We start from the raw sequence: 109,248 nt of genomic DNA, 5'->3' as shown, positions 1-109,248 counted from the left end.
GAGTCAATCAGGGTAGTGTGGTTGACGACATAGGGCACTGGCGCAATTGGTAGCGCACCGGTCTCCAAAACCGGCGGTTGGGGGTTCGAGTCCCTCGTGCCCTGCGAGTGCGGTCCGCGCAACGAAGGCGTGTCAGCGCGCCGCAAAACTGCGTTGGATACGACTGATTCAGGTGAGGACTGTGGCGATCGACACGCGCGGCGAGACCGCAGGCAAGCCTAGCGGTGAGAAGAAGAAGCGCACTTCTCCTGCCCTCTTCTACCGTCAGATCATCAGCGAGCTGCGTAAGGTCATCTGGCCGACACGCAAGGAGCTCGTCACCTACACGACGATCGTTCTGATATTCGTTGCGATCATGGTGGCGATCGTTTACGGGCTGGACGCCGGCCTCGGCTGGGCCGTCCTGGAAATCTTCGGCTGATCTGACTCCGCCGGTGCCCGCCTGACGCAGTCGCCGTTCGATTCAACGAAAGAGGAAGAGCCACCGTGTCCGAGTCTTCAGTGCCGGCGGACGACTCCCGCGACGAGCGGGACCGCGAGCCGGAAGAGGCCTTCGAGGCCGCTGAGGAGACCGTCGACGACGTCGCGGAGAGCGACGACGAGGCCGCCGAGGAGACCGAAGAGTCCCCCGTGGCCGCCGACGAGTCTCCCGCCGTCGACGACGAGGGTGACGCTCAGCCCGACGTCGACCCGGTCGAGGAGTTCAAGCGCGGCCTGCGCGGGCTCCCCGGCGAGTGGTACGTGATCCACTCCTACGCCGGTTACGAGAACCGGGTGAAGTCCAACATCGAGAGCCGCAACGTGTCGCTCAACATGGAGGACTACATCTACCAGGTCGAGGTGCCGACGCACACCGTCCAGGAGTTCAAGAGCGGCAAGAAGGTCCCGGTCAAGGAGCGCGTGCTGCCGGGCTACGTGCTGGTGCGCATGGAGCTGACCGACGAGTCGTGGGCCGCGGTGCGCAACACCCCCGGCGTCACCGGCTTCGTCGGCCTGTCCAACAAGCCCAGCCCGCTCAGCCTCGACGAGGTCGCCAAGCTGCTCGCCCCGGAGCCCACCGAGGAGAGCAAGAAGGCCACGACCAAGACCGCCACCGGCCCCACGGTCGAGTTCGAGATCGGCGAGTCGGTCACGGTCATGGACGGCCCGTTCGCCACGCTGCCCGCCTCGGTGAGCGAGATCAGCCCCGAGTCGCAGAAGCTCAAGGTGCTCGTGTCGATCTTCGGCCGGGAGACCCCGGTGGAGCTCTCGTTCAACCAGGTCTCGAAGATCTAGGACGATCACCTACACTTAGACGTTCGGTCGGCCGCCTGTCGCGAGGGCGGCCTCCGACATGTCCGGGCGCATCCGCGTCCGGACGGCATCGCAATCAGGACCCGGAGAAGGACACATGCCTCCGAAGAAGAAGATCGCGGCGCTGGTCAAGGTTCAGCTTCCCGCTGGCCAGGCCACGCCCGCCCCGCCGGTCGGTACCGCCCTCGGTCCGCACGGCGTCAACATCATGGACTTCGTCAAGCAGTACAACGCTGCCACGGAGGCCCAGCGGGGCAACATCATCCCCGTCGAGATCACCATCTTCGAAGACCGCAGCTTCACCTTCGTCACCAAGACGCCGCCGGCGCCCGAGCTGATCAAGAAGGCTCTGGGCCTCGACAAGGGCAGCGCGGTCCCGCACAAGGACAAGGTCGGCAAGCTCAGCCGCGACCAGCTGCGCAGCATCGCCGAGACGAAGATGCCCGACCTCAACGCCAACGACATCGAGGCGGCCGAGAAGATCATCGCCGGCACCGCCCGGTCGATGGGCATCACCGTCGCCGACTGACCCTTTCCCTGACCGTGGGAGGGCCGCACGCCGGCCCGCAGACCACAAGGAGACCGAGATGAAGCGCAGCAAGGCGCACAAGGACGCGGCGGCCAAGGTCGACCGCGACAAGCTCTACAGCCCCGCCGAGGCCGCCAAGCTGGCCAAGGAGACGTCCACCACCAAGTTCGACGCGACCGTCGAGGTCGCGCTGCGGCTGGGCGTCGACCCTCGCAAGGCCGACCAGATCGTGCGCGGCACGGTCAACCTTCCGCACGGCACCGGTAAGACCGCCCGGGTCCTGGTCTTCGCGACCGGTGACCGTGCCGAGGCGGCCCGCGAGGCGGGCGCCGACATCATCGGCGCCGACGAGCTGATCGACGAGATCGCCAAGGGCAACCGGCTCAACGAGTTCGACGCCGTGGTCGCCACGCCGGACCTCATGGGCAAGGTCGGCCGCCTGGGCCGCGTCCTGGGCCCGCGTGGTCTCATGCCCAACCCGAAGACCGGCACGGTGACCCCCGACGTCGCCAAGGCCGTGACGGAGATCAAGGGCGGCAAGATCGAGTTCCGCACCGACCGGCAGGCCAACCTGCACTTCGTCATCGGCAAGACGTCGTTCGGCGAGCTTCAGCTCATCGAGAACTACGCCGCCGCCCTCGACGAGGTGCTGCGTCTCAAGCCGTCGGCCGCCAAGGGCCGTTACGTCAAGAAGGTCACCTTCTCGACGACGATGGGCCCGGGCGTCCCGGTCGACCCCAACGCCACCCGCGGCCTCGCCGCGGAGCTGGAGGCCTGAGCCTCCTCCGCGTAGAAGAGCGCGCTCTCCCTTCGGGGCGGGCGCGCTTTTCGCATGTACGGGCCCAGCGCGTACGGTCAGCGCGTACGGGTCAGGGACGCCCCTGGGTTTTCCCGGAGATGTCGCGGGAAGACGCCACGGGCAGACTCCCGACACGTAGGGTCGAATCATGCTGAAGCGCAGGTTTTCTCTCGCCACCGCCGCGGCCGGTGCCGCTCTCGTCGCGGCCGCTGTGGCCGGTTGCGGAACGAACGCGCAGCCCCTCCACGTCAATCTGGCCGCCTCCGAGGTGCTGGCGCAGGCCGCCCAGCGGACGGCGGACGTCAGTTCCTACACGGTCGACGCCGTCGTCAACGTCTCGCATCCCGACCAGGGCGCCGGCAAGGTGCAGGGCCGCATGCTCTACCAGAGCAAGCCGGAGCTGGCCGTGGACCTCACGCTCGACAGCGCGGACGTCGGCGGCAAGGGCCTGCCGGGCGGCGCGCGGGCGGTGCTGCAGGGCGACACGGTGTACGTGAAGGTCGAGGCGCTCAACAAGATGCTCGGCGCGACCAAGCCGTGGATCAAGGTGCCGCTGGCCGAGATGGGCGAGCAGGGCCAGGTCGACCAGCTGCTGGGCCAGATCCAGCAGTTCGACCTCGCCAACGTGACGAAGATGGTCACCGCCTCCCAGAACGTCAAGGCCGTCGGCACCGAGAGCGTCGGCGGCGAGGACACCACCCACTACAGCGGCACGTTCCCGGTGGACGCCGCCGTGCGGCAGCTGCCCGCCGAGGAGCAGGAGCAGGCCAGGAAGGGCCTCGCCGAGTTCAAGGACGTCAAGTTCGACATCTGGGTGGCGGCCGACGAGCTGCCCCGCAAGCTCACGATGAGCGGCTCCAAGGACGGCGGCACGATGGACGCCGCGCTGATGTTCAAGGGCTTCAACGAGCCCGTCGACATCCAGGCGCCCCCGGCCGACCAGGTGGGTGAGCTGCCCAAGGGCACGACCAACTAGAGAGCGATTTGGAAACTCGGCGACCAGGCCGTACTCTGGTCGTTGCCGAAGACCGCCGGTCGTCGTCAGGTGCCTCAAATGCCTGGCGACCGAAGGATCCACGACTTCGTGGACGGCCCGCGCAGGTGTGAATGCGAGTTTCCCCGCATGGAGTGATCCATGTGCGTGAGCCCCGTGTGCGCCCTGCGCCCGGGGCTGTTCTCATTTCTGACTCCCTTCGCCGGCGGCACATCTGGAAGGAGGCCCATGGCGAGGGCGGATAAGGCGACAGCGGTTGCCGAGCTCAAGAGCGAGTTCGAAGGCAGCGCTGCCGCCGTTCTGACCGAGTACCGCGGTCTCACCGTTGCCCAGCTCAAGGAGCTGCGCACCTCTCTCGGTGAGAATGCGAAGTTCGCCGTGGCGAAGAACACCCTGACCAAGATCGCGGCCAACGAGGCCGGTCTCGCGGGCCTCGACAGCCTGCTCGCCGGTCCGACCGCGATCGCCTTCGTCAACGGCGACGTTGTCGAGGCGGCCAAGGGTCTGCGTGACTTCGCCAAGGCCAATCCCCTTCTGGTGATCAAGGGCGGCGTCCTCGACGGCAAGACGCTGGACGCCACCGAGATCACCAAGCTCGCCGACCTGGAGTCCCGCGAGGTTCTCCTCGCGAAGCTGGCCGGTGCCCTGAAGGCGAAGCAGAGCGCTGCTGCCGCGATGTTCGCCGCGCTGCCGACCAACATGGCCCAGCTGGCCGACGCCCTTCGCGCCAAGCGCGAAGAGGCGGGCGAGTAACACGGGGATTGCCGCAACACCCGCGGTCCCGTTCCTAAATTTCGCAAGTCGTAAACGGAGGAAACATCATGGCGAAGCTCAGCACCGACGAGCTGCTCGACGCGTTCAAGGAGATGACCCTTCTTGAGCTCTCCGAGTTCGTGAAGCAGTTCGAGGAGGTCTTCGACGTCAAGGCCGCCGCCCCCGTCGCGGTTGCCGCCGCCCCCGCCGCCGGTGGCGGTGGCGAGGCCGCCGCCGTCGAGGAGCAGGACGAGTTCGACGTCATCCTCGAGGCCGCCGGCGACAAGAAGATCCAGGTCATCAAGGAGATCCGCGCCCTCACGTCCCTCGGCCTGAAGGAGGCCAAGGACCTGGTGGACGGCGCTCCCAAGCCGGTCTTCGACGGCAAGGTCAACAAGGAGCAGGCGGAGAAGGCCAAGGCTGCCCTCGAGGGCGCCGGCGCCACGGTCACCGTCAAGTAGTTCGTTTCGCCTGAGGGGCGGCCACACCCTGGTGCCGGGTGTGCCGCCCCTTTCGCATGCCTCCAGAAGGGCCTGTATAGCCGTCTGAGAGACCCGGGGGAAGGCGCCGGGTTATGATCCGGCGACCGGTCCGGAAGGGGGCAGAACGTGGCTGCGATGTCCGCCCGCCTCCTCAACTGGCTGCTCGCCGCCGCGGTGGCGCTGCTGGGCGCCGCCGCCACCTGGCTCGTCGTCCAGGACCGCGACGCGCAGGCCGCCTGGGATGACCGGCAGGCGGTGCTGCTGGCCGCCCGCGCCCACGCGGTCAACCTGCTCTCGCTCGACTACCGCACCATCGACGCGGACGTGGCCCGCATCCTGGCCACCTCGACGGGCGCCGCGCGGGCCGAGTACGAGGCCGGGGCGGGCAAGCTCAAGGACACCACGAAGTCGGGCAAGGTCGTCCAGGAGGGCGTCGTGCGCGCCACCGGGCTGGTGTCGATCGGCCCGCGCACGGCCAAGGCGCTCGTGGTCGCCGACGGGCAGATCCGCTGGGACGGCTCCCGCAACGCGCCGCAGGAGCGCTTCTACCGGTGGGAGATGGACTTGGCCAGGACCGGCGGCGTGTGGCTGGTGTCGAAGGCGGTGCAGGTGTGAGGCGGATCGCGACCGTGCTGCTGGCGGTGCTGACGCTCGCGCTCGGCGTCGCGTGCGCGATGCTGCTGCTCGACTACAAGGCGCTGCACGACAGCGAGAGGTCGGGGACCGAGGCGATGGCCGCCGCCCGGGCCGTCGCGCCTGATCTGCTCTCCTACGACTATCGCACGGTGGAGCAGGACCTGGCGCGGGCCGGCCGGCACACGACCGGCGCGCTGACCCGATACTACCGGGAGCTGTCGGGCACGCTGGTGGCCAAGGCGAAGGCCCAGAAGACGGTGCAGACCGCCTCGGTCGTGGCCGCGGCGGTCGAACGGGCCGAACCCGGGCGCGTCGAGGTTCTTCTGTTCGTGAACACGGGTACGGTCAAGGCGATCACCGGGAAGGCCGAGCCGCAGCAACAGGTCAGCCAGAACCGCGCCAGGTTCGTCATGGTGTGGCAAGATTCCCGCTGGCTGGTGGCCGACCTGTCGACGCTGATCGGCAGCGCCTGAGGGCTCGGGCGTGGCGCGACCTTCAATTGTTATCAAAATTCAGGTTTGGCGAAGCCTTGGGGATGGGTATCCCCGTCACTGCTACACCGGTTGTCGGCATGGGTTCGACCCCCGGTGTGACGGAGCGTTAACCGCCCCCGTTCGCGGGTATCGTCTTGGGCCTGGCGGTAGGCGACCGATCACACAGGGGAGAAAACCCAGCGTCCGGGCCCTAAGTCGGCTAAAAGTCGGCCTAACGGGCTTGACGTTTACGCTCGGACGGGCGATGCTGCGACCAACGTGGAGCATGCAGCGAGAGCGAAGTGGACAGGCGTGTGCCGTTCGGCTACACTGCCCCTTTGCGCTGCCCTTTGACGACCCGCTCCGCTGCTCACGTTGCGAGGTTGTCTGGCGTGCGTGTAGTCAGTCCGCCGCGAGCCCTCGGAAGGACATCTGTTGGCAGCCTCGCGCAACGCCTCCGCCGTACCCGCCGGTCCCCGTCGCGTCTCTTTTTCGCGCATCCAGGAGCCCCTCGAAGTTCCTGACCTTCTCGCCCTGCAGACCGAGTCGTTCGACTGGCTGCTGGGCAACGAGAAGTGGAAGGGCCGGGTCGAGGCGGCTCGCCAGGCCGGTCGCAAGGACGTCCCGACCCAGTCGGGCCTCGAAGAGATCTTCGAAGAGATCAGTCCCATCGAGGACTTCTCGGGGACCATGTCCTTGTCGTTCCGCGACCATCGGTTCGAGCCGCCCAAGTACTCAGTCGATGAGTGCAAAGACAAGGACATGACCTTCTCCGCCCCGATGTTCGTCACGGCGGAGTTCATCAATAACACCACCGGTGAGATCAAGAGCCAGACGGTGTTCATGGGCGACTTCCCGCTCATGACGCCGAAGGGCACCTTCATCATCAACGGCACCGAGCGTGTGGTGGTCTCGCAGCTGGTGCGTTCGCCGGGCGTCTACTTCGACCGCAGTGTCGACAAGACGTCCGACAAGGACCTGTACGGCTGCAAGGTCATCCCGTCGCGGGGTGCCTGGCTCGAGTTCGAGATCGACAAGCGTGACAGCGTCGGTGTGCGCATCGACCGTAAGCGCAAGCAGGCCGTCACCGTGCTTCTCAAGGCGCTGGGATGGACCAGCGACCAGATTCTCGAGCGGTTCGGGCAGTACGAGTCGATGCGGGCCACGCTGGAGAAGGACCACACGGCCGGTCAGGACGACGCGCTGCTCGACATCTACCGCAAGCTGCGGCCGGGTGAGCCGCCGACCAAGGAGTCGGCGCAGACCCTGCTGGAGAACCTGTACTTCAACCCCAAGCGTTACGATCTGGCCAAGGTCGGCCGCTACAAGATCAACAAGAAGCTCGGGGTCGGTGCGGAGATCACGCAGGGCACGCTGACCGAAGAGGACATCGTCGCCACGATCGAGTACATCGTCCGCCTCCACGCGGGCGAGGAGACGATGCCGGCCGCCGAGGGCGCGCCGATCGACACGGTGATCGTCGAGACCGACGACATCGACCACTTCGGCAACCGCCGCCTGCGCAGCGTCGGCGAGCTGATCCAGAACCAGGTCCGCCTGGGCCTGGCCCGGATGGAGCGCGTCGTGCGCGAGCGCATGACGACGCAGGACGTCGAGGCGATCACGCCGCAGACCCTGATCAACATCCGCCCGGTCGTCGCGTCGATCCGGGAGTTCTTCGGCACCTCGCAGCTGTCGCAGTTCATGGACCAGACCAACCCGCTGGCCGGCCTGACGCACAAGCGGCGTCTGTCCGCGCTGGGCCCCGGTGGTCTGTCGCGTGAGCGGGCCGGCTTCGAGGTCCGAGACGTGCACCCGTCCCACTACGGCCGGATGTGCCCGATCGAGACCCCTGAAGGCCCCAACATCGGCCTCATCGGCTCGCTGGCCTCCTACGGCCGGATCAACGCCTTCGGCTTCGTGGAGACTCCTTATCGCAAGGTCGTCGACGGCAAGGTCACCGACCAGATCGACTACCTGACGGCCGACGAGGAGGACCGCTTCGTCAAGGCGCAGGCCAACACGGTGCTCAACCCCGACGGGTCGTTCGCCGAGTCCCGCGTCCTGGTCCGCACCAAGGGCGGCGAGACCGAGCTCGCCCGCGCCGAGGAAGTCGACTACATCGACGTGTCGCCGCGCCAGATGGTGTCGGTCGCCACCGCGATGATCCCCTTCCTCGAGCACGACGACGCCAACCGCGCGCTCATGGGCTCCAACATGCAGCGCCAGTCGGTGCCGCTCCTCAAGAGCGAGGCGCCGCTGGTCGGCACCGGCATGGAATACCGTGCCGCGACCGACGCCGGTGACGTCATCAGCGCCGAGAAGGCCGGCGTGGTCGAGGAGGTCTCCGCCGACTACGTCACGGTCATGAACGACGACGGCACCCGGACGACGTACCGGGTGGCCAAGTTCAAGCGCTCCAACCAGGGCACCTCGTTCAACCAGAAGCCCATCGTGGCCGAGGGCGACCGCATCGAGGTCAACCAGGTCATCGCCGACGGTCCCTGCACCGACAAGGGCGAGATGGCGCTGGGCAAGAACCTCCTCGTGGCGTTCATGCCGTGGGAGGGCCACAACTACGAAGACGCGATCATCCTGTCCCAGCGGCTGGTCCAGGACGACGTCCTCTCCTCGATCCACATCGAGGAGCACGAGGTCGACGCCCGTGACACCAAGCTGGGCCCGGAGGAGATCACCCGCGACATCCCGAACGTCTCCGAAGAGGTCCTGGCCGACCTCGACGAGCGCGGGATCATCCGCATCGGCGCCGAGGTCGTCCCCGGCGACATCCTCGTCGGCAAGGTCACGCCCAAGGGTGAGACCGAGCTGACCCCCGAGGAGCGGCTGCTGCGCGCGATCTTCGGTGAGAAGGCCCGTGAGGTCCGCGACACCTCGCTGAAGGTTCCGCACGGCGAGCAGGGCAAGGTCATCGGCGTCCGCGTGTTCAGCCGCGAGGAGGGCGACGAGCTTCCCCCCGGCGTCAACGAGCTGGTCCGCGTCTACGTGGCCCAGAAGCGCAAGATCACCGACGGCGACAAGCTGGCCGGCCGCCACGGCAACAAGGGCGTCATCTCCAAGATCCTGCCGGTCGAGGACATGCCGTTCCTGGAGGACGGCACCCCGGTCGACATCATCCTCAACCCGCTGGGCGTGCCCGGCCGAATGAACGTCGGCCAGGTGCTCGAAACCCACCTGGGGTGGATCGCCGCCCGGGGCTGGGACATCACCGGCGTCCAGGAGGCGTGGGCCGAGCGGCTGCGCGACAAGGGCTTCGGCCAGGTCGAGCCGCGCACCAACATGGCCACGCCGGTCTTCGACGGCGCCCACGAGGAAGAGATCGTCGGCCTGCTCGGCAACACCATCCCCAACCGTGACGGCGACCGGATGGTCGAGCAGAGCGGCAAGGCGCGGCTGTACGACGGCCGTTCCGGCGAGCCGTTCCCGTACCCGATCTCGGTCGGCTACATCTACATCCTCAAGCTCCTCCACCTGGTCGACGACAAGATCCACGCGCGTTCGACCGGCCCGTACTCCATGATCACCCAGCAGCCGCTCGGCGGTAAGGCCCAGTTCGGCGGCCAGCGCTTCGGTGAGATGGAGGTGTGGGCGCTGGAGGCGTACGGCGCCGCCTACGCCCTGCAGGAGCTCCTGACGATCAAGTCCGACGACGTCCTCGGCCGTGTGAAGGTCTACGAGGCCATCGTCAAGGGCGAGAACATCCCGGAGCCGGGAATCCCCGAGTCCTTCAAGGTCCTCATCAAGGAAATGCAGTCGCTGTGCCTGAACGTCGAGGTGCTCTCCAGCGACGGCATGTCCATCGAGATGCGCGACACCGACGAGGACGTCTTCCGCGCAGCGGAGGAGCTCGGTATCGATCTGTCCCGGCGTGAGCCGAGCAGCGTGGAAGAAGTCTGAGGGGGATCGCACGAATGCTGGACGTCAACTTCTTCGACGAGCTTCGGATCGGGCTGGCGACGGCCGACGACATCCGTCAGTGGTCGCACGGCGAGGTCAAGAAGCCCGAGACCATCAACTACCGCACCCTCAAGCCGGAAAAGGACGGGCTCTTCTGCGAGAAGATCTTCGGCCCGACCCGCGACTGGGAGTGCTACTGCGGCAAGTACAAGCGCGTCCGCTTCAAGGGCATCATCTGTGAGCGCTGTGGCGTCGAGGTCACGCGCGCCAAGGTGCGCCGTGAGCGGATGGGCCACATCGAGCTGGCCGCGCCGGTCACCCACATCTGGTACTTCAAGGGTGTCCCGTCGCGCCTCGGCTACCTGCTCGACCTCGCCCCGAAGGACCTGGAGAAGGTCATCTACTTCGCGGCGTACATGATCACGCAGGTCGACACCGAGATGCGTGAGCGTGACCTGCCCTCGCTGGAGGCGAAGATCTCCGTCGAGCGGCAGCACATCGAGCAGCGTCGCGACGCCGACGTCGAGGCCAGGCAGAAGAAGCTCGAAGGCGACCTGGCCGAGCTCGAGGCCGCCGGCGCCAAGGGCGACCAGCGCCGCAAGGTGCGTGAGGGCGCCGAGCGCGAGATGCGCCAGCTCCGCGACCGGGCCCAGCGTGAGCTGGACCGGCTCGAGGAGGTCTGGAGCCGCTTCAAGAACCTCAAGGTCCAGGACCTCGAGGGCGACGAGCTGCTCTACCGCGAGATGCGTGACCGCTTCGGCCGCTACTTCAAGGGCGGCATGGGCGCGCAGGCGATCCAGGACCGCCTGATCAGCTTCGACCTCGACGCCGAGGCCGAGAACCTGCGCGAGACCATCCGCAGCGGCAAGGGCCAGAAGAAGGCCCGCGCGCTCAAGCGGCTCAAGGTCGTCTCCGCGTTCCTCAACACCACCAACTCGCCGCGCGGCATGGTCCTCGACTGCATCCCGGTGATCCCGCCGGACCTGCGGCCGATGGTTCAGCTCGACGGTGGCCGCTTCGCCACCTCCGACCTGAACGACCTCTACCGCCGGGTCATCAACCGCAACAACCGCCTCAAGCGTCTGCTCGACCTCGGCGCGCCCGAGATCATCGTGAACAACGAGAAGCGGATGCTGCAGGAGGCCGTCGACGCGCTGTTCGACAACGGCCGTCGCGGCCGCCCGGTCACCGGCCCCGGCAACCGCCCGCTCAAGTCCCTGAGCGACATGCTCAAGGGCAAGCAGGGCCGCTTCCGCCAGAACCTGCTGGGCAAGCGAGTCGACTACTCCGGCCGTTCGGTCATCGTCGTCGGCCCGCAGCTCAAGCTGCACCAGTGCGGTCTGCCCAAGCAGATGGCGCTGGAGCTGTTCAAGCCGTTCGTGATGAAGAGGCTCGTGGACCTCAACCACGCGCAGAACATCAAGTCGGCCAAGCGGATGGTCGAGCGCGCCCGCCCCGTGGTGTGGGACGTGCTCGAAGAGGTCATCACCGAGCACCCGGTGCTGCTCAACCGCGCGCCCACGCTCCACCGTCTGGGCATCCAGGCGTTCGAGCCGCAGCTCGTCGAGGGCAAGGCCATCCAGATCCACCCGCTCGTCTGCACCGCCTTCAACGCGGACTTCGACGGCGACCAGATGGCCGTGCACCTGCCGCTGTCGGCTGAGGCCCAGGCCGAGGCGCGCATCCTGATGCTCTCGACCAACAACATCCTCAAGCCGGCCGACGGCAAGCCCGTCACCATGCCCACCCAGGACATGGTCATCGGCCTCTACTGGCTGACGACCATGAAGGAGGGCGCGCTGGGCGAGGGCCGGGTCTTCGGCTCCATCGCCGAGGCGCAGATGGCCTTCGACCGTCGCGAGCTGGAGATCCAGGCGAAGATCCAGATCCGGATCAAGGACGTCCTGCCGCCGCGTGACTGGGTGGCCCCCGAGGGCTGGGAGCAGGGCGACCCGATCCGCCTGGAGACGACGTTCGGCCGCTGCCTGTTCAACCAGACGCTGCCGCTGTCCTACCCGTTCGTCAACTTCCAGGTGGGCAAGAAGCAGCTGTCCACGATCGTCAACGAGCTGGCCGAGACCTACCCCAAGGTCGAGGTGGCCAACTCGCTCGACGCGCTCAAGGACGCGGGCTTCCGCTGGGCGACCCGCTCCGGCGTCACGATCTCGATCGACGACGTCGTCGCGCCGCCCAACAAGCAGGAAATCATGGAGAACTACGAGCGCCGCGCCGACAAGGTGCAGCGTGAGTACGAGCGCGGTCTGATCACCGACGAGGAGCGCCGTCAGGAGCTCATCGAGATCTGGACCCACGCCACGGCCGACGTCGAGACCGACATGGTCAACGCCTTCCCGGCGACCAACCCGGTCTGGATGATGGTCAACTCCGGCGCCCGCGGTAACAAGATGCAGGTGCGTCAGATCGCCGGCATCCGTGGTCTGGTGTCCAACACCAAGGGTGAGACGATCCCGCGGCCGATCAAGGCCTCGTTCCGCGAGGGCCTGTCGGTGCTGGAGTACTTCATCTCCACCCACGGACAGCGGAAGGGTCTGGCCGACACCGCCCTGCGCACCGCCGACTCGGGTTACCTGACCCGTCGTCTGGTGGACGTCGCGCAGGACGTCATCGTCCGCGAGATCGACTGCGGCACCGACCGCGCGGTCCCGCTGCACGTCGGCGAGCGCGACGCGTCGGGCAACCTGGTCAAGGCCGAGAACGCCGAGTCCAACGTGCACGGCCGCATCCTGGCCGAGGACGTCGAGGTCGACGGCAAGATCATCGCGGCGGCGGGTGTCGACATCAACGACACGCACGTCACCGCCCTGGTCGAGGCCGGCGTCGAGACCGTCCGCACCCGCAGCGCGCTCGTCTGCGAGGCCAAGATCGGTGTCTGCGCGACCTGCTACGGCCGTTCGCTGGCCACCGGCAAGCTCGTGGACGTCGGCGAGGCGGTCGGCATCATCGCCGCCCAGTCGATCGGCGAGCCCGGCACCCAGCTGACGATGCGGACCTTCCACACCGGTGGTGTGGCGGGCGCCGACATCACCCACGGTCTGCCCCGAGTCCAGGAGCTGTTCGAGGCGCGCATCCCCAAGGGTGTCGCCCCGATCTCCGAGGCGGAGGGCCGGGTCCGGATCGACGAGACCGACAAGTCCCGCAAGATCGTCATCACGCCCGACGACGGCTCCGAGGAGATCGCCTACCCGGTGTCCATGCGGTCGCGGCTGCTGGTCTCCGAGGGTTCGCGCGTGTCGGTCGGCCAGCAGCTGGTCGCCGGCGCCGTCAACCCCAACGAGGTGCTGCGCATCCTCGGCCCGCGGGCCGTGCAGCTGCACCTGGTGGCCGAGGTCCAGCAGGTCTACCGGTCGCAGGGTGTGTCGATCCACGACAAGCACATCGAGATCATCGTGCGGCAGATGCTCAAGCGCGTGAACGTGCTCGAGTCCGGTGACACCGACCTGCTGCCCGGCGAGCTCGTCGAGCGTCCGCGCTTCGAGCAGATGAACCGTGAGACGGTGGCGGAGAACGGCTCCCCGGCCGCCGGTCGCCCGGTGCTCATGGGCATCACGAAGGCGTCGCTCGCCACCGAGTCGTGGCTGTCGGCGGCCTCCTTCCAGGAGACGACCAGGGTCCTGACGGACGCGGCGATCCACGCCAAGTCCGACTCGCTCCTGGGCCTGAAGGAGAACGTCATCATCGGTAAGCTCATCCCGGCCGGCACGGGCATGCCCCAGTACCGCAACATCCGGGTCGAGCCGACCGAGGAGGCCAAGGCCGCCATGTACACGGTCGGCGGCTACGACGGCTCCGCGGCCGACTACACCTTCGGCACCGGCAGCGGCGAGGCCGTCCCGCTGGAGGAGTACGACTTCGGTCAGTACAACCGGTAACGGTCGTCAGCACGGCGAAGCGCCCGGGTCTCTCGTTCGAGAGGCCCGGGCGTTTCCCGTTTCCGGGCCCCGCGCCTCGGGCGTGGAGGTCCCGTGCGGGGTCCGTACGCGTCCGTCAGCCCTTCACGGGTGCGAGTGCTCCGCCGGGTGTCGTCCCGGAACGGCGTCGGCGTACGGGCGGACGTGGGCCCGTGGCCGTGAACGCGAATGGGCCTGTTCGTGGCCTTGGGCGGGCCGGTCCGAAAAGAAGAAGGTTTTGGGGTTGAGCATGGGGAAGGGGCTATATCATGGTCGGCGGAGCAGCGGCCACGAGACGGGCCGCACAGAGCGGATGCGAGACGCCCCCCATAGCGACTCGCGCCGTTTTGACGTGTCGGGCGGGCCTGGTAACCTAGACCATCGTGCCCGTAGCTTTGCGGGCTCTCGGCTGTGCGCTCATATCAGAGGAGTGCCAGTCGGCTTCCTGGCTTGAAGCGTCGTGGATGTGTCTGTGCGGATAGCGCGACACGCCCGAGCGCGGGGGCGCGGGAGCAAGGACAATCCGCAGGTCATGACACCGGCAGAACCTGTGGATTCGCACTACTGACGTAACACCGGCCAAGGCACGAAACGGAGTGGCAGTGCCCACTATTCAGCAGTTGGTCCGCAAGGGCCGGCAGGACAAGGTCTCCAAGACCAAGACTCCTGCCCTCAAGGGGAGTCCGCAGCGGCGCGGCGTGTGCCAGCGCGTTTACACCACGACCCCGAAGAAGCCCAACTCGGCACTGCGCAAGGTGGCCCGTGTTCGGCTCACCAACGGCATCGAGGTCACGGCCTACATCCCGGGTGTGGGTCACAACCTGCAGGAGCACTCCATCGTGCTCGTGCGTGGCGGTCGTGTGAAGGACCTGCCGGGTGTTCGCTACAAGATCATCCGCGGCTCGCTCGACACCCAGGGTGTCCGCAACCGCAAGCAGGCCCGTAGCCGCTACGGCGCGAAGAGGGAGAAGAGCTAACTATGCCTCGCAAGGGTTCTCCTGGCCGTCGTCAGCTCATGTCTGACCCGGTTTACAGTTCGCCGCTGGTCACCGCCCTGATCAACAAGGTGCTCCTGGACGGCAAGCGCTCCATCGCGCAGTCGATCGTCTACGGCGCCCTCGAGGGCTGCAGGGAGAAGACGGGCAACGACCCGGTCGTCACCCTCAAGCGCGCGCTTGACAACGTCAAGCCGACCCTCGAGGTCCGCAGCCGCCGTGTCGGTGGCGCCACCTACCAGGTGCCGGTCGAGGTGCGCGCCGCGCGCAGCACCACCCTGGCCCTGCGCTGGCTCGTGCAGTACTCCCGGGCCCGCCGCGAGAAGACCATGACCGAGCGCCTGATGAACGAGCTCCTCGACGCCAGCAACGGCCTCGGGGCGAGCGTGAAGAAGCGCGAGGACACCCACAAGATGGCCGAGTCCAACAAGGCCTTCGCCCACTACCGCTGGTAACCCCGGCGGGTTCGACGAGACGACGAGGACGCGAAGAAAGTGGCCACCACGACCGCTCTTGACCTGGCCAAGGTCCGCAACATCGGGATCATGGCCCATATCGACGCGGGCAAGACCACCACGACCGAGCGCATCCTGTTCTACACCGGCATCAACTACAAGCTGGGTGAAGTCCACGAGGGCGCAGCCACCATGGACTGGATGGAGCAGGAGCAGGAGCGCGGCATCACGATCACGTCCGCCGCGACGACCTGTGAGTGGGCCGGTCACACCATCAACATCATCGACACTCCGGGGCACGTCGACTTCACCATCGAGGTGGAGCGCTCGCTGCGCGTGCTCGACGGCGCCGTCGCCGTGTTCGACGGTGTGGCGGGTGTCGAGCCGCAGTCGGAGACGGTGTGGCGCCAGGCTGACGGCTACAACGTCCCCCGCATCTGCTTCGTGAACAAGATGGACCGGGTCGGCGCGGAGTTCCACCGCTGCGTCGAGATGATGATCAGCCGTCTGGCCGCGACCCCGGCCGTCGTCCAGCTCCCGTGGGGCGTTGAGGCCGACTTCAAGGGCGTCATCGACCTGATCAAGATGAAGGGCCTCCTCTGGAGCGCCGAGGCTGCCAAGGGCGAGATGTACGACGTCGTCGACATCCCGGCCGATCACGCCGAGGCCGCTCGCGAGTGGCGCGACAAGCTGGTCGAGACCGTCGCCGAGAACGACGACGAGCTGATGGAGCTCTTCCTCGAGGGCACCGAGCCCACCGAGGAGCAGCTGGTCGCGGCCCTGCGTCGCGCGACGCTGGCGAGCGCCGTCAACCCGGTCCTGTGTGGCACCGCGTTCAAGAACAAGGGCGTGCAGCCCCTGCTCGACGCGATCGTCGCCTACCTGCCCGCGCCGACCGACATCCCGGCCATCGCCGGTCACGCTGTCGGTGACGAGAGCAAGGCCGTCGAGCGTCACGCGGACCCGACCGAGCCGTTCTCCGCGCTGGCCTTCAAGATCGCCAGCGACCCGCACCTGGGCAAGATCACCTACATCCGCATCTACTCGGGCACGCTCGAGGCCGGTTCACAGGTCATCAACTCTGTGAAGGGCAAGAAGGAGCGGATCGGCAAGATCTACCAGATGCACGCCAACAAGCGCGAAGAGCGCCCGTCGGCGATCGCCGGTCAGATCGTCGCCGTGATGGGTCTGAAGGACACCACCACCGGTGACACCCTGTCCGACCCGGCCAACCAGGTCGTGCTCGAGTCGATGACGTTCCCGGCTCCGGTCATCAACGTCGCCATCGAGCCCAAGACCAAGGGCGACCAGGAGAAGCTGTCGACCGCGATCCAGCGGCTGGCCGAGGAGGACCCGTCCTTCCAGGTCCGTCGTGACGAGGAGACCGGCCAGACGGTCATCTGGGGCATGGGCGAGCTTCACCTTGAGATCCTCGTCGACCGCATGCGTCGCGAGTTCAAGGTCGAGGCCAACGTCGGCCGTCCCCAGGTCGCCTACCGTGAGACCATTCGCCGCAAGGTGGAGAAGGTCGACTACACCCACAAGAAGCAGACCGGTGGTTCCGGTCAGTTCGCGCGGGTGATCATCGACCTGGAGCCGCTGGGCGAGGGCAACGACGGTTACGAGTTCGAGAACAAGGTCACCGGTGGCCGCGTGCCGAGGGAGTACATCCCGTCGGTCGACGCGGGCGCGCAGGAGGCCGCTGAGTTCGGCGTGCTGGCCGGCTACCCGATGGTGGGCGTGAAGGTGACGCTGACCGACGGTGCCGCGCACGACGTCGACTCCTCGGAAATGGCCTTCAAGATCGCCGGTTCGATGGCGTTCAAGGAGGCCGCGCGCAAGGCTGACGCCGTGCTCCTCGAGCCGATGATGGCCGTCGAGGTCACCACGCCCGAGGACTACATGGGTGATGTCATCGGCGACCTCAACGGTCGTCGCGGGCAGATCCAGGCCATGGACGAGCGGGCCGGCGCCCGTGTCGTCAAGGCGCTCGTGCCGCTGTCGGAGATGTTCGGCTACGTGGGTGACCTGCGCAGCAAGACTCAGGGGCGCGCGAGCTACAGCATGCAGTTCGACTCCTACGCTGAGGTGCCTCCGGGCATCGCCAAGGAGATCGTCGCGAAGGCCCGGGGCGAATAGTTCCGGTCCCTGGCGGGACGGTGTGAGCCGTCCCGCCGCCTAGGGGTTCGGGATCACCCGGGCCCGAGTGTGTATGACGAAAGTCAGTCAGATTCTCAAGGAGAGAACCAGTGGGCAAGGCCAAGTTCGAGCGGAACAAGCCGCACATGAACATCGGCACCATTGGGCATATCGACCACGGTAAGACCACACTGACCGCGGCGATCACCAAGGTGCTCCACGACCGTTACCCGGACCTGAACGCGGCGACCCCGTTCGACAAGATCGACAAGGCGCCGGAGGAGAAGGCCCGCGGCATCACGATCTCCATCGCGCACGTCGAGTACCAGACCGAGAAGCGCCACTACGCCCACGTGGACTGCCCCGGTCACGCCGACTACGTGAAGAACATGATCACCGGTGCCGCTCAGATGGACGGCGCGATCCTCGTGGTCGCCGCCACCGACGGCCCCATGCCGCAGACGAAGGAGCACGTCCTCCTGGCCCGCCAGGTCGGCGTCCCCTACATCGTCGTGGCCCTCAACAAGGCCGACATGGTCGACGACGAGGAGATCCTGGAGCTCGTCGAGCTCGAGGTCCGTGAGCTCCTGTCCGCTCAGGAGTTCCCCGGCGACGACCTGCCGGTCGTCCGCGTCTCCGCGCTCAAGGCTCTCGAGGGCGACGAGAAGTGGGCCGACAGCATCATCGAGCTGATGAACGCCGTCGACGAGAACGTCCCCGAGCCCCCGCGTGAGACGGAGAAGCCGTTCCTCATGCCGGTCGAGGACGTCTTCTCGATCACCGGTCGCGGCACCGTCGTCACCGGTCGTATCGAGCGCGGCATCGTCAAGGTGAACGAGCAGGTCGACATCATCGGCATCAAGCCGGAGAAGACGACCACCACCGTCACCAGCATCGAGATGTTCAACAAGATGCTCGACGAGGGCCACGCCGGCGACAACGCCGCGCTGCTCCTCCGTGGCATCAAGCGCGACGACGTCGAGCGCGGCCAGTGCATCATCAAGCCGGGCACGACGACCCCGCACACCGAGTTCACCGGCCAGGTCTACATCCTGTCCAAGGACGAGGGCGGCCGCCACACGCCGTTCTTCAACAACTACCGCCCGCAGTTCTACTTCCGTACGACGGACGTGACCGGCGTGGTGAACCTCCCCGAGGGCACCGAGATGGTCATGCCGGGCGACAACACCGAGATGCGCGTTGAGCTGATCCAGCCCATCGCCATGGAGGAAGGCCTCAAGTTCGCGATCCGTGAGGGTGGCCGCACCGTCGGCGCCGGTCGGGTCACGAAGATCATCAAGTAGCTCGACCGCGGGGTGGCGGTCGGCCTCCACACAGGGGCCGGCCGCCGCACCACGACAGGGGTTCGGAGTCCGTACGGGCTCCGCTCCCCGGCTCCACGGCAAAGCCGTGATCCAGCAGTCACTTCGGCCCAGTGACCGAAGCAGGCCAGTGACCGAAGTTACTGCCGGATCACGGAAGAAAAGGCAGATCGACTGCGTCTGTCTCGTGGAGCATCGCACCACCCAGCGGCATCCTGCCGCACGATACTTTTTCAGACGACAGCGAAGGACACCGAGGCCACTATGGCGGGACAGAAGATCCGCATCCGGCTTAAGGCCTATGACCACGAGGTCATCGACGTTTCGGCCAAGAAGATCGTCGAGACGGTGACGCGGACTGGCGCGAAGGTCGCGGGCCCGGTGCCGCTGCCGACCGAGAAGAACGTGTACTGCGTCATCCGTTCGCCGCACAAGTACAAGGACAGCCGCGAGCACTTCGAGATGCGCACGCACAAGCGGCTGATTGACATCATCGATCCGACCCCCAAGACGGTTGACTCGCTCATGCGGCTCGACCTCCCCGCGGGCGTCGACATTTCGATCAAGCTCTGAGGGAACGCACTGACATGGCTAAGACGATCAAGGGCGTCCTGGGCAAGAAGCTCGGCATGACCCAGGTCTTCGACGCGGACAACCGGATGGTCCCGGTGACCGTGGTCGAGGCCGGTCCGTGCGTGGTGACCCGCGTCCGCACCGCTGAAAAGGACGGCTACTCGGCCATCCAGCTCGGCTTCGGGCAGGTCGACCCCCGGAAGGTCAACAAGCCGCTCGGCGACTACCTGCGTAAGCACGACATCACCCCGCGCCGTTACTTCGCGGAGATCCGCACCGACGACGCGAGCGACTACACCCTCGGCCAGGAGCTGCTGGCCGACACCTTCGAGGCCGGCCAGTTCGTCGACGTGACGGGCAAGAGCAAGGGCAAGGGCTTCGCCGGTGTCATGAAGCGGCACGGCTTCGGTGGTCTGGGCGCGTCGCACGGCACGCAGCGCAAGCACCGGTCGCCGGGTTCCATCGGTGGCTGCGCCACCCCGGGACGCGTATTCAAGGGTCTGCGCATGGCCGGTCGGATGGGTAACGTCCGCACCACCGTGCAGAGCCTGAAGGTTCATTCCGTGGACGCCGAGAAGGGCCTCATCCTGATCAAGGGTGCGATCCCCGGCGCCAACGGCAGTCTGGTCCTCGTTCGCACCGCTGCCAAGAAGGGGGCTGCCAAGTGAGCACCATTGACGTCCTTGACGCCAGCGGGGCGAAGACCGGGACCGTCGACCTGCCCGAGGACATCTTCGGCGCCAAGGTCAACGTGCCGCTGATCCACCAGGTGGTCGTGGCCCAGCTCGCCGCTCGCCGGCAGGGCACCCACAAGGCCAAGACCCGTGGTGAGGTCTCCGGCGGCGGCAAGAAGCCGTACCGGCAGAAGGGCACCGGCCGCGCCCGTCAGGGCTCGACCCGTGCGCCGCAGTTCGCGGGCGGCGGCGTCGTCCACGGCCCGGTGCCGCGCGACTACTCGCAGCGCACGCCCAAGAAGATGAAGGCCGCCGCGCTCCGCGGCGCCCTGTCCGACCGGGCCGGCGGCGGTCGTGTGCACGTGGTGAGCAGCCTGGTCTCCGGCGAGACGCCGAAGACGAAGGCCGCCCTGCAGGCGCTGCGTACCATCACCCAGGCCAAGTCGGTCCTCGTCGTGGTCGACGAGACCGACGAGCTGACCTGGCTGAGCCTGCGCAACGCGCCGGAGGTCCACCTGCTGGACTCCGGTCAGCTCAACACCTACGACGTGCTCGTCCACGACGACGTGGTCTTCACCCAGGAGGCGTACGACCAGGTCGTCGCCAGGCTGGGCCGGGGCGGGAAGGAAGAGGCCTGATGGAGAAGATCGCCGACCCGCGCGACATCATCCTCAAGCCGGTCGTCTCTGAGAAGAGCTACGGCCTGATCGATGAGAACAACAAGTACACGTTCCTGGTGCGCAAGAGCGCGAACAAGACCCAGGTGAAGATCGCCGTTGAGCAGATCTTCGGGGTCAAGGTCACCAGCGTGAACACGATCAACCGGCAGGGCAAGCGCAAGCGCACCCGCACCGGTTTCGGTAAGCGGCCCGACACCAAGCGCGCGATCGTGAGCTTGGCCGAGGGCGATCGGATCGACATCTTCGGTCAGATCGGCTAACCACGCGGGAGGCCCGGCCTCCCGCGAGCCCCTTTTCTGGGGCTTCGCACGAAATTGATACCCCAGGTCCCCGGACCTGGGGTCCGACAGAGGATGAACGAAAAAGATGGGCATCCGTAAGTACAAGCCGACGACTCCGGGTCGCCGCGGTTCCAGTGTCTCGGACTTCTCCGAGATCACCCGCAGCACGCCGGAGAAGTCGCTGCTTGCACCCCTTCATAACAAGGGCGGCCGTAACGTACACGGCCGGGTCACCGCTCGCCACCAGGGCGGCGGTCACAAGCGCGCCTACCGGATCATCGACTTCCGCAGGCATGACAAGGACGGCATTCCGGCCAAGGTCGCTCACATCGAGTACGACCCCAACCGCACCGCCAACATCGCTCTGCTGCACTACGCCGACGGCGAGAAGCGCTACATCATCGCGCCGACCGGCCTCAAGCAGGGCGACCGCATCGAGAACGGCCCCGCGGCCGACATCAAGCCGGGCAACTGCCTGCCGCTGCGCAACATCCCGACCGGTACCTTCATCCACGCGGTGGAGCTCCGTCCGGGCGGCGGCGCCAAGCTCGGCCGTTCCGCGGGCGCTCAGATCCAGCTGCTCGCCAAGGAAGGTCAGTACGCCACGCTGCGTATGCCCTCCGGTGAGATGCGCATGGTCGACGTGCGCTGCCGCGCGTCGGTCGGCCAGGTCGGCAACGCCGAGCAGGCCAACATCAACTGGGGCAAGGCCGGCCGTATGCGGTGGAAGGGCAAGCGCCCCACCGTCCGCGGTGTCGCGATGAACCCTGTCGACCACCCGCACGGTGGTGGTGAGGGCAAGACCTCCGGTGGTCGCCACCCGGTGAACCCGAAGGGCAAGCCCGAGGGCCGCACCCGCCAGGCCAACAAGGCCAGCGACCGGCTGATCATCCGTCGGCGCAGCAAGAGGAAGAAGCGGTAGGAGCAGCCGAAATGCCACGTAGCCTTAAGAAGGGTCCCTTCGTGGACGAGCACCTTCAGAAGAAGGTCGACGTCCAGAACGAGAAGGGCACCAAGAACGTCATCAAGACGTGGTCGCGGCGCTCCATGATCGTTCCCGACATGCTCGGGCACACGATCGCCGTGCACGACGGCCGTAAGCACGTCCCGGTGTTCGTCACCGAGTCGATGATCGGTCACAAGCTCGGAGAGTTCGCCCCCACGCGGACGTTCCGGAGCCACGTCAAGGAAGACCGGCGCAGCCGGCGATAGACGCCTTCAGAAGCACTTAGAGGAGTAAGCGATGGAAGCCAGGGCTCAGGCGCGGTTCGTCCGTGTCACGCCCCTCAAGGCCCGCCGCGTGGTGGACCTTATTCGCGGGCTGCCCGCTTCGGAGGCGCAGGCCGTTCTGCAGTTCGCTCCCCAGTCGGCGAGCGAGCCGATCTACAAGGTGCTCAGCAGCGCCATGGCGAACGCTGAGCACAACTTCGATCTCGACCCCAGCACGCTCTTCGTGAGCCGCGCCTGGGTTGACGAGGGCCCGACGCTGAAGCGGTTCCGTCCGCGTGCACAGGGTCGCGCCTATCGGATCAACAAGCGGACGAGCCACATCACCGTGATCGTGGAGTCCCGCGAGCCGAAGGGAAGGACCCGATAGTGGGCCAGAAGGTTAACCCGCACGGGTTCCGCCTCGGCATCACGACCGACTTCAAGAGCCGGTGGTACGCCGACAAGCTGTACAAGTCGTACGTCGCCGAGGACGTGGCGATCCGTCGCATGCTGCAGAAGGGCATGGAGCGGGCCGGCATCTCCAAGGTCGAGATCGAGCGCACGACCGACCGCGTCCAGGTCGACATCCACACCGCCCGGCCGGGCATCGTCATCGGCCGTCGCGGGGCGGAGGCCGACCGCATCCGCGGTGACCTGGAGAAGCTGACCAAGAAGCAGGTCCAGCTCAACATCCTCGAGGTGAAGAACCCCGAGATCGACGCGCAGCTCGTCGCGCAGGGCGTGGCCGAGCAGCTCTCCAGCCGTGTCTCGTTCCGCCGTGCCATGCGCAAGGCGATGCAGTCGGCCATGAAGTCCGGCGCCAAGGGCATCCGTGTCCAGTGCTCCGGTCGTCTGGGCGGCGCCGAGATGTCGCGGTCGGAGTTCTACCGTGAGGGCCGGGTGCCGCTGCACACGCTCCGCGCGGACATCGACTACGGCTTCTACGAGGCCCGTACCACCTTCGGCCGCATCGGCGTGAAGGTGTGGATCTACAAGGGCGAGGCCGCGACGAGCCGCGCCGAGCGCGAGGCGGCGGCTGCCGGCGCCCGTGCCGGCCAGCGTCGCGAGCGTGACGACCGTCGTGGCGGCGGCGGCGACCGTCCGCGTCGTGGTGGTGGCGCCGGTGGCGCCCGCCGCGGTGGCGGTCGTGGCGGCGAGCGCGGCGACCGCGCCCCCAGGACTGAGGCGGCCTCCCAGGCTGCCCCCGAGACCGGCCCGGCTGCTCAGCCGGGTGCTGAAGGGAGCTGACCATGCTGATCCCTCGCAGGGTCAAGCACCGCAAGCAGCACCGGCCCGACCGCAGCGGAGCCGCCAAGGGCGGCACCAGGGTCGTCTTCGGCGAGTACGGCATTCAGGCGCTTGAGCACTCCTACGTGACCAACCGCCAGATCGAGTCCGCTCGTATCGCGATGACCCGTCACATCCGTCGTGGCGGCAAGGTGTGGATCAACATCTACCCCGACCGTCCCCTCACCAAGAAGCCTGCCGAGACCCGCATGGGTTCCGGTAAGGGTTCGCCGGAGTGGTGGATCGCCAACGTCAAGCCCGGACGCGTGATGTTCGAGCTGTCCGGCGTGGCCGAGCCGATCGCCCGCGAGGCGCTTCAGCGCGCGATCCACAAGCTCCCGATGAAGTGCAAGATCGTTAAGCGTGAAGTGGGTGAGGCGTGATGGCTAAGGGCCTGACCGCCGGCGAGCTGCGGGTGGAGGACCAGGACACCCTGGTCCAGAAGCTCAAGGAAGCCAAGGAGGAGCTGTTCAACCTCCGCTTCCAGTCAGCGACCGGTCAGTTGGAGAGCCACGGGCGGCTGCGTGCCGTCCGCCGCGAGATCGCCCGTATCTACACCGTGATGCGCGAGCGCGAGCTGGGCATCGTCACGGTCGAGAAGGAGTCGAGCGATGGCTGAGACCGAGACCACCGAGACCACCGAGTCGACGGGGCGTAACTTCCGCAAGGTCCGTGAGGGCCTGGTCGTCAGCGACAAGATGGACAAGACCGTCGTCGTCGCCGTCGAGGACCGCGTGAAGCACCGCCTCTACGGCAAGGTCATCCGCCGGACGACCAAGTACAAGGCACACGACGAGTCCAACGCCTGTGGCGTGGGCGACCGCGTGCTTCTGATGGAGACCCGCCCCCTCTCCGCCACCAAGCGGTGGAGGGTCGTGGAGATCCTCGAGAAGGCCAAGTAGGCCCTCTCGGATATACCGCGCCTCGTGGGGGCCTCAGGGCCCCCATGACGGTGTCCAAGGACGCGGGAGCCTCGCTCCCGCGTCGCCTGCGGTGCGGCCCCCTACGGGGGCTGTGGCCGGAGGAACAAGACAACGATGGGTTCCGCCAGGCTCAGCGATGAGAACCGGCGCGACTAACAGGAGTACAACGTGATCCAGCAGGAGTCGCGGCTCAAGGTCGCCGACAACACGGGTGCCAAGGAGATTCTCTGCATCCGTGTTCTCGGTGGCTCGGGCCGACGCTACGCCGGTATCGGCGACGTCATCGTCGCCACTGTCAAGGACGCGCTGCCGGGCAGCACGGGCGTCAAGAAGGGCGACGTGGTCAAGGCCGTCGTCGTCCGCACGGTCAAGGAGCGCCGCCGGCCCGACGGCTCCTACATCCGCTTCGACGAGAACGCCGCCGTCATCATCAAGGACAGCGGTGACCCTCGTGGCACTCGTATCTTCGGCCCGGTCGGCCGCGAGCTGCGCGACAAGAAGTTCATGCGCATCATCTCGCTCGCACCGGAGGTGCTGTAATGCCGAAGCTGCATGTGAAGAAGGGTGACCTGGTCCAGGTCATCGCCGGCAAGAACAAGGGTGCCAAGGGTCATGTGATCGCGACCTTCCCGCGCGAGGACCGCGTGGTGGTCGAGGGCGTCAACATGATCAAGAAGCACGGCAAGGAGACCAACCAGGGTCCGCGTGGCGCCAAGACCGGCGGCGTGCAGACCATGGAGGGGCCCATCCACGTGAGCAACGTGAAGAAGCTCAAGGAAGACAAGGCCGCCGAAAAGCCCGCCGACAAGAAGGCTGACAAGGCCGACGAGACGGGTGAGGACAGCTGATGACTGCCACGACCACCGAGACCGAGCGCCCGACGCCGCGCCTCAAGACGAAGTACCGCGAGGAGATCGCGGCTCAGCTTCGCGAGCAGTTCGGCATCGAGAACGTCATGCAGATCCCCGGCCTGGTGAAGATCAAGGTCAACATGGGTGTCGGCGAGGCGGCCCGCGACTCGAAGCTGATCGAGGGCGCCGTTCGCGACCTCACCGTGATCACCGGCCAGAAGCCGGCCGTCGTCCGGGCGCGCAAGTCCATCGCGCAGTTCAAGCTGCGTGAGGGCATGCCGATCGGCGCGCACGTCACGCTTCGCGGTGACCGCATGTGGGAGTTCCTCGACAGGCTGCTGTCGCTGGCGCTGCCCCGCATCCGTGACTTCCGGGGCCTGTCGCCGAAGCAGTTCGACGGCAACGGCAACTACACCTTCGGTCTGACCGAGCAGGTCATGTTCCACGAGGTCGACCAGGACAAGGTCGACCGGCCGCGGGGCATGGACATCACGATCGTGACCACCGCGAAGAACGACGACCAGGGCCGGGCGCTGCTCAAGCTCCTCGGCTTCCCCTTCAAGGAGGCCTGATCCAATGGCGAAGAAGTCGCTGATCGCCAAGGCGGGGCGCAAGCAGAAGTTCGAGGTCCGGGCCTACACCCGTTGCTCGCGCTGCGGTCGTCCGCGCGCCGTCTACAGGAAGTTCGGCCTGTGCCGCGTGTGCTTCCGTGAGATGGCGCACCGGGGCGAGCTGCCTGGCATCACCAAGTCCAGCTGGTAGTTACCCTTGGGGGCGGCACTGGTCGCCCCCGGGGCGGCTTCCGGCCGTACATATCCGTAAATGTCAAAATCAGGGGGCTCTCGTAGAGAGCACCCACGACCGCGCCGAAGGTCCACCGGCAGAGCAGTGCGCAGCACTGAAGCTTCGCCGACTGGAAACCGCGGCGAGGAAGGCCATTGGCCATGACGATGACCGACCCGATCGCAGACATGCTCACGCGTCTGCGTAATGCGAACTCGGCGTACCACGACAGCGTGTCGATGCCGTACTCGAAGATCAAGGCGCACATCGCCGAGATCCTCCAGCAGGAGGGTTACATCCAGGCTTGGACCGTCGAAGACGCCAAGGTTGGCAAGAACCTCGTGGTGGAGCTCAAGTTCGGGCCTACTCGTGAGCGTTCGCTCTCTGGACTGCGCCGGGTGTCCAAGCCCGGTCTGCGGGTCTATGCGAAGAAGGACAATCTGCCTCGAGTCCTGGGCGGGCTGGGCGTCGCGATCATCTCGACGTCCGCCGGTCTCATGACCGACAAGCAGGCCGGCAAGCGTGGCGTGGGCGGGGAAGTCCTCGCCTACGTCTGGTAGAGGGGAGGAACACAGCATGTCGAGAATCGGACGGCTGCCCATCCCTGTGCCCAGTGGCGTAGACATCACGATCACCGGCCAGGATGTCCAGGTCAAGGGCCCGAAGGGCACGCTTTCTCACACGGTCGCCGAGCCCATCGCGGTGGGCCGCGACGAGGACGGCGCCATCGCCGTCACCCGTCCCAACGACGAGAACAAGGTCCGTGCGCTGCACGGCCTCTCGCGGACGCTGATCGCCAACATGGTGCAGGGCGTCACGCAGGGCTACTCCAAGACCCTGGAGATCGTCGGCGTCGGTTACCGCGTCCAGGCCAAGGGCCCGGCGCAGCTGGAGTTCTCGCTGGGCTTCAGCCACCCGGTCATCGTCGACGCCCCCGAGGGCGTCACCTTCCGCGTCGAGAAGCCGACCCTGTTCCACGTGGACGGCATCGACAAGCAGAAGGTCGGCGAGGTCGCCGCCAACATCCGCAAGCTGCGCAAGCCCGACCCGTACAAGGGCAAGGGCGTGCGCTACCAGGGCGAACAGATCCGCCGCAAGGTCGGAAAGGCTGGTAAGTAGGCATGGCTCCGAAGACTGCGTTCGGCAAGCACACGGCTGCCCGCACCGTCTCGCGGGCCCGCCGTCACCGCCGCGTCCGCAAGAACGTCGTCGGTACGGCCGCGCGTCCGCGCCTGGTCGTCAACCGTTCGACGCGTCACCTGTTCGTGCAGATCGTGGACGACACCGTCGGCCACACCCTGGTGAGCGCGTCCACCATGGACGCCTCGCTGCGCACGCTGGAAGCGGACAAGACGGAGAAGGCCAAGAAGGTCGGCGAGCTCCTCGCTCAGCGGGCCAAGGAAGCCGGGATCACGGCGGTCGTCTTCGACCGCGGTGGCAACCGCTACGCCGGGCGCATCGCCGCTCTGGCGGACAGCGCCCGCGAAGGTGGGCTCGAGTTCTGATATGGCAACTGAGATGAGGAACCACTGATGGCTGCAGCTCCGCGTCGCGGTGGCGGCACCGGTGGCGAGCGGCGGGACCGTCGTGACGATCGCCGCGGTGGCGCCGCTGACAAGGGCGTCTCGTACATCGAGCGCGTAGTGAAGATCAACCGAGTGGCCAAGGTCGTGAAGGGTGGTCGTCGCTTCAGCTTCACCGCCCTCGTCGTCGTCGGCGACGGCAACGGCCTGGTCGGCGTCGGCTATGGCAAGGCCAAGGAAGTCCCCGCGGCCATCGCCAAGGGCGTCGAAGAGGCGAAGAAGCACTTCTTCAAGGTGCCTCGCATCCAGGGCACGATCCCGCACACGGTGCAGGGCGAGGAGGCGGCCGGCGTCGTCTTCCTGCGTCCGGCCTCGGCCGGTACCGGCGTCATCGCCGGTGGCCCGGTCCGCGCGGTCCTGGAGTGCGCGGGCATCCACGACGTGCTGTCCAAGTCGCTCGGCTCGGACAACCCGATCAACATCGTGCACGCCACCGTGGCGGCTCTGAAGGGCCTTTCGCGCCCCGAGGAGATCGCCGCCCGCCGTGGCCTGCCGATCGAGGACGTGGCCCCGGCCCGGATGCTGAAGGCTCAGCGCGAGGGTCTCGCCGAGGCGGCGGCCGCGAAGGCGGTGAGCTAGTCATGGCACGCCTGAAGATCACTCAGGTTCGCTCGAAGATCGGTGGCAAGCAGAACCAGCGTGACTCGCTGCGCTCGCTTGGCCTGAAGCGAATCGGCGACGTCGTCGTCAAGGAGGACCGGCCCGAGATTCGCGGCATGGTCTCCGTGGTGACGCACCTCGTCGTGGTGGAAGAGGTCGACTAGTCATGACTGACAAGGCTCCGCTCAAGATTCACGACCTGCGTCCTGCTCCTGGCGCCAACAAGTCGAAGGTCCGCAAGGGCCGCGGCGAGGCGTCCAAGGGCAAGACCGCCGGTCGCGGCACCAAGGGCAGCCACGCCCGTACGACGGTTCCCCTCGGTTTCGAGGGTGGCCAGGTGCCGCTGCAGAGGCGTCTGCCGAAGCTCAAGGGCTTCTCCAACGCCATGTTCAAGACGACCTACCAGGTCGTCAACCTGGACCGGCTCGGCGAGCTGTTCCCCGAGGGTGGCGACGTCACCGTCGAGGCGCTGGTGGCCCGGGGCGCTGTCCGCAAGAACCAGCCGGTCAAGGTGCTGGGCACCGGTGAGATCTCGGTCGCGGTGAACGTGACGGCGCATGCCTTCTCGTCCACGGCGAAGGAGAAGATCGCCGCTGCCGGCGGCTCCGTTACCGAGCTGTAAGTGCATTTACGACGCGTGGGGGTTCTGACAATGGGCCCCCACGCGCGTAGTGCGTTAGAGTTCGCGAGACGGCAGGATACTGTCCTGCTGGATGTTGACCTGAGACTTCAGATGGCAGATCCCCGCACCATCGCATACTCACATCGCCTCATAGGCGCGCAGGAGGGACCGTGCTGACCGCGTTTACCCGGGCGTTCCGGACGCCGGACCTGCGCAAGAAGTTGCTCTTCACGCTGGGCATCATCGCGCTTTTCCGACTCGGCTCGGTTCTTCCGACTCCGGGCGTTCACGTCCAGAATCTGGCGGCCTGTTTTGAATCGGCCCGTGAGGGCGCCGCCGGCCAAATCTATGGAATGGTCCAGCTGTTCAGCGGTGGCGCGCTGCTCAAGCTGTCGATCTTCGCACTGGGCATCATGCCCTACATCACCGCGAGCATCATCCTGCAGCTGCTCGTCGTGGTCATCCCGCGTCTCGAGGCGCTGAAGAAGGAAGGCCAGTCGGGCCAGACCAAGATCACGCAGTATACGCGTTATCTGACCGTCGGTCTCGGTGTTCTGCAGTCGACGGCGTTCATCGCCCTCGCCCGCTCGGGCCAGCTGTTCCCCAACTGCCAGCAGGACGTGCTGCTCGACCCGGACAACGTCTTCCAGATCGTCACGATGGTCGTCATCATGACCGCGGGCACCTCCGTGATCATGTGGCTGGGCGAGCTCATCACCGACCGTGGTGTGGGCAACGGCATGTCCATCCTGATCTTCACTTCGGTCGTGTCCATCTTCCCGTCCGAGATGGCCAACATCTTCCAGGCGAACAAGTTCACCTTCGCGGTCGTCATGGTGGTCGGCATCTTCCTGATCGCCGCCGTGGTCTTCGTCGAGCAGGCGCAGCGCCGCATCCCGGTCCAGTACGCCAAGCGCATGGTGGGCCGGCGGATGTACGGCGGCACCTCGACCTACATCCCGCTGAAGGTCAACCAGGCCGGCATCATCCCGGTCATCTTCGCCTCCTCGCTCCTCTACCTGCCGCAGCTGATCACTTCGCTCTTCGCCAACGCGGAGAACCCGAACCCGGTCGTGCAGTGGATCTCCCAGAACCTCGCCACCGGCGACACGCCGATCTACATGGCGACGTTCTTCCTCTTGATCGTCTTCTTCACGTACTTCTACGTGTCCATCACTTTCAACCCCACTGAAGTGGCTGACAACATGAAGAAGTACGGTGGGTTCATTCCGGGCATCCGCCCGGGCCGGCCGACGGCTGAATACCTGAACTTCGTGCTCACCCGTCTGACCGCGCCCGGCGCGCTCTATCTGGGTCTGATCTCCATGGTCCCGATCGTCGCGCTGGCGGTGGCCGGTGCGAGCCAGAACTTCCCGTTCGGAGGGACGAGCATTCTGATCATGGTTGGTGTCGGCCTGGACACGGTCAAGCAGATCGAGAGCCAGCTGCAGCAGCGTAACTACGAAGGTTTCCTGCGGTAGTGCGTCTCGTTCTGGTCGGGCCCCCTGGAGCGGGTAAAGGGACGCAGGCCCAGTACATCGCATCGAACCTGTCAATCCCGAAGATCTCGACAGGTGACATTTTCCGTGCCAACGTCTCAGGCGGCACGGACCTCGGCAAGCTGGCCAAGACATACATGGACCGCGGCGACCTGGTGCCCGACGAGGTCACCATCGCCATGGTCCGCGACCGCCTCTCGGAGGACGACGCGCAGGACGGTTTCCTGCTCGACGGCTTCCCGCGCAACGTGCCGCAGGCGGAGATCCTCAAGAAGATGCTCGCCGACTGGGGTCAGGCGCTCGACCTGGTGCTGGAGCTCGTCGTCGACGACGACGAGGTGGTCCGGCGGCTGGCCGGCCGGCGCACCTGCAGCCAGTGCGGCCGCATCTGGCACGTGGAGTTCGACGACAAGCAGGACGACCGCTGTGACGCCTGCGACGGCGCGCTGTTCCAGCGCGACGACGACAAAGAAGAGACCGTCAGGCACCGCCTGGAGGTCTACGGAGAGCAGACGGCTCCGCTGATCTCCTACTACGCGGACGAGGGCATCCTCGTCGGGGTCGACGCTACCGGCCCGGTCGAAGAGGTCACTCAGAGGGCCATGGAGGCCATCAGGCCCTTCATGGGGTGAGGGTGACGACCTACTGCGGAGGTGGCACGGGTTTCCGTGCCACCTCGCGGCTATTGTGGGGGGAATTGGGCTCCCACGTTTGCCCGTTGAAGTCCCTGGGGGTGCCGTAAACGTGTTCAAGAGAAACAAGCATGGGATTCAGATCAAGTCGCCCGAGCAGCTGGAGAAGATGCGGGCGGCCGGTCTGGTCGTCGGGCGCACGCTGGAGCTGCTGAAGCAGTCGGTGCAGCCGGGGATGACGCCGCTCGACCTCGACGTCATCGCCGAAAAGGCGATCCGGGACGAGGGCGCGATCCCGTCGTTCAAGGGCTACCAGGGCTTTCCGGCGACGATCTGCGCGTCGGTCAACCACGAGGTGGTGCACGGCATTCCGACGGACGCCCGCAAGCTGCGCGAGGGCGACGTCATCTCGATCGACTGCGGGGCCATCCTCGACGGCTGGCACGGCGACTCGGCCGTGACCGTGCCGGTGGGCGAGGTCGACCCGAAGCTCACCGAGCTCATGCGCATCACCGAAGAGGCGATGTGGGCCGGCATCAGGGCCCTGACCCCCGGACGCCACCTGTCCGACATCGGGTACGAGGTCGAGCGCTACGTCAAGTCGCAGGGCCGGTTCGGCATCCCGCCGGAGTACGGCGGCCACGGCATCGGCACCGAGATGCACATGGACCCGTGGATCGCCAACCACGGCAAGCCGGGCCGGGGTCCGGTGCTGGAGGTGGGCATGTGCCTGGCCGTCGAGCCCATGGTCAACCTCGGCACCGAGCGCACCCGCGTGCTGGCCGACGACTGGACCGTGGTGACCGTCGACGGAAAGGCGTCCGCTCACTTCGAACACAGCGTCGCCGTGACACATAATGGACCTTGGGTGCTGACCGCCCTTGATGGGGGCAAAGAGCGCTTGGCACAGCCGTAGACGAGCCGGGAGTGGTGGGAATGGCGCAGAGTCCCGAGATGCGTGCCTCCGACGTCGACCGCGACCGGGTGGCGGCAGTACTGCGCGAGCACACCGCCCAGGGCCGCATCACGATGGAAGAGTTCAACGAGCGGCTCGAACAGCTCTACCAGAGCAAGACGTACGGCGACCTGGCCAAGCTGACCGCCGACCTGCCGGACGTCGACCTGCGCAACCGGCCCGCCAAGGTGACGCCGGAGCCGCTGGCCAAGCGACGGATGCACCCCGGCATGGTGGCCGCCTGGAGCGCCTGGGCCGGCGCCAGCGCGGTCAACTGGGTCATCTGGCTGATCATCAGCATCACGGCGGGCGACTTCATCTATCCGTGGCCGCTGTGGGTCATGGGCCCGTGGGGCGCGATCCTGCTGGTCAGCACGGTCTTCGGGAACCCGCCGCCGAAGCGGTGACGACGGGCTTGTGTGCACAAGTGCCGTCTGCGCATTCGTCCACAGAACGTCGGGGCGCGCATTCCTAACGTGAGCGGTGTCCAGAACACCACCCACGGAGGAAATCATGCGCAAGATTTTCGCGGCCACCGCCATCGCCGGCTCCCTCGCCGCCACCGGCCTCGTCCTCGCCCCGGCCGCCACCGCCCAGGCGTCGTCCGCCGCCAGCGTCCAGGCCGCCTCATCGGCCGGAGCCTGGGGCAAGTACTACTCCAGCAACAAGAAGGCCTACACCTTCGGCAAGACGTGGAAGGCCGGCGGCAAGGTCTTCACGAAGTGGTACGGCAAGGAGTTCACCGCCAAGCGGGGCTACGTCTGGTTCCGGTACGAGTACAAGAACGGGCGCACCGGCAAGCACTTCTACGGCTGGAACGGGTCCCAGGTCCACACCTGGGGCAAGGGGAACATCAAGAAGCTCTGGACGTACACCTGCTGGGGCGGCGCGGCCAAGTACTGCGGTGCGGCCCACCGCATCTACTGAGCCGCCAGAAGGGCCGCTGAGGCCCGGGGAGAGGCGTTCAGGCCCGCCGGCGTCCTGTCGGCGGGCCTCCGGCATGCGTCAGGGCGAGATATCGGGTACAGTGACACGTGGTTGTGTCAGGGCACCTGGCACGCGTTTCGCGTTTGAGCAACAGGTGTCGTACACTCCTTAGTCGGCTCACTATGACTATCACGCGTCGGCGGCCTTTGCCGGTCGCCGCTCTCTTCGAAGCGTGAGGTCGCGGCTGCTTAGTGAACCGGAGCCTCAGACGACCGATCAGTGAAACGCGAGGGACTTTTGGCCAAGAAAGACGGCGCCATCGAGATCGAGGGCACTGTGGTTGAGTCGCTCCCGAACGCCATGTTCCGGGTGCAGCTCGACAACGGCCATAAGGTCCTGGCCCACATCAGCGGACGGATGCGGATGCACTACATCCGGATCCTGCCCGACGACCGGGTAGTCGTCGAACTGAGCCCCTACGACCTGAGTCGTGGGCGGATCGTCTACCGATACAAATAAGACGTCTGAGGAACACGAAGGACAATGAAGGTAAAGCCGAGCGTCAAGAAGATCTGTGACAAGTGCAAGGTGATCCGCCGGCACGGTCGCGTCATGGTGATCTGCGACAACCTGCGCCACAAGCAGCGCCAGGGTTAGTCGCCGCAAGGCTTCTCCGAGTCCGCCCCGTCAGGGAGCGGGCTCGACGCATGAGGAGCCTGAGACAGTAATCGCGCGTCACACCTGAGCAGGCGACGCCGCCGATCCGTCGGCGCCCGTCGAACCGTTCAGGAGACCCCCGGTCGGAGGCCGGGGCCCTCACCCCGGGCATGGGGAGGGGAAGTGGGGCGCAAGACCTCCGCCACAGAGAAGGAGAATGCCCGACCATGGCTCGCCTGGTTGGCGTCGACCTCCCCCGCGAAAAGCGGCTGGAGATCGCTCTCACCTACATTTACGGCATCGGCCGCACCCGGGCCCAGGAGATCCTCCAGGCCACCGGTGTCAGCGGCGATCTGCGCGTGCACCAGCTCTCCGACGCCGAGCTCGTCCCGATGCGTGACTACATCGAGGCGAACTTCAAGATCGAGGGTGACCTGCGCCGTGAGGTCCAGGCCGACATCCGTCGCAAGATCGAAATCGGTTGCTACCAGGGCATCCGCCACCGCAAGGGTCTTCCCGTCCACGGCCAGCGCACGCAGACCAACGCGCGCACCCGTAAGGGCAAGAAGAAGACCGTCGCCGGTAAGAAGAAGCCCGGTAAGAAGTAGTCCTCGCAGCCGCGGGACCGAAGACCTCAGGAGTTAAGGCAAACAATGCCTCCTAAGAGCCGCCAGGGTGCGCCGAAGAAGGTGCGCCGCAAGGAAAAGAAGAACGTCGCTCACGGGCACGCCCACATCAAGAGCACGTTCAACAACACGATCGTCTCGATCACCGACCCCAACGGGAACGTGATCTCCTGGGCCAGCGCCGGCCACGTGGGTTTCAAGGGCTCCCGTAAGTCCACCCCGTTCGCCGCGCAGATGGCCGCGGAGAACGCCGCGCGCCGCGCCATGGAGCACGGCATGCGCAAGGTCGACGTCTTCGTCAAGGGTCCGGGCTCCGGCCGTGAGACCGCGATCCGCTCCCTCCAGGCCACCGGCCTCGAAGTGGGCTCGATCCAGGACGTCACCCCGGTTCCGCACAACGGCTGCCGTCCGCCGAAGCGCCGCCGCGTCTGATTCCCAGGAGATATTGAGAAATGGCTCGTTACACGGGCGCGGACTGCAAGCTCTGCCGTCGCGAGAAGACCAAGCTCTTCCTCAAGGGCAGCAAGTGCGAGTCCGCCAAGTGCCCCATCGAGATCCGTCCTTACCCGCCGGGTGAGCACGGCCGCGGACGCCCCAAGGAGTCCGAGTACCAGCTTCAGCTTCGCGAGAAGCAGAAGACCCGTCGCATCTACGGCGTCCTCGAGAAGCAGTTCCACAACTACTACGAGGAAGCCACGCGCAAGGCGGGCAAGACCGGTGAGGCGCTGCTCCAGATCCTGGAGAGCCGTCTCGACAACGTCGTCTACCGCGCCGGGTTCGCCCAGTCGCGTGACGCCGCCCGCCAGCAGGTCCGTCACGGTCACATCACCGTGAACGGCAAGAAGGTGGACATCCCGTCGTACCGCGTGCGCGAGCACGACATCGTCGAGGTCCGCGAGACCAAGCGCAACCTCATGCCCTACGAGGTCGCCCGGGCGACCGCGGGCGAGCGCACGGTTCCCGCGTGGCTCGGCGTCGTGCCCGAGAAGCTCCGCGTCCTGGTGCACCAGCTGCCGGTTCGCCAGCAGATCGACACCCAGGTCCAGGAGCAGCTCATCGTCGAGTACTACTCCAAGTAGTCACTCGTCCGTTTGGTTCGAGTACGGATTCCGTACTCGAACTAAACTGTTTGTCGGGGTGGCGTCATATAGCGGGCGCCACACGAAACAGGGGAGAACCCACACATGCTGATCGCTCAGCGTCCGACTCTTCTCGAAGAGTCGATCGACGAGACCCGGTCCCGGTTCGTCATCGAGCCGCTGGAGCCCGGCTTCGGCTACACCATCGGCAACTCGCTGCGTCGCACGCTGCTGTCGTCCATCCCGGGCGCCGCCGTGACGAGCATCCGCATCGAGGGCGTGCTGCACGAGTTCTCGACCGTTCCCGGGGTCAAGGAAGACGTCACCGACATCATCCTCAACCTCAAGGAGCTGGTCGTCTCCTCCGAGCACGACGAGCCCGTCGTGATGTACCTGCGCAAGCAGGGCCCGGGTGAGGTCACCGCCGCCGACATCGCGCCTCCGGCCGGTGTCGAGGTGCACAACCCCGAGCTGCGCATCGCCACGCTCAACGGCAAGGCCAAGCTGGAGATGGAGCTGACCGTCGAGCGCGGTCGCGGCTACGTCTCCGCCGCCCAGAACAAGCAGCCGGGCCAGGAGATCGGTCGCATCCCGATCGACTCCATCTACTCCCCGGTGCTCAAGGTCACCTACAAGGTCGAGGCGACCCGAGTCGAGCAGCGCACCGACTTCGACCGTCTGATCCTGGACGTCGAGACCAAGCCGGCCATGAAGCCCCGCGACGCGGTGGCCTCCGCCGGTAAGACCCTGGTCGAGCTGTTCGGCCTGGCCCGCGAGCTCAACGTCGAGGCCGAGGGCATCGACATCGGCCCGTCGCCGACCGACGCCGCCCTGGCGGCCGACCTGGCGCTGCCGATCGAGGAGCTCAACCTCACGGTCCGCTCCTACAACTGCCTCAAGCGCGAGGGCATCCACACCGTGGGCGAACTCGTCGCGCGCAGCGAGCAGGACCTGCTCGACATCCGCAACTTCGGCGCCAAGTCGATCGAAGAGGTCAAGCAGAAGCTGCACGAGATGTCGCTGGCGCTCAAGGACTCCCCGCCCGGGTTCGACCCGACCGCGGTGGCCGGCGGCGGCTACGACGACGACGACAGCGCGTACGTCGAGACCGAGCAGTACTGATATTTCCCGATAGCGCGGACCCGTCCCGGGTCTGGCGGCCCGACCCCGGTACCTGGTACGGCCGGGGCGGGTGAACACACAAGGAGAGAGCAATGCCCAAGCCCACCAAGGGCGCGCGTCTTGGCGGCAGCCCGGCGCACGAGCGGCTGATCCTGGCCAACCTTGCCACGGACCTGTTCCGCCACGGCAAGATCCGCACCACCGTCGCCAAGGCCAAGCGCCTTCGCCCGGTCGCGGAGCGCCTGATCACCAAGGCGAAGAAGGGCGACATCCACAACCGTCGCCAGGTGCTCACCGTCGTCAAGGACAAGGGCGTCGTTCACCACCTCTTCACCGAGATCGCGCCGACGTTCGCCGAGCGTCCCGGCGGCTACACCCGCATCACCAAGGTCGGTGCGCGTAAGGGCGACAACGCCCCAATGGCTGTCATCGAGCTGGTGACCGAGCCGCTGAACGGTGTCACCGTCTCCCGTCCGGCCGCGCCGGCCGCCGCCGAGGCGCCCGCCGCCCCGGCTGAGGAGAAGACCGAGGACAAGACCGAGGAGACCGCCCCGGCCGCGCAGGCCGAGGAGACCGAGGCTCCTGCCGAGGAGGCCCCGGCCGCCGAGGCGAAGAAGGACGAGGCCTGATCCATCAGGCTGCCGGGCCCGGACCCCTTCGTGGGGGCCGGGCCCTTTTCGCTTACCGGGAGGAAGATCGTGGTACGGCTCCGGCTCGACCTCGGCTATGACGGGGGCGGCTTTTCCGGGTGGGCCCGCCAGCCCGGGCTCCGTACGGTCCAGGGGGAGATCGAGCGGGCGCTGGGGCGGATCCTGCGGCTGCCCGAGCCGCCCGACCTGACCGTGGCCGGCCGCACGGACGCGGGCGTGCACGCCCGGGGGCAGGTGGCGCACGTCGACGTGTCGGACGAGGCGCTGGCGGAGCTTGACGGCAACAGCTCGGCGCCGCTCGGCGTGGACGAGAGGCTCGCTGCGCTGGTGCGGAGGTTCGGGGGAGTACTGGACCCCGATGTACGGATATTTCGTGTCTGCGTGGCTCCTGAGGGCTTTGACGCCCGGTTCTCCGCCGTCTCCCGGCGCTACGCGTACCGGATCAGCGACGCCGTCGGCGGCGTGGACCCGCTGCTGCGGCACGCGGTCGTCTGGCACAACCGGCCCCTCGACCTCGACGCGCTCAACGCCGCCGCCGCCCGGCTCCTTGGCGAGCACGACTTCGCCGCCTTCTGCAAGAAGCGCGAAGGCGCCACCACGATCCGAGAACTCCAGCGGCTCGACTGGATCCGCGAGGACAACGGCGTGCTCGTCGCCACCGTCGTCGCCGACGCGTTCTGCCACTCGATGGTGCGGGCGCTCGTCGGCTCGCTGCTGGCCGTCGGCGACGGACGGCGGCCGGTGCCGTGGCCAGGCGAGGTGCTCGCCCAGGCCGTACGCGACTCCGGCGTCCACGTGGCGCCCGCGCGCGGCCTCTGCCTCGAAGAGGTGACCTACCCGCCCGCGGCCGAACTCGCCGCGCGAGCCGCCGCCACCCGGCGCGTCCGCATGCTGCCGGGAGTCAGTTCTGGTTGATCCGCCGCTCCAGAACCTCCGCCGTCTCGTCCCGGAACGCGCTGCTGACCTTGATGAGCGTCTTCTCCTTGGCCTCCGGCGTGTGCCCGTCGGCGTGGGTGGCGTAACTGAAGACGATGTAGCGGCCCCACACCAGGCCCGCCGCGTAGCCGCCCGCGATGTGCACCCGGTCGCCGCCCGAGCCCGCCGCGCCGGGCAGCGCGCGGAACCAGACATTACGGCTCAGGTTCTTCGCCCGGTCGGCCTTGAGCGCCGCGTCCTTGCTGGGCAGCACCGCGATGCCGGTCGTCACCGCGTAGCGGCGCTTGGAGTCGACGTACGTGGCGCGTAGCACGCGGCTGCACTTGTGTTCGCGCAACGCCTCCGCGAACGGGCCCGCCGCCGCCTCGTCACACTTGGCCGCCAGGTCGGACTTCACCCGGGTGAACGAGGCGCCCGCGGCCGAGACCTTCTTCTCCGGGAACGCCTCCGCCAGCGACAGCTTCTTCGGGTCGGTGATCTCCGAGTTGAGGATCGACGCGCCGGCCGGCTCCTGAGGCGTGCTCGCGGGCGGGGCCGACGTCGGCGTCGGCGGCTGGACCGACGGCTGCGAGGCCGCCTCCGGCGTGGGCGAGCGCACCGACCTGACGGCGAAGAACCCGCCCGTCGCCACCCCGGCCAGCACCAGCACCCCCAGCGTCGCGAACAGCGCCCGCTTGCTCTTGCCCGGCTGCTTGACCGGCGGCATCGGCGCGAACGGCGGCTGCCTGAAAGCCTCCGGAGCCAGCGCCGGCAGGCTGTTGCCCGGGCCCTGGTGACGGTTGCCCCACACCTCGGGGCTGAACGGCAGCTCGGGGCCCTTGGCCGCCGGGTCCTCGTTCGGTGGCCAGACGGGCACGTCGCCGGGCTCGGGCTGGCGCTGGGTGCTCGGGTCGAACAGCGGGGCCGGCGGCTGCTTGACCCCCGGCATCGGCACCGGCACCCCACCGGCCTTCCGGCCAGCGGGGGGAGGAGCGGTGTCCCCGGTGGTGAACGGCGGGGGAGCGACCTGCCCGCGTCCGTTCTGGTCGTGCCCGGTCTGGTCGTGCGTGCCCTGGTCGGGTGCAGGCTGGGGGGAGGCGGCGGCGGGGAGAGCCGGTTCGGTGGGCTGACCGGCGGCAGGCTGAACGGGCCCGGTGGGCTGGCCGTGGGTCGGCGGCTGACCGTGGGCGTCGGGGTGACCGGACGTGACGGCCTCCCCGCGACCGTCCGGCTGACCGTGCGGGGCCGGAGCGTGCGTGGGCTTACCGTGCGGGGCCGGGGCGTGCGGGGCCGGGGCGTGCGGGGCCTGACCGTGGGGGGCCTGACCGTGCGGGGCCGGAGCGTGGGCGGTGGGTTGCCCTGGGGCACCCGGGTGGGCAGGCCCGTTGGGGTGGTCCGGGGCGGTGGCCGGGTGCTCGGCGGTGGGCTGGGGGGCGGGCGCTGCAGGTGGCTGGTGGGCTCCGGTGGCAGGCTCGGGCGCGGGGTGGGCGCGGTCGTCCGGGTGGTGCTGGGCCGAGCCGGTCGGCTCGGCGGCGTACCCGGAGGGCTGCTGTGCCTGGCCGGGGGCGGTCGGGTGGGGGACGTCGTCGGCCTCGGCCTCCAGCTCGCCGGTGGCGGCGGGCCAGGGCGGCATGGCGACCGGATCGGCGACCGGAGCGGGCCACACCTGCATGCCCGCTGCGGCGGCGGTGAACGCGGGCGGCGGCTCCCACTGCGGTCCGCCCGGCGCCGCCGGATCGGCGGTCCACCCCTGAGCGGCGGCCGCCTCGGCGGTCCATCCCTGGGCGGCGGCCGCCTCGGCGTTCTCCGGGTCGGCGAACCAGTCGTACGGCGCGGCGTCGCCGTCGTTCACCTCCCACGGCTGGGCGCCGGGGAACGCGGGCAGCGCCGACATCCCGCCGCCCTGCCCGTCCGCAGGGGGATGCCACTGCCCGGCAGTGCCGGGGGCCTCGTCGGCCGCCCGCCTGTGGGGGTCATCCTCGTACGTGTGCCCGGCCTGCGGGTAGCCGTACGTGGGTCCCGGGTGCGGTTCGTTCTCGTACGCGGGTCCCGGTGGGGGTGGGCTCGGCTGGTTGCCGTACGTGGGGCCTGATGGGGGCTGGTTCTCGTACGTGGGGCCCGGTTGCTGGGATTGTGCCTGGTCGGGGTTGTGCCACTGGTTGACGGGCTGGGCGGGGGGCCAGGCGGTGCCGGGGCGGGTGGCGCCGTCGTCCTGGGGGGTGGCCCAGGGAGCGGCGGGGGTGGCCTCGGTCGTCGGGGGCCAGGGCATGGGGGAGGGCGCGTCGCCCTGGGCGGGCCAGGGGCGCGTGGGCGGGGCTTCGGCGTGTGGGGGTTCGCCGTGTGGGGGTTCGGCGTGGGACGGCCATGGCGGGGTGGGCGGGGCGTCGCCGGCCGGGGTCGGCCACGGGGGCGGGACCTGGGGCTGGGGCGGCGTCCAGGGAACGGCGGCGTGCGGGGGGAGGCCGGCGGGCGGCCAGGCCATGGCGGGGCGGGTGTCGCCCTCCACCGGCGGGGTGTCGGCGACGGAGAGCCACGCCTCGGCCGGGGGCGTGTCGCCGGGCGCCGGCCAGCCTTCCCGGGCGGGCGGCTCGCCTTCGACCGACAGCCAGCCCTCCGCCTCCTCGGCGGTCGGCTCAGGGTAGACGGCCGGTGGCTGCTGCTCACCGCCGTGCTCGCCCGACCCCGCGTACGGGCTCGCCGCCTGCTCGCCGGACCCCGGGGCCGTCCCCGCATATGGGGACGCCGGGGGCTCGCCCGAGCCCGGGCCGTGGTCCGGGGGTGGGGGTGCGTAGGGGGCGGCGCGGTGGCCGCTTGGCGGTTCGCCCGGCGGCGGTTGATGGCCGAAGCTAGGCGGTGGCGTCGATGGTGCGGTCGCGGAGTCGGCTTCGCCACGCTCGTGCTCAGACCCGGGTCCCTGGCCACGCATAAGGGCGAGCCTAGCGAGAGTCGCTAGATCGTTCCCTAGGTATGAGCGTTCCCGGTCGGATCGATCGTCCTGTTTGCGGGGTTAACCGACCGGATGGCCGATATCAGGTTGCGCGCATCCCGGTCAGCGCCCGCCTGTCGAGGGCCTGGAAGACCGTTTGCTTGGTGATGTCCTCGGCCGCCTGGAAGAGCTGCTTCGACAGCTTCTTGTCGGGCTTGACGCCGTCCTTGCTCTGGAACCACACCAGCACCGCGTAGTGGCCATGCGCCCAGACCTTGGCGCCGCCGCTGCCCGAGCCGAGGAACTTGGTGATCTCGTCCTTGCCGGCGAGCGGCTTGACGTAGTCGGCGGTGCCGCCGGCCTTGGCCACCTTGGCGGCGCTCTTGTAGGTGTTGAGGTTGGCGACGCCGACGGTGCCGATCACCTTGCCGGACTTGTCGCGGAAGCTGGCCCGCATCATCTGGGTGCACTTGCCGCTCTTGAGTGCCTTGGCCATCTTGTCGCCGAGCACGCCGTCGGCGCACTTCTTGTCCTTGCTGGTGACCGTCATCTGGTAGGCGCGGCCGGAGACCGTGAACTTCTTGGCCCGGAAGAGTTCCTTGACCGTGAGCGGATCGGGGTCCGTACTGCGGCTGGCGGCGTAGCCGAACTCGCCGGGCGGGGGCGACGGGAGCGGGGCGGAGGTGCGCTGCTCGGAGTTGGCGGCGGTGGTGGCCGGGTCGTCGGCGTTGAACATGATCGCCAGGCCGCCGCCGAACAGGCCGAGCACGGCGACGCCGGCGACGACCGCCCAGAGCGGGCCGCGCGAGCGGTTCTCCTCGTCGTAGGGGCTCCAGGTCTGCCGGGGGCGCTTGCCTTCGGAGCGGTTGGAGCCGGACCTGCGGCCGCGCTTGGGCTCGTCCAGAGGCGCGTCGGCGTCGGGGTCCCCGTCCGGGGAGGGGGCGCCGTCCAGATTGAAAGCACCGCCGGGGTTGGGGCCGCCGCCACCCGGATTGAAAGCGCCACCCGAGTTGGGGCCGCCGCCGGGGTTGGGGCCGCCGCCCGGGTTGGGGGCGCCGCTGGAGTAAGGGGGGCCGCCCAGACCGCCGAGGCCGCCCTGGTTGGGGGCGCCGCCGGGGGGCGGAGGGCCGGCCGGGGTGAAGGCGCCGGCGAAGGAACCGGGGTCGGCGTCGGCCTTGCGGTCCCTGCGGGAGCGGCGGGGGGTGCTGTCCGTGCCGGATTCACGTTCGTCGGGAAAACCCATGCGGAGACATTACCGTGCGAAGGTCACGAGCGTCCGAAGTCCTGGGTCCACCAGATGCCCTCGGGGCTGGAGACCACGCCGACGCCGATGGCCTTGAAGTCGCAACTGAGGATGTTGCGCCGGTGGTCGGGGCTGTCGAGCCAGCCGCTCACGGCCTCCTCGGCGGAGGAGTAGCCGCGGCCGATGTTCTCGGCGGCGCCCGCGGGGTAGCCGGCGCGCTCCATGCGGTCCCAGGGCGAGGACCCGTCGGGCGATTCATGGGTGAACTGGCCGGAGCGGGCCATCTCGTACGAGTGCTCCCGGGCGGCCCTGGTCAGCCGGGCGTCGGCGCGCAGCGGGCCGCAGCCCTGCCTGGCGCGGGCGGTGTTGGTGAGGCGGACGACCTCGGAGGCCATGCCCGGCACGCTCTGTACGGGCTCGCTGTCGCGCAGGACCTGGACCGGCTCGTCGGCGGTGTAGCCGGGCACCTGGTCGGTGGGGCTGGGCGTGGGCCTGACCTGCCGGTGGCGGGCGCGGGGCGCGGCGGCGGTGGTGGTCTGGCGGGGCACGGCCTCGGCCATCGGCTGGGCGGCCCGCTTCTGCGCCGGGGCGGCGGCCTTGGGGGTGGCGGCCGGGGTGGCCTCGTTGAGGTAGATGTGGCCGGTCGGCACGGGATCGCCCGACATGCGGCCGAGCAGCACTCCGGTGAACAGCGCGGCCATGAGGCAGGCCAGCAGACCCAGATGGTTCCGGCGCCGTGCGCTCCGCTGGGTGTGCCGGGTGTGAGAACTCTGCCACATACCGCCACCAACGATAGGGATGTCTCGTCCTGGTGAAGAAGGGATCTCAGGGAACTGAAATAGAACCGTTCTGTGATCAGGTAGACTCGACCAGGGTTACCGGTCTTTTGACCTGCCGCCGTTCGGGCGGGTAACCTAATCGTTCGTTGTGTGCATAGGTCCAGCGTGACCAATGCGCGGCGCGTCCGGCGTCATCTCCCATCTGTGCGGAGACGGAAGGTCCGGGCCGTCGTGTGCCCGCACCGACCGACCCCAAGCGCTGCCGCATCCGGCAGCGCGCCGAAGACGCGAGCATAAAGAAGGCTACGACCGTGCGCACGTACTCACCGAAGCCCGCCGACGTCCAGCGTCAGTGGTACGTCATCGACGCGACCGATGTCGTGCTGGGCCGGCTGGCCAGCCACGTCGCGACCCTGCTCCGCGGCAAGCACAAGCCGATCTTCGCCAACCACGTCGACACCGGTGACTTCGTCATCGTCATCAACGCGGACAAGATCGCGCTCAGCGGCAACAAGCGTGAGCAGAAGAAGGCCTACCGCCACTCGGGTTACCCGGGCGGTCTGCGTTCCGTCAGCTATGGCGAGCTCATGGACAAGCGCCCGGACAAGGCCGTGGAGAAGGCCGTGAAGGGCATGCTGCCGAAGAACTCCCTCGGCCGGAAGATGGCCAAGAAGCTGAAGGTCTACGCGGGTTCCGAGCACCCGCACCAGGCCCAGCAGCCGGTGCCGTTCGAGATCACCCAGATCGCCCAGTAGTAGTTCGCGAAAGAGTTAGAGGAGAACCGTGGCTGAGCCCACCGGTGTCGAGACGGCCGTCGAGACGGCCGAGGTCGAGGACTACTCCGGCGAGGAGTTCCCGTCCGAGTACACCACCGAATCCACCGCCAGCGCTGACGCTCCCGTGCGCAAGCCCGTCACCACGGGCAACTCGTACGGCACCGGCCGCCGTAAGGAGGCGATCGCCCGCGTGCGCATCGTCCCCGGCACCGGCAAGTGGACGATCAACGGTCGTTCGCTGGACGTCTACTTCCCGAACAAGGTCCACCAGCAGATCGTCAACGAGCCCTTCGTGGTGCTCGGCGCCGAAGAGGCGTTCGACGTCATCGCGCGCATCGACGGCGGCGGCGTGACCGGTCAGGCCGGCGCGCTGCGCATGGGTCTGTCCCGCGCCCTGGCGATCCTGGACGTCGAGGTCAACCGCCCGCCGCTGAAGAAGGCCGGCTTCCTCACCCGTGACGCCCGCGCCACGGAGCGGAAGAAGTACGGCCTCAAGAAGGCCCGCAAGGCTCCGCAGTACAGCAAGCGCTAAGTTGGCGCGGCTTTTCGGCACCGACGGGGTACGTGGGGTCGCGGGACGCGACCTCACGGCCGAGCTCGCCATGGACCTTTCGGTCGCGGCGGCTCACGTCCTCGGCGATGCAGGCGTGTTCGCCGCCACCGGCTCCAGCGGCTCAGGCCGCAAGCAGCGGCCGGTGGCGGTCGTAGGCCGGGACCCGCGTGCCTCGGGAGAATTTCTCGAGGCCGCCGTGGTCGCCGGCCTCGCGTCGTCTGGAGTGGATGTGCTGCGCCTCGGCGTGCTGCCCACCCCGGCCGTCGCCCACCTCACCGCCGCGCTCGGCGCCGACCTCGGCGTCATGCTGTCGGCGTCGCACAACGCGGCGCCCGACAACGGCATCAAGTTCCTGGCGCGGGGCGGCTTCAAGCTGTCCGACGCGGTCGAGGACGAGATCGAGCGGCGGCTCGGCGAGGACTGGAGCCGTCCCGTCGGCGCGGCCGTCGGCCGGGTCCGCGACGCCTACGGTGAGGCCGACCGCTACATCACGCACGTCCTCGACACGGTGTCGGGGCGGCTGGACGGGCTGGACATCGTGGTCGACTGCGCCCACGGCGCGGCCCACATGGTGGCCCCGGAGGCGCTGCTGCGCGCGGGCGCCCGCGTCGAGGCGATCGGCGCCAGGCCCGACGGCCTCAACATCAACAACGGCTACGGCTCCACCCATCTGGACAAGCTCCAGCAGGTGGTGGTCTCGCGCGGCGCCGACCTGGGCATCGCCTACGACGGCGACGCCGACCGCTGCCTGGCGGTCGACCACACCGGCGCGATCGTCGACGGCGACCAGATCATGGCCATCCTCGCCGCCGACATGCACGCCGCCGGCACGCTGGCCAAGGACACGGTGGTCGCGACCGTCATGTCCAACCTGGGCTTCAAGCTGGCGATGCGCGAGGCGGGCATCACGGTGGTGGAGACCGCCGTCGGCGACCGTTACGTGCTGGAACGCATGAAGAGCGAAGGCTACAACCTGGGCGGCGAGCAGTCGGGCCACGTCATCATGCTCGACCACGCCACCACGGGCGACGGCCTGCTCACCTCGCTCCACCTGCTGTCGGTGGTCGCCCGTTCGGGGAGCACGCTGCGCGACCTGGCGTCCGTCATGACGGCGCTGCCGCAGATCCTGATCAACGTCAAGGACGTCGACCGGGGCAAGGCGTCGGCCGGCGAGCTCACCTCCGCGGTCGCCGAGGCCGAGGCGGAGCTGGGCGAGACGGGCCGGGTGCTGATCCGGCCCAGCGGCACCGAGCCGATGATCCGCGTGATGGTCGAGGCGGCCTCGGAGGAGCAGGCGACCAAGGTCGCCGAACGCCTCGCCGACGTCGTCCGCGTGGCCTGCGTCTGACGTCTTCTCCGGGTACGGGATCCCGTACCCGGAGATCGGTCACTCGTCGCCCGTGAGGGCGAAGCCGCGCAGGCGGTGGCCCGCCCAGAGGACGGCGCCGACGGTGACGACGACCAGGGCCGGGACGGCGAAGCCGAACGTGACCCGGGTGGTGAGGAACGGCGAGTCGGAGAGCTGGTCGGCGACGGTCAGGGCCCACCGCTGGATCGAGAACTGCTGCGCGCCGGGGACGAAGCCGCCGACGAGGCTCTCCCAGACGAGGGCGTAGGTGATGCCGATCGTGACCGCGTGGCGGGTGACGATGCCCAGGAGCAGGAAGACGGCGGCGTAGGCGATGCCGGCGACCAGGGCGCCGAGGGCGAAGCCGGGGGCGAGGCCGTCCTCGTTGCCGACCAGGAGCCAGACGGCGACGTAGGTGGGCACGGCGGCGAACAGCGCCAGGAGCGAGGCCGCCACCAGGAACTTCGTCCGTGTGATGGCCGGGCGGGAGATCGGCTTGGACAGCAGGTGGATGATGGTGCCGTCGTCGATCTCGGGGGCGATGACGCCGGTGCCGGCGATGAGGCCGAGCAGCGGCAGCATGGTGCCGATGGCGAACTTCTCCATCAGCAGCACGGCCGAGCGCTGGTCGTCGCTGCCGATGACGCGGAGCAGCACGGCCAGGCCGATGAGGGCGAGCGGCAGGAGGAGCAGCAGGATGATGCGCCGCCTGCCGAGCAGGGCCCGGTAGGTGATGCCTGCGACCACGGTGTTCATCAGGTGCTCCTGGTGATCAGGTAGGAGAAGACGCTCTCCAGGTCCTCGTCGGCGGGTGACACCTGCTGGAGGTGGACGCCCTCGGCGCGGGCCACGCGGGGGAGCAGGCGGGCGAAGCGCCGCAGCTCGGTGGCCTGCACCTCCAGCCCGTCGGGGCCGAGCGTGACGCCGCCGGTGGAGTCGTCGAGGAGGAGGGCCGCGGCCAGCCTGCGGTCGTCGCTGGAGCGGATCTTGAACAGGTGGGGCCGGTCGGTCATCAGGCGCCGGATCTCGCGGAAGTTGCCGGAGGCGGCGTGCCTGCCGGCGACCACGACCTCGATCTGCTGGGCGACCCGCTCGACCTCTTCGAGGATGTGGGAGCTGAACAGGATCGTCTTGCCGGCGGCGCCCATCGCGCGGATCAGGTCCATCAGGTGCATGCGCTGGCGCGGGTCCATGCCGTTGAAGGGCTCGTCCAGCAGGAGCACGTCCGGGTCGTGGACGAGTGCGGCGGCGACCTTGACGCGCTGGCGCATGCCCTTGGAGTAGGTCTCGACGCGGCGGTCCTTGGGGGCCTCCATCTCGACGGTGGCCAGGGCCTTGCGGGCGGCTTGGGCGGGGTCGGGCAGGCCGTGGAGCTTGGCGGCGGACAGGACGAACTGCCAGCCGGTGAGGAAGCCGTAGACGCCCTCCCGTTCGGGCACTAACCCGATATTTCGATAAATATGGTGGTTCTTCCAGACGTTCTGGCCGTCCAGCGTGACCGTGCCGCCGGAGGGCGCCAGGAAGCCGGCCATCATGTGCAGCAGCGTCGACTTGCCGGCGCCGTTGGGCCCGAGCAGCCCGGTCACCCCCGGCCCGATCGTCATCGTGACGTCGTTGACCGCGACGACGTTGCCGTACCAGCGCGACACCTGCGCGAGCTCGATCTTCATCGCGAGGCGGCCTTCCGGTAGCGGGCGGCCAGGACCGCCAGGGCGAGGCCGATGAGCGCCACCACGATGACGGCCGGCATCGGGCCGCCGGGGTAGGCGCCGTCGGCGTTGGGCGGGGTGTCGAACAGCCACACCTGCACCGCGTCGACCAGCCAGAACGGGTTCATCAGCCAGGCCCACGAGGCGGCCGAATGGTAGCCCGACATGTCCAGCGCGGTGTAGACGAGCGGGACCGAGGCGAAGGACAGCAGGTAGACGGCGATGACCGAGGCGACGCCGAGCCCGCGCCGGGGCGTCAGCGAGGCCAGTGCCAGGCCGAACGTGGCCAGCAGCAGCGCCAGCACCAGGGCCATCGACAGGGCGCCGAGGAACTCCTTGGTCTGCGGCGGCCCGTCGAGGTCGATGACCAGCTCGCCCACGTACATGAGGATCAGCGGCGCCGCGAGCATGAGGAACAGCGCCCCGGTCATGGCCGCGACCTTGGCCCCCACGTACGCGGTGACCGTGATCGGGCGCGACAGGTAGAGCGGCAGCACCCGGTGGCGCAGGTCGGGGGCGACGGCGGTGGGCGCCTGCGAGGCGAGGAAGATCGCCGCGATCGGCTGCATGATGACGGCGTAGCCGCTGTAGGTCATGGCGCGCTCGCCGAGCATCGCCATGACGGCGACGGACACGACGGCGGGCAGCAGCATGATGGTGGCCAGCGAGAACGGCATGATCTTGCTGCGCGCGGTGCGGCCGAGGCCGTAGATGCCGCGCAGGCTGTGGACGGCCAGCGCCCGCGTGGCGTGGCCGCCGCCGAGGCGGGGGCCGTCGTAGTGGCGATAGCCGATGTCGTAGATCTCAGACATGGGCCGCCTCCTCCCGGAAGACGTCCTCGATGCGGTGGCGGCCCTGCTCCAGCCGGATGAGGCACAGGTCGAGGTCGACGGCGGCGTCGCGGATCGCGTCGTAGGTGCCGGGGCCGGACACCTCGACGAGCAGCAGGCGGCCGTGCGGGCTGACCTTCTGGCCGAGCTCGGTCAAGCGGGCGGCCAGCGGCTCGGTGCCCTCGTCGACCTCGACCGTGACGGTCCGGGTCGCCTGGGTGAACTCGGTGATCGCCGAGGAGCGCAGCAGCCGCCCGGCGTCGATGACGATCACGTGGTCGCAGATCCGCTCAAGCTCGCCGAGCAGGTGTGAGGTGACCAGCACGCTGATGCCGAACTCGGTGCCGATGCGCCTGATCAGCGCCAGCATCTCGTCGCGGCCGCGCGGGTCGAGGCCGTTGGTCGGCTCGTCCAGGAAGATCAGCTTGGGGTCGTGGACGAGCGCCTGGGCCAGCTTGACCCGCTGCTTCATGCCGGTCGAGTAGCCGCCGATCGGGCGGTAGCGCTCCTCGGCCAGGCCCACGTGGCGCAGCACGTCGGCGGCCCGCTCGCGGGCGGCCGTGCGCGGCAGGCCGGACATGCGCGCCATGTGCACCACGAACTCGGTGGCCGACACGTCGGGCGGCAGGCACTCGTGCTCGGGCATGTAACCCACGAGCCTGCGGATGTCGGCGCCCCGGGTGGACACGTCGAGGTCGAGCACCCGGGCGGTCCCCGAGGAGGCGGGCAGCAGGCCGAGCAGGATCTTGATGAGCGTCGACTTGCCCGCGCCGTTCGCCCCGACGAGGCCGGTGACGCCGGTTCCGACGGTGACCGTGAGCTGGTCGAGCGCCGTGACGGTGGGGAAGCGTTTGGTCAGCCCCTCGGTGGCGAGGATGTGCATGCCCGGGACACTACCCGCCCAGGTGCTCGCGGGGCCTCGTCCCCGGGGATGAACGGCGTCCTACCTGAGGCCAGAATTTCCGCTGGACCCACAGGGTGGCGGTGCCGGCGATGACCATGCCGAGCACGTTCAGCGCGAGCTGCGAGACCGACCCGGCGACCGCCCGCCACTCGCCCAGGGCGAGCGCCACCGCCATGTAGCCGGCGGCGGGCACGGTGGTGACCGAGATGAACACGCCGATCAGCGCCGACGACTTGCCCGCCGTGACCGACAGCACCCCGGCGGCCCCGGCCAGCACGGCCACGATGAACGACCAGCGGTCGGGCGTGACGATGAAGCCGACCTCGACGTTCGTCCGCAGGCTCTCCGGGCCGATCCAGCCGAGCCGGTACGAGACGAACGCGCAGGCGAACGTGAGCCCGATCGCGAACGCGAACCCGGCGACCAGCGTCCGGAACGCCCCGATGATCAGGTGCAGCCGGCCGCCCAGCAGCCCGAAGCAGATCGCGGCCACCGCGCCGAACTCCGGCCCGAGCACCATCGCGCCGACGATGAGGATGACCGAGTCCTGCAGCACGGCGATGCCCGCGAGCTGCGTGGCGATGCCGAGGAAGGCCAGGTACGCCCAGGTGATGCGGGAGTCCGCGTGCACCTTCTGGGCCAGGTCCTCCCACACCACCGCGTCGTCGGGGTCGCCCGGCGCCTCCTCGACGGCTTCCTCGGCGGCCCTGGACAGGGCCATGTCGAGCTGCTCGGCCGCGATCGAGCCCTCGTCCTTGAGCCATTCGAGCCGGCCGATGACCTCGTTGGCCGACTCGCGCGCGAGGTCGCACAGCACCAGGTCGCCGGGCGGCCGGTGGGCGGCGCCCGGCAGGACCGCGACGTTGGTGACGCCGGCGCAGTCGTCGAGCACCTCCAGCACCTCGCCGGTGCGGTCGGCCGGGCTGATCAGACGCAGATGGAGCACCCGGCCATTGTCGTCCATCCGACGTTGACGTTCCGTTGAACGTGATCAGGCAGGCTGACTTCATGCGGATGTTGACATGTCATGACCACGGCGAGGAGTGCTGGTTCGCGGACATCGACGACCTGGGCTGTTCGGGGCGGTTCGCGAGTTACCTGTTCGACGAGGTGTTCAGGTCCGGCGAAGCCGTACCCGCCTGACGGAGTGGTCGGCACCCTTGTGCAGGACGAGGTCGGCGCGGCCGCGGGTGGGGGCGATGTTCTCGACGAGGTTGCGTTCGTTGATGTCGCGCCAGACGTTGACCGCGAATTCGGTGGCCTCTTCGTAGGACAGCTCGGCGATGTGCCGGAAGTAGGACTTGGGGTCCTCGAACGCGGTGCGGCGCAGCTTGTGGAACCGGTCGACGTACCAGGTGCGGATGTCCTCGACCTTGGCGTCCACGTAGATGGAGAAGTCGAAGTAGTCGTTGACGGCGAGTGAGGTGGGCGGGGCGGGCTGGAGGACGTTGAGCCCCTCGATGATCAGGATGTCGGGGTTCTGCACGGTCTGGCGGGCGCCGGGGACGATGTCGTACTCCAGGTGGCTGTAGACCGGTGCGTTCACCTCGGCCGCGCCCGCCTTGACCTCGGCCACGAACCGCACCAGCGCCCTGCGGTCGTAGCTCTCGGGGAAGCCCTTGCGGTGCATGATGCCCTTGGACTCCAGCACCGCGTTGGGGTAGAGGAAGCTGTCGGTGGTGATCAGCTCCACGTGGGGGTGTTCGGGCCAGCGGGCGAGCAGCGTGTGCAGCAGTCGCGCCGTCGTCGACTTGCCGACCGCGACGCTGCCCGCGATGCCGAGGATGTACGGCATCCGCCCGCCCGGTCGCCCGAGGAACGCGCTCAGCACGCTGCTGCGCTGCTGCGAACCGGTGAAGTGCAGGTTCAGCAGCCGCGTCAGCGGCAGGTAGATGTCGGTGACCTCGGCGAGGTCGATGGGGTCGTCGACGCCTCGCAGCTCTTCGAGCTCGTCCGCCGTGAGAGTCAAGGGCGTGTTCTTGCGGAGCTCGCTCCACTGCTCCCTGCTCAGTTCAACGTAACCGTTGTTCACCCTGGCAGCGTAGCGATGGTGTCAGAATGCGGTTCCGGCCGGGGTATCCACAGCCTGTGGACAAAATCGGGGGATTACCGATACTCAGTTCGGGGAATGAAGAGGGTTTTCGCATGGACCGAGTTCGCATGGACCGACGCGGCTTCCTGACCCGGGCCGTCCTGGCCGCCGGGCCGTTCGCCGGCGTGGCCTGCGCGGGGCAGCGCGGCGGCGCCGCCCCCGCGCCCGGTTACGGGCGGCTCGTCCCCGTCGCCGACCAGCGCGACGGCGAGGTGCGGCTGCACCTGCCCGAGGGGTTCCGCTACCGCTCGTTCAACGCGGCCGGGGAGAAGTTCTCCGACGGCAGCACGGTGCCCGGCAGGCACGACGGGATGGCCGCGTTCCCCGGGCCGCGCGGCAGCGCGATCCTGGTGCGCAACCACGAGGTCAACGGCCCCGTCGGCGCGTTCGGCGACGAGCGGCTCGCGTACGACCCGATGGCGGGCGGCGGCACGGCGACGCTGCGGGTCAGCCGCTACGGCGAGGTGGCCGAGAGCAGGCCGTCGCTGACCGGCACGATGATGAACTGCTCGGGCGGCCCGATGCCCTGGGGCGCCTGGGTGAGCTGCGAGGAGACCGTCAACGGGCCCGACGTGGGCGACGACTTCACCGGCGGCGACAACTCCCGGCTGACCGAGAAGCACGGCTATCTCTTCGAGGTGCCGCTCAAGGGCGTCTCGCGGGCCAGGCCGATCAGGGCCGCCGGGCGGTTCGCGCACGAGTCGGCGGCCTTCGACCCGGCCACCGGCACGCTCTACCTGACCGAGGACAACTTCGGCTTCCCGTCCGGCTTCTACCGCTACGTGCCGCCCCGGCATCCGATGCGCGAGGGGCGGCTGCTCGACGGCGGCAAGCTCCAGATGCTCGCCGTCGCCGACCGGCCGCGCGCCGACCTGTCCACCGGGCAGGAGCCCGGCGCGGCCTTCGCCACCACCTGGGTGGACATCGACGACCCCGACCCCGCGTTCACCGGCAGGCCGTCCAACGACGTCGCCGTGCAGGCGGTCGGCAGGCAGGGCCGGGCGGCGGGCGCGGCGATCTTCTCCAGGCTCGAAGGCGCCGTCTTCCACCAGGGCATCGTCTACTTCGTCTCCACCCAGGGCGGCGACCCCGCGCCCGGCGAGACGCCGCCCGACGGCTTCGGCCGGGGCCGCGGCCAGGTGTGGGCTTACGAGACGTGGAGCGGCCGGCTCCGGCTCGTCTACCAGTCGCCCCGCGCGGCCACCCTGGACCTGCCGGACAACGTGACCGTCAGCAGGCGCGGCACGCTGGTCCTGTGCGAGGACGGCGACGGCGACAACTACCTGCGCGGCCTCACCAGAGCCGGGAAGATCTTCGACTTCTGCCGCCTGGCCCCCATCCCGGGCGACGCGGGCGCGGAGTTCGCCGGCTCCGCCTTCGGCCCCGGCGGCCACACCCTGTACGTGAACGTCCAGTCCAAGCGGGGCCGCTCGTTCGCCATCTGGGGTCCCTGGCAGCGCGGCGACTTCTAGATAGCCTGGGCCCCATGATCCTGGGCATCGGGGTCGACGTCGTCGACATCGCGCGTTTCGAGGCCACGCTCAAGCGCACCCCCGCGCTGCGCGAGCGGCTGTTCACCGAGGTCGAGCAGCCGCTCGCCGTCCACTCGCTGGCGGCCAGGTTCGCCGCCAAGGAGGCCGTGGCCAAGGCGCTGGGCGCGCCCCCCGGGCTCGGCCACCGGGAGGCAGAGGTGCGCTGCGACCCCCACGGCAAGCCCGAGCTGTACGTCAGCGGCAAGGTGGCCGAGGTCGCCTACGGCCTCGGCGTCAAGCGCTGGCACGTCTCGCTCAGCCACGACGGCGGCATCGCCATCGCCTACGTGATCGCCGAAGGATGACGTGATGATCACCGCCTACACCGCCGACCAGATCAGGGCCGCCGAACAGGAGCTCATGGCCCGCCTGCCCGGCGGCACGCTCATGCTCCGCGCCGCCGCCGGCCTCGCCGCCGCGTGCGCGGGCCTGCTCGGCGGCGTGTACGGCAGCCGCGTCGTGCTGCTCGTGGGCAGCGGCGACAACGGCGGCGACGCCCTGTACGCGGGGGCGGCGCTCGCCAGGCGCGGGGCCGCGGTAGAGGCGGTGCTCGCCGGGTCGCGCACCCACGAGGCCGGGCTGGCGGCCTTCCGCGACGCGGGCGGGCGGATCGGCGACGCCGCCGCGCTGGACCGGGCCGACCTGGTCGTCGACGGCCTGGTCGGCATCGGGGCCACCGGCGCGCTCCGGGAGCCGTACGCCGCGCTCGCGGACCGGGCGGGGGCGGGCCCCGGGCTGGTCGTGGCCGTCGACGTGCCCAGCGGCGTGGACGCGAGCAGCGGGCGGGTGGCGGGCGCCGCCGTGCGCGCGCACCTGACCGTGACGATGGGCGCGTACAAGACGGGGTTGCTCGTCGATCCCGGGGCCGGGCACGCCGGGCGGGTCGAGCTGGTCGACATCGGGCTCGGCCCCTGGCTGCCGGAGCCGGACGTGACGGCGCTGACCCGCGACGACGTGCGCGAGCTGCTGCCGAGGCCGGGCGCGGAGTCCGACAAGTACCGCAGGGGCGTCGTCGGCGTCGCGGCCGGCAGCGACCTCTACACGGGCGCGGCGGTGCTCGCCGTCGGCGGGGCGCTGCGGGCGGGCGCGGGCATGGTCCGCTACGCCGGTCCCGCCGGGCCCGCGGACCAGGTGCGGGCGCGCTGGCCGGAGGCGGTCATCACCGAGCTGGCCGAGCCGTCGATCGACCGCGTCGGGCGGGTGCAGGCGTGGGTGCTCGGGCCGGGGCTCGGCACCGGCGGCTGGGCCCGCGAGCTGGCCACCCGGGTGCTCGCCTCGGACGTGCCGGTCCTGGTCGACGCCGACGGCCTGACCCTCGTGGCCAAGGAGCCGGGGCTGCTGCGCCGAGCCGCGCCCGTGCTCGTCACCCCGCACGCCGGCGAGCTGGCGCGCCTGACCGGGGCCGCGCGGGAGGAGATCGAGGCCGACCGGCTGGCGCACGCCCGCCGGGCCGCCGCCGAGCTGGGCGTGACCGTGCTGCTCAAGGGCTCCACCACGGTGGTGGCCGAGCCGGGCGGCGCGGCCCGCGTCAACACGACGGGCACCCCCTGGCTGGCCACCGGAGGCACCGGCGACGTCCTGTCCGGCATCGCCGGGGCGCTGCTCGCCCAGGGATTGAGCAGCGCCGACGCCGGAGCGTGCGGCGCCTGCCTGCACGGGCTCGCCGGACGCCGGGCCGCGGGCGGCGCGCCGCTGACCGCCGCCGACGTGGCGGACGCGGTGCCGTCGGCCATCAGGGAAATCGCGCTCGACCATCGGGACGAGCTGCCAAACTAGAGGTATGGACTCCCGGACGGCGACCCCCGCGCAGGCGCGCGTCGACCTCGCCGCGATCAGGCATAACGTGGCCCTGCTCAAGGACCGCGCCTCAGGCGCGGAGCTCATGGGGGCCGTCAAGGCCGACGCCTACGGGCACGGCCTGGTGCCCGCCTCGCGGGCCGCGCTGGAGGGCGGCGCGAGCCGGCTCGGCACCGCGTTCGTCAGGGAGGCGCTCGCGCTGCGCGAGGGCGGCGTCACCGCCCCCGTGCTGGCCTGGCTCCTCACCCCCGGCGAGCCCCTGGACGAGGCGCTGCGGGCCGACGTCGAGCTGTCGGCCGCGAGTGAGGAGCTGCTCGACGAGATCGCCGCCGCCGCCCGCCGCACCGGCGTCACCGCCCGCGTCCACCTGGAGGCCGACACCGGCATGAGCCGCGGCGGCGCCCCGCTCGCCGCCTGGCCCGCCCTGGTGGCCAGGGCGGTCGCGCTGCAGGCCGAGGGCGCCGTCGAGGTCACCGGGCTGTGGTCGCACTTCGCCTGCTCCGACATCCCGGGCCACTCCTCGATCGAGGCGCAGATCGACACGTTCGAGACGGCGCTGAAGCTGGCCGAGCAGGCCGGGGCCGGCGGCTCCCACGTGATCAGGCACCTGGCCAACTCCGCCGCCATCCTGACCCTGCCCCGGACCCACTACGACCTGGTCAGGCCCGGCATCGCCATGTACGGGCTGAGCCCGATCCCGGAGGCGGGCGACTTCGGGCTCACCCCGGCGATGACGCTGACGGCCCGCATCGCCCTCGCCAAACGCGTCCCTGAGGACTCCGGAGTGTCCTACGGACACCTTTACATCACGGATCGCGAGACGACGCTTGGCCTGGTGCCGCTCGGGTACGCCGACGGAATCCTGCGGCACGCGACGGGGCGGGCCGAGGTGCTGGCGGGAGGCCGTCGCAGGCTGGTGGCCGGTCGGGTGTGCATGGACCAGTTCATGATCGACGTGGGTGACGACCCGCTGGCCGCGGGCGACGAGGTCATCCTGTTCGGGCCGGGCGGTCAGGGCGAGCCGACCGCCCAGGAGTGGGCCGATACCCTCGGCACGATCACTCATGAGATCGTGACGAGGATCGGCGCTCGGGTGCCGAGGGTGTACGAAGGCTGAGGGACATGACGACGACAACACGGCGGAAGGTCGGCATCGCGGGCGCGCTCGTCGGCGCCGCCTCCGCGGGGATCGCCGCGGCCGCCATGGCCAAGCGCTACGCGGTCGGCCGCATCCGGCTGCGCCCCGACACCGAGGCGAGCGAGCCGTTCGGCGAGCTGCGCGGGCGCGAGCACACGCTGATCACCTCCGACGGCAGGGCGCTGCACGTCGAGGTCGACGGCCCCGACGACGCGCCGCTCACCCTCGTCTTCTGCCACGGCTACTGCCTCAGCCTGGAGTCGTGGCACTACCAGCGCCGCGAGCTGCGCGAGCAGCACCGCATGGTGCTGTGGGACCAGCGCTCCCACGGCCGCTCCCAGCGCGGCGCGGCCGACGACAGCACGATCGACCGGCTCGGCCAGGACCTGGCCGAGGTCATCGAGCAGTACGTGCCCGGCCCCTGCGTGCTCGTCGGCCACTCCATGGGCGGCATGACGATCATGGCGCTGGCCGACAGCCGCCCCGAGCTGTTCGGCGACAAGGTGCGCGGCGTGGCCCTGCTGTCCACCTCGGCCGGCAAGCTCGCCGAGCTGACCCTGGGCCTGCCCGCGCTGGCCTCCAAGGTCGTGCACAAGCTGGCCCCCACGACCGTGTCGATGCTGGGCCGCCGCGGCTCGTTCATCGACCGCACCCGCCACGCGGGCAGCGACATCGCCTTCCTCATGACCCGCTACATGGGCTTCGGCGACTCCAAGAACGTCAGCCCGACCGTGGTCGACTTCGCCGAGTCCATGATCCGGGGCACGCCGACCGAGGTGGTCGCCGACTTCTACCCGGCGCTGATGGACCACGACAAGCTGTCCGCGCTGCACGTCCTCGACCCCGTGCCCACCGCGATCATGGTGGGGGACAAGGACTGGCTGACCCCGCCGGACCACAGCCGGGCGATGGCCGAGGCGCTGCCCAAGGCCCAGCTCACCGAGGTGCCCGACACCTCGCACCTGCTCCAGCTCGAGCGGCCCGGCGTGGTCAACGACGCGCTGCGCGACCTGATCAAGAGGGTGGCGCTGTGAGGCTGCCGACCGCCGAGGAGATGCGCGCGTTCGGCGCCCGGCTGGCCGCCCGGCTGCGGCCCGGCGACCTGGTGGTCCTGTCGGGGCCGCTCGGCGCCGGCAAGACCACGCTGGTGCAGGGCATCGGCGAGGGCCTGAAGGTGCGCGGGCCGATCACCTCGCCCACGTTCGTCATCGCCCGCGTCCACCCGTCGCTGGCCGGCGGGCCGCCGCTGGTCCACGTCGACGCCTACCGGCTCGGCGGCGACCTGGAGGTGGACGACCTCGACCTCGACGCCTCGCTGGAAGACTCGGTGACCGTCGTCGAGTGGGGCGAGGGGCTGGTCGAGGGGCTGTCCGACGACCGGCTGGAGATCCACATCGACCGCGAGGCGGGTGACGAGGCCCGCCTGGTCACCCTGCGCGGCGTCGGCGCCCGCTGGGCCGACGACACGCCGTCTGAAGGGGCACAAGAGTAAAACCACCGCCATGCCCCGGTGATCCTGTCACCCTTGACGTATCACGCCGATGACATGAAACATGATCATTGGTAAGGGTTGGCCCAGAAATTCTGGGTATCAGGAGGGGCGGCATCCACGAAAACTGGTGGATGCTTGGTGAAAGACGGCGGAGTGGGGTGCGGCGGTGCTCAGGGTCAGCCAGGTCGCGTACGCGGGAGCCATCCTCATGATCGGCCTCGCCGGTTGTTCGGCGGAGGCGCAAACACCGCCGTCGGGGTCGGCCTCCCCGACAGTGAGTCCCACCGGCAGTCCCACTGGCAGCCCCACGGCGGCGCCCACCGCCACCACCAGTTCGACGGCGAGCCCGGCGGCCACCCGGCCGTCCATCCTGGTCCAGCTCAACCCCGACCGCGTCACCGCGGGCGAGACCTCGACCGTGTGGGTGCTGGCCAACTGCCCCGAGCCCACCGGCGGCCCCGCCCACAGCGGCACCGCGACGTCCCGGGCGTTCGTCAGCGGCGTCACGCTCAACCCGGCCGACGCCGCGACCTCCTCGCCCTCGCCGACCGGCGCCCGGGCTGGCGGCGCCTGGGTGCGCGGCCAGGCACAGGTCAACGGCACCGTCCGGCGCGGCTCCTACCGGGTCGACGTCAAGTGCGACGGCACCAACCACGTCGGCCGGGCCACGCTGCGCGTCCGCGCGCCCGAGCCGCTGCCCGACGACGTGCCCACCAAGGCCCCCAGGGCCGGCGGCGGCGGCACCTTCGGCAAGGACGTCGACGAGGGCTCGTCGATCCCGCTCGTGCCCGTGGGCCTGGCGCTCGGCGTCGCCGCCGCTGCCGGGATCGGGATCGCGGTCAAGCGCCGCCGGTCCTGAAGATGGCGCGTTCGGGACGGGTCGTCCTCGCGGGCGCCGTGACCGGCCTCGTGCTGGTCGCCTTCGGCAAGAACATGCAGTCCGCCCCCGAGGAGACGGCGGCCGGCGTGGTGCCCCGCAGCATCGACATCCCCTCGATCGACGTCGAGGCGCCGCTGATGAAGCTCGGGCTCAAGGACGGCGAGGTCGAGCTGCCGCCGTACGAGAAGCCCAAGGTCGCCGGCTGGTACACCGGCAGCGCCGTGCCGGGCGAGAAGGGCGCCTCCGTCATCGTCGGCCACGTCGACACCAAGACCTCGCCGGCCGTCTTCTACAAGCTCCGCCAGGTCCGCAAGGGCGAGACGGTCAAGGTCGAACGCAGCGACGGCAAGGTCGTCGAGTACAAGGTCACCGCGATCGAGCAGGTGCACAAGGACGACTTCCCGCTGCGCAAGGTCTACGTCGAGGACGGGCTCAAGCTCGTCACCTGCGGCGGCAAGTTCGACTACGCCAAGGGCGAGTACCTGGACAACATCATCGTGTACGCCAGCGAGGCCTGAAAAAGCGGTTGCGCCCCTCTGTGACGATGGAGGGCATGAGCGTGGACACCAGCCCGCCCGCGTCCGGCTCCCGGGTGCCCTGGTCCGAGGTGCACCCGGGCGTCCGCGAGGCGGTCGAGAAACTGCTCGGCGCGCCCGTCGCCGAGGCGGTCACCCAGGAGGGCGGCTTCTCCCCGGCCGCCGCCGTGCGGCTGCGCGCCGCCAACGGCCGCCGGGCCTTCGTCAAGGCCGTCGGCCCCGAGCCGAACGCCGAGGCGGTGCGCATCTACCGGGCCGAGGCCCGGGTCGCCGCCGCCCTGCCCGCCTCGGTGCCGGCGCCCCGGCTGCTCGACGCGTTCGAGCTCGACGGGTGGGTGGCGATGGCGTTCGAGGACGTCGAGGGCCGCCACCCGGCCATGCCGTGGCGGCGCGACGAGCTGGACCTGGTGCTCGACGCCGTCGAGCGGATGTCGGCCGCGCTCACGCCGTCACCGGTGGACGTGCCGCCGATCGGGGAGGTCATGGGGCCGTCCTTCCAGGGCTGGCGCAGGCTGCTCGGCGAGGACACCACCGGGCTCGACCCGTGGGCGCTGCGCCACCTGCCGGCGCTGGCCGAGCTGGAGTCCGGCTGGGCCGAGGCGGCGGCGGGCGACACGCTGGCCCACTGCGACCTGCGGGCCGACAACGTGCTCATCTCGGACGGGCGCGTCCACGTCGTCGACTGGCCGTGGGCGTCGCGGGCCGCCGCCTGGTACGACCGGGTGGCGATGCTGCCGTCGGTCGGCATGCAGGGCGGGCCGCCGCCGCACGAGCTGCTGCCCGACCCCGACCCGGACGTCACCAAGGCCGTCACCGCCCTCACCGGCTTCTTCGTCCGGCAGTCCCGCCAGCCGGCGCCGCCCGGCCTGCCGACCCTGCGCGCCTTCCAGCGGGCCCAGGGCGTGGTGGCGCTGGAATGGCTCAGACAGCGGACCGGCTGGTCCTGAAGCACCGGCAGCCGAATCGGCGGAGCGGCCGGGTCTGACCTGTCGGGCCGGTAGGCTAAGCAGTCGTGCTGGTCCTGGCCTTTGACACCGCGACGCCCGCCGTCACCGCCGCCCTTCACGACGGGCAGCGGGTGCTCGCCGAATCCACCACGATCGACGCGCGCCGCCACGGCGAGTTGCTCGTGCCCACCGTCGAGCGCGTCCTCGCCGAGGCGGGGGTCGCGCTGCGCGACGTCACGGCCGTCGTCGCGGGCAGCGGCCCCGGCCCCTACACGGGCCTGCGCGTCGGGCTGATGACCGCGCAGGGCCTGGCGACCACCCTCGGCGTGCCCGCCCACGGCATCTGCACGCTCGACGCCGTCGCCTACGGGTCCGGGCTGGAGGAGCCGTTCCTGGTCGCCACCGACGCGCGGCGCAAGGAGGTCTTCTGGGCCCGCTACTCCGACCGCCGCACGAGGGTCGACGGCCCGCACGTCGACCGGCCCGCCGACGTGCCCGTCGAGGGGCTGCCGGTGGCTGGGGCCGAGCTCTACCGCGACGTCCTGGGCCCCGCCGTCGCCCCCGCCTATCCGTACGCCGGGTTCCTGGCCGCGCTCGCGGCCGAGCGGATCGCGGCGGGCGCCCCGCTCGACCCGCCGCGCCCGATCTACCTGCGCCGCCCCGACGCCGTGGTGCCCGGGGCGCCCAAGAAGGTGACGGCGTGAAGCTGCGGCAGATGACCGAGGCCGACCTGCCGGCGGTCATGGCGATCGAGCGGGCCACGTTCCCGCGCGACGCGTGGAGCGAGGGCATGATGCGCGGCGAGCTGGCCGACCAGCCGCGCACCCGCCACTACGTGGTGGCCCTGGTCGAGGAGCAGATCGTCGGCTACGCCGGGCTCGCCGTCGCCGCCGACCAGGCCGACGTGCAGACGATCGCGGTGCTCGACACCCACCGCGGCACCGGCGTCGGCGGCGCCATGCTCTCCGCCCTGCTGCAGGAGGCCGGCCGCAGGGGAGCCAGGGAGATCTTCCTGGAGGTGCGCGAGGACAACCCGGTCGCCCGCGGCGTCTACACGCACTTCGGGTTCGAGGAGATCGGCACCCGCCGCCGCTACTACGAGGACGGCACCGACGCGATCATGATGAGAAGGAAGCTGGATGGCTGACGCACCCCTGGTCCTGGGCATCGAGACGTCCTGCGACGAGACCGGCATCGGCATCGTCAGAGGCCACACGCTGCTGGCCAACACCATCGCCTCCAGCATGGACGAGCACGCCCGCTTCGGCGGCGTGGTGCCGGAGGTGGCCTCGCGGGCGCACCTGGAGGCCATGACGCCGACGGTCGAGGCCGCGCTGTCCGCCGCCGGGCTGAAGTTCTCCGACATCGACGCCATCGCCGTCACCGCCGGACCGGGGCTGGCCGGGGCGCTGCTCGTCGGCGTCGCCGCCGCCAAGTCCTACGCGCTCGGCCTCGGCGTGCCCCTCTACGGCGTCAACCACCTGGCCGCGCACGTCGCCGTCGACCAGCTCGAACACGGGCCGCTGCCCAAGCCGTGCATCGCCCTGCTCGTCTCCGGCGGCCACTCCTCGCTGCTGCTGGTGCCCGACGTGGCCGAGGACGTGATCTCGCTCGGCTCGACCGTCGACGACGCGGCGGGCGAGGCGTTCGACAAGGTGGCGCGGGTGCTCGGGCTGCCGTTCCCCGGCGGGCCGCACATCGACCGGGCCGCCCGCGACGGCTCCGGCACCGCCGTCGCCTTCCCGCGCGGCAAGATGGACGACGGCACGCTCGACTTCTCCTTCTCCGGGCTCAAGACCGCCGTCGCCCGCTGGGTGGAGGCCCGCGAGTCGTCCGGCGAGCGCATCCACGTGCCCGACGTGGCCGCCTCCTTCCAGGAGGCCGTGGTCGACGTGCTCACCCGCAAGGCGCTTCAGGCGTGCAAGAAGTACGAGGTGCACGACCTGCTCATCGGCGGCGGCGTGGCGGCCAACTCACGGTTGCGCGCGCTGGCCCAGGAGCGGTGCGACGCGGCGGGCGTCCGGCTGCGGGTGCCCCGGCCCGGCCTGTGCACCGACAACGGCGCCATGGTCGCCGCGCTCGGCTCCGACCTGGTGGCGGCCGGGGTGACGCCGTCGACGCTGGAGATCCCGGCCGACTCCTCGCTGCCGATCACCACCGTCCACGTGTGAGGCTGCACTAGTGCAACTCGGGGGAATTTCCCCTGCTGGGAAGGCTTTTCCGGGCCCTCTGCGTACGTTGTCAGCATGAAGTACACAGAGGGCCCGTTCGCGCCCGTCACCGAGGAAGTCACGGCCTACGACCTGCCGGTCACCGGGCGCGTGCCGGCCGAGCTCAACGGCCGCTACCTGCGCAACGGCCCCAACCCGCTGGGCATCGAGGACCCCGCCGTGCACATCTGGGGCATGGGCCAGGGCATGGTGCACGGGGTGCGGCTGCGCGACGGCCGGGCCGAGTGGTACCGCAACCGCTGGGTCCGCACGCCCGGCCACGGGCCGATGGTGCACGTGATCGAGCACGCCGCCCGCACGTTCGCGCTGGCGGAGGGCGGGCTGCCGCCGGCCGAGCTGGACGCCGAGCTCGGCACGGTGGGCGTGTGCGCGCTCGGCGGCACCCCCGAGGGCTTCACGGCCGGCGCCCACTCCAAGCACGACCCGCTCACCGGCGCGCTGCACTCGCTGTCGTACCAGGTGGGCCAGAGCTTCGTGCAGTACATCGTGACCGGCCCCGACGCCGCCGTGGTGGCGAGCACGTCGATCCCGCTCACGCGGACGCCGTTCATGCACGACTTCGCGCTCACCGAGAACCACGTCGTCCTGTGGGACACGCCGCTCGGGTTCGACGGGTTCGAGTGCCGCTGGCTGCCCGGGCACCCCACCCGGGTGGGCGTCATGCCGCGCGCCGGCGGCGAGGTGCGCTGGCTGGAGATCGATCCGGTGCACGTCAGCCACACGCTCAACGCCTACGAGGACGGCGGCGCGATCGTCGTGGACCTGGTCACCGCCGACGGGCCGTTCGACCCGGCCGACCCCGGCGGCATCCGCCCCGCCCTGGACCGGTGGACGATCGAGACCGGCCGGGTCGTCCAGCGGCGCCTCGACGACCGGCCGCAGGACTTCCCGCGCCTGAACGAGTCACGCACCTCCCGCCGCCACCGCTACGGCTACGCGGCGGCCACGGACCTGTACGGCATCCCGTTCACGCCCGCGGGCGCGCCTCCCGACGACGCCTTCACCAACGCCCTGGTCAAGCACGACCTGGACCGCGGCACCACCGAGGTGCACGGCTTCGGCCGGGGCGAGTCGGTCGGGGAGGCCGTGTTCGCCGCCACGGGGACCGGCGAGGACGACGGGTACCTGCTCACGTACGTGTCCGACCCGGAGCGCGGCGCGAGCGACCTGGTGATCCTGTCGGCGCAGGACTTCACCGGCGCCCCCGTCGCCAGGATCCACCTTCCCGTACGGGTGCCGCTCGGGCTGCACGGCAGCTGGCTGCCCGAGCCCGTGTGACACTGTTGGATCGTGACCGACCCCCGTCCGCCCTACCAGCGGATCGTCGCCGACATCGAGCGGCGCGTCGCCGAGGGCGAGCTGCGACCCGGTGATCCGGTCCCCACGACCCGGGCGATCATGCGGGAGTGGGGCGTGGCGATGGCGACCGCCACCAAGGCGCTGACCGCGCTCAAGCAGGCGGGCGTCATCGAGTCGGCGCCCCGGGTGGGCTCCGTGGTCGCCGCCCAGGCCGCCCCCAGGCGCTCCGCCGAGACGCTCGAACGCGACCGGATCGTCCGCGCCGCCATCGAGATCGCCGACGTCGACGGGCTGGCCTCGCTGTCCATGCGCTCGGTCGGCTCCCGGCTCGGCGTGGCGACGATGTCGCTCTACCGCCACGTCGAGTCGAAGGGCGAGCTGGCCCGGCTGATGGCCGACGCGGCGTTCGCCGAGATCGACTATCCCGAGCCGCCGCCGGGCTGGCGCTCCCACCTGCGGGTGGCCGCCCGGTTGCAGTGGGCGGCCTACCAGCGTCACCCGTGGCTGCCCCGGGTGGTGTCGGTCACCAGGCCGATCGTGCTGCCCGGCATGGTGGCCTACGCCCAGTGGTCGCTGCGGGCGCTGGACGACCTCGGGCTGCCCGCCGACACGCGGCTGCTCGTCTACGCCACCCTGGTCAACTACGTGCGCGGCACGGCGGTCAACATCGAGAGCGAGACCGACGCCGAGCGTGACACCGGGCTGACCAGCACGCAGTGGATGTCGCGGCGCCTGACGGTCGAGGGACGGCTCATCAAGCAGGTGACCGACCCCAGGGTGGCGATCGACCTGGAGACGATCTTCGCGTTCGGTCTCGAACGGGTGCTGGACGGGCTGTCGACCGTCATCACGCCGCGGCGCTGAGCGGCCGCGTCAGTCCTTGGCGCGGGTCGGCCGCAGCAGGGCCTCGGCCAGGGCCAGCATGGTCTCCTCCAGGGCTCCCAGGCGCTTGTTGAGGTCGGCTGTGGCGGGCTCGACGATGCCGGAGACCGTCTCGGCCAGCGCGTCGCGGTCGGGGCGGGAGCGGACGACCTCGGTGAGCGACGTCGCGGCCTCGGTCAGCCGCCGCAGGTGCTCGTCGCGGTGGGTGTCGAGCAGCTCGCCGATGCGCTCGTCGATGGCCAGCGCGGCCGGGAGCCTGCCGATGGTCTCGCCGACGCTCTCCAAGGCCTCGCTGGCCTGCTCGGAGCGGGTGGTGAGGCCGCTGAGGTGGGCGTCGAGGCCGTCGACCCGGGTGACCAGGTGCTCCTCGGCCGCGGCCAGGCGCTCGGCCAGCGCGTCGAACCGGTCGCCCTGGCCGCCGAGGCGCTCGGCGAGCGCGTCGAAGTGCTCGTCGTGCTCGCCGAGCCGGCTGTCGAGGCGGTCGAAGCGCTCGTCGTGGCCGCCGAGCTGCTTGGCCAGGGTGTCGAAGTGGCCGTCGTGGCCGTGGAGGCGGTCGGTGAGGGCGTCGAGGCGCTTGTCGTGGCCGGTGAGGCTCTGCGCGAGGGCGTCGAAGCGGGCGGCGTGGCCGGTGAGCTCTCCGTTCATCGAGCTGAGGCGGCCGTCGACGGAGGCCAGGCGGGTGCCGAAGCCGTCGAGGCGCGTGTCGGTGGCGGCGGCGCGGCCGTCGAGGCTCTGCAGGCGGCCCTCGATCCCGGCCAGCGTCTCGTCGGTGCTCTCGAAGCGCACGTCGACGCTCTCCAGGCGCGAGTCGATCGCGACGAGCCGCCCGTCGACCCGGTCGATCCGGCCGTCGACGCCGTCGAAGCGTCCGCCGAGCCGCTGCTCGGCGTCGTCGAGGCGGCCGAGCAGCCGCTCCTCCAGCGCGTCGACCTTGGCCGTGACCTGCTCGGTCGTGGTGGTGAGCTGCTGGGCGGCGAGGGCCAGGCGCTCGTCGAGGCTGTCGGACAGGTCGAGCATCACGCCCTCGACCCGCTCGGTGCGCGAGTGGAGCTCGGCCAGCGACTTGTCGATGCGGGTGAAGCGCCCGGCGGCGACCTCCATGCCGGCGCTGACCTGCGCCAGCTTGCTGGTGACCTCGCCCATCCGCTGGGTCACCCCGTCGGTGACCTCCAGCACCGACTGCAGCCGGCTCAGCGCCTCCTCGACGCTCTCGGACACGGTGCCGAGGTCGGCGCGCAGCTTGGGCAGCTCCAGGATCGGGTGGACCCGCTGGCTGACCGCGTCCACCCGGGTGTCGACGCCGCCGACCTGCTCGCCGACGGCGTCGACGTGGTCGCGCACCGCCTCGACGTGCTGGGCCAGCCCTTCGGCCCACATGGGCGGTTTGGCGGCGATGTCGTCGAGCCGTCCGGAGACGGTCTCCAGGGTGCCGCTCAGCCCGCCGAGCTCACGCTCGCGCACCTCGCGGAGGAGCCATTCCATGCCCTCCAGCCGCTGCCGGATCTCGTCGAGGACGGCTCCCTGCGTGCGCTGTTCGTACACGTGATCCTGGGCGGCACGCGCCAGCAGCTCCCGCATCCTGTCGGAGATGGCGGTCTGGCCGCCTGCCTGCAGAAGGGTGGTGGTGTGGTTGGAATGGTCCACCGAAAGGCTCCTTCGCTGTCGACGGTCTGCCGCGTGGCGGTGGGGTTGGGTCCGATGTGCAAGTGAAAGAAGGAGAACGCGGCTCACCGCAATAGGGGGGAGAACTCCCGCCCGGCTACCTTAGCCTTTCGATCAAGGTCCGTCATCGGCGAAGGAGAAGATCGCTCTTATGATGGAATCGTCCAGATTTGTCATTCACGCAGGTCGTGACGGGCGGCAGATCAGAACGGATGGTTTATCCATAATCCTCGTCAGAATGACGACGGCGGATTCTTCACCGGAAAGCCGGAGGTCGCCGCGCAGCCGCTCGATATCCACAGCCGATCCGCGCTTTTTAATGGTGACATTTCCGACGCGGCGTGCCCGCAGCGCCGCTCTGAGCCGTTTGAGCGAGAACGGCAGCGTCTCGACCACCTCGTACCGCGCGGCCCACGGCGTGTCGACCGGCTCGTCCCCCGAGATGTAGGCGATCATCGGGTCGGCCAGCCACCCGCCCACCAGCTCGGCCACCTCGCCCACCAGATGCGCCCGCACCGCGGCCCCGTCCGGCTCGTACACATAGCGCCCCACCGGCCCGGTGCCGGCCTCGACCCCGGTGGCGGTCAGCGTGTGACCGCCCGGCAGGAGCGTCGCCCGCCGCCCGGGCTCGCCGGCGCCCGTCCAGAGCGCGGCCTCCTTCACCTCGCCCTTGTACGAGACCCACTCGGCCTGCGCCTGCGCGGGGATGAACTCGTACGGGATGCCGGGGGCGACCTTGAGGCAGGCCAGGCGCGCCCGGGAGAGCAGGTCGAGGACGACGGGCCAGGGCGGCGAGTAGGACATCGGGTCGAACGTGCGGCCCCGCGAGCCGCGCCTGGCCGGGTCGGCGAACAGCACGTCGTGGTCCTCGGGCCGCACGGTCGCGGCGTCGGCCACCCGCACGGTGACGCGCTCCCCTAGGCCGAGCGCGTCGGCGTTGGCGCGGGCGACGGCGGCGGTCAGCGGGTCGGCGTCGACGGCCTCGACCGTGCGACCGGCGCGGGCCAGCGCCAGGAAGTCGCCGCCGATGCCGCAGCAGGCGTCGGCGACGCGCGGCCCGGCGCCGCACTCGGCCAGGCGGCGGGCCCGGTGCTCGGCGACCTCGGCGCGGGTGGACTGTTCGAGGCCGTGCGGGGTGAAGAACATGCGCGCCGCGTCGGCGCCGAACTTGGCGGCAGCCCGCTCGCGCAGCCCCGCCTGGGTGAGCGCCGCCGAGGTCAGGGCGGCGTCGTAGGTGCGGCGCAGCCGGGTGGCCGCCGCGACCGGGTCGGCGCCGGCGAGCTCCTCCGCCTCGGCCAGCGCCCGCAGGCCGCGCGGTGTCAGCAGCTCGGTGAAGGCGTCCAGGTCCACGACGTACGACGGTAGTGCACGCGGCGGGCCGGCTCAGAGATCGGTGTCGTGCAGGGAGACGAGCAGCTTGCGCAGCAGCCCGGCCAGGGCGGCGCGCTCGTCGTCGTCGAGCCCGGCCAGCAGGTCGCGCTCGTTGTCGAGGTGCCCCTCCAGCACGTCGTCGACCAGGCGCAGCCCCTCGGGAGTGAGCGAGACCAGGATCATGCGGCGGTTTCCCGGCGCAGGCCGGCGGTCGACCAGGCCGCGCTCGACCAGGCGGTCCATGCGGTTGGTGAGCGCGCCGGGGCTGACCATGGCGGAGGAGGACAGGTCCTTCATGCACATGGTGTGGCTCTCGCCGCTGCGCAGCAGCGTGGCCAGCATGTCGAACTCCCAGGGCTCCAGGCCGCGCCCGGCCAGGAACTCCTTCACGCCGCGTTCGAGCAGGCGCGACAGGCGGGAGACCCGGCCGACGACGCCCATGGGCGAGGCGTCCAGGCCGGGGCAGGCCCGCGCCCACTGTCCGAGGATCACGTCGACGGCGTCTTCCATACGCCCGACGATATCAAAAATTTCGACGTTGAAATTTCTGGGGAGCCGCGCTAGTTTTCCGGAGTGTCGAAGTGTTCAACGTCGAAGTGTTCGAGGTGGAAGACATGAAGGTGCTGGTGCTGGGCGCGACGGGCTACATCGGCGGAGTGCTGGTCGAGCGGCTGATCGAGCGCGGCCACGAGGTCGCGGCGCTGGTGCGGCCGTCGGCCGACGGGAGCAGGCGGGTGCCCGGGGCGGCCGACGAGCGCCACGGCGACCTGGCGGACCCGGCGTCGGTCGCCGCCGCGCTGACCGCCGACGTCGACGCCGTGGTGCACGCCGCCGAGCTGACCGGCGACCGGGAGACCGACCTGGCCTCCGTCGGCGCGCTCGCCGCCTCCGGGAAGCGGGTGACGTACGTGAGCGGGGTCTGGGTGCTCGGCGAGGTGGACGGCGGGGACGAGGAGAGCCCGGCCGACCCCGTCCCGCTGGTCGCCTACCGCGACCAGGTCGAGCGGCTCGTGCTCGACGGCGGCGGGGCGGTGGTCCGGCCGGGCGTCGTCCACGGCCGGGGCGGCGGCATCCCCGCGCTGCTGCGCGAGCAGGCGGCCCGGCGCGATAAGGGCGTGTACGTGACCGCCGGGGGAGTGCCCGCCTGGACGGCCGTGCACGTGGACGACCTGGCGGACCTGCTCGTCGCGGTCGTGGAGAAGGGGGAGGCGCGGATCTACCACGCCATCGCCGAGGAGGGCGTGCCCGTGGACGCCGTCGCCGAGGCGGCCGGTGTGGCGGCCGGTGTGGGCGCCGTCGCGGAGCCGTGGCCGCTCGCGGAGGCCGCCGGAGTGCTGGGCGAGGGATTCGCCCAGGCCCTCGCGCTCAGCCAGCGCATCGGCGCGTCGCGCACCCGGGCGGCCCTGGGCTGGAACCCCGGCCGGGCCGGGATCGTGGCCGACCTGGCGGAAGGCTCCTACGCCTGATCGCCCAGAGCTGACGCGTTCGTGTTGACTGTCAAGCCCCTCTTGCATATGTTTCCTGTTGGCACTCTCCCCTTGAGAGTGCCAACTGTGCGACGAGGCAGGTCTGGCACCCGCGACGGCAGGCCCCGCTGGTCGCCTCTTCTGATCATTCAAATCTGAAGGGGAGGTCCGATCGTGACGACCGCCACCAAGGTTCCCGTTAAGCCGCTCGGCGACCGCATCGTGGTTCAGCCGCTTGAGGCAGAGCAGACCACCGCTTCCGGCCTGGTCATCCCGGACACCGCCAAGGAGAAGCCGCAGGAGGGCAAGGTCCTCGCGGTGGGCCCGGGCAACTGGGACGAGGACGGCGACAAGCGGATTCCGCTCGACGTCTCCGAGGGCGACATCGTCCTCTACAGCAAGTACGGCGGCACCGAGGTCAAGTACGGCGGCGAGGAGTACCTCGTGCTCTCCGCCCGCGACGTTCTCGCGATCATCGAGAAGTAAGCCGGTCGTGTCGGGCCCCGGGCGCTCCCAAGGCGGCCGGGGCTTTCGACGCTAGGAGAGGACTTTCAGCAAAATGGCGAAGATTCTGGAGTTCGACGAGGACGCCCGCCGCGCGCTTGAGCGCGGAGTCAACGCCCTCGCGGACGCCGTGAAGGTTACCCTCGGCCCGCGTGGCCGCAACGTCGTCATCGACAAGAAGTTCGGTGCTCCGACGATCACCAACGACGGTGTCACCATCGCTCGCGAGGTCGAGCTGGAGGACCGTTACGAGAACCTCGGCGCCCAGCTCGCCAAGGAAGTTGCCACCAAGACCAACGACATCGCGGGTGACGGCACCACCACCGCGACCGTCCTGGCCCAGGCCATGGTCCGCGAGGGCCTGCGCAACGTGGCGGCCGGCGCCTCGCCGCTGTCGCTCAAGCGCGGCATCGACAAGGCCGCCAAGGACGTCAGCGACAGGCTGCTCGCCTCGGCCATCCCGGTCGAGGACAAGAAGGCCATCGCCGACGTGGCGACGATCTCCGCCCAGGACGCCAAGATCGGTGACCTGATCGCCGAGGCGTTCGACAAGGTCGGCAAGGACGGCGTGCTGACCGTCGAAGAGTCCAACGCCATGGGCATGGAGCTCGAGTTCACCGAGGGCCTGCAGTTCGACAAGGGTTACCTGTCGGCCTACATGGTGACCGACTCCGAGCGGATGGAGTCCGTCCTGGAGGACGCCTACATCCTGCTCACCCAGGGCAAGGTCTCCTCCATCGCGGACTTCCTGCCGCTGCTGGAGCAGATCGCCCAGACGAAGAAGCCGCTGCTCGTGGTCGCCGAGGACGTCGAGGGCGAGGCCCTGGCCGTCCTGGTCACCAACAAGATCCGCGGCACCTTCACCTCCGTCGCCGTCAAGGCTCCGGGCTTCGGCGACCGCCGCAAGGCGATGCTGCAGGACATGGCCATCCTCACCGGCGGCCAGGTCGTCAGCGAGGAGGTCGGCCTCAAGCTGGAGAACGTCGGCCTGGAGGTGCTCGGCACCGCCCGCCGCATCGTCGTCACCAAGGACGCCACGACCATCGTCGACGGCGCCGGCGACCCTGCCGCGATCGAGGACCGGGTCAAGGAGATCAAGCTCGCCATCGAGCAGTCCGACTCCGACTGGGACCGCGAGAAGCTCCAGGAGCGCCTGGCCAAGCTCGCGGGCGGCGTGTGCGTGCTGCGCGTCGGCGCGGCCACCGAGGTGGAGCTCAAGGAGAAGAAGCACCGCCTCGAGGACGCGATCTCCGCGACGCGCGCCGCGATCGAGGAGGGCATCGTCTCCGGCGGCGGCTCCGCGCTGATCCACGTCTCCAAGGACCTCGACGACCTCGGCCTGACGGGCGACGAGGCGACCGGTGTCAACATCGTGCGCCGCGCGCTGGTCGAGCCGGCCCGCTGGATCGCCGAGAACGCCGGCCTGGAGGGCTACGTCGTCACCCACAAGGTGGCGGAGCTGCCTGCGGGCCACGGCCTCAACGCGGCCACCGGCGAGTACGGCGACCTGCTCGCGCAGGGCGTCAACGACCCGGTCAAGGTCACTCGCTCGGCGGTGCAGAACGCGGCGTCGATCGCGGGCATGCTGCTGACCACCGAGGCCCTCGTGGTGGACAAGCCCGAGGAGGAGGCCCCGGCCGGCGGCCAGGGTCACGGCCACGGGCACGGCCACTAGGGTTCGCTGTAACGCGCTTCGGCCCGCACCGGGATTCCGGTGCGGGCCGTTTCGTTGTTTGTAGCGCTATGTCACATTTTTCTGTGAAATATTGTTTATCTGAGTAAACCTGGAGTGCGGGTTAAGCGTCCGTGGTCTGACGAATGTCGTGCCATTTGGCTTATAACGTGAAACAATCTGCCAGGCATAAAGGCTTAGTGTTGTCACTCGATTACTATCGGTTATCGTCGCTTCAATGTGACCAATCCGTAGCCGTTCGCCATGACGACAGGCCGGAGCGGGCCGGGCATCATGCCTAACGTGAGCGAGGGAAGCGTCGCCGACGCCAAAATTGGGGTAAGGCTCGCGTCGAGACTTCCGGCACGGACGGATGACTCCGACCTAAGAGAACTGACGAGCCTCGCGGTGCAGGGAGATCGCAGTGCGATCGAATCCTTGCTCGGCGAGTTGCGTCCGATGGTGGTGCGCTATTGCCGCGCCAGGCTGGGCCGCGTTTCGGGGCAATATCACATTGCCGATGACGTGGCCCAGGAGGTGTGCATCGCGGTCCTGTCCGCGCTGCCGCGATACCGCGACATGGGGCGGCCGTTCGCGTCGTTCGTCTTCGGGATCGCCTCGCACAAGGTGGCCGACGCGCTGCGCAGCTCCGTGCGCTCGGCCGTGCCGACCCAGGATCTCCCCGACGGGCCCGACGACGGGCCGGGGCCGGAGGAGACCGTCGTCCGCTACATCGAGGTCGAGCACGCCCGCAGGCTGCTCGCCCGGCTGCCGCCCAACCAGCGCGAGCTGCTGCTGTTGCGGGTGGTGTCGGGGCTGTCGGCCGAGGAGACCGGTAATGTACTCGGCATGTCACCAGGTGCCGTACGCGTCGCCCAGCACCGGGCGCTGGCCAGGCTGAGGCAGATGGCCGAGCTGGAGTCGGCTTGACCCCTGAGGAAGAGAGCGACGCGCTGCTCGACGCGCTCGCGGCCGGTGAGCTGCCCGACAGCGGCGACCCGGCCGCCCGGGTGCTCGCGGCCCTGGTCGGCGACGTGCTCGATCAGCGGCGTTCCTCCGTGTCGATGACGCCGTCGACGTAGCCTCGCGCGTACTCCCAGGTGACGTAGGCGGCCGGATCGGGCTGGAAGGCCGGCTCGTGCATCTGGGGCTGGCCCAGCTCGATCATCTGGCGCAGGTTGCCGCGCAGCAGGTCCCAGTCGAAGAAGTGCTGCTCGCCGCACTCCGGGCAGTCGAGCACCAGGCCCAGCACCCCCTGCTGCTCCAGCAGGGAGCGGAAGACCTCGACGTCGGCCAGGTCGGTGATGGCCTCGTCGCGCTCGGCGGCGGTCAGCGGCTCGGCCTCGCCGAGCTCGCCCATCGCAGCGGAAGGGTCGTTGGGGTCGTCCGCGAACGGGTCGCGGGGGACGTCTTCCAGCACCTTCCCACCATATGACCGATGCGGCGCGAGCGGTGGGCATTGACCGACCCGGCCACGCCGCACACCCTCAGCCCCGCCCTCACGCCCGCGCTGGCCCGCCCTCACCCCCGCCCTTACGCCCGCCCTCAGGGTCGCCTCGGGCCGGCCTTGGGTCAGGTCAGCCAGCCGCGGCGGGCGGCCTCCACGCCGGCGTGGAAGCGGGACTGGGCGCCGAGCTCGGCCATCGCGTCGGCGAACCTGGCCCGTACGGTGCGGACCGACAGGCCGAGCTGCCGGGCGATGGACTCGTCGCACAGGCCCTGCGCGGCCAGCCGCAGCACCTGCGCCATGCCGCCGCCGCGCTCCCAGGGCAGCGGCACGGCCCGCCCCCACCACTCCTCGAACAGCGAGCGGAGCATGCCCGCCACGATGGGGGTGCGCATCAGGTAGAAGTTGTAGGCGTGGTCGGGCAGGTTGCCGCCCCAGGTGGCGGGCAGCCCGGCGGTGTCGCTGCCGGCCGTCATGAACCAGCTGGGCACCCGGTCCAGCGTGCGCACCTGGCCGCCGGTCGCGAGCAGCCGGGTGAGCTGGTCGCGCACCCCGGGCAGGGTGAGGGTGGCGACGGGCAGCACGGCGCGCACCACGAGCAGGCCGCGGCGCTGGGCGTCGATCCACGGCTCGACGAACTTGGCGGCGAAGTCGGCCATCGTCCGCTCGTCGGGGATCGCGGTCAGCAGCGTCATCGGGGGAGCCTGCACGGCCATGCCCATGACGCTCTCGTACAGCACGTCCGCGCCGCTGGCGGACTCGACGGGGAACGGGCCGCTGCGGTGGTCGCGGCCGGCGTCGTAGTCGCGGATGAGGCCGCGGATCGAGCCGAGCACGGTGTCGATGCGGCGGCTCTCCTCGGCCAGCCGGTCGAGCCGTTCGGCCACGAGCCGCCCGAGCGCGGCCGCCGGGTGGCGGGCCAGGTACTCGCCGGACTGCTCGTCGACGACGCCGAGCCTGACGAGGTCGTCGAGCTGGTCGGCGACCTGGTCGACGGGCCCGTCGGTGGCCTCGGCCAGCTCGGTGCGGGTGGCGCGGTGGAGGCGCAGCACTGCCGTGTAAAGGGCCGTTTGCGTGGGATCGAGGCCTAGCGTTTCGAGCGGATCTGGCACAGTTTGGTGCTCGTTGCGCATGTGTCGGGCTCCGTAGGGGGGAACGCGCGGCGTGCCGCGAGGATAACCCGGCATTCCTTACTTGTCCGCTGGTTGCGCCGACTGCCCCGGCGGGGGGTGCAACTTCGTGCAATTGCACGTTTTCACATTGCGCTGTGCCGTTCCGTAACCCACGCTAACTCAGCGTCGGCATTCCGTTACAGGGCCCGGCGCCGCCGGCCATCAGGACGCGGAGGGGGGTTCGGTGGCGTGCGCGGCGTCAGGCCCGGATGCCGGTGGCCGGGGGACGGCGCGGCTCACCGACCGCTCCGTCCCCCGGCACTTCTGCTGGATGCCGGGAGTACGACGGACCGTGGGGGTCATCGTCCTCCCGGCATCCATGCGTTTTGGAGGCAGGCCCTAGACTTGCTGCATCAGCGCAACGGCAGGAGGGGCCGCAGCATGTCCAAGTTCACACAGACGGGTCTGACGTTCGACGACGTGCTGTTGGTGCCGGCCTATTCCGACCTGCAGCCGGGCGAGGCCGAAACCGCCACCAGGCTGTCACGCCGCATCACGCTGTCGATCCCGCTCGTCTCGGCGGCGATGGACACTGTCACCGAGGCGCGCATGGCGGTCGCGATGGCCCGGCAGGGCGGCATCGGCATCCTGCACCGCAACCTGTCGGTCGAGGAGCAGGCCCAGCAGGTCGACCTGGTGAAACGGTCCGAGGCCGGCATGGTGACCAACCCGGTGACCTGCAGCCCCGACGACACCCTGGCCGACGTCGAGCGCCTGTGCGCCACGTACCGGATCTCCGGGGTGCCCGTCACCGACGCCTCCGGCATCCTCGTCGGCATCGTCACCAACCGTGACATGCGCTTCGAGACCGACCAGGCGCGGCCGGTGCGCGAGGTCATGACCAAGATGCCGCTCGTCACCGCCCCCGTGGGGGTCTCGCGTGACGACGCCTACGCGCTGCTGCGCAAGAACAAGATCGAGAAGCTGCCGCTGGTCGACCCGGACGGCAGGCTGCGCGGCCTGATCACGGTCAAGGACTTCACCAAGAGCGAGCAGTATCCGCTCGCCACCAAGGACGCCGACGGCCGCCTGGTGGTGGGCGCGGCCGTGGGCGTCGGCGGCGACGCCGAGGTGCGCGCCAAGGCGCTCATCGAGGCGGGCGTCGACACCATCGTGGTCGACGTCGCGCACGGCCACTCCAAGGGCCTGGCCGACATGATCGCCAAGGTCAAGGCCAACAGCAAGGTCGACGTCATCGGCGGCAACATCGCCACCAGGGCCGGCGCCCAGATGCTCGTCGACGCGGGCGCCGACGCGGTCAAGGTCGGCGTCGGGCCGGGCTCGATCTGCACCACCCGGGTCGTCGCCGGTGTCGGCGCGCCGCAGGTCACCGCCATCTACGAGGCGTCGCTGGCGTGCGCCCCGGCCGGCGTCCCGGTGATCGGCGACGGCGGCCTGCAGTATTCGGGCGACATCGTCAAGGCCATCGCGGCCGGCGCCGACAGCGTCATGCTCGGCTCCCTGCTGGCCGGCTGCGAGGAGTCGCCCGGCGAGCTGATCTTCATCAACGGCAAGCAGTTCAAGTCCTACCGGGGCATGGGCTCGCTCGGCGCGGTGCGCAACCGCGAGCGGGGCGGCACCTCGTTCAGCAAGGACCGCTACGCCCAGGCCGAGGTCGGCGGCGAGGACAAGTACATCCCCGAGGGCATCGAGGGTCAGGTGCCCTACCGAGGCCCGGTCGCGGCGGTCGCCCACCAGCTCGTCGGCGGTCTGCGCCAGGGCATGTGGTATTCCGGCTGCCGCACGATCCCCCAGATGCACACCGACTGCGAGCTCATGCCGATCACGGCAGCGGGCCTCAAGGAGAGCCATCCCCACGACATCCAGATGACCGTGGAAGCTCCTAACTATCACAGAAGGTAAAACCGCATGACTCAGCAGGTGGAGATCGGCCGGGGCAAGGCAGGCCGCCGGGCTTACTCGCTCGACGAGATCGGCCTCGTCCCGTCGCGGCGCACCCGCGATCCGGAAGAGGTCTCGATCGCCTGGCAGATCGACGCGTACCGGTTCGAACTGCCCGTCGTCGTCGCGCCCATGGACAGCGTCGTCTCGCCCGCCACCGCGATCGAGATCGGCCGGCTCGGCGGGCTCGCGCCGCTCGACCTCGAAGGGCTGTGGACGCGCTACGAGGACCCGTCCCCGCTGCTGGAGGAGTGCGCCTCGCTCGACGCCGAGGCGGCCACCCGCAGGCTCCAGGAGATCTACGCGGCGCCGATCAAGGAAGAGCTGATCGGCCGCCGCATCGAGGAGATCCGCGCCTCCGGCGTGACCACGGCCGTCCGGCTGTCGCCGCAGCGCACGGTGCAGTATCACAAGGCGGTCATCGACGCCGGGGTCGACATGTTCGTCATCCGGGGCACCACGGTCTCCGCCGAGCACGTCTCGGGGCGGGCCGAGCCGCTCAACCTCAAGCAGTTCATCTACGAGCTCGACGTCCCGGTGATCGTGGGCGGCTGCGCCACCTACACGGCGGCGCTCCACCTGATGCGCACCGGCGCGGCCGGCGTGCTGGTCGGCTTCGGCGGCGGCGCCTCCCACACCACCCGCAACGTGCTGGGCGTGGCGGTGCCGATGGCGACCGCGATCTCCGACGTGGCCGCGGCCCGCCGCGACTACATGGACGAGTCCGGCGGACGCTACGTGCACGTGATCGCCGACGGCGGCATGGGCACCTCCGGCGACATCGCCAAGGCCATCGCGTGCGGCGCCGACGCCGTCATGGTGGGCTCGCCGCTGGCCCGCGCCTCCGAGGCGCCCGGCCACGGCTTCCACTGGGGCTCCGAGGCGCACCACCCCGACCTGCCGCGCGGGCGGCGGGTCGAGTTCGGCACGGTGGGCACGCTGGAGCAGATCCTGCACGGCCCGTCCAGCGTGGCCGACGGCTCGATGAACCTGATGGGCGCGCTCAAGCGCACGATGGCGTCGACCGGCTATTCGGACATCAAGGAGTTCCAGCGCGTCGAGGTCGTCGTCGCGCCGATCCAGCGCTGATCTCGGGATGAGGATTTCTCCACCGCGTAGAAAGAATTTTGCACGCGGTGGAGAATCCTCCGCCCGGCCGCCAGTGTCGCCCGCGCATGATCGTCAAGATTTCCCTGGGCGGTCCCTGCCTGGTGGGAGCAGGCGAGGGCCGCCTCTCAGCCGATCACCCGCGTCGCCTCGTCCAGCCACACCCGCTGCTCCTCCGGGGTGACGGTCATGCCGAACCGCTCGTGACCGGGCTCTCCCCAGCTCACCCAGGTGAAGTAGGCGTTGACCGCCTCCGCCCACACGTCGCGGTCGCCGAACCTGTAGACCTCGTAGTCGTCGCGGTGCGGCTGCCAGCTCGCGGCCGCCCACTCGTCCGGGCCGCCGATCACCCACATCCGGTAGAAGTCGTCCTCCTGGTAGACGCTGGTGCGCAGCCCGGTGAGCGCGGAGACGGCCAGGTCGGCGCCGAGCGGGGCGTAGGCCAGGGTGCGCGGGTCGACCGGGGTCCTGAACTCCAGCGCGTCCTCGCGCCGCCACGGCCCGAGCTCGGCGGGGCGCTGGGAGCGCATCATCATGTAGTGGGCGCCGCCGGAGAAGCGCCCGGCCGCCGTGCCGCCCGGCATGACCGTCAGGCGCAGCGCGTGGCCCGCCCCGAAGCCGGGGCAGTAGGGTGCGACGATCGCGCCGCCGGGCCGGGTCTGCTCGATCCACGCGTACGGCACCGTACGGACTCCGCAGGTGACGTGGACGCGGTCGTACGGGGCCCGCTCCGGGCAGCCGTAGGCGCCGTCGCCGACGATCAGGCGCGGGCCGTCGCCCAGGCGTCGCGCGGCGTCGGCGGCCACGGCGGGGTCGATCTCGATGCTCGTCACGTTCGCCGCGCCGACCAGGTGTGACAGCAGCGCGGCCGTCCACCCGGTGCCCGTGCCGATCTCCAGCACCCGGTTGCCGGGGGCGGCGTCGAGCAGGCGGAGCAGGTGCGCGACCGTCGCGGGCGCCGAGCACGACGAGGTGTAGCCGCCCTTGGCGGTCCGGAGGTCGGCGCGCCCGTCGTCGAGCTGCGTGACGATGGGGGACGCGGAGCGTACGGCCTGCCACCAGCCCTCCGGGTCGGCTTTGCGGTCGATCAGGAGTGGCGGCCCCTCCGGCTCCGGGACGTGTAAGGCCACGTCGGGCACGAACCGGTGGCGCGGCACCGCCTCCATCGCCCGCGCCACGGCGGTGGCGCTCACCTCGCGCCGCCTGCCTTCTGACGCTCGCCCACGGGACCTCCTTCGGCTCGACGGTGACGGACCGTGATCGTAGGCAGGCGGTACGGGCCGGGCAAGGGATTCGCCGAAGAGCGCTGACGGCAGGTGGAGAACTTTGTGCATCGGTGGAGAATCGTCATCCCCCGGGAGAAAGTCAGGGGCGTACGGCACGGATGTAGTAGAGCAGCGACGGCAGCGGCCCCTCCGCCTCGACCCGGAAGCCCGCGTCGGGGATCAGGGTGCCGAGCAGCTCCTGCGGGGTGTGGTCCATGGCGGGGCCCGAGATCATGGCCATGAGCCGCTTGAGCAGCGGGTGCTCCGGCGGCCTGAACTCGGCGACGAGCAGCCGCCCGCCGGGCCGCAGCACGCGGAACATCTCGCGCGCCGCCGCCGGCCGGGCCTCCGACGGGATGTGGTGCACGGCCAGCGTGGAGACGACCAGGTCGAACGAGCCGTCGGGGAAGGGCAGGTCCTCCCCTCCGGCGACGACGTACTCGCAGTTGTCCGGGGCGCGGTCGCGGGCGTAGCCGATCATCGCGGGGGACGGGTCGACGCCCGTGACCTGCCCGCCGGGGCCCGCGACGGGCGACAGGATGCGGCTGAGGTAGCCGGTGCCGCAGCCGACGTCGAGGATCCGGTCGCCGGGCCGCGGCTTGGCCTGGGTGGCGACGCGGGTGAAGGCGGCGCGGCGGCCGCCGGGGTAGCCGAGCGAGGCGACGACCTCGTAGGCGCGCGGGTGGTCGATGGTGCCGCCCGCGTCGGCGTGCTCGGCGTGGTCGTGCAGGAGCCTGCCCAATCCCATGACGTCCTCTTCTCGGTACGGAACAAGGTGTTCGGTATTGAATGGTGCGTTCACCAGCCTGAGGAGTCCAGGACAGGCGGGTGCGGCGGACCCGCCGGGCCGTGCAGGAGCGGCGGCGGCTGGTGGTGTGCGTGGTGGGGGCGTTCATGGCGCTGGTTCAGGGGCGGAAGAGCCGCCAGAACGCCAGGGCCAGCTCGCCGGCCGGGGTTTCGCGAGGCCCGGTCACCCAGTGGGCGATCACGCCGACGAGCGCGCCCGACAGGTAGGCGGCGTGCACGTCGGGCGGCACGTCGTCGAAGCCGGCCGGCCGGGAGCCTTGCCGGAAGCGGGCCGACAGCTCGCCGGTGAGGCGTTCGCGCAGGCGGGAGGTGCAGCGGGGGCTGCCGAGCAGGCACGCGTAGAGGGCGGCGCTAGCGGAGATGTGCGCGAACAGGGCGGTGAGCGGCTCGGGGGCGCGGTCGCGGGGCGCGTCGAGCGGGCAGAGCGCGGCGGCGCGGGCGACCTCGGCGACCGCGTCCTCCAGCGCGTCGGCGGCCAGCGCGTCGACGTCGGGATAGTGCAGGTAGACGGTGGCCCGGTTGACCTCGGCGCGCTTGGCGACCTCGGAGATCGTGATCGAGCCGGGCTCGCGTTCGGCCGCCAGGTCGAGGAGGGCGGCGTGCAGCCTGGCCCGGGTGCGCTGGGCGCGTGGGTCGTCGGGGTTCATGCCGCCCACTATACGACATGTGTTGCTTAATTGACAGTTGTCGCATAGTCTCGGTGTCATGCGAATCGAGATCTGGGCCGACGTGGTCTGCGGCTGGGCGTACATCGGCAAGCGGCGCCTGGAGAAGGCCCTCGAAGGGCTGGACGCCGAGGTGGTCTGGAGGCCGTTCCGGATCGACCCGACGGCCCCCGCCCAGGCGATCCCCTACGAGGAGGCGATGGCCGACCCCCTGGTCGACGCCGCGGTGGAGCGCTGCGCCCCCGGCCTGACCCCGGGGGAGAACCGGGTGCGGATGTCGCTCATCGCCGCCGAGGAGGGCTTCGGCTGGCGCTGGGGCCCCGCCTGGCGCGCCAGCAGCCACGACGCCCACCGGCTGATCGCGCTGGCCGCCGAGCATGGCGCCAACCAGGACGCCGTGGCCGAGCTGGTGATGAAGGCCCACTTCATCGACGGCCTCGACATCAGCGACCGCCGGGTCCTGCACCGGATCGCCGCCGAGGCCGGCTTCCCCGAGGGCGCCGCGCTGCTCGACGACGGGGCCGGGGAGCAGCTCGTCCGCGAGCTCCTGCTCCGCGGCAAGGCCATGGGCGTCGCCACCTCGCCCACGCTGGTCGTCGGCGGCCGGGCGCTGGCCGGGGCCCAGTCGCCCGAGGTCATCAGGGACTTCGTGCTGGGCGGCGACGGCCCCGGGCGGCGGCTGCCCGAGGAGGTCGAGCGCTACCGGCACGCCGAGTCGCTGCTGGACCAGCGCGACCCGCTCGGCGCGCTGGTGCTGCTCGGGCCGCTGCTCGGCGAGCACGGCGACGACCGCAACGTGCTCATGCTCGCCGGCCGGGCCTACTACGCCTCGGCGCAGCTCGGGCGCGCCCGCGCCACGCTGGAGCGCCTGGTCGAGCTGTCGCCCGACGACGCGTACGTCCACCAGCTGCTTGGACGCACGCTCCAGCGGCAGGGACGGCCCGACGAGGCCGCGCCGCACCTGCGGCTGGCCGGCGCCATGGTGCCGGACTACGCCTGACCACCTAGCATGCGAAGATGGCCGATCTCCAGGGGACGCACGCGGTCGAGGTGCGGGGCGACGTCGTCACCAAGCGCTACAAGGAGGAGAAGCCGGGCGCGGCCGAGCGCGAGTGGCGGGCACTGACCCTGCTGGCCCGCTACGCGCCCGGGCTCGCGCCCCGGCCCATCTCCAACGAGGGCGGCGTGACCATGTCCCGCATCGACGGCGTCCCGCTGCGCGGCCTGGCCGACGCGCCCGCGCACGCCGCCGACCTGGCCACCGCGCTCGCCGAGCTGCACGCCGCCGTCCCGCCGCAGGTCCTCGCCGGCGTGCCCGTACGCCGCTGGGGCCCGCAGGCGCTGGCCGGTCAGGTCGGGCAGTGGTGCGAGCAGTGGCAGCCCAGGGACCCGGCGGCCGACCGCGCCGTGAGCGAGGGCCGCCGGTGGCTGGAGCGGTGGCGGCCGAGCGAGGGCGACCCGCCGGTGCTCGGCGCCGGTGACGGCAACCTGGCCAACTTCCTGTGGGACGGCGAACGGGTGCGGATCGTCGACTTCGAGGACTCCGGCCGCAGCGACCGCGTCTACGAGCTGGCAGAGCTGTCGCAGCACGTCTCCATGTGGGTCGACGGCGAGGTCGACGTCCTGCGGCACGTCGAGCTCACCGCCGCCGAGCGGGCCCGGCTGCGCGAGTGCAGCAGGCTCCACGCGCTCACCTGGCTGTTCCTGCTGTCGGGGGAGGGCCCGCGCAACCCGCCCGGCACCTTCCGCCGCCAGGTCGAGCGGGTCCTCGCCGTGCTGGAGGCGTGAGGCGGCTCAGCCCGCGAGCACCCCGAGCAGGTGGCTGACCTCGCGCGACACCGCGTCGCGGCCGGCCTTGACGTACTTGCGCGGGTCGACGACCTTGCCGTCGTGGTCCAGGTAGTCGCGGATCGCGCCGGTGAACGCCTTGTTCAGGTGGGTGGCGATGTTGACCTTCTTCATGCCCTGGCGCACCGCCTCGCGCAGGATCTCGTCGGGCACGCCGGACGAGCCGTGCAGCACCAGCGGCACCGGCAGGGCCGCCCGCAGCTCGCCGATGAGGCCCAGGTCGAGCACGGCGTCCTTGGTGGTCATCGCATGCGAGGTGCCGACGGCCACGGCCAGCGCGTCGACGCCGGTCCTGGCCACGTAGTCGGCCGCCTCGTGCGGCTTGGTGCGGGCGCCGGGCGCGTGCACGCCGTCCTTGCCGCCGACCTCGCCCAGCTCGGCCTCCACCCAGACGCCGCGCTCGTGGCACCAGGCGGTCACCTCGGCGGTGGCGGCCACGTTCGCCTCGTCGGGCAGCGCGGAGGCGTCGTACATGACCGAGCCGATCCCCAGCGTCACGGCCTCCTCGACGAGCGCGCGGTCGGTGGCGTGGTCCAGGTGCACCGCGACCGGGACCTCCGCGCGGCGGGCGACCGCGAGCGAGGCGAGCGCGATCGGCTCCAGCGCGCCGTGGTAGCGGACGCAGTTCTCGCTGATCTGGAGCACCACCGGCAGGCCGAGGGCCTCCGCGCCCGCGACGATGGCGGTGGCGTGCTCCAGCTGGATGACGTTGAACGCGCCCACCCCGGCGGGTGACTCACGGACGATGTCGCCGATTCCGGCGAGCGGCATGACGGGCTCCTTCTACACGATCTCGATGAGGGGGTGGACGTGCGCGTACACGTCGCGGTCGAAGTCGCCCGCGACGGGCGCGGCCACGGCTGCGGCGCCCAGCGCCGCCGCCCGCCGCAGCCGCTCGGGCCACGGCGACCGTTCCACCAGGCCGAGCGCGAGCCCGGCCACCAGCGCGTCGCCGGCCCCCGTGGGGTTGCCTTCGACCTTGTACGGCATGCGCGCCCGCAGGACGCCCTCGGCGGTGACCGCCAGCAGGCCCGCCTCGCCCTGGGAGACGACGACGGCCTCGGCGCCCCGCTCGCGCAGCGCCTGGGCGCCTTCCTCGGGGGTGCCGTGCGGGACGGCCCTGGCCAGCTCCTCGGCGTTGGGCTTGACGACGGCGGGCCGGCCGCCGGGCGCGTGCCTGAGCGGCTCGCCGTCGGCGTCGACGATCGCCGGCACGCCCCGGTCGGCGGCGACGGCGGCGAGCCTGGCGTAGACGTCGGCGGGGACGCCCTGCGGCAGGCTCCCGGAGATGACCACCGCCCGCGCGCCGTCGAGCAGCGACTCATAGTGAGTCAGGAAATCTCCCAGCTCGTCCTCGGAGACCCGGGGCCCGGGCTCGTTGAACAGCGTCGCGCCGGAGGGCTGCGACACCGCGAGCGTGGTGCGCGACTCCCCGGCGATCGGCGCCAGCGCGGCGGGCAGCCCCGCCGCGCCCAGGTCGGCCTCGATCGCCCGGCCGGTCGGCCCGCCCGCCAGCCCGGTGACCAGCACCTCCTGCCCGAGCGCCGCGAGCACGCGGGCCACGTTGACGCCCTTGCCGCCCGCCCGCCGGTGCACGGCGGCCACCCGGTTGACCCCGTCCCACTCGACGGCGGGCACCTGGTAGGTCACGTCGAGGGCGGCGTTGAGCGTCACGGTGAGGATCATCGAGGCTCCGTGATCCAGACGCCGCGCTTCATCACTCCGGCCACCTCCAGCTCGTCGGTCAGCACCACCAGGTCGGCCGACTTGCCGACGGCGATCGAGCCGGCCCGGTCGGCCAGGCCGAGCACCCGGGCCGGCGTCAGCGAGGCGATCTGCGCCGCGTCGGGCAGCGACAGCCCCATGTCCTGGACGGCCCGCCGGAACGCCACGTCCATGGTCAGCGTGGAACCCGCGATCGAGCCGCCCTCGACGAGGCGGGCGACGCCGTCGAGGACGCGGACGCCCATCGGCCCGAGCCCGTACTCGCCGTCGCCGAGCCCGGCCGCCATCATCGCGTCGGTCACCAGCGCCGTGCGCCCCGGCCCGGCCACCTCGCAGGCCAGCCTCAGCATCGCCGGGTGCACGTGGACGCCGTCGTTGATCAGCTCGACCGTGACCCGCTCGTCCTCCAGCAGGGCCGCGATCGGGCCCGGGTCGCGGTGGCCGAGCTGCGGCATCGCGTTGTAGAGGTGGGTGGCGACGGTGACGCCGGCCTCGATCGTCTCGCGGGTCAGGTCGTAGTCGGCGCTGGTGTGGCCGAGCGCCGCGATCACGCCCTCGGAGACGGCCAGCCTGATCGTGTCGAGCGCGCCGGGCAGCTCGGCGGCGATGGTCAGCATGCGCACGTGCCCGCGCCCGGCCTTGAGCAGCCCGGAGAACTCCTGCGGCGAGGGCTCGCGCAGCAGCGCCGGGTTGTGCGCGCCGCAGCGCGATTTGGCGATGTAGGGGCCCTCGAAGTGGATGCCGGCCAGCAGGCCGTCGTCGCACAGGTCGGCCAGCGACGAGGCGGCGGCGGACAGCCGGTCGATCGAGTCGGTGACCAGGCTGGCCACCAGGGTCGTGGTGCCGTGGCGCTCGTGCAGCGCCACCGCCTCACGTGCTTCTTCCTGCTCGCCGGTCGGGAACGACCCGCCCGCGCCGCCGTGGTTGTGCATGTCGACGAAGCCGGGCACGACGTGCCGCCCGCCCAGGCTGTGACCCGGGCGGGGGGCGCTTCCGTGACCGACGTGCGTGATGCTGCCGTCTTCGATGGTCAGCCACCCCTCGTGCACTCCCTCGGGGGTCACGATGCGGGCGTCGGCGAGAGTAAGGCTCATGGAGAAAGGATCACAGATCGCGTGAGGTGCATGGGCTCGTCGGGGTTCAGTCCGCGGGCGAACGCGCGGGCCACCGCGACCCGCTGGGCCCGGATCAGCTCGGCCATCGGGTCGAGCCCGCTCTCCACGAACGTGCCGCCGGTGGCCTCGACCTGCGCGCGCAGGCCCTCGGGGGCGGTGCCGAGCATCCAGGTGACGCGGCCGGGCCCGGCGATGCTGATGGGGCCGTGGCGGTATTCCATCGCCGGGTACGCCTCCGTCCACGAGCGGGACGCCTCGCGCATCTTCAGCGCGGCCTCCTGCGCCAGGCCGACCGACCAGCCGGAGCCCAGGAACGTGAACTGCTCGGCGGCGACCAGCTCGTCCGGCAGCGGCTCGGCCAGGGCGAGCTCGGCGTCGGCGACGGCCTGGCTCAGGTCCTCGCCGAGGCTGGCGCGCAGCAGCGCGAGCTGGGTGGTGGCGAATCGGGTCTGCACGACCGACCGCTCGTCGGCGTAGTCGAGCACGACGAGCTCGTCCGCGGCGGTCCTGATCGGCGTCTCGGGGTCGGCGGTGATGGCCGTGGCCGGGATGTCGATCCGGTTGAGCAGGTCGAGCACCTCGGTGGTGGTGCCCGACCGGGTGAGCGCGAGCACGCGGTCGTAGCGCCGCCCGGCGGGGACCTCGGACGCGGCGAACGCGTCGGTCTCGCCCTGCCCGGCGCCTTCGCGCAGCGCGGCGTAGGCCATCGCGATGAACCAGGAGGTGCCGCAGCCGACGACGGCGACCCGCTCGCCCGGCTGGGGCAGCGCGCCCGCCGGGACGGCGGCGACGGCACGGCGCCAGCACTCGGGCTGGGACGCGATCTCGGCCTCGGTATGGGTGGACAACGCTTACCTCCGGATGTTCGTTTCTGCGTTGTTTATAGCAGAATAGAGCAGTAATGGACACCGGTGGCTCGGATCTCGCGGCTGTGCCACGCTTGCCCCCTGACGGATCTGGCGAAGGGAGGCTGATCGTGTCCCGTTACGATCGGTGGAACGCGATTCTCGAGCTGCTCAGCCAGGAAGGCCGCCTGACCGTCGAGGAGGCGGCCCAGGCGCTCGACGTCTCCACCGCGACGATCCGCCGCGACTTCGACCAGCTCGCGCAGCAGCAGATGCTCATGCGCACGCGCGGCGGCGCGGTCGCCCAGAGCGTCAGCTACGACCTCCCGCTGCGCTACAAGACGGCCAGGCACGCCGACGAGAAACAGCGCATCGCCGCTGCCGCCGCCGAGCTCGTCCGGCCCGGCGCGGTCGTCGGCATGAACGGCGGCACCACCACCTCCGAGCTGGCCCGCACCCTCGCCACGCAGGCCACGCTGGAGTCGGGCTTCACGATCGTCACCAACGCGCTCAACATCGCCGCCGAGCTGACCGTGCGCCGCCACGTCAAGATCGTCGTCACGGGCGGGGTGGCCAGGCAGCAGTCCTACGAGCTGATCGGCCCGCTCGCCTCCGGGGTGCTCGACCAGGTGACGATGGACGTGGCCTTCCTCGGCGTCGACGGCTTGGACGTGACGCTGGGCGCGTCGGCGCATCACGAGGGTGAGGCGGCGGTCAACCATCAGCTCATCAGCCGGGCCGGGCACGTCGTGGTGGTGGCGGATTCCTCGAAAATCGGTAAGAGGGCATTTTCCCGTATCTGCCCCATCGAGCAGATCGACACGCTCGTCACCGACGCCCTGCTCCCCGACGACTCCGCCGCCGCCCTCACCGAAGCCGGCGTCAAGGTGATCCGCGCCTGACCACTGACCACCCCGGGGGCAGGTGATCCGGGGTTGAACGGGTAAGTATGGGATCAATGCAGCCCATACCCAGGGGGAGTCATGGCGGCGGGAAGGGGCGTGGCCCGGCTGGGGCCCGCCGAGCGCGGCGCGGCGCTGAAGACGATGGCCGCGCGCGAGCTGGACGTGGTCGTGGTCGGCGGCGGCGTGGTCGGCGCGGGCATCGCGCTCGACGCCGCCACGCGCGGCCTGGAGGTGGGCCTGGTCGAGGCCCGCGACTTCGCCTCGGGCACCTCCTCACGCTCGTCCAAGCTGATCCACGGCGGCCTGCGCTATCTCGAACAGCTCAACTTCGAGCTGGTCAGGGAGGCCCTTCAGGAGCGCGCCCTGCTGCTCCAGCGGATCGCCCCCCACCTGGTGCGGCCGGTGCCGTTCCTGTTCCCGATGACCCACTTCGGCTGGGAGCGCCCGTACGTGGGGGCCGGGGTGGCGCTCTACGACACGCTCGGGTTCGCCACCGGGCTGACCAGGGGCGTGCCGGGACACCGGCACCTGTCGAGGAGCCGGGCGCTGCGGCTGGCCCCGGCGCTCAAGCGCACCGCGTTCACCGGCGCCGTGCAGTACTGGGACGCGCAGGTCGACGACGCCCGGTACGTGATGACGATGCTGCGCACCGCCGCCACCTACGGCGCGCAGGTGGCGCCGCGCGCCCAGGCGGTCGGGTTCCTGCGCGAGGGCGAGCGGGTGACCGGGGTGCGGGTGCGCGACCTGGAGACCGGCGACGAGCTGGACGTGCGGGCGCAGCAGGTGGTCAACGCCACCGGCGTGTGGACCGACGACATCCAGGAGCTGGTGGGCGGGCGCGGGCAGATCCACGTGCGCGCGTCCAAGGGCATCCACCTGGTGGTGCCGCGTGACCGCATCCACTCCCTGACGGGGCTCATCCTGCGTACGGAGAAGTCCGTGCTGTTCGTGATCCCGTGGGGCAGGCACTGGATCATCGGCACCACCGACACCGAGTGGACGCTCGACAAGGCGCACCCGGCGGCGTCCCGGGCCGACATCGACTATCTGCTCGACCACGTCAACGCCGTCCTGTCGGTGCCGCTGACCAGGGACGACGTGGAGGGCGTCTACGCGGGGCTGCGCCCGCTGCTGTCGGGCGAGTCGGACGAGACGTCCAAGCTGTCGCGCGAGCACGTGGTGGCGCACCCGGTGCCGGGGCTGGTGATGATCGCGGGCGGCAAGTACACGACGTACCGGGTCATGGCCAAGGACGCCGTCGACGCCGTGGCGCACGGGCTGGATCAGCGGGTGCCGCGCTCGTGCACGGACCGGATCCCGCTGGCCGGGGCCGAGGGCTACCAGGCGCTGTGGAACGCCAGGCACCGGCTCGCGCACGAGTCGGGGCTGCACGTGGCCAGGATCGAGCACCTGCTCCAGCGCTACGGCTCGCTCATCGACGAGGTGCTGGAGCTGATCGACGAGGACCCGTCGCTGGCCAGGCCGCTGTCCGGGGCCGACGACTACCTGCGCGCCGAGGTGGTGCACGCCGCCACCCACGAGGGCGCCCGGCATCTCAACGACGTGCTGACACGCCGTACGCACATCTCGATCGAGACCTTCCACCGCGGCCTGGCGGTGGCGCAGGAGGCCGCCGAGCTGCTCGCCGGGCCGCTGGGCTGGGACGGCGAGCAGGTCAAGCGGGAGGTCGAGTACTTCACCAAGCGAGTGGAGGCCGAGCGGCTGTCGCAGGAGCAGGACACCGACCACGCGGCCGACGCGATCAGGCTGGGCGCGCCCGAGATCGTGCCGGTGGCCGCGCCCGAGCGGTCATGACCCGAGCGGGATCCAGCCTCGTTCGGCGAGCGTGGCGGCGTCGTTGACCTGGACTCCCGTGGCGGAGAACGTCCAGATGGCGTCACCGATGATCATCGAGCGCTGGATGCCCGGCTGGTAGGACTCGCCGCGCGGGGCCGGGTGCTCGATCAGGCCCACCTTGGCGATCTCCGTGTCGGTGATCTTCAGCACCATCGCGCCCGACCGCTGGTCGCCCTCGGTGTAGCTGCTGAGCGGGATGACCGCGGTGCCGGTCTTGGGCCAGTAGAGGAACGCGTGCGGGTCCCATTCGGCCTCGGAGCCGGAGTTCTTCTGGAAGAACTGCGACAGCCTGGCCGGCTTGGCGGGGTCGGCCACGTCGAACAGCGAAACCTGGGTGCCGCGCGTGCGGCCCTCCTCGCTCGCCTCCTGGCCGATGCCGATCAGCCGGCCGTCGCCCGCCGGGTGCAGGTACGCCGAGTAGCCGGTGATCTTCAGCTCGCCGGTGACCTTGGGGGCGGCCGGGTCGCGCAGGTCCAGCGTGTAGAGCGGGTCCACCTGGCGGAAGGTGACGACGTAGCCGACCGGGCCGATGAACCTGACGGAGTAGATGCGCTCGCCGCCGCCCAGGCCGCCGACCTTGCCGACCTCGGCCAGGGTCGCGGCGTCGAGCACGTGCACGCTGCTGGAGCTCGTCCTGGCGTCGGCCGAGTTGAGCGTGGTGGCCACGCGCAGGCGGCCCTCGTGCTCGGAGAGTGAATACTGGTTGAGCAGCCGGCCGGGCACCTTCCCGGAGGCCACGTACGCGGGGGCGCCGGGGCCGCCGGTGTCGAAGCGGTGCACCTCGGTCTCCTCCGGCGGCAGCTTCGGCTCCGCGGGCGTCGGCTCGTCGGCGGGCGGCACCGGGGTGTCGCTGAGGGCGACGGCGATGGGCGACCACCAGCGCGGGTTGCTGGCCACGTACAGGCTGCGGCCGGTGCCGTACACGATGTCGCCGTCGGCGGCGAGGCTGATCGGGTCGGTGCCGGCGGCGGTGAGCCCCTGCGCGAGGTCGAGCGTGTGCACGGTCAGCAGCGAGGTGCCGGTGTAGTCGTCCGGGTGGCTGACCCGCTCGCACGGCACCCGCTTCTTGGTCGTGGCCCCGGCGGCGTCGGTGATCTCGATCTCGGGCAGCCAGGCGTCGGCCGGGGCCTGTCGGATCGCCTGCTGGTTGACCTTGGTCCGCTCGGCCTCCGGCATGGTGTCCTTGGGCTGCGGGAACGTGATGTCGGGCTGGCTGCGGGTGATCAGCCGGACGGTCGAGCCGACCATGCGGGCGTCGACGTGGGAGCCCTCCGGCGTGACCGAGCCGAGGACCTTCGGCTGCCCGGCCAGGTCCACGAGCACGTAGCGGGTGTCGCCGACGGGGGCGAAGCCGCGGTAGAGGGCTGGGCCGCCCTGGAACATCACCAGCGCCCGGTCGCCGGAGACGAGCAGGCTGCTGGGCGCGTAGCCGCGGTCCTCGGTGTCGGCCAGGTCGAGCGTGGCGGTGACCTTCCTGGTCGCGGTGTCGATGACGCGCAGGGTGCCGCCGTTGACGGTGAAGACGCGATCGCCGTCGGTCTTGACCAGGTCCGGCTCGTCCACGCCCGCCTCGTGCACGTTCGTGGTGGAGTGGTCGGGGGTCTGGGCGACGTCGCTCTCCTGGGTGACCGCCGCCCGGTCCTCCGCCTTGAACATGACGGGACCGCCGCCGAAGCCCCACGGGCCGACGTTCTCGGCGGCCTTCTCGCGCAGGCCGGCGAGCAGGTCGTCGCAGCCGCTGTAGGCGACCAGGCGGACGGCTCCCAGCCGCGTCTTCTCGACGGTCGGCGGGCCGGCCGGGGTGGGGGTGGTGCAGGCGGCCAGGGCCGTCGCGAGGGCCGCGACGGCGATGACCGGGCGGATCGGGGTCTTCATGACCTCCTTCACGGATCGGACGCCCTGCCGGTTCACGGGTCAGCGGGGATTGACCGTGTAGATCGGGCTGAAATCGACGTCTTCGGCGATGTCGAGCAGCTTGCGCACCAGCTTGCCCCGGAAGTCGACCACCTGGACCGCGTCCCTGGCCTCGTTGTCCTGCTCCCAGCAGTAGAGGTGCTTCTCGTCGTACCAGCCGAGGACCTTGTCGCAGTCGGAGGTGAAGGCGCGCGAGCGCTTGCCCGTCTTGGAGTCCCACACGCAGTGGTCGCCGTCGCCGCCGCCGGGGCAGTTGGTGACGAACAGCGCGCCCGAGGGGGAGAACATGGCCGACGTGCCCGACGCGAGCTCGCCGATGCGGGGGACGTCGCGCAGCTTCCTGCCGGCGGCGTCGTAGAAGCGCAGGCCCTTGTTCTTGCCGCCGTAGACGTTGACCGCGCCCTGCTCCTCGCCGTCCCAGCCGAAGCCGGTCTCGCGGACCTGCCTGTCACGCACCAGCGACAGCTTGGGGAACCGGCCGGCGACGTCGACGACGGCGAAGCCGATGTAGTACCACTCGTCGCCGGTCTCCTCCTCGATGTTGAGCAGGATCTTGGTGCCGTCCTGGGACCACGACCGGATCGTGCTCTCCAGTGGCGCCTTCACCGTCGTGACCGTGGTCTTCTCGCCGGTCTTCTGGTCGATGATGTCGATGTAGTCGTAGTCGTCGGAGTTGAACTCCTTGCCGCGCGCCGCCAGGTAGCGGCCGTCGGGGGAGACCATCGACTCCTTGTTGCGCGGATATTTGGCGAATTTTCCGCGTAACGACTTTCTTGCGTAGTCCGTCCACTCCTTGCCCGACTCGTTGTAGACCTCGTACGAGGTGAGCGTGATCGCGTCGGACGGGTGCTCGTAGACCGTCGCCGAGGCGCCCGGCAGCGCCCTGGCCGTGCCCCTGGCCGGGACCGCCGTGACCGCCGTGCGCTCCGGTGTCGGCGGGTCGGTGGTCCGGGCGGAGCCGGACCGGCCGGGGGAGGGCGACTGCGTGGCGGCCACCGTGGCCCGGTCGAGCCGGATGATCGTCACGATGCCGGCCAGCAGCAGCAGCGCGCAGCCCAGCGTCACCCCCATGATCAGCGCCGTCCTGGACGAGCGGCGGCGCGGCTGCGGACGGCCGCTCGGATGGGTGACCGGCTGGTAGGGGCCCGGCGGCGCCCACGGCTGCGCATGCTGAGGGGCGGGAGCGGGGGAGGGGGCGTGGACCGGGCCGGCGGCCGAGGCCGCCGAGCCCTGCGCGAGGATGCCGGACCCCGGCGCCATCGGCCGCTGGAGCAGCCGCATGATCACCTGCTCGGCGGTGGGCCGCTGCGCCGGGTCCTTGCTCAGGCAGGCCAGCACGACCTCGCGCAGCGTGCCGTCGAGCTCGATGAGGTCGGGCGGCTGGTTGAGCACCCGGTTGATCACCGCGGGCATGGTGTCGCTGCCGAACGGGGCCCGCCCCGACGCGGCGTAGGCCATCGTGCCCGCCCACGAGAACATGTCGGCCGCCGGGCCCACCTGGTGTCCCAGGACCTGCTCCGGCGGCATGTAGGACGGCGTGCCGACCGGCATGTTGCTGATCGTCGAGGTCGCGTCGAGCGCCCGCGCGATGCCGAAGTCGATCACCCGCGGCCCGTCGGCGCCCAGGATGACGTTGGCCGGCTTGAAGTCGCGGTGCACGATCCCGGCCTGGTGGATCGCGGCCAGCGCGGTCGCGGTGCCGATGGCCAGCCGGTGCAGCGCCGACCCGGCGCGCGGCCCCTCCTGCTGGACGACCCGCTGGAGCGACGGGCCCTCGATGAACTCGCTGACGATGTAGGGCCTGTCGTGCTCGACGCCGGTGCCGAGGACCGCCGCGGTGCAGAACGGCGCCACCTGCTGGGCCACCTGGACCTCGCGCAGGAACCGCCCGACGCTCACCTCGTCGCCGGCGGACTCGGGGCGCAGCCACTTGACCGCGACCTGGGTGCCCGAGGGGTCCCTGGCCAGGAAGACCTCGCCCTGCCCGCCCTCGCCCAGACGGCCCAGCAGCTCCAGTCCGCCGATTCTGGGCGGGTCTCCGGCTCTGAGCGGCGCTATGTCTGGCATGAACGAATTCTGTCCCAGGTCAGGAGAGGGCAAAAACTACCCGCCGGTAGGTTCACCGAATATCCTTTCGCCATGCACCTGACGACCAGCGGCGGCACCCAGCGGATCACTGCCCCCTTCACCGGTGAGACCCTCGCCGAGCTGAGCCTGTCCGGCGCCGACGACGTGCGCGAGGCGTACCGGCGGGCCAGGGAGGCGCAGGCGGAGTGGGCCGCGCGGCCGGTCGCCGAGCGGGCGCGGCCGTTCCTGCTGCTGCATGACGCCCTGCTGGACCGGCGCGACGAGATCCTCGACCTGCTCCAGGACGAGACCGGCAAGGCCCGCAAGCACGCCTTCGAGGAGGTGCTCGACGTCGCCGGCTGCACGCTCTACTACGCGCGCCGCGCCGCCGGGCTGCTCGCGCCGCAGCGGCGCAAAGGCATCTTCCCCGTCGCGACGAGGGTCGCCGAGCTGCGCCGGCCCAAGGGCGTGGTCGCGCTGATCACCCCGTGGAACTACCCGCTGGCCCTCGGCGTCACCGACGCGGTGCCCGCGCTGCTGGCCGGCAACGCGCTGGTGCACAAGCCCGACACGCAGACCGCGCTGTCCACCCGGTGGGCCGTCGACCTGCTCGTGGAGCTCGGCATGCCGCGCGAGATCTGGCAGATCGTGCTCGGCGAGCCCGACGTCATCGGTGACGCGCTGTTCGACGGCGCCGACTACGTGGCCTTCACCGGCTCCACGCGCGGCGGCAGGAAGGTCGCCGAGGAGGCGGCCAAGCGGCTCATCGGCTGCTCGCTGGAGCTCGGCGGCAAGAACCCGATGGTGGTCCTCGACGACGCCGACCTGGACCAGGCCGTGCTGGGCGCGGTGCGGGCGAGCTTCGCCAACGCCGGGCAGTTCTGCATGTCGATCGAGCGGATCTACGTGCCCTCGTCCATGTTCGAGGCGTTCGCCTCCCGGTTCGCCCGGCAGGTCGGCAACCTGAAGGTGGGGCCGGGGCGCGACTGGTCGGTCCAGATGGGCTCGCTCACCTTCCGGCGGCAGCTCGACGCGGTCGCCGCGCACGTCGACGACGCGGTGGCGCGCGGCGCGACCGTGCTGGCCGGCGGCCGGGCCAGGCCCGACCTGGGACCGCTGTTCTACGAGCCGACCGTGCTGACCGGCGTCACCGAGGACATGGAGCTGTGCCGCAACGAGACGTTCGGCCCGGTGGTCGCGCTCTACCCGTACGACACCGAGGACCAGGCGGTCGAGCTGGCCAACGACACCGTCTACGGGCTGAACGCCGCCGTGTGGACCGGCGACCCGGCGCGCGGCCGCGCGTTCGCCGCCCGCCTCGACGCGGGCACGGTCAACATCAACGAGGGGTACGGGGCCGCGTACGCCTCCTATGACGCGCCGATGGGCGGGATGAAGGCGTCCGGCCTGGGACGCAGGCACGGGGCCGAGGGGCTGCTGCGCTACACCGAGGCGCAGACCGTGGCCTCGCAGGCGAGCTGGCTGGGGTTCGAGCCGCCGTTCGACCTGACGTACGAGAAGTGGTCCGAGGTGCTGGTGACGACGCTCAAGACGATGAAGCGGCTGCGGCTGAAGTGAGCCGCCTGAGTCACAGGGACTCGATCTCGTCCAGCAGCGCCACGAGCGCGCGGTCGTCCGTCGCCGGGGACATCACGGTGATCCTCAGGTGGCGGACGCCGTCCAGCTCGGTGGAGCTCAGGTGGAAGGATCCGCCGCGCATCAGCCGCTCCCGGATCGCCGCCTGGTCGCCGTCGCCGTGGCGGAAGCAGACGATGTTGCTATGCGGCTCGTACGGCGCCGTGAAGCCGGGCCGGTCGCGGGCCAGCTCCCAGAACCGGTGCGCGGTGTCGTACCGCCCGGCCACGTACTCGCCCAGGCCGCGCTCGCCGCGCCAGGCCAGGTTCAGGAAGATCTTCAGCCCGAGCTCGGCCTTGGTGCACTCGACCGTGCGGGTGATGAGGTCGAAGCCCTGGTCGCCGTAGAAGAGGTAGCTGGCCTCCTGCTTGAAGGCGGCGTCCAGATCGGCCTCGCGCCGCACGAGCACGGCGGCGGCCAGTGACGAGGTGCGCAGCATCTTGTGCGCGTCCCAGACGGCCGAGTCGGCCAGCTCGATCCCGTCGAGCAGGTGCGCGTGGCGGTCCGACAGCAGGGCCGAGGCGCCGTGCGCGGCGTCCACGTGGAACCAGACGCCGCGCTCGCGGCACCAGGCGCCGATGGCGCGCAGGTCGTCGTACAGGCCGGTGCCGGTGGCGCAGGCCGACGCGACCAGGGCCATCACCCTCTTCCCCGAGAGGTCGGGCAGCTTGGCGGGGTCGATCCGCCCCAGCGCGTCCGTCTCCAGCGGGACCAGCGCCCGCTGCCCCAGCCCGAGGATCGACGCCGCCCGCGCGATCGAGTAGTGCGCCGCCGGCGGGGCCAGGATCACCAGGTCGCCCGGCACGCCGTCGTCCCAGGCGTCCGGCACCGCCCGCGCCCGCGCCGCCAGCAGCGCGGTCAGGTTCGCCAGCGAGCCGCCGTGCGTCAGCACGCCGCCGCCCGCCGGGAAGCCCACCTTGCCCAGCATCCAGCGCAGCACCTCGAACTCCACCGTGGCCGCAGCCGCGCCCATCTCGTAGACGGCCATCGGGTTGTTCGTAGCGCCGTGCACGAAGTCGGCGAGCGCGGCCGGGAAGTCCGGCGAGGCGACCTGATGGGCGAGAAAGCCGGGATGGTGAAGCCTGGTGCCCTCCTCCAGGAACGTCCGCAGGAAGCCCCGGTAGGCGTCGGGCGTCAGGCCGCCCTTCGCGATCAGGTCCCGCAGGCCCAGCCGCTCGGCCAGCTCGCGTGGCGGCGTGCGCCGCAGCACCGGGGCCTCGCCCCGCTGGCTCACGTCGACGTACGCGGCCAGCTCGCCGACCGTGATGCCGGCTGCTTCGGTGAACTCCTCAATGTTCCACATATTTCGTGATATTGATGACTTCGTCGGTCTACGGCTAGCCTGACCGAATCGAAGGGCGGCATCCATGCAGAACGCCGAACTGGATACGGTCGATCTGGCGATCCTCGCCGAACTGCAGAGGGACGCGCGGCTGCCCAACAAGGATCTGGCCGCGCGGCTCGGCGTCGCGCCCTCCACCGCGCTCGAACGCGTTCGCTCGCTGCGCCGCCGGGGCATCATCACCGGGTTCCGCGCCTCGGTCGACACCGCCAGGCTCGGCCGCCCGCTCCAGGCGCTGCTCGCGCTGCGGGTGCGCCCGCACACCAGCCAGCTCGTGGACCCGTTGCGCTCGTTCGTGCTCGGCCTGCCGGAGACGATCACGCTCTTCCACGTGGCGGGCGCGGAGGACTTCCTGGTGCACGTGGCCGTGGCCGACGCCGACCACCTGCACCGGCTCTGCCTGGAACGGTTCCTGATCCGGCCGGAAATCGTCCACCTGCACACCACGCTGATCTTCAAGGCCGAGCATCAGCCGATCCAGCGGCCGTCCGATATGTAACATTCATCCCCATGACCCTCCGGATCACGACGCTGGCCGAGCGTCCCGAGTTCGCCGAGTCGCTGTGGAACATGGACAGCTCCTGGCAGGAGTTCGTGCTGAACGACCCCATCGCGGACCTCTACTACGGGATCTGCGTGCGCGCCTACCCGGACTACGTCCTGGTGGCCGACAGCGACGAGGAGCCGGGGCGGCTGGCGGCGCGGGGCTGCATGGTGCCGTTCGCGCTCGGCGAGTCCGCCGAGCTGCCCGACGACGGCTGGGACGGCGTGATCCGGCGCGCCTGGCTGGGCCGCGAGCGCGGCACGACGCCCACCCGGATCTCCGCCCTGGAGATCACCGTCCGCAGCGACCTGCTCGGCACCGGCCTGTCCCCGCGCATGGTCGCCGCCATGCGCAGGCACGCCGCCGAACGCGGCTTCACCGAGCTCGTCGCCCCCGTCCGGCCCAACCGGAAGCACCTCGAACCGCACACCCCCATGTCCGAGTACGCCTTCCGCACCCGCCCCGACGGCCTCCCGTACGACGCCTGGCTGCGTGTCCACGTACGCGCGGGCGGGAAGATCGTCAAGGTGGCGCCGCGCTCGATGGTCGTCCCGGGCACGCTCGCCGAGTGGCGCGGCTGGACCGGCCTGCCGTTCGACCGCACCGGCGCGATCGAGGTCCCCGGCGCGCTGAGCCCCGTCCACTGCGTCGTGGAGCAGGACTACGCCGTCTACGTCGAGCCGAACGTCTGGGTCAGCCACCCATTGGGGTGAGTCCCGTACGGTCGCGCAGGCGCTCCTCGAAGCCCCGGACGTCCAGGCCCTTGGCGGCGGCCCACCCGTCGTCATGAAACGTCGCCAGATGCCGCTCCTGGGCGTCGCCGAGCACCGACACCACCGTCCCGCTCTCGCCCCGCCCGCGCATCCGCTCCGCCAGCTCCAGCGCCGCCCACAGCGCCGTGCCCGACGACCCGCCCACCGGCAGCCCGGTCACCTCGCGGATGAGCCGCGCCGCCGCCACGCTCGCCGCGTCGGGCACCGGGATGACCAGGTCGACGAGGTCGGGCCGGAACCCCGGCTCGATCCTGGGCCGCCCGATCCCCTCGATCCGCGACGGCATCCCGGTGGCGTAGTCGGGCACGTCCAGCGTCCATCCGGGGAAATAGGCGGAGTTCTCCGGATCCGCCACGGCCACCCGGGGCCCCTCGCCCCCGGCGCTCTCCCGGCGCACACGGCCCAGCGTCGCCGACGTCGCTCCCGTCCCGGCCCCCACCACCACCCAGTCCGGACGTACCTGGGCGCACAGCTCGATGGCGAGGTCATGCTCGGCGGCCCGCCCGAACTGGTCGAGGAAGTGCCCCGGCACCTCCCGCGCCACGTCGTAGATCGCCGCGGGCGGCGACACGAACCGGCACTCCCCGCCGAGCTCCTCCACCGGCCGCGCCCGCTCCTCCGACCGCTTCCCCGGCATGATCACCACGTACGGCAGCGCGAGCCGCCGGGCGAACCACGCCTGCGCCACGGCGGCGTTCCCGCCCGTGGCCTCCACCACGGTCGTCCCCCGGGTGATCAGCCCGTCGAGCACCCCCTGCCGGAACAGCGCACGGGCATGCCGGTGCCGCAGGCTCCCGGTCGGCTGCGCGGACTCGTCCTTGAGCAGCAGGCGGACCCCCGGCGCCCCGGCGGGGAACTCGATCAGCGGTGTGGGCGGCCCCGCCTGCAACAGGTCGAGTGCCCGGACATCCCAGCTCACGTCCACCATGTGCCCCATCGGCGGATGTTCATCCGGCTTGTCCTCCCTTATCCTCCCGAGGCATGACCGAACTCCAGCCCAGACTCCGCGCGATCACCGATCTGATCATGGCCGAAGCCCGGGAGGCCGGCGGCAGGCACGAGTACGACGGCGCCGTCCAGGACCTGTCGCCCGAGGGCGTCCGAACCGGGCTGGCGCGCCTCGGCCAGGGCGACGCCCCCGCCGACCCGTACGACGCGCGGCACCTGGGCGTGTTCGAGGAGAGCCTGCGCGTCCAGCTCGGCGAGCTGGAGCTGCACCGCAAGAACCCGCTCGTCCACCTGTCCAACCTCGACCTCGCCTGCTACGACCGCGACTACGCCCCCGAGGCCGAACGCGCCGCCGCCAGGGCCGCCCACCTCGCGCTGTGGCCCGAGGCCGTCTCCCACGCGATCGCCTCCCTCGACCAGGTCAGCGCCCCCGTCGCGCGCTCCCTGCTCGGCGCCGTCAAGGGCCTGGCCGCCGGCGTCACCCACGAGGCCGCCCTGAAGGCCCACGCCGACCTCGTCGCGCACGTCGAGCGCGCCGCCGGGACCGGCGACCCCGACGCCGCGCTCGGCGGCCCCGCCCTGGCCCGCCTGATGGGCGCCGCCGAGGGCCTGGACGTGGACCTGGGCAAGCTCGCCGAACGCGCCGACGCCGAACGCGACAGGCTGCTCGCCCGGCTCGCCGACGCCTGCGCCCGCCTCGGCCAGGCCGACCGCCCGCCGCTCGACGTCGTACGCGAGCTCGTCAAGCAGCACCCCGACGCCGACGGCGTGATCGAGGCGGCCAGGATCGGCACCGAGAAGGCGATAGCGTTCACCCGCGAGAAGGACCTCGTGCCCTACCACGACGGCGAGTGCCTGGTCGGCCTCGCGCCCGAGTCGCGCCGGTGGGCGATGGCGATGATGTCGTGGAACGCCCCCGGCGAGCCCGCGGGCCCGTCCTGGTACCACATCACCCCGCCCGACCCGTCCTGGCCGGCCCGGGACGCGGAGGAGTGGCTGGAGGTCTTCAGCGACACCACGCTGCCCGCCATCAACGTGCACGAGGTCGCGCCCGGCCACTTCTCCCACGGCCTGGCCCTGCGCGCCGCCGGCTCCGACGTCAGGCGGCTGCTGCAGTCGCTGTCGTTCATCGAGGGCTGGGCCCACTACGCCGAGGAGCTCTGCGTCGAGGAGGGTTTCGAGGCCGAGGACCCGCGCTTCGAGATCGGCGTCTGGGTGGAGGCGCTCATCCGCGTCACCCGGCTCGCCTGCGCGATCGGCGTGCACACCGGCGCCATGACCGTGGAGGACGCAGCCGCGCGCTTCGAGGCCGACACCCACCTCGCCGGGCCCGCCGCGCTGTCGGAGGCCCGCCGCGCCTCGTTCGACCCGACCTACGGCCGCTACACCTGGGGCAAGCTGGTCATCCTCGACCTGCGCGAGCGGGCGCGGCAGGAGTGGGGCGCCGCCTTCACGCTGCAGCGCTTCCACAAGGCGATGTTCGATCTCGGCTCGCCGCCGCTGGGCCTCCTCGACGCCATTCTCTGAGGCCGGGGCCGATACACTGGGATTACCGCATTCGCCTTTGGGGGGTCTCTTTCGGTGTCTGAATTCGACACGGTACTGGTCGTCGACTTCGGCGCGCAGTACGCGCAGCTCATCGCGAGGCGGGTGCGCGAGTGCCACGTCTACTCCGAGGTCGTCCCGTCGACGATGCCGGTCGAGGAGATGCTGGCCAAGAGGCCCAAGGCCATCATCCTGTCCGGCGGCCCCTCCTCGGTCTACGCCGAGAACGCCCCCGCCGTCCCCCACGGCCTGTTCGACACCGGGGTGCCGACGTTCGGCATCTGCTACGGGTTCCAGGCCATGGCCCAGGCGCTCGGCGGCGAGGTGGCGCGCACCGGCGTGGCCGAGTACGGCGGCACCGCCCTCGACGTCCTCGACGAAGGCGTCATCTTCGCGGGCCTGCCGGCCACCCAGCAGGTCTGGATGTCCCACGGCGACAGCGTCGCGGCGGCCCCCGACGGCTTCGCCGTGACCGCCTCGACCAGCGAGACCCCGGTGGCCGCGTTCGAAAACCCCGAGCGCGGCCTCTACGGCGTCCAGTTCCACCCCGAGGTGCTCCACTCCGAGCACGGCCAGGCCGTGCTCAAGCACTTCCTCGACGCGGCGGGCTGCCGCCCCACCTGGACGATGCTCAACATCGTCGAAGACTCCGTCGAAGCCGTGCGCCGGCAGGTCGGCGACGGCCGCGCCATCTGCGCCCTGTCCGGCGGCGTCGACTCCGCCGTGGCCGCCGCGCTCGTCCAGCGCGCCATCGGCGACCGCCTCACCTGCGTCTTCGTCGACCACGGCCTGCTGCGCAAGGGCGAGGCCGAGCAGGTCGAGCGCGACTTCGTCGCCGCCACCGGCGTCAACCTGCGCGTCGTCGACGCCGCCGACCGCTTCCTCAAGGCCCTCGAAGGCGTCAGCGACCCCGAGGAGAAGCGCAAGATCATCGGCCGCGAGTTCATCCGCGTCTTCGAGGACGAGCAGCGCGCCATCATGGCCGACGGCCCCGTCGAATTCCTCGTCCAGGGCACCCTCTACCCCGACGTCGTCGAGTCCGGCGGCGGCACCGGCACCGCCAACATCAAGTCCCACCACAACGTCGGTGGCCTGCCGGAAGACCTCCAGTTCACGCTCGTCGAGCCGCTGCGCACCCTGTTCAAGGACGAGGTCCGCCGCGCCGGCGAAGAGCTCGGCCTGCCGGCCGCGATGGTCTGGCGCCAGCCGTTCCCCGGCCCCGGCCTCGCCATCCGCATCGTCGGCGAAGTCACCCGCGACCGCCTCGACCTGCTGCGCGAGGCCGACGCCATCGCCCGCGAGGAGCTGTCGCGCGCCGGGCTCGACCGGGAGATCTGGCAGTGCCCGGTCGTCCTGCTCGCCGACGTCCGCTCGGTCGGCGTCCAGGGCGACGGCCGCACCTACGGCCACCCGGTCGTCCTGCGACCGGTCACCTCCGAGGACGCGATGACCGCCGACTGGGCCCGGGTCCCGTACGACGTGCTGTCGCGCATCTCGACGCGCATCACCAACGAGGTCCGCGAGGTCAACCGGGTCGTCGTCGACGTGACCAGCAAGCCCCCGGGCACCATCGAGTGGGAGTAGCCACCTCCCCCTGAAAAGCCCGGTCTCCCGGGAGTCGGCAGGGCTCCCGGGGCTCGTCAGGTCGCCGGGGCGTTCACCGGAGTCGTTCCTCCAGGTGGACGGTGATGGTGTCGCCGGGCCCCTTGCCGAGCAGTTCGCGGAGGGCGGCCTTCACCGGCAGTTTGTGGGTGCCGTCGCCGAGGGCCATGAACGAGCTGCGGAACGGCTGCCCGTCGATGGTCCCGCGCACCTTGACGAGCCCGCGGGTGCCGAAGAACTCCGCTGACCCGGGCATCACCACGTACGTCCAGCCGCCCTCGTTCGGGCTCTTGAGCAGGGTGGCGGTGAATTCCTTGTCCAGGGTGGTCATCGGCCGGCCTCCTGTTCGACGATCTCGAGGCCGTTGCCGTCGGGGTCGCGCAGCGTGAACATGGCCGGGACGCCGGGCCAGCGCAGCAGTTCGCCCACGTCGGCGCCGTGCCCGGTCAGCTCCTGGTGCAGGACCGCGGCGTCGGGGGTGGTGAGCCGGATGCCGGTCTCGACGCCGGGGGCGCCGCCGGGCAGGAGCGCGATGGTGGTCGCGGAGCCGGGCGGGGCCACCTCGATCCATCGGCCGCCGAGCTGCTCGACCGGCGCGTCCAGGCGCTTGTCCAGCCCCAGGGTGCCGACGTAGAAGTCCAGTGCCCGGTCCTGGTCGCTGACGGGGACGCCTACGGTGTGTATGCCGGTGATGCTCATGCGGGGCCTCCTGGCGTTTGGATTCGTCGGGTATGACTCGCGTGCGGGACAGAACTCATCGCTCGCCGCTTCCTTCACAGCGAGATCATCCCCACATAAGAGGATCTTTCGCTCAGCCCCCGCGACCCTTATGCTGCAACTGACAAGAATCTTTACAATAACGTCACCTCACCGGATCACGGGGGACCCGCCATGACACCGGTCGTCGCAGTGCTGCATTCCGAAGACGTCGCCCTGGATTTCCTGTCCGTCCTGACCCGTCACGCCGCCGACGACGTCCACGTGCTGATCGGCACGCAGGCCGAGCACGTCGTCCTGCCGGGCGGAACCCCGCTCGCCGAACGGCTGGCGCTGCTCGCGCCGTACGTGGACCCGGGCCGCAACACCGCCCCGCTCCCCACTCCGGACACGGTCGCGGACCGGCTGCGCGAGCTGCCGGAGCCGCAGGTGTGGACGCATTCGCCCGCCGACCACCGGGCCCGCCGGGCCCGCTACGGCAGGAGCGTCGTCCAGGCCGCCGGGACCGCCGCCTGCGCGGTCGGCGACAACCCGCACCTCCAGCTCGTCGCCGAGCGCGCCGAGGCGCTGGACGGGGCCGAGGTCGCGGCCAAGGTCGGCTTCGTCGTCGCGCACGCCGGGGCGCTGCTCAACAGCCGGGTGCCCGACCGGCTCGTCACCACCGAACGGGTGCCCGCCGTCGAGCGGTTCGCCCGCCTGGAGCGGGAGCCGGCCGACCGGCTGTACGCGCTGACCGCCAGCCTGAGCGACGACGCCGCCCAGGTGACCGATCCGTGGGAGTTCGAGACCTCGGCGTACGAGGTCGCCCGGCTGGACGCGACCGCCGCGTGGGTCGCCCGCTGGTGGTTCCCTGGCGACGGCCCCCTGGTTGAAGTCGGGCCCTGCGAGGGAGCGCTCTCCCGGCGGCTGGCCGACAAGGGCTACACCGTGCACGCCGCCGAGCCGAACCCCGCCTTCCGCGCCCGCCTGGAGACCGTGCCGGGCGTCCTGGCCACGCCCGACGGCCTGGAGGAGCTGGCCAAGGCCGGCCCGTCCGGCGCGTACCTGCTGAGCGAGATGCTCTACTACGGCCAGGACCTCGACCTGCTGCACCGGCTGCCCACGGACCTGCTGCTGATCTCGCTGGCCGCCGAGCGGCTCAACGACACCGTGTGGCCGTGGGTGCGCGAGCAGTCGGAGTGGACCGTCGCCGAACGCTGCGAGCTGGCCGCGCCCGCGCTGGAGTTCGTCTGCGACGGCCGCGCCTACCTGCGCAAACGCGGCAGCCGCGGGCTGGTCCTGACGCGGGGCGGGAGGCGGGCATGAGCTTCCGGACGCTGGTGGTCTCCCCGCACTTCGACGACGCCGCGCTGTCCGTCGCGGGCGTGCTGGCCACGCTGCCGCGACCGGCCGCGATCGTCACCGTTTTCGGCGGACCGGCCGCCGAGGAGGGCGACGACCGGGGCCCGTCGGCGTGGGACCGGCTGTGCGGGTTCACCTCGACGGGCGAGGCCGTACGCGAGCGCCGCGCGGAGGACGCCCGCGCCTGCGCGGCGCTCGGCGTGGAGCAGATCGCGCTCGACCACCCCGACGCGCCCGCCGCGGGGACGTGGCTGGACGGCCTGGAGGACTGCCTGGCCGCGCACGCCGGGCCCACCACCCAGGTCCTGCTGCCGATGGGGATCGGCAACAGCGCCCACCTCCAGGTCCGCGACCAGGCGCTGAAGACGCTGGCGAGCACCGGCGGCCCGGCCCCGTGGATCTACGCAGACCTGCCGTACGCGTCGATCGTGCGCGAGTGGGGCACCGGGGCGGCGTCGCGGGCGCTCACCGAGCACCCGCGCGCCGGCGCGCCGCTGCGCGCGCTGGAGTCGATCAGCCCGCACCGGGCCGAGCGGCTGGACGCGCAGGCGTGGGGCGCCAAACGGCGGGCCGTGCTCTGCTACGCCTCCCAGCTCGCGCCCCTGGCCAGCGAGTTCGGCGACATCCTGGCGGTGCCGGGCCCGCTCAACCACGAGCTGGTCTGGACCCTCAGCCCGACCGGCTGAACACGGCGACTCCCGGGACCGGACGGCCCCGGGAGTCAAGGTGAGACCGGTCAGAAGTCCGTCGTCACCGCCGCGCCCGAGAACGCCTTGGCCCCGTACAGGCTGACGTAGTGGTAGCCGGGCGCCGGGTTGACGACCGTCAGCGTGTGCGCGTTGCCCGCGCCCGTCGCCCGCTGCGTGTAGGACGACGTGGTGGCCCAGGAGCTGCCGCTGTAGTACAGGTCCGCGTCACCGGTGCCGCCCGACGAGGTCAGGGTCAGCCTCGCCGTGCCCGCCGGCACGTACAGGTACAGATAGGCGTAGTTCCCCGCGGACGCCGACAGGCCGCTGCGCCGGCAGTCCTGGCCGAGCTGCCTCGGGTCCGTGCCGGTGCACTCCGCCGCCGCCGTGACCGTGACCTGCTTGCTCGTGGTGTCGGTGCGGCCGCCCTCGCCGGTGACCGTCAGGCTGACCGTGTACGTGCCCGCCGAGGCGTACGTGTGGGACGGGTTGGCCGACGTGGCCGAGCCGCCGTCGCCGAAGTCCCAGCGCCGGGCGGTGATCGTCCCGGTCGAGGTGTCGGTGAACGACGCCGTCAGCCCGCTCGCCACGTACGTGAACCCCGCCGACGGCGTCGAGCCGCCGTTGCCGAGCGAGCCCAGCCAGGTGTTCCAGTCAGCGTCGTACCGGCTGCCGATCGTGCTGGTCAGGAACGTCCGCGCGGTGCTCCACGCGCCCGTCCGGTACGAGCCCAGCACGGTGGCCACGTCGGCCGGATGCCGCTCGAACATGTAGCGGACGGCCAGGTAGCCCCACCGGTACACGCGGGTCGAATCGTGCGAATAGGTGGTGTTCCACAGCGTCGACAGCCCGTACGTGCGCTTGGCCGCCTCCGCGATCGCCGCGTCGTAGGCCAGGTTCCGGTACGAGTACGACACGTACTCGGCGAAGCCCTCGATCCACCAGATCGTCGGCGTGCTGACCCCGGCCGAGAAGTCGCCGTGCATGTTGAAGCGGCCGTCGAGGTAGTGGGTGTACTCGTGGTTGAGGTTCCAGATCTGGAAGTCGGGGCGCAGCCACTCGGCCTCGTAGGCGATGAACCGCGGCTGGTTGCCCGTCGCCGACGGGTCGCCCTCCAGGTACATGCCGCCGTTGTCGGTGTCGATGCCGAACATCGCACCCGCGTACGTCTGGTAGTCGGCGCTGGAGTCGAACACCACGACCTCCAGCGTGGTGTTGCGGTCACCGGCGACCGGGCCGTTGTCGCGCGCCACGTCGTGGAAGAACGCGTCCTGCCCGGCCAGGCTGGAGCAGCTGCCGTCGAGCTGCGCGGAGGTCATCTGCTGGGCGCGGATCCTGATGCTGGGGCTGCAGGCGTGGGTGACGGGCAGCACCTCGGCCGCCAGCCGCTCCTGCAGGTTGCAGACGCCGTAGTAGGAGCAGTTCGGCCCGTCGTAGAAGTCGGCCATCTCGGCGACGCCGACCCACAGGGGAGCGGTGGCGCCGGTGATGGAGCTGCGCGTGAGCAGGTCGCGCGCCAGCGGCCGGACCGTGGCCCGCAGGTCGGCGTGCTGGAGGAACCGGGCCAGCTCGCGGCCCGCGTTCGAGGTCAGGTAGCCGTTGTCGGTGCCGAGCAGCGCCAGGTGGCGCGTCGCGAACGAGGTCAGCGTGTCGAGCACCCCGCGATCCGCCCGCACCGCCGCGACGAACGCCGGGAGCTGGTGCCCACGGAACAGCACGGTGTAGACGCTGTTGACCGCGTTCAGCATCGACCACGACCCGTCGTACGAGCTGTCGTAGTCGTTGAGCAGGCGCTCGACCACGTACAGGTAGCGGTCGTTCTCGGCGGCGCTGTCGATCAGCGTGACCGCCTCCGACAGCACGTCGCCGTTGGCGTCGCTGACCGTGCCCGATCGGGGGTTGCCGAAGAACGCGTCCAGACCGGCCTGGATGGCGGTCTTCAGCGTCTGGCCGTACGCGCCGACGTCGCCGGGGTAGTACCACTGGACGTAGTAGCCGGCCCGCAGGTAGAGCACGAGCTGGGCGGTGGCGGTGCTGTTGTCGCCGGGGTAGCTCGCGCCGCTGTCGCGCAGCGCGTACGCGACGCTGACCATCTGCGACTCGCGGAAGGCCAGGTTCGCGTCCCGGCCCGTCAGGCTGAACAGGGTGCCGACGCACTCGGTGGTGGACGCCTTGATCTGCTGGACGAGCGCGCTGCCGGTACGGCTGGTGAAGTCGCTCACCGAGCAAGCGGCGGCCTTGGCGGTCCTGGCGTCGGGCGCGGCGGGTTCGTCGTAGTCGCGCCGCAGCGCGTCCTTGGAGGCGGGGAGCGGGGCCCGGTCCTTGAGGGCCAGAGGCTCCTTGCGTACGTGGTCGTCGATCGTGGCCGCGGCAGCGGTCGCGGCGGGCGGCGGCTCGGCCGCGGCGGGTGGCGGCTCGGCCGCGGCCGGAGCCGCGACCGCGAAGGGCACGAGCAGGGCGGTTAACAGGAGCAGCTTGCGCACACGAACCTCCGGGGGGTATCCGCATGGATGCGAGGTCGGTCCGAGTGTGAAAGTCATCGGTCGAAGTGGGTCATACACCCGGGCATAAGTGTTGCGTATGCCCTAATTTCTGGTCATGGACCTCGACCTCAGGCACCTCCGGATGGTCTGTGCGATCGCCGAGACGGGCAGCGTGACCCGAGCCGCCGCCCGCCTCGGCCTGTCGCAGCCCGCCATGACCAATCAGCTCAGGAAGGTCGAGGAGAGCGTCGGGGGAGAGCTCTTCGTCCGCAGCCACGCCGGTGTCGAGCCGACGCCGCTGGGCCGCCAGGTCATCGCGCGGGCCAGAATCGTCCTGTCCGAAATCGACGCGCTCTTCGGCGACCTGCGCGACACCGGCGCCGCCACCGCCGGGCTCCAGCTCGGCTGCGTCCACCTGGCCTGCGTAGGCAGCGTCGTGGACCGGGTCACCGAGGCGCTGCCCGGCCGGCCCATCTCGCTGCGGATCGAGCCGTCCGCCGTCCTGCTCGCCGACGCCCTGGCCCACGGCAAGCTCGACGCCGCGCTCATGGGCATGATCGAGGGCTTCGACGTGCCGCTGACCGCGCCCGTCGTCACCCGGACGCTCGTCCCGCGCTACCCGATCTTCGTCGCGCTGTCGGCGGAGCACCCGCTGGCCTCGCAGCCTGAGATCGACCTCGCCGACCTCAGGAACGAGCGCTGGATCAGCCCGCCCGGCGCCGACGACGGCTCGCTGGCCGCGCTGCGCGCCTCCTGCCGCGCCGCCGGGTTCGAGCCCGACGTCCGCTACGACGCCCCCAGCGGCGCGGGCCGCCCCCTGGTCGCGGCCGGGCACGGCATCCGTCTGGTCGACCCCACCTGGCCCGAGCCCGAAGGTACGGTCGTCCGCCCGCTGGCCGGTGAGCCCCAGGTCGCCCGCCTCATCCTGGCCTGGCGCCGCGACCGGCTCAGCGCCACCGCTGCGGCCGCCGTCTACCGGGGCCTGGCCCGCGCCTTCGAGGATCACGTGGAGGACAATCCGGCCTTCACCCGCTGGTGGCGCACCCACCCGGAAGTTCATCCCCTCCTCTGACCGATCCCACCAAGACGAGACGTACCGTCTCACCAAGGTGGTAGCCTGACCCCATGCCCGAGTCCAAGAAGCCGAACCCCGCCCGCCGCAGCGAGCGCTCCCGGCAGGCGATCCTCCAGGCCGCCCGCGAGCTGATCTCCGAGCTGGGCTACGCCAAGGTCTCGATCGAGGCCATCGCGGCGCGGGCGGGCGTCGGCAAGCAGACCATCTACCGCTGGTGGCCGTCGAAGGGCGCCGTGGTCTTCGACTCCTTCCTGGCCCTCAGCCAGGACCCGGCCGGCGAGAACATGGCGCTGCCCGACACCGGCGACCTGGCGGCCGATCTCAAGCTCGTCATGCGGGCCACGGTCGCCGAGCTGGCCGACCCCGCCTTCGACGCGCCGATCCGGGCGCTCAACCAGGAGATCATCGGCGACCCCGGCCTCGCCGCCCAGTATCGGGAGAAACTCGCCCACCCCGTGGACGAGATCAAGAAGGAACGGCTCCGCAGCGCCCAGCGGGCCGGCCAGCTCGATGCCGACGCCGACCTCGACCTGGTGCTGGAGATCCTCTACGCCCCCCTGTATCACCGCTGGCTGCACCGCTCCGGCCCGCTGACGGACGACTACGCCGACGCCCTCGTCGAGGCCACGCTGCGCGCCTTCGCCCCGGGTCAGGACGGGTAGCTGGCGCCCGGCTCCGGCTTCTTGCCGCGCAGCAGCGCCGGCACCGTGACCAGGTGGTAGCCGCGCTTCTTCAGCTCCTTGACGATCCCCGGCATGGCCTTGACCGTCGCCGGGACCGTGTCGTGCATGAGGATCACGCCGTCGCGCCTGGCCAGCCGGAGCACCGCGGCCTTGATCTTCCTGGCGTCGCGCAGGTCCCAGTCGAGGGTGGTGCCGGTCCACATCACCTGCGCCAGGTCGTGCTGGGAGGCCAGGTGGAGCACCCGGTCGTCGGTGTGCCCGTAGGGCGGCCGGAACATCGACGGCGCCCGGCCGGTGGCCTTCTCGATGGCCTCCTGGGTGGCGCCGAGCTCGTCGAGGACGTCGTCGTCGAACAGCGTCGGCAGCGACGGGTGCGAGTAGGTGTGGTTGCCGATCGCGTGACCCTCTCGGGCGGTGCGCCTGGCGATGGCCGGACGCTCCTCCACCTTGTTGCCGACCAGGAAGAACGTGGCCTTGACCCGTTCCTTCTTGAGCAGGTCGAGCAGGGCCGGCGTGGTCTTGCCGGGCCCGTCGTCGAACGTGAGCGCCAGGCACTTGACCCTGGCACAGTCGATCTTCGCCTGTGAGGCGCCGGCGGGGGCGCCGGAGACCAGCAAGGAGACGGAGAGCAAGCCCTGGATCAGCACATGCTCCACTGTATCGCCGGGATCATCCGCCCAGCCGGGCCCGTAGGAACAGTGTTACGCCTTTGCATGATTTGACCGGTAGGTACCGTTCTGCGATCACGACCGCCGACAGCCCCGCGTTCACCAGGAACGGCAGCTTGCGCAGGTCGCTGCCCGTCGAGCCGCGCCGGTGCCGGGCGACCAGCGGGCGCAGCAGCACGTTCCAGCTCCACACCCGCTCCACCCGCAGCCCCGCCTTCTCCACGACGGTGGTCAGCGAGGCGCGGTCGTAGCGGCGCAGGTGCCCGACGGCGTCGTCGTGCTCCGACCACAGCGACATGTCGCACGGCACCGCGATCAGCGCGTGCCCGCCCGGCCGCAGCACCCGCGCCATCTGCTCGGTGACCAGGTAGTCCTCCTCGACGTGTTCGAGCACGTCGAACGCCGTCACCAGGTCGACGCTGGCCGACTCCACCGGAGGCCACCGGGCGTCGGCGACCATCGCCCGCAGCCCGCGCTGCCTGGCGACCTCCACGGCCTCCTCCGAGCAGTCGGCCGCGGTCGCGTCCCAGCCCTGCTCCACGAGCACGCGCGTGTTGCCGCCGCCCGCCGCGCCCAGGTCGAGCGCCCGCCCGGGACGGCCGTGGCGGGCCAGCCGCCGCAGCTCGGCGCGCAGGATCGCCCGCCGCTCCCGGTACCACCAGTGGGTCTGCTCCAGCGCGACGAGCTGCCGGATCTCGGTGACGTCCACAATGCATCAACTCCGTGTGCGGGCGAAAACCCAGCGGTCGAGGGCGATGAAACGCAACAGGGTGAGCACGCCGTAGGTGGCGACGACCGCGGCGACCTCGAACAGCCGCCCCGCCGCCGGGGCCAGCCCCACCACCACCGCGGTGGTGACGGCGTAGTTCGACAGGAACACCGCCGCCGCCCGCAGATGCATCCCGGTACGCTTGCCGCCCCGCCTGCCGAACGTCCAGCGGCGATTGGCCTCGGTGTTGACCACCCCGGTGAGCACGAGCGCCGCCAGGTTGCACAGCGCGGGCTCCAGCACCTCCCTGAGCGGCAGGTAGAGCAGCGCGTACAGGACCGAGGTGAACACCCCGACGGCGGCGAACTTGACCAGCTTGGCCACCTTCGGCTCGGCCACCACGGCGTCCGGATGGACGGGGGCCAGCTCGGAGGGCCCGGCCACGTCGACGGTGGCCCGCCCGGTGGACATCGACCAGGTCAGCCGGGCCAGCCCCTTCAGGTCGGCCACGGCCGTGCGGACCACCCGGACCCGCGAGTCCAGGTCCTCCACCCAGTCGACCGGCACCTCGTGCACGCGCAGCCCGTTGTGCTCGGCGAGCAGGAGCAGCTCGGTGTCGAAGAACCAGGCGTCGTCCTCGACCCGGTCCATCAGCGGCCTGATCACGTCGGCCCGCGCCGCCTTGAACCCGCACTGCGCGTCGCTGAACCGGGCCCCGAAGCCGACCCGCAGCAGCGCGTTGTAACCGCGCGAGATCACCTCCCGCTTGACCGAGCGGCGGGTGCGGGCGGTGTGCGCGAGCCGGGTGCCGATGGCGATCTCGGAGTGGCCGCTGGCCAGCGACGCCACCATCGGGAACAGCGCGCCGAGCCCGGTGGACAGGTCCACGTCCATGTACGCGACGATGTCGGCCGGGCTGTCACGCCAGGCCGCCTTCAGCGCCGCGCCCCGCCCGGCGATCTCCAGCCGCCTGGCGTGCACCCGGCTGTGCCCCGAGGCGAGCGCCTGGGCGATCTGCCAGGTGGCGTCGGTGCTGCCGTTGTCCACGATCGTGATGCGCCACGGCATCGGGAAGGAGTCGTCCAGGAACGCGGTGAGCGTGCGCACGCAGCCGGGCAGCGCGCGTTCCTCGTTGTAGACGGGAATGACGATGTCGACGGTCGCGAGCCGGGCGGGCGCGTCGACGACGGTGCCTGCGCGCAAGCGCGTGTCCATGGGTTCCCCTCGTCGCTGGTCCTGGGGAAAATGGTGGGCGGGCGGAACGGGCCGGGCCGGTTGATTTCCGCGCACCGGGCACGGACCAGGCCAGGTCTTTACCCGCCGATCACCTCATAGACCGCGCAGTCCCCCTTGTGGAAGCGCAACCGGGCGAACCTCCCGACATCCGGCGACTCCCGGACCCCCTCCACGAACAGCCACCTGACCCCGTATTTCTGGGCCAACCGCCCGATGGTGTGTTCCGAGGG

General features: G+C 70.5%; 119 protein-coding genes and 1 tRNA gene (1 of these 120 cut by a window edge). 88 read left to right on the top strand and 32 right to left on the bottom strand.

What is annotated here, in order from left to right; all coding sequences use genetic code 11:
* Nucleotides 1-31: 31 nt before the first annotated feature.
* The 50 genes from ACBI99_RS13675 to truA all read left to right on the top strand — a co-directional run bounded on the left by ACBI99_RS13675 (nucleotide 32) and on the right by truA (nucleotide 37,821).
* Nucleotides 32-104, top strand: a tRNA-Trp gene (locus tag ACBI99_RS13675).
* 77 nt (nucleotides 105-181) lie between these two features.
* On the top strand, nucleotides 182-421 hold the full coding sequence (gene secE, locus ACBI99_RS13670; protein WP_219508767.1) for a preprotein translocase subunit SecE: 240 nt from the start codon (nucleotides 182-184) through the stop codon (nucleotides 419-421).
* 65 nt (nucleotides 422-486) lie between these two features.
* Nucleotides 487-1,275 (top strand): transcription termination/antitermination protein NusG, encoded by a 789-nt coding sequence (gene nusG / locus ACBI99_RS13665; protein ID WP_219508766.1) that lies wholly within the window; start codon nucleotides 487-489, stop codon nucleotides 1,273-1,275.
* Between the two features lie 115 nt (nucleotides 1,276-1,390).
* Nucleotides 1,391-1,822 carry a 50S ribosomal protein L11 gene (gene rplK, locus ACBI99_RS13660; RefSeq protein ID WP_219508764.1) on the top strand — a complete coding sequence of 144 codons (432 nt, stop codon included), beginning with the start codon at nucleotides 1,391-1,393 and terminating at the stop codon, nucleotides 1,820-1,822.
* 58 nt (nucleotides 1,823-1,880) lie between these two features.
* Nucleotides 1,881-2,600, top strand: coding sequence for a 50S ribosomal protein L1 (rplA, locus tag ACBI99_RS13655; protein ID WP_219508763.1), 720 nt, complete (start codon nucleotides 1,881-1,883; stop codon nucleotides 2,598-2,600).
* Nucleotides 2,601-2,769: 169 nt separating this feature from the next.
* Nucleotides 2,770-3,597: a DUF1396 domain-containing protein gene (locus ACBI99_RS13650; RefSeq protein WP_375072404.1), complete on the top strand. Its 828-nt coding sequence runs from the start codon at nucleotides 2,770-2,772 to the stop codon at nucleotides 3,595-3,597.
* Nucleotides 3,598-3,843: 246 nt separating this feature from the next.
* On the top strand, nucleotides 3,844-4,368 hold the full coding sequence (rplJ, locus tag ACBI99_RS13645) for a 50S ribosomal protein L10 (RefSeq protein WP_138689471.1): 525 nt from the start codon (nucleotides 3,844-3,846) through the stop codon (nucleotides 4,366-4,368).
* A gap of 68 nt (nucleotides 4,369-4,436) precedes the next feature.
* On the top strand, nucleotides 4,437-4,829 hold the full coding sequence (rplL, locus tag ACBI99_RS13640) for a 50S ribosomal protein L7/L12 (RefSeq protein WP_219508761.1): 393 nt from the start codon (nucleotides 4,437-4,439) through the stop codon (nucleotides 4,827-4,829).
* A 156-nt stretch (nucleotides 4,830-4,985) separates the two neighbouring features.
* Nucleotides 4,986-5,465 carry a hypothetical protein gene (locus tag ACBI99_RS13635; protein ID WP_375072441.1) on the top strand — a complete coding sequence of 160 codons (480 nt, stop codon included), beginning with the start codon at nucleotides 4,986-4,988 and terminating at the stop codon, nucleotides 5,463-5,465.
* Nucleotides 5,462-5,959, top strand: coding sequence for a hypothetical protein (locus tag ACBI99_RS13630; protein WP_219508759.1), 498 nt, complete (start codon nucleotides 5,462-5,464; stop codon nucleotides 5,957-5,959). The genes ACBI99_RS13635 and ACBI99_RS13630 overlap by 4 nt, the downstream gene beginning before the upstream one ends.
* Before the next feature lie 435 nt (nucleotides 5,960-6,394).
* Nucleotides 6,395-9,874: a DNA-directed RNA polymerase subunit beta gene (rpoB, locus tag ACBI99_RS13625; RefSeq protein ID WP_375072403.1), complete on the top strand. Its 3,480-nt coding sequence runs from the start codon at nucleotides 6,395-6,397 to the stop codon at nucleotides 9,872-9,874.
* 14 nt (nucleotides 9,875-9,888) lie between these two features.
* Nucleotides 9,889-13,764, top strand: a complete 3,876-nt coding sequence (locus ACBI99_RS13620; protein WP_219500398.1) for a DNA-directed RNA polymerase subunit beta' — start codon at nucleotides 9,889-9,891, stop codon at nucleotides 13,762-13,764.
* A gap of 620 nt (nucleotides 13,765-14,384) precedes the next feature.
* Nucleotides 14,385-14,759, top strand: a complete 375-nt coding sequence (rpsL, locus tag ACBI99_RS13615) for a 30S ribosomal protein S12 (RefSeq protein WP_049572713.1) — start codon at nucleotides 14,385-14,387, stop codon at nucleotides 14,757-14,759.
* Nucleotides 14,760-14,761: 2 nt separating this feature from the next.
* On the top strand, nucleotides 14,762-15,232 hold the full coding sequence (gene rpsG / locus ACBI99_RS13610; protein WP_043623423.1) for a 30S ribosomal protein S7: 471 nt from the start codon (nucleotides 14,762-14,764) through the stop codon (nucleotides 15,230-15,232).
* A gap of 90 nt (nucleotides 15,233-15,322) precedes the next feature.
* Nucleotides 15,323-17,371, top strand: coding sequence for an elongation factor G (fusA, locus tag ACBI99_RS13605; protein ID WP_246644013.1), 2,049 nt, complete (start codon nucleotides 15,323-15,325; stop codon nucleotides 17,369-17,371).
* A 110-nt stretch (nucleotides 17,372-17,481) separates the two neighbouring features.
* Nucleotides 17,482-18,675 (top strand): elongation factor Tu, encoded by a 1,194-nt coding sequence (gene tuf / locus ACBI99_RS13600; RefSeq protein ID WP_219500410.1) that lies wholly within the window; start codon nucleotides 17,482-17,484, stop codon nucleotides 18,673-18,675.
* A 282-nt stretch (nucleotides 18,676-18,957) separates the two neighbouring features.
* Entirely contained in the window at nucleotides 18,958-19,266 is a 309-nt protein-coding gene (rpsJ, locus tag ACBI99_RS13595) for a 30S ribosomal protein S10 (protein WP_030912931.1), read from the top strand.
* Between the two features lie 14 nt (nucleotides 19,267-19,280).
* Entirely contained in the window at nucleotides 19,281-19,934 is a 654-nt protein-coding gene (gene rplC, locus ACBI99_RS13590; RefSeq protein ID WP_101783540.1) for a 50S ribosomal protein L3, read from the top strand.
* Nucleotides 19,931-20,578 (top strand): 50S ribosomal protein L4, encoded by a 648-nt coding sequence (gene rplD, locus ACBI99_RS13585; RefSeq protein ID WP_375072402.1) that lies wholly within the window; start codon nucleotides 19,931-19,933, stop codon nucleotides 20,576-20,578. The genes rplC and rplD overlap by 4 nt, the downstream gene beginning before the upstream one ends.
* Nucleotides 20,578-20,880 carry a 50S ribosomal protein L23 gene (gene rplW, locus ACBI99_RS13580; RefSeq protein ID WP_219500414.1) on the top strand — a complete coding sequence of 101 codons (303 nt, stop codon included), beginning with the start codon at nucleotides 20,578-20,580 and terminating at the stop codon, nucleotides 20,878-20,880. Before rplD ends, rplW begins: the two co-directional genes overlap by 1 nt.
* Nucleotides 20,881-20,986: 106 nt before the next feature.
* Nucleotides 20,987-21,823, top strand: a complete 837-nt coding sequence (gene rplB, locus ACBI99_RS13575) for a 50S ribosomal protein L2 (RefSeq protein ID WP_101783543.1) — start codon at nucleotides 20,987-20,989, stop codon at nucleotides 21,821-21,823.
* Between the two features lie 11 nt (nucleotides 21,824-21,834).
* Nucleotides 21,835-22,113 carry a 30S ribosomal protein S19 gene (gene rpsS, locus ACBI99_RS13570; RefSeq protein ID WP_049572698.1) on the top strand — a complete coding sequence of 93 codons (279 nt, stop codon included), beginning with the start codon at nucleotides 21,835-21,837 and terminating at the stop codon, nucleotides 22,111-22,113.
* Between the two features lie 31 nt (nucleotides 22,114-22,144).
* Nucleotides 22,145-22,498 (top strand): 50S ribosomal protein L22, encoded by a 354-nt coding sequence (rplV, locus tag ACBI99_RS13565; RefSeq protein ID WP_049572697.1) that lies wholly within the window; start codon nucleotides 22,145-22,147, stop codon nucleotides 22,496-22,498.
* A complete protein-coding gene (rpsC, locus tag ACBI99_RS13560; protein WP_219500416.1) occupies nucleotides 22,498-23,358 on the top strand; it encodes a 30S ribosomal protein S3 in 861 nt (286 codons plus the stop codon). The genes rplV and rpsC overlap by 1 nt, the downstream gene beginning before the upstream one ends.
* A 2-nt stretch (nucleotides 23,359-23,360) precedes the next feature.
* Complete coding sequence (gene rplP / locus ACBI99_RS13555; protein ID WP_219500418.1) at nucleotides 23,361-23,780, top strand: 50S ribosomal protein L16; 420 nt, start codon at nucleotides 23,361-23,363, stop codon at nucleotides 23,778-23,780.
* Nucleotides 23,780-24,016 carry a 50S ribosomal protein L29 gene (rpmC, locus tag ACBI99_RS13550; protein ID WP_049572733.1) on the top strand — a complete coding sequence of 79 codons (237 nt, stop codon included), beginning with the start codon at nucleotides 23,780-23,782 and terminating at the stop codon, nucleotides 24,014-24,016. The genes rplP and rpmC overlap by 1 nt, the downstream gene beginning before the upstream one ends.
* Nucleotides 24,009-24,299 (top strand): 30S ribosomal protein S17, encoded by a 291-nt coding sequence (gene rpsQ, locus ACBI99_RS13545; RefSeq protein ID WP_219500420.1) that lies wholly within the window; start codon nucleotides 24,009-24,011, stop codon nucleotides 24,297-24,299. The genes rpmC and rpsQ overlap by 8 nt, the downstream gene beginning before the upstream one ends.
* Before the next feature lie 189 nt (nucleotides 24,300-24,488).
* The gene (rplN, locus tag ACBI99_RS13540) at nucleotides 24,489-24,860 is read left to right on the top strand and encodes a 50S ribosomal protein L14 (protein WP_043623452.1); all 372 of its coding nucleotides are present in this window, start codon (nucleotides 24,489-24,491) and stop codon (nucleotides 24,858-24,860) included.
* A gap of 8 nt (nucleotides 24,861-24,868) precedes the next feature.
* Nucleotides 24,869-25,168 (top strand): 50S ribosomal protein L24, encoded by a 300-nt coding sequence (rplX, locus tag ACBI99_RS13535; RefSeq protein ID WP_246644019.1) that lies wholly within the window; start codon nucleotides 24,869-24,871, stop codon nucleotides 25,166-25,168.
* On the top strand, nucleotides 25,168-25,743 hold the full coding sequence (rplE, locus tag ACBI99_RS13530) for a 50S ribosomal protein L5 (protein WP_101783550.1): 576 nt from the start codon (nucleotides 25,168-25,170) through the stop codon (nucleotides 25,741-25,743). The genes rplX and rplE overlap by 1 nt, the downstream gene beginning before the upstream one ends.
* Nucleotides 25,744-25,747: 4 nt before the next feature.
* Nucleotides 25,748-25,933: a type Z 30S ribosomal protein S14 gene (locus ACBI99_RS13525; RefSeq protein WP_020542298.1), complete on the top strand. Its 186-nt coding sequence runs from the start codon at nucleotides 25,748-25,750 to the stop codon at nucleotides 25,931-25,933.
* Nucleotides 25,934-26,115: 182 nt separating this feature from the next.
* Nucleotides 26,116-26,514 (top strand): 30S ribosomal protein S8, encoded by a 399-nt coding sequence (gene rpsH / locus ACBI99_RS13520; protein WP_049572677.1) that lies wholly within the window; start codon nucleotides 26,116-26,118, stop codon nucleotides 26,512-26,514.
* A gap of 16 nt (nucleotides 26,515-26,530) precedes the next feature.
* Nucleotides 26,531-27,073, top strand: coding sequence for a 50S ribosomal protein L6 (gene rplF, locus ACBI99_RS13515; protein WP_219500424.1), 543 nt, complete (start codon nucleotides 26,531-26,533; stop codon nucleotides 27,071-27,073).
* A 2-nt stretch (nucleotides 27,074-27,075) separates the two neighbouring features.
* Nucleotides 27,076-27,459 (top strand): 50S ribosomal protein L18, encoded by a 384-nt coding sequence (gene rplR / locus ACBI99_RS13510; RefSeq protein ID WP_219500426.1) that lies wholly within the window; start codon nucleotides 27,076-27,078, stop codon nucleotides 27,457-27,459.
* Between the two features lie 27 nt (nucleotides 27,460-27,486).
* Nucleotides 27,487-28,116 carry a 30S ribosomal protein S5 gene (gene rpsE, locus ACBI99_RS13505; protein WP_091090115.1) on the top strand — a complete coding sequence of 210 codons (630 nt, stop codon included), beginning with the start codon at nucleotides 27,487-27,489 and terminating at the stop codon, nucleotides 28,114-28,116.
* A gap of 2 nt (nucleotides 28,117-28,118) precedes the next feature.
* On the top strand, nucleotides 28,119-28,301 hold the full coding sequence (gene rpmD / locus ACBI99_RS13500; RefSeq protein WP_049572666.1) for a 50S ribosomal protein L30: 183 nt from the start codon (nucleotides 28,119-28,121) through the stop codon (nucleotides 28,299-28,301).
* A 2-nt stretch (nucleotides 28,302-28,303) separates the two neighbouring features.
* Entirely contained in the window at nucleotides 28,304-28,759 is a 456-nt protein-coding gene (gene rplO / locus ACBI99_RS13495; protein ID WP_357591403.1) for a 50S ribosomal protein L15, read from the top strand.
* 170 nt (nucleotides 28,760-28,929) lie between these two features.
* Nucleotides 28,930-30,240 (top strand): preprotein translocase subunit SecY, encoded by a 1,311-nt coding sequence (gene secY / locus ACBI99_RS13490; protein ID WP_219500430.1) that lies wholly within the window; start codon nucleotides 28,930-28,932, stop codon nucleotides 30,238-30,240.
* Complete coding sequence (locus ACBI99_RS13485) at nucleotides 30,240-30,890, top strand: adenylate kinase (RefSeq protein WP_219500431.1); 651 nt, start codon at nucleotides 30,240-30,242, stop codon at nucleotides 30,888-30,890. Before secY ends, ACBI99_RS13485 begins: the two co-directional genes overlap by 1 nt.
* Before the next feature lie 112 nt (nucleotides 30,891-31,002).
* Entirely contained in the window at nucleotides 31,003-31,806 is an 804-nt protein-coding gene (gene map, locus ACBI99_RS13480) for a type I methionyl aminopeptidase (protein WP_219500433.1), read from the top strand.
* A 38-nt stretch (nucleotides 31,807-31,844) separates the two neighbouring features.
* Nucleotides 31,845-32,252 (top strand): DUF1707 domain-containing protein, encoded by a 408-nt coding sequence (locus tag ACBI99_RS13475; protein ID WP_246643995.1) that lies wholly within the window; start codon nucleotides 31,845-31,847, stop codon nucleotides 32,250-32,252.
* A gap of 106 nt (nucleotides 32,253-32,358) precedes the next feature.
* Complete coding sequence (locus ACBI99_RS13470; RefSeq protein ID WP_219500437.1) at nucleotides 32,359-32,772, top strand: hypothetical protein; 414 nt, start codon at nucleotides 32,359-32,361, stop codon at nucleotides 32,770-32,772.
* Nucleotides 32,773-33,069: 297 nt separating this feature from the next.
* Nucleotides 33,070-33,291, top strand: a complete 222-nt coding sequence (infA, locus tag ACBI99_RS13465; RefSeq protein WP_012887858.1) for a translation initiation factor IF-1 — start codon at nucleotides 33,070-33,072, stop codon at nucleotides 33,289-33,291.
* A gap of 24 nt (nucleotides 33,292-33,315) precedes the next feature.
* Nucleotides 33,316-33,429: a 50S ribosomal protein L36 gene (rpmJ, locus tag ACBI99_RS13460; protein ID WP_003956441.1), complete on the top strand. Its 114-nt coding sequence runs from the start codon at nucleotides 33,316-33,318 to the stop codon at nucleotides 33,427-33,429.
* Nucleotides 33,430-33,656: 227 nt separating this feature from the next.
* Nucleotides 33,657-34,037, top strand: coding sequence for a 30S ribosomal protein S13 (gene rpsM, locus ACBI99_RS13455; RefSeq protein WP_049576926.1), 381 nt, complete (start codon nucleotides 33,657-33,659; stop codon nucleotides 34,035-34,037).
* Between the two features lie 45 nt (nucleotides 34,038-34,082).
* The gene (gene rpsK, locus ACBI99_RS13450) at nucleotides 34,083-34,487 is read left to right on the top strand and encodes a 30S ribosomal protein S11 (RefSeq protein ID WP_020542285.1); all 405 of its coding nucleotides are present in this window, start codon (nucleotides 34,083-34,085) and stop codon (nucleotides 34,485-34,487) included.
* A gap of 20 nt (nucleotides 34,488-34,507) precedes the next feature.
* Nucleotides 34,508-35,134 carry a 30S ribosomal protein S4 gene (gene rpsD / locus ACBI99_RS13445; protein WP_219500441.1) on the top strand — a complete coding sequence of 209 codons (627 nt, stop codon included), beginning with the start codon at nucleotides 34,508-34,510 and terminating at the stop codon, nucleotides 35,132-35,134.
* A 105-nt stretch (nucleotides 35,135-35,239) separates the two neighbouring features.
* Nucleotides 35,240-36,256, top strand: coding sequence for a DNA-directed RNA polymerase subunit alpha (locus ACBI99_RS13440; RefSeq protein ID WP_219500443.1), 1,017 nt, complete (start codon nucleotides 35,240-35,242; stop codon nucleotides 36,254-36,256).
* Nucleotides 36,257-36,348: 92 nt separating this feature from the next.
* The gene (rplQ, locus tag ACBI99_RS13435; RefSeq protein WP_219500445.1) at nucleotides 36,349-36,885 is read left to right on the top strand and encodes a 50S ribosomal protein L17; all 537 of its coding nucleotides are present in this window, start codon (nucleotides 36,349-36,351) and stop codon (nucleotides 36,883-36,885) included.
* Nucleotides 36,886-36,954: 69 nt separating this feature from the next.
* Nucleotides 36,955-37,821, top strand: a complete 867-nt coding sequence (gene truA, locus ACBI99_RS13430) for a tRNA pseudouridine(38-40) synthase TruA (protein ID WP_375072401.1) — start codon at nucleotides 36,955-36,957, stop codon at nucleotides 37,819-37,821.
* Here the strand turns inward: truA and ACBI99_RS13425 are convergent.
* The 3 genes from ACBI99_RS13425 to ACBI99_RS13415 all read right to left on the bottom strand — a co-directional run bounded on the left by ACBI99_RS13425 (nucleotide 37,808) and on the right by ACBI99_RS13415 (nucleotide 42,769).
* Nucleotides 37,808-40,747, bottom strand: coding sequence for a hypothetical protein (locus ACBI99_RS13425; protein ID WP_375072400.1), 2,940 nt, complete (start codon nucleotides 40,745-40,747; stop codon nucleotides 37,808-37,810). The genes truA and ACBI99_RS13425 overlap by 14 nt on opposite strands.
* A gap of 103 nt (nucleotides 40,748-40,850) precedes the next feature.
* Nucleotides 40,851-41,990, bottom strand: a complete 1,140-nt coding sequence (locus ACBI99_RS13420) for a hypothetical protein (protein WP_375072399.1) — start codon at nucleotides 41,988-41,990, stop codon at nucleotides 40,851-40,853.
* Nucleotides 41,991-42,013: 23 nt separating this feature from the next.
* Complete coding sequence (locus ACBI99_RS13415; RefSeq protein ID WP_357591395.1) at nucleotides 42,014-42,769, bottom strand: CAP domain-containing protein; 756 nt, start codon at nucleotides 42,767-42,769, stop codon at nucleotides 42,014-42,016.
* Nucleotides 42,770-43,080: 311 nt separating this feature from the next.
* Between ACBI99_RS13415 and rplM the strand changes: the two genes are divergently transcribed.
* From rplM to glmM, 3 genes are read left to right on the top strand one after another with little or no spacing between them, the layout of a single operon-like run.
* A complete protein-coding gene (rplM, locus tag ACBI99_RS13410) occupies nucleotides 43,081-43,524 on the top strand; it encodes a 50S ribosomal protein L13 (RefSeq protein WP_106236123.1) in 444 nt (147 codons plus the stop codon).
* Nucleotides 43,525-43,552: 28 nt separating this feature from the next.
* Complete coding sequence (gene rpsI, locus ACBI99_RS13405; protein WP_219500457.1) at nucleotides 43,553-44,077, top strand: 30S ribosomal protein S9; 525 nt, start codon at nucleotides 43,553-43,555, stop codon at nucleotides 44,075-44,077.
* A gap of 1 nt (nucleotide 44,078) precedes the next feature.
* Nucleotides 44,079-45,446, top strand: coding sequence for a phosphoglucosamine mutase (glmM, locus tag ACBI99_RS13400; RefSeq protein WP_375072398.1), 1,368 nt, complete (start codon nucleotides 44,079-44,081; stop codon nucleotides 45,444-45,446).
* Nucleotides 45,447-45,485: 39 nt separating this feature from the next.
* Here glmM and ACBI99_RS13395 read toward each other — a convergent pair whose 3' ends face one another.
* The 5 genes from ACBI99_RS13395 to ACBI99_RS13375 are packed head-to-tail and all read right to left on the bottom strand — an operon-like array spanning nucleotide 45,486 to nucleotide 49,835.
* Nucleotides 45,486-46,202: an ABC transporter permease subunit gene (locus ACBI99_RS13395; RefSeq protein WP_219500461.1), complete on the bottom strand. Its 717-nt coding sequence runs from the start codon at nucleotides 46,200-46,202 to the stop codon at nucleotides 45,486-45,488.
* Entirely contained in the window at nucleotides 46,202-47,116 is a 915-nt protein-coding gene (locus tag ACBI99_RS13390) for an ABC transporter ATP-binding protein (protein WP_357591390.1), read from the bottom strand. The genes ACBI99_RS13395 and ACBI99_RS13390 overlap by 1 nt, the downstream gene beginning before the upstream one ends.
* Complete coding sequence (locus ACBI99_RS13385; protein ID WP_357591388.1) at nucleotides 47,113-47,967, bottom strand: ABC transporter permease; 855 nt, start codon at nucleotides 47,965-47,967, stop codon at nucleotides 47,113-47,115. The genes ACBI99_RS13390 and ACBI99_RS13385 overlap by 4 nt, the downstream gene beginning before the upstream one ends.
* Nucleotides 47,960-48,868, bottom strand: coding sequence for an ABC transporter ATP-binding protein (locus tag ACBI99_RS13380; protein WP_219500467.1), 909 nt, complete (start codon nucleotides 48,866-48,868; stop codon nucleotides 47,960-47,962). Before ACBI99_RS13380 ends, ACBI99_RS13385 begins: the two co-directional genes overlap by 8 nt.
* Before the next feature lie 10 nt (nucleotides 48,869-48,878).
* Nucleotides 48,879-49,835, bottom strand: a complete 957-nt coding sequence (locus ACBI99_RS13375) for a DUF389 domain-containing protein (RefSeq protein ID WP_357591386.1) — start codon at nucleotides 49,833-49,835, stop codon at nucleotides 48,879-48,881.
* Nucleotides 49,836-49,897: 62 nt separating this feature from the next.
* Here ACBI99_RS13375 and ACBI99_RS13370 point away from each other — a divergent pair, with 62 nt between their 5' ends.
* A complete protein-coding gene (locus ACBI99_RS13370) occupies nucleotides 49,898-50,032 on the top strand; it encodes a hypothetical protein (RefSeq protein ID WP_281426775.1) in 135 nt (44 codons plus the stop codon).
* On the opposite strand, the gene coaA is transcribed toward ACBI99_RS13370, so the two are convergent.
* Complete coding sequence (gene coaA / locus ACBI99_RS13365; RefSeq protein WP_219500472.1) at nucleotides 50,004-50,921, bottom strand: type I pantothenate kinase; 918 nt, start codon at nucleotides 50,919-50,921, stop codon at nucleotides 50,004-50,006. The genes ACBI99_RS13370 and coaA overlap by 29 nt on opposite strands.
* Before the next feature lie 128 nt (nucleotides 50,922-51,049).
* Between coaA and ACBI99_RS13360 the strand changes: the two genes are divergently transcribed.
* The 14 genes from ACBI99_RS13360 (at nucleotide 51,050) to ACBI99_RS13295 (ending at nucleotide 63,697) form a co-directional block, all read left to right on the top strand.
* Nucleotides 51,050-52,453, top strand: a complete 1,404-nt coding sequence (locus tag ACBI99_RS13360; RefSeq protein ID WP_364173737.1) for an alkaline phosphatase PhoX — start codon at nucleotides 51,050-51,052, stop codon at nucleotides 52,451-52,453.
* Nucleotides 52,454-52,467: 14 nt separating this feature from the next.
* On the top strand, nucleotides 52,468-52,818 hold the full coding sequence (locus ACBI99_RS13355; RefSeq protein WP_219500474.1) for a holo-ACP synthase: 351 nt from the start codon (nucleotides 52,468-52,470) through the stop codon (nucleotides 52,816-52,818).
* A 4-nt stretch (nucleotides 52,819-52,822) separates the two neighbouring features.
* Nucleotides 52,823-54,289 (top strand): NAD(P)H-hydrate dehydratase, encoded by a 1,467-nt coding sequence (locus tag ACBI99_RS13350; protein ID WP_375072397.1) that lies wholly within the window; start codon nucleotides 52,823-52,825, stop codon nucleotides 54,287-54,289.
* 4 nt (nucleotides 54,290-54,293) lie between these two features.
* Nucleotides 54,294-55,427: an alanine racemase gene (gene alr / locus ACBI99_RS13345; protein WP_219500478.1), complete on the top strand. Its 1,134-nt coding sequence runs from the start codon at nucleotides 54,294-54,296 to the stop codon at nucleotides 55,425-55,427.
* Between the two features lie 5 nt (nucleotides 55,428-55,432).
* On the top strand, nucleotides 55,433-56,482 hold the full coding sequence (locus tag ACBI99_RS13340; RefSeq protein WP_219500480.1) for an alpha/beta hydrolase: 1,050 nt from the start codon (nucleotides 55,433-55,435) through the stop codon (nucleotides 56,480-56,482).
* Entirely contained in the window at nucleotides 56,479-56,940 is a 462-nt protein-coding gene (gene tsaE / locus ACBI99_RS13335; protein ID WP_308125610.1) for a tRNA (adenosine(37)-N6)-threonylcarbamoyltransferase complex ATPase subunit type 1 TsaE, read from the top strand. Before ACBI99_RS13340 ends, tsaE begins: the two co-directional genes overlap by 4 nt.
* A gap of 274 nt (nucleotides 56,941-57,214) precedes the next feature.
* A complete protein-coding gene (locus tag ACBI99_RS13330; RefSeq protein ID WP_375072396.1) occupies nucleotides 57,215-57,799 on the top strand; it encodes a hypothetical protein in 585 nt (194 codons plus the stop codon).
* Between the two features lie 2 nt (nucleotides 57,800-57,801).
* Nucleotides 57,802-58,338 (top strand): class F sortase, encoded by a 537-nt coding sequence (locus ACBI99_RS13325; protein WP_219500485.1) that lies wholly within the window; start codon nucleotides 57,802-57,804, stop codon nucleotides 58,336-58,338.
* A 35-nt stretch (nucleotides 58,339-58,373) separates the two neighbouring features.
* Nucleotides 58,374-59,303 carry a phosphotransferase gene (locus ACBI99_RS13320; RefSeq protein WP_375072395.1) on the top strand — a complete coding sequence of 310 codons (930 nt, stop codon included), beginning with the start codon at nucleotides 58,374-58,376 and terminating at the stop codon, nucleotides 59,301-59,303.
* A gap of 65 nt (nucleotides 59,304-59,368) precedes the next feature.
* Nucleotides 59,369-60,007, top strand: a complete 639-nt coding sequence (tsaB, locus tag ACBI99_RS13315; protein WP_219500488.1) for a tRNA (adenosine(37)-N6)-threonylcarbamoyltransferase complex dimerization subunit type 1 TsaB — start codon at nucleotides 59,369-59,371, stop codon at nucleotides 60,005-60,007.
* A complete protein-coding gene (gene rimI, locus ACBI99_RS13310; protein WP_372455340.1) occupies nucleotides 60,004-60,450 on the top strand; it encodes a ribosomal protein S18-alanine N-acetyltransferase in 447 nt (148 codons plus the stop codon). The genes tsaB and rimI overlap by 4 nt, the downstream gene beginning before the upstream one ends.
* Nucleotides 60,443-61,474, top strand: coding sequence for a tRNA (adenosine(37)-N6)-threonylcarbamoyltransferase complex transferase subunit TsaD (gene tsaD / locus ACBI99_RS13305; RefSeq protein WP_364173720.1), 1,032 nt, complete (start codon nucleotides 60,443-60,445; stop codon nucleotides 61,472-61,474). The genes rimI and tsaD overlap by 8 nt, the downstream gene beginning before the upstream one ends.
* A gap of 75 nt (nucleotides 61,475-61,549) precedes the next feature.
* Nucleotides 61,550-62,812 (top strand): carotenoid oxygenase family protein, encoded by a 1,263-nt coding sequence (locus ACBI99_RS13300; RefSeq protein ID WP_375072394.1) that lies wholly within the window; start codon nucleotides 61,550-61,552, stop codon nucleotides 62,810-62,812.
* Nucleotides 62,813-62,824: 12 nt separating this feature from the next.
* Nucleotides 62,825-63,697: a GntR family transcriptional regulator gene (locus ACBI99_RS13295; RefSeq protein WP_219500495.1), complete on the top strand. Its 873-nt coding sequence runs from the start codon at nucleotides 62,825-62,827 to the stop codon at nucleotides 63,695-63,697.
* A gap of 9 nt (nucleotides 63,698-63,706) precedes the next feature.
* Here the strand turns inward: ACBI99_RS13295 and ACBI99_RS13290 are convergent, their stop codons facing one another.
* The 3 genes from ACBI99_RS13290 to ACBI99_RS13280 form a co-directional block, all read right to left on the bottom strand.
* Nucleotides 63,707-65,359 (bottom strand): hypothetical protein, encoded by a 1,653-nt coding sequence (locus ACBI99_RS13290; protein WP_219500496.1) that lies wholly within the window; start codon nucleotides 65,357-65,359, stop codon nucleotides 63,707-63,709.
* Nucleotides 65,360-65,554: 195 nt separating this feature from the next.
* Nucleotides 65,555-66,727, bottom strand: a complete 1,173-nt coding sequence (locus ACBI99_RS13285; protein WP_357591374.1) for a class I SAM-dependent methyltransferase — start codon at nucleotides 66,725-66,727, stop codon at nucleotides 65,555-65,557.
* Between the two features lie 33 nt (nucleotides 66,728-66,760).
* Entirely contained in the window at nucleotides 66,761-67,258 is a 498-nt protein-coding gene (locus ACBI99_RS13280) for a MarR family winged helix-turn-helix transcriptional regulator (RefSeq protein ID WP_375072393.1), read from the bottom strand.
* A 71-nt stretch (nucleotides 67,259-67,329) separates the two neighbouring features.
* Here ACBI99_RS13280 and ACBI99_RS13275 point away from each other — a divergent pair, with 71 nt between their 5' ends.
* The 5 genes from ACBI99_RS13275 to ACBI99_RS13255 all read left to right on the top strand — a co-directional run bounded on the left by ACBI99_RS13275 (nucleotide 67,330) and on the right by ACBI99_RS13255 (nucleotide 71,472).
* Nucleotides 67,330-68,214 carry an NAD-dependent epimerase/dehydratase family protein gene (locus tag ACBI99_RS13275; protein WP_375072392.1) on the top strand — a complete coding sequence of 295 codons (885 nt, stop codon included), beginning with the start codon at nucleotides 67,330-67,332 and terminating at the stop codon, nucleotides 68,212-68,214.
* Nucleotides 68,215-68,385: 171 nt separating this feature from the next.
* Nucleotides 68,386-68,700, top strand: a complete 315-nt coding sequence (gene groES, locus ACBI99_RS13270) for a co-chaperone GroES (RefSeq protein ID WP_197093639.1) — start codon at nucleotides 68,386-68,388, stop codon at nucleotides 68,698-68,700.
* A gap of 73 nt (nucleotides 68,701-68,773) precedes the next feature.
* Nucleotides 68,774-70,393 (top strand): chaperonin GroEL, encoded by a 1,620-nt coding sequence (gene groL / locus ACBI99_RS13265; RefSeq protein WP_219500502.1) that lies wholly within the window; start codon nucleotides 68,774-68,776, stop codon nucleotides 70,391-70,393.
* Between the two features lie 291 nt (nucleotides 70,394-70,684).
* Nucleotides 70,685-71,320 carry a sigma-70 family RNA polymerase sigma factor gene (locus tag ACBI99_RS13260; RefSeq protein ID WP_156325505.1) on the top strand — a complete coding sequence of 212 codons (636 nt, stop codon included), beginning with the start codon at nucleotides 70,685-70,687 and terminating at the stop codon, nucleotides 71,318-71,320.
* The gene (locus ACBI99_RS13255; protein ID WP_156325503.1) at nucleotides 71,317-71,472 is read left to right on the top strand and encodes a hypothetical protein; all 156 of its coding nucleotides are present in this window, start codon (nucleotides 71,317-71,319) and stop codon (nucleotides 71,470-71,472) included. The genes ACBI99_RS13260 and ACBI99_RS13255 overlap by 4 nt, the downstream gene beginning before the upstream one ends.
* Here ACBI99_RS13255 and ACBI99_RS13250 read toward each other — a convergent pair.
* Entirely contained in the window at nucleotides 71,433-71,810 is a 378-nt protein-coding gene (locus ACBI99_RS13250; protein ID WP_219500503.1) for a DUF5319 domain-containing protein, read from the bottom strand. The two genes, ACBI99_RS13255 and ACBI99_RS13250, sit on opposite strands and share 40 nt — an antisense overlap.
* Nucleotides 71,811-71,962: 152 nt before the next feature.
* A complete protein-coding gene (locus ACBI99_RS13245) occupies nucleotides 71,963-72,889 on the bottom strand; it encodes a LuxR C-terminal-related transcriptional regulator (RefSeq protein ID WP_308125611.1) in 927 nt (308 codons plus the stop codon).
* Between the two features lie 501 nt (nucleotides 72,890-73,390).
* Here ACBI99_RS13245 and guaB point away from each other — a divergent pair.
* Together guaB and ACBI99_RS13235 are read left to right on the top strand one after the other, a co-directional pair.
* Nucleotides 73,391-74,872, top strand: coding sequence for an IMP dehydrogenase (gene guaB / locus ACBI99_RS13240; RefSeq protein WP_219500507.1), 1,482 nt, complete (start codon nucleotides 73,391-73,393; stop codon nucleotides 74,870-74,872).
* A 6-nt stretch (nucleotides 74,873-74,878) separates the two neighbouring features.
* On the top strand, nucleotides 74,879-76,000 hold the full coding sequence (locus tag ACBI99_RS13235) for a GuaB3 family IMP dehydrogenase-related protein (protein WP_219500509.1): 1,122 nt from the start codon (nucleotides 74,879-74,881) through the stop codon (nucleotides 75,998-76,000).
* A gap of 146 nt (nucleotides 76,001-76,146) precedes the next feature.
* Here ACBI99_RS13235 and ACBI99_RS13230 read toward each other — a convergent pair whose 3' ends face one another.
* The 3 genes from ACBI99_RS13230 to ACBI99_RS13220 all read right to left on the bottom strand — a co-directional run bounded on the left by ACBI99_RS13230 (nucleotide 76,147) and on the right by ACBI99_RS13220 (nucleotide 78,737).
* Complete coding sequence (locus tag ACBI99_RS13230; protein ID WP_308125612.1) at nucleotides 76,147-77,211, bottom strand: protein-L-isoaspartate(D-aspartate) O-methyltransferase; 1,065 nt, start codon at nucleotides 77,209-77,211, stop codon at nucleotides 76,147-76,149.
* Nucleotides 77,212-77,383: 172 nt separating this feature from the next.
* On the bottom strand, nucleotides 77,384-78,031 hold the full coding sequence (locus ACBI99_RS13225) for a class I SAM-dependent methyltransferase (protein WP_375072391.1): 648 nt from the start codon (nucleotides 78,029-78,031) through the stop codon (nucleotides 77,384-77,386).
* A 157-nt stretch (nucleotides 78,032-78,188) separates the two neighbouring features.
* Complete coding sequence (locus ACBI99_RS13220) at nucleotides 78,189-78,737, bottom strand: TetR/AcrR family transcriptional regulator (RefSeq protein WP_357591365.1); 549 nt, start codon at nucleotides 78,735-78,737, stop codon at nucleotides 78,189-78,191.
* Between the two features lie 58 nt (nucleotides 78,738-78,795).
* On the opposite strand from ACBI99_RS13220, the gene ACBI99_RS13215 reads away from it, so the two are divergent.
* Together ACBI99_RS13215 and ACBI99_RS13210 are read left to right on the top strand one after the other, a co-directional pair.
* On the top strand, nucleotides 78,796-79,755 hold the full coding sequence (locus ACBI99_RS13215; protein ID WP_375072390.1) for a DsbA family protein: 960 nt from the start codon (nucleotides 78,796-78,798) through the stop codon (nucleotides 79,753-79,755).
* 17 nt (nucleotides 79,756-79,772) lie between these two features.
* Nucleotides 79,773-80,543 carry a phosphotransferase family protein gene (locus tag ACBI99_RS13210; protein ID WP_219500521.1) on the top strand — a complete coding sequence of 257 codons (771 nt, stop codon included), beginning with the start codon at nucleotides 79,773-79,775 and terminating at the stop codon, nucleotides 80,541-80,543.
* 6 nt (nucleotides 80,544-80,549) lie between these two features.
* Here ACBI99_RS13210 and ACBI99_RS13205 read toward each other — a convergent pair whose 3' ends face one another.
* Genes ACBI99_RS13205 through ACBI99_RS13190 form a run of 4 tightly spaced genes read right to left on the bottom strand, consistent with a single transcriptional unit; the run spans nucleotide 80,550 to nucleotide 84,291 of the window.
* A complete protein-coding gene (locus ACBI99_RS13205) occupies nucleotides 80,550-81,374 on the bottom strand; it encodes a class II fructose-bisphosphate aldolase (protein WP_364173684.1) in 825 nt (274 codons plus the stop codon).
* A 12-nt stretch (nucleotides 81,375-81,386) separates the two neighbouring features.
* A complete protein-coding gene (locus tag ACBI99_RS13200) occupies nucleotides 81,387-82,289 on the bottom strand; it encodes a 1-phosphofructokinase family hexose kinase (RefSeq protein WP_219500525.1) in 903 nt (300 codons plus the stop codon).
* On the bottom strand, nucleotides 82,286-83,422 hold the full coding sequence (gene nagA, locus ACBI99_RS13195) for an N-acetylglucosamine-6-phosphate deacetylase (RefSeq protein ID WP_219500527.1): 1,137 nt from the start codon (nucleotides 83,420-83,422) through the stop codon (nucleotides 82,286-82,288). The genes ACBI99_RS13200 and nagA overlap by 4 nt, the downstream gene beginning before the upstream one ends.
* Nucleotides 83,419-84,291: an SIS domain-containing protein gene (locus tag ACBI99_RS13190; protein ID WP_219500529.1), complete on the bottom strand. Its 873-nt coding sequence runs from the start codon at nucleotides 84,289-84,291 to the stop codon at nucleotides 83,419-83,421. The genes nagA and ACBI99_RS13190 overlap by 4 nt, the downstream gene beginning before the upstream one ends.
* Before the next feature lie 128 nt (nucleotides 84,292-84,419).
* Between ACBI99_RS13190 and ACBI99_RS13185 the strand changes: the two genes are divergently transcribed.
* Together ACBI99_RS13185 and ACBI99_RS13180 are read left to right on the top strand one after the other, a co-directional pair.
* Entirely contained in the window at nucleotides 84,420-85,190 is a 771-nt protein-coding gene (locus ACBI99_RS13185) for a DeoR/GlpR family DNA-binding transcription regulator (RefSeq protein WP_219500531.1), read from the top strand.
* A gap of 81 nt (nucleotides 85,191-85,271) precedes the next feature.
* Nucleotides 85,272-87,008 carry a glycerol-3-phosphate dehydrogenase/oxidase gene (locus ACBI99_RS13180; protein WP_375072389.1) on the top strand — a complete coding sequence of 579 codons (1,737 nt, stop codon included), beginning with the start codon at nucleotides 85,272-85,274 and terminating at the stop codon, nucleotides 87,006-87,008.
* On the opposite strand, the gene ACBI99_RS13175 is transcribed toward ACBI99_RS13180, so the two are convergent.
* Entirely contained in the window at nucleotides 87,003-88,925 is a 1,923-nt protein-coding gene (locus ACBI99_RS13175) for a beta-propeller domain-containing protein (protein WP_219500535.1), read from the bottom strand. The two genes, ACBI99_RS13180 and ACBI99_RS13175, sit on opposite strands and share 6 nt — an antisense overlap.
* Before the next feature lie 39 nt (nucleotides 88,926-88,964).
* Nucleotides 88,965-91,031, bottom strand: coding sequence for a serine/threonine-protein kinase (locus ACBI99_RS13170; RefSeq protein ID WP_219500538.1), 2,067 nt, complete (start codon nucleotides 91,029-91,031; stop codon nucleotides 88,965-88,967).
* 72 nt (nucleotides 91,032-91,103) lie between these two features.
* Between ACBI99_RS13170 and ACBI99_RS13165 the strand changes: the two genes are divergently transcribed.
* Nucleotides 91,104-92,609 (top strand): succinic semialdehyde dehydrogenase, encoded by a 1,506-nt coding sequence (locus ACBI99_RS13165; RefSeq protein ID WP_357591353.1) that lies wholly within the window; start codon nucleotides 91,104-91,106, stop codon nucleotides 92,607-92,609.
* 10 nt (nucleotides 92,610-92,619) lie between these two features.
* Here ACBI99_RS13165 and ACBI99_RS13160 read toward each other — a convergent pair whose 3' ends face one another.
* The gene (locus ACBI99_RS13160; protein WP_375072388.1) at nucleotides 92,620-93,969 is read right to left on the bottom strand and encodes a pyridoxal phosphate-dependent decarboxylase family protein; all 1,350 of its coding nucleotides are present in this window, start codon (nucleotides 93,967-93,969) and stop codon (nucleotides 92,620-92,622) included.
* A 64-nt stretch (nucleotides 93,970-94,033) separates the two neighbouring features.
* Here ACBI99_RS13160 and ACBI99_RS13155 point away from each other — a divergent pair, with 64 nt between their 5' ends.
* Both ACBI99_RS13155 and ACBI99_RS13150 read left to right on the top strand, forming a co-directional pair.
* Nucleotides 94,034-94,507 (top strand): Lrp/AsnC family transcriptional regulator, encoded by a 474-nt coding sequence (locus tag ACBI99_RS13155; RefSeq protein ID WP_219500543.1) that lies wholly within the window; start codon nucleotides 94,034-94,036, stop codon nucleotides 94,505-94,507.
* An 11-nt stretch (nucleotides 94,508-94,518) separates the two neighbouring features.
* Entirely contained in the window at nucleotides 94,519-95,265 is a 747-nt protein-coding gene (locus ACBI99_RS13150) for an N-acetyltransferase (RefSeq protein ID WP_219500545.1), read from the top strand.
* Here the strand turns inward: ACBI99_RS13150 and ACBI99_RS13145 are convergent.
* Nucleotides 95,246-96,262 (bottom strand): PLP-dependent cysteine synthase family protein, encoded by a 1,017-nt coding sequence (locus tag ACBI99_RS13145; RefSeq protein ID WP_246643998.1) that lies wholly within the window; start codon nucleotides 96,260-96,262, stop codon nucleotides 95,246-95,248. The genes ACBI99_RS13150 and ACBI99_RS13145 overlap by 20 nt on opposite strands.
* 44 nt (nucleotides 96,263-96,306) lie before the next feature.
* On the opposite strand from ACBI99_RS13145, the gene ACBI99_RS13140 reads away from it, so the two are divergent.
* Nucleotides 96,307-97,800: a DUF885 family protein gene (locus ACBI99_RS13140; RefSeq protein WP_357591345.1), complete on the top strand. Its 1,494-nt coding sequence runs from the start codon at nucleotides 96,307-96,309 to the stop codon at nucleotides 97,798-97,800.
* A 54-nt stretch (nucleotides 97,801-97,854) separates the two neighbouring features.
* A complete protein-coding gene (guaA, locus tag ACBI99_RS13135) occupies nucleotides 97,855-99,402 on the top strand; it encodes a glutamine-hydrolyzing GMP synthase (protein ID WP_219500549.1) in 1,548 nt (515 codons plus the stop codon).
* A 73-nt stretch (nucleotides 99,403-99,475) separates the two neighbouring features.
* Here the strand turns inward: guaA and ACBI99_RS13130 are convergent, their stop codons facing one another.
* A complete protein-coding gene (locus tag ACBI99_RS13130) occupies nucleotides 99,476-99,751 on the bottom strand; it encodes a DUF1905 domain-containing protein (RefSeq protein ID WP_219500551.1) in 276 nt (91 codons plus the stop codon).
* Nucleotides 99,748-100,119 carry a VOC family protein gene (locus tag ACBI99_RS13125; RefSeq protein ID WP_375072387.1) on the bottom strand — a complete coding sequence of 124 codons (372 nt, stop codon included), beginning with the start codon at nucleotides 100,117-100,119 and terminating at the stop codon, nucleotides 99,748-99,750. The genes ACBI99_RS13130 and ACBI99_RS13125 overlap by 4 nt, the downstream gene beginning before the upstream one ends.
* Nucleotides 100,120-100,311: 192 nt before the next feature.
* Between ACBI99_RS13125 and ACBI99_RS13120 the strand changes: the two genes are divergently transcribed.
* Both ACBI99_RS13120 and ACBI99_RS13115 read left to right on the top strand, forming a co-directional pair.
* The gene (locus ACBI99_RS13120) at nucleotides 100,312-101,442 is read left to right on the top strand and encodes a hypothetical protein (RefSeq protein WP_219500555.1); all 1,131 of its coding nucleotides are present in this window, start codon (nucleotides 100,312-100,314) and stop codon (nucleotides 101,440-101,442) included.
* Nucleotides 101,439-102,164: a PIG-L family deacetylase gene (locus ACBI99_RS13115; RefSeq protein ID WP_357591337.1), complete on the top strand. Its 726-nt coding sequence runs from the start codon at nucleotides 101,439-101,441 to the stop codon at nucleotides 102,162-102,164. The genes ACBI99_RS13120 and ACBI99_RS13115 overlap by 4 nt, the downstream gene beginning before the upstream one ends.
* Nucleotides 102,165-102,214: 50 nt before the next feature.
* On the opposite strand, the gene ACBI99_RS13110 is transcribed toward ACBI99_RS13115, so the two are convergent.
* Complete coding sequence (locus ACBI99_RS13110; protein ID WP_375072386.1) at nucleotides 102,215-104,647, bottom strand: collagenase; 2,433 nt, start codon at nucleotides 104,645-104,647, stop codon at nucleotides 102,215-102,217.
* A 115-nt stretch (nucleotides 104,648-104,762) separates the two neighbouring features.
* On the opposite strand from ACBI99_RS13110, the gene ACBI99_RS13105 reads away from it, so the two are divergent.
* The gene (locus ACBI99_RS13105) at nucleotides 104,763-105,719 is read left to right on the top strand and encodes a LysR family transcriptional regulator (protein ID WP_357591333.1); all 957 of its coding nucleotides are present in this window, start codon (nucleotides 104,763-104,765) and stop codon (nucleotides 105,717-105,719) included.
* A 53-nt stretch (nucleotides 105,720-105,772) separates the two neighbouring features.
* Nucleotides 105,773-106,384 (top strand): TetR/AcrR family transcriptional regulator, encoded by a 612-nt coding sequence (locus ACBI99_RS13100; protein WP_219500563.1) that lies wholly within the window; start codon nucleotides 105,773-105,775, stop codon nucleotides 106,382-106,384.
* On the opposite strand, the gene ACBI99_RS13095 is transcribed toward ACBI99_RS13100, so the two are convergent.
* The 4 genes from ACBI99_RS13095 to ACBI99_RS13080 form a co-directional block, all read right to left on the bottom strand.
* A complete protein-coding gene (locus ACBI99_RS13095; RefSeq protein WP_357591332.1) occupies nucleotides 106,372-107,052 on the bottom strand; it encodes a polysaccharide deacetylase family protein in 681 nt (226 codons plus the stop codon). The two genes, ACBI99_RS13100 and ACBI99_RS13095, sit on opposite strands and share 13 nt — an antisense overlap.
* A gap of 22 nt (nucleotides 107,053-107,074) precedes the next feature.
* Nucleotides 107,075-107,782: a class I SAM-dependent methyltransferase gene (locus ACBI99_RS13090; protein WP_357591330.1), complete on the bottom strand. Its 708-nt coding sequence runs from the start codon at nucleotides 107,780-107,782 to the stop codon at nucleotides 107,075-107,077.
* Between the two features lie 6 nt (nucleotides 107,783-107,788).
* Complete coding sequence (locus ACBI99_RS13085) at nucleotides 107,789-108,997, bottom strand: glycosyltransferase (RefSeq protein WP_375072385.1); 1,209 nt, start codon at nucleotides 108,995-108,997, stop codon at nucleotides 107,789-107,791.
* Nucleotides 108,998-109,095: 98 nt separating this feature from the next.
* Nucleotides 109,096-109,248 carry the end of a hypothetical protein gene (locus tag ACBI99_RS13080; protein WP_375072384.1) on the bottom strand. It continues 2,070 nt past the right edge of the window, so only the last 153 of its 2,223 coding nucleotides appear in the window; its start codon lies off the right edge, out of view — the gene reads right to left on this strand; its stop codon occupies nucleotides 109,096-109,098.

Origin of the sequence: Nonomuraea sp. ATR24 (genome assembly GCF_041950485.1) — a bacterium.
Taxonomy (GTDB): Bacteria; Actinomycetota; Actinomycetes; order Streptosporangiales; family Streptosporangiaceae; genus Nonomuraea; species Nonomuraea ceibae.
The sequence above is the reverse complement of the archived record's forward strand: the minus strand, read 5'-3'. Positions and strand labels throughout refer to the sequence as shown.

What these genes read in the sequence shown, in the direction of transcription:
- rplK (WP_219508764.1), top strand. Translation starts at nt 1,391, where the DNA reads ATGCCTCCGAAGAAGAAGATCGCGGCGCTGGTCAAGGTTCAGCTTCCC.
- rplA (WP_219508763.1), top strand. Translation starts at nt 1,881, where the DNA reads ATGAAGCGCAGCAAGGCGCACAAGGACGCGGCGGCCAAGGTCGACCGC.
- ACBI99_RS13650 (WP_375072404.1), top strand. Translation starts at nt 2,770, where the DNA reads ATGCTGAAGCGCAGGTTTTCTCTCGCCACCGCCGCGGCCGGTGCCGCT.
- rplJ (WP_138689471.1), top strand. Translation starts at nt 3,844, where the DNA reads ATGGCGAGGGCGGATAAGGCGACAGCGGTTGCCGAGCTCAAGAGCGAG.
- rplL (WP_219508761.1), top strand. Translation starts at nt 4,437, where the DNA reads ATGGCGAAGCTCAGCACCGACGAGCTGCTCGACGCGTTCAAGGAGATG.
- ACBI99_RS13635 (WP_375072441.1), top strand. Translation starts at nt 4,986, where the DNA reads ATGTCCGCCCGCCTCCTCAACTGGCTGCTCGCCGCCGCGGTGGCGCTG.
- ACBI99_RS13620 (WP_219500398.1), top strand. Translation starts at nt 9,889, where the DNA reads ATGCTGGACGTCAACTTCTTCGACGAGCTTCGGATCGGGCTGGCGACG.
- rpsG (WP_043623423.1), top strand. Translation starts at nt 14,762, where the DNA reads ATGCCTCGCAAGGGTTCTCCTGGCCGTCGTCAGCTCATGTCTGACCCG.
- fusA (WP_246644013.1), top strand. Translation starts at nt 15,323, where the DNA reads ATGGCCCATATCGACGCGGGCAAGACCACCACGACCGAGCGCATCCTG.
- rpsJ (WP_030912931.1), top strand. Translation starts at nt 18,958, where the DNA reads ATGGCGGGACAGAAGATCCGCATCCGGCTTAAGGCCTATGACCACGAG.
- rplC (WP_101783540.1), top strand. Translation starts at nt 19,281, where the DNA reads ATGGCTAAGACGATCAAGGGCGTCCTGGGCAAGAAGCTCGGCATGACC.
- rplW (WP_219500414.1), top strand. Translation starts at nt 20,578, where the DNA reads ATGGAGAAGATCGCCGACCCGCGCGACATCATCCTCAAGCCGGTCGTC.
- rplB (WP_101783543.1), top strand. Translation starts at nt 20,987, where the DNA reads ATGGGCATCCGTAAGTACAAGCCGACGACTCCGGGTCGCCGCGGTTCC.
- rpsS (WP_049572698.1), top strand. Translation starts at nt 21,835, where the DNA reads ATGCCACGTAGCCTTAAGAAGGGTCCCTTCGTGGACGAGCACCTTCAG.
- rplV (WP_049572697.1), top strand. Translation starts at nt 22,145, where the DNA reads ATGGAAGCCAGGGCTCAGGCGCGGTTCGTCCGTGTCACGCCCCTCAAG.
- rplP (WP_219500418.1), top strand. Translation starts at nt 23,361, where the DNA reads ATGCTGATCCCTCGCAGGGTCAAGCACCGCAAGCAGCACCGGCCCGAC.
- rpmC (WP_049572733.1), top strand. Translation starts at nt 23,780, where the DNA reads ATGGCTAAGGGCCTGACCGCCGGCGAGCTGCGGGTGGAGGACCAGGAC.
- rpsQ (WP_219500420.1), top strand. Translation starts at nt 24,009, where the DNA reads ATGGCTGAGACCGAGACCACCGAGACCACCGAGTCGACGGGGCGTAAC.
- rplE (WP_101783550.1), top strand. Translation starts at nt 25,168, where the DNA reads ATGACTGCCACGACCACCGAGACCGAGCGCCCGACGCCGCGCCTCAAG.
- ACBI99_RS13525 (WP_020542298.1), top strand. Translation starts at nt 25,748, where the DNA reads ATGGCGAAGAAGTCGCTGATCGCCAAGGCGGGGCGCAAGCAGAAGTTC.
- rpsH (WP_049572677.1), top strand. Translation starts at nt 26,116, where the DNA reads ATGACGATGACCGACCCGATCGCAGACATGCTCACGCGTCTGCGTAAT.
- rplF (WP_219500424.1), top strand. Translation starts at nt 26,531, where the DNA reads ATGTCGAGAATCGGACGGCTGCCCATCCCTGTGCCCAGTGGCGTAGAC.
- rplR (WP_219500426.1), top strand. Translation starts at nt 27,076, where the DNA reads ATGGCTCCGAAGACTGCGTTCGGCAAGCACACGGCTGCCCGCACCGTC.
- rpsE (WP_091090115.1), top strand. Translation starts at nt 27,487, where the DNA reads ATGGCTGCAGCTCCGCGTCGCGGTGGCGGCACCGGTGGCGAGCGGCGG.
- rpmD (WP_049572666.1), top strand. Translation starts at nt 28,119, where the DNA reads ATGGCACGCCTGAAGATCACTCAGGTTCGCTCGAAGATCGGTGGCAAG.
- rplO (WP_357591403.1), top strand. Translation starts at nt 28,304, where the DNA reads ATGACTGACAAGGCTCCGCTCAAGATTCACGACCTGCGTCCTGCTCCT.
- ACBI99_RS13475 (WP_246643995.1), top strand. Translation starts at nt 31,845, where the DNA reads ATGCGTGCCTCCGACGTCGACCGCGACCGGGTGGCGGCAGTACTGCGC.
- ACBI99_RS13470 (WP_219500437.1), top strand. Translation starts at nt 32,359, where the DNA reads ATGCGCAAGATTTTCGCGGCCACCGCCATCGCCGGCTCCCTCGCCGCC.
- rpmJ (WP_003956441.1), top strand. Translation starts at nt 33,316, where the DNA reads ATGAAGGTAAAGCCGAGCGTCAAGAAGATCTGTGACAAGTGCAAGGTG.
- rpsM (WP_049576926.1), top strand. Translation starts at nt 33,657, where the DNA reads ATGGCTCGCCTGGTTGGCGTCGACCTCCCCCGCGAAAAGCGGCTGGAG.
- rpsK (WP_020542285.1), top strand. Translation starts at nt 34,083, where the DNA reads ATGCCTCCTAAGAGCCGCCAGGGTGCGCCGAAGAAGGTGCGCCGCAAG.
- rpsD (WP_219500441.1), top strand. Translation starts at nt 34,508, where the DNA reads ATGGCTCGTTACACGGGCGCGGACTGCAAGCTCTGCCGTCGCGAGAAG.
- ACBI99_RS13440 (WP_219500443.1), top strand. Translation starts at nt 35,240, where the DNA reads ATGCTGATCGCTCAGCGTCCGACTCTTCTCGAAGAGTCGATCGACGAG.
- rplQ (WP_219500445.1), top strand. Translation starts at nt 36,349, where the DNA reads ATGCCCAAGCCCACCAAGGGCGCGCGTCTTGGCGGCAGCCCGGCGCAC.
- ACBI99_RS13425 (WP_375072400.1), bottom strand. Translation starts at nt 40,747, where the DNA reads ATGCGTGGCCAGGGACCCGGGTCTGAGCACGAGCGTGGCGAAGCCGAC.
- ACBI99_RS13420 (WP_375072399.1), bottom strand. Translation starts at nt 41,990, where the DNA reads ATGGGTTTTCCCGACGAACGTGAATCCGGCACGGACAGCACCCCCCGC.
- ACBI99_RS13415 (WP_357591395.1), bottom strand. Translation starts at nt 42,769, where the DNA reads ATGTGGCAGAGTTCTCACACCCGGCACACCCAGCGGAGCGCACGGCGC.
- ACBI99_RS13395 (WP_219500461.1), bottom strand. Translation starts at nt 46,202, where the DNA reads ATGAACACCGTGGTCGCAGGCATCACCTACCGGGCCCTGCTCGGCAGG.
- ACBI99_RS13390 (WP_357591390.1), bottom strand. Translation starts at nt 47,116, where the DNA reads ATGAAGATCGAGCTCGCGCAGGTGTCGCGCTGGTACGGCAACGTCGTC.
- ACBI99_RS13385 (WP_357591388.1), bottom strand. Translation starts at nt 47,967, where the DNA reads ATGTCTGAGATCTACGACATCGGCTATCGCCACTACGACGGCCCCCGC.
- ACBI99_RS13380 (WP_219500467.1), bottom strand. Translation starts at nt 48,868, where the DNA reads ATGCACATCCTCGCCACCGAGGGGCTGACCAAACGCTTCCCCACCGTC.
- ACBI99_RS13370 (WP_281426775.1), top strand. Translation starts at nt 49,898, where the DNA reads ATGCGGATGTTGACATGTCATGACCACGGCGAGGAGTGCTGGTTCGCG.
- ACBI99_RS13360 (WP_364173737.1), top strand. Translation starts at nt 51,050, where the DNA reads ATGGACCGACGCGGCTTCCTGACCCGGGCCGTCCTGGCCGCCGGGCCG.
- ACBI99_RS13355 (WP_219500474.1), top strand. Translation starts at nt 52,468, where the DNA reads ATGATCCTGGGCATCGGGGTCGACGTCGTCGACATCGCGCGTTTCGAG.
- ACBI99_RS13350 (WP_375072397.1), top strand. Translation starts at nt 52,823, where the DNA reads ATGATCACCGCCTACACCGCCGACCAGATCAGGGCCGCCGAACAGGAG.
- alr (WP_219500478.1), top strand. Translation starts at nt 54,294, where the DNA reads ATGGACTCCCGGACGGCGACCCCCGCGCAGGCGCGCGTCGACCTCGCC.
- ACBI99_RS13340 (WP_219500480.1), top strand. Translation starts at nt 55,433, where the DNA reads ATGACGACGACAACACGGCGGAAGGTCGGCATCGCGGGCGCGCTCGTC.
- ACBI99_RS13325 (WP_219500485.1), top strand. Translation starts at nt 57,802, where the DNA reads ATGGCGCGTTCGGGACGGGTCGTCCTCGCGGGCGCCGTGACCGGCCTC.
- ACBI99_RS13320 (WP_375072395.1), top strand. Translation starts at nt 58,374, where the DNA reads ATGAGCGTGGACACCAGCCCGCCCGCGTCCGGCTCCCGGGTGCCCTGG.
- tsaD (WP_364173720.1), top strand. Translation starts at nt 60,443, where the DNA reads ATGGCTGACGCACCCCTGGTCCTGGGCATCGAGACGTCCTGCGACGAG.
- ACBI99_RS13300 (WP_375072394.1), top strand. Translation starts at nt 61,550, where the DNA reads ATGAAGTACACAGAGGGCCCGTTCGCGCCCGTCACCGAGGAAGTCACG.
- ACBI99_RS13280 (WP_375072393.1), bottom strand. Translation starts at nt 67,258, where the DNA reads ATGGAAGACGCCGTCGACGTGATCCTCGGACAGTGGGCGCGGGCCTGC.
- groL (WP_219500502.1), top strand. Translation starts at nt 68,774, where the DNA reads ATGGCGAAGATTCTGGAGTTCGACGAGGACGCCCGCCGCGCGCTTGAG.
- ACBI99_RS13260 (WP_156325505.1), top strand. Translation starts at nt 70,685, where the DNA reads ATGCCTAACGTGAGCGAGGGAAGCGTCGCCGACGCCAAAATTGGGGTA.
- guaB (WP_219500507.1), top strand. Translation starts at nt 73,391, where the DNA reads ATGTCCAAGTTCACACAGACGGGTCTGACGTTCGACGACGTGCTGTTG.
- ACBI99_RS13235 (WP_219500509.1), top strand. Translation starts at nt 74,879, where the DNA reads ATGACTCAGCAGGTGGAGATCGGCCGGGGCAAGGCAGGCCGCCGGGCT.
- ACBI99_RS13225 (WP_375072391.1), bottom strand. Translation starts at nt 78,031, where the DNA reads ATGGGATTGGGCAGGCTCCTGCACGACCACGCCGAGCACGCCGACGCG.
- ACBI99_RS13220 (WP_357591365.1), bottom strand. Translation starts at nt 78,737, where the DNA reads ATGAACCCCGACGACCCACGCGCCCAGCGCACCCGGGCCAGGCTGCAC.
- ACBI99_RS13215 (WP_375072390.1), top strand. Translation starts at nt 78,796, where the DNA reads ATGCGAATCGAGATCTGGGCCGACGTGGTCTGCGGCTGGGCGTACATC.
- ACBI99_RS13210 (WP_219500521.1), top strand. Translation starts at nt 79,773, where the DNA reads ATGGCCGATCTCCAGGGGACGCACGCGGTCGAGGTGCGGGGCGACGTC.
- ACBI99_RS13205 (WP_364173684.1), bottom strand. Translation starts at nt 81,374, where the DNA reads ATGCCGCTCGCCGGAATCGGCGACATCGTCCGTGAGTCACCCGCCGGG.
- ACBI99_RS13200 (WP_219500525.1), bottom strand. Translation starts at nt 82,289, where the DNA reads ATGATCCTCACCGTGACGCTCAACGCCGCCCTCGACGTGACCTACCAG.
- nagA (WP_219500527.1), bottom strand. Translation starts at nt 83,422, where the DNA reads ATGAGCCTTACTCTCGCCGACGCCCGCATCGTGACCCCCGAGGGAGTG.
- ACBI99_RS13180 (WP_375072389.1), top strand. Translation starts at nt 85,272, where the DNA reads ATGGCGGCGGGAAGGGGCGTGGCCCGGCTGGGGCCCGCCGAGCGCGGC.
- ACBI99_RS13175 (WP_219500535.1), bottom strand. Translation starts at nt 88,925, where the DNA reads ATGAAGACCCCGATCCGCCCGGTCATCGCCGTCGCGGCCCTCGCGACG.
- ACBI99_RS13170 (WP_219500538.1), bottom strand. Translation starts at nt 91,031, where the DNA reads ATGCCAGACATAGCGCCGCTCAGAGCCGGAGACCCGCCCAGAATCGGC.
- ACBI99_RS13165 (WP_357591353.1), top strand. Translation starts at nt 91,104, where the DNA reads ATGCACCTGACGACCAGCGGCGGCACCCAGCGGATCACTGCCCCCTTC.
- ACBI99_RS13160 (WP_375072388.1), bottom strand. Translation starts at nt 93,969, where the DNA reads ATGTGGAACATTGAGGAGTTCACCGAAGCAGCCGGCATCACGGTCGGC.
- ACBI99_RS13155 (WP_219500543.1), top strand. Translation starts at nt 94,034, where the DNA reads ATGCAGAACGCCGAACTGGATACGGTCGATCTGGCGATCCTCGCCGAA.
- ACBI99_RS13150 (WP_219500545.1), top strand. Translation starts at nt 94,519, where the DNA reads ATGACCCTCCGGATCACGACGCTGGCCGAGCGTCCCGAGTTCGCCGAG.
- ACBI99_RS13145 (WP_246643998.1), bottom strand. Translation starts at nt 96,262, where the DNA reads ATGGGGCACATGGTGGACGTGAGCTGGGATGTCCGGGCACTCGACCTG.
- ACBI99_RS13140 (WP_357591345.1), top strand. Translation starts at nt 96,307, where the DNA reads ATGACCGAACTCCAGCCCAGACTCCGCGCGATCACCGATCTGATCATG.
- ACBI99_RS13130 (WP_219500551.1), bottom strand. Translation starts at nt 99,751, where the DNA reads ATGACCACCCTGGACAAGGAATTCACCGCCACCCTGCTCAAGAGCCCG.
- ACBI99_RS13125 (WP_375072387.1), bottom strand. Translation starts at nt 100,119, where the DNA reads ATGAGCATCACCGGCATACACACCGTAGGCGTCCCCGTCAGCGACCAG.
- ACBI99_RS13120 (WP_219500555.1), top strand. Translation starts at nt 100,312, where the DNA reads ATGACACCGGTCGTCGCAGTGCTGCATTCCGAAGACGTCGCCCTGGAT.
- ACBI99_RS13115 (WP_357591337.1), top strand. Translation starts at nt 101,439, where the DNA reads ATGAGCTTCCGGACGCTGGTGGTCTCCCCGCACTTCGACGACGCCGCG.
- ACBI99_RS13105 (WP_357591333.1), top strand. Translation starts at nt 104,763, where the DNA reads ATGGACCTCGACCTCAGGCACCTCCGGATGGTCTGTGCGATCGCCGAG.
- ACBI99_RS13100 (WP_219500563.1), top strand. Translation starts at nt 105,773, where the DNA reads ATGCCCGAGTCCAAGAAGCCGAACCCCGCCCGCCGCAGCGAGCGCTCC.
- ACBI99_RS13085 (WP_375072385.1), bottom strand. Translation starts at nt 108,997, where the DNA reads ATGGACACGCGCTTGCGCGCAGGCACCGTCGTCGACGCGCCCGCCCGG.